The sequence below is a fragment of the Methanobacterium veterum genome, from assembly GCF_000745485.1.
Classification (GTDB): Archaea; Methanobacteriota; Methanobacteria; order Methanobacteriales; family Methanobacteriaceae; genus Methanobacterium_D; species Methanobacterium_D veterum.
On the sequence record NZ_KN050694.1, the window covers coordinates 97,887 to 198,152 of the forward strand.

The 100,266-nt window shown below is 31.9% G+C and carries 100 protein-coding genes and 1 tRNA gene (1 of these 101 cut by a window edge); 58 read left to right on the forward strand and 43 right to left on the reverse strand.

Annotation, left to right across the window (positions count from 1 at the left end; genetic code table 11):
• The 8 genes from EJ01_RS14345 to EJ01_RS14380 all read left to right on the forward strand — a co-directional run.
• Nucleotides 1–142, forward strand: partial view of a UPF0254 family protein gene (locus EJ01_RS14345; RefSeq protein WP_048082412.1) — the end only. The gene continues 407 nt to the left of window position 1, outside the view; 142 of the gene's 549 nt are visible here — the last part of the coding sequence; its start codon lies beyond the left edge, outside the window; the stop codon is at nucleotides 140–142.
• 469 nt (nucleotides 143–611) lie between these two features.
• On the forward strand, nucleotides 612–4,883 hold the full coding sequence (locus EJ01_RS14350; RefSeq protein ID WP_052376245.1) for a cobaltochelatase subunit CobN: 4,272 nt from the start codon (nucleotides 612–614) through the stop codon (nucleotides 4,881–4,883).
• A 48-nt stretch (nucleotides 4,884–4,931) separates the two neighbouring features.
• Nucleotides 4,932–5,378, forward strand: coding sequence for a hypothetical protein (locus EJ01_RS14355; RefSeq protein WP_048082413.1), 447 nt, complete (start codon nucleotides 4,932–4,934; stop codon nucleotides 5,376–5,378).
• 501 nt (nucleotides 5,379–5,879) lie between these two features.
• Nucleotides 5,880–8,738, forward strand: a complete 2,859-nt coding sequence (locus tag EJ01_RS14360; protein WP_245611227.1) for an FmdE family protein — start codon at nucleotides 5,880–5,882, stop codon at nucleotides 8,736–8,738.
• A 527-nt stretch (nucleotides 8,739–9,265) separates the two neighbouring features.
• On the forward strand, nucleotides 9,266–12,301 hold the full coding sequence (locus EJ01_RS14365; protein WP_048082414.1) for an FmdE family protein: 3,036 nt from the start codon (nucleotides 9,266–9,268) through the stop codon (nucleotides 12,299–12,301).
• Nucleotides 12,302–12,837: 536 nt separating this feature from the next.
• Nucleotides 12,838–13,335 (forward strand): hypothetical protein, encoded by a 498-nt coding sequence (locus EJ01_RS14370; protein ID WP_048082415.1) that lies wholly within the window; start codon nucleotides 12,838–12,840, stop codon nucleotides 13,333–13,335.
• Between the two features lie 45 nt (nucleotides 13,336–13,380).
• On the forward strand, nucleotides 13,381–14,019 hold the full coding sequence (locus EJ01_RS14375; protein ID WP_048082416.1) for an energy-coupling factor ABC transporter permease: 639 nt from the start codon (nucleotides 13,381–13,383) through the stop codon (nucleotides 14,017–14,019).
• Entirely contained in the window at nucleotides 14,016–14,489 is a 474-nt protein-coding gene (locus tag EJ01_RS14380; protein WP_048082417.1) for a hypothetical protein, read from the forward strand. Before EJ01_RS14375 ends, EJ01_RS14380 begins: the two co-directional genes overlap by 4 nt.
• 125 nt (nucleotides 14,490–14,614) lie before the next feature.
• Here EJ01_RS14380 and EJ01_RS14385 read toward each other — a convergent pair whose 3' ends face one another.
• Nucleotides 14,615–15,202, reverse strand: coding sequence for a GNAT family N-acetyltransferase (locus EJ01_RS14385; protein ID WP_245611228.1), 588 nt, complete (start codon nucleotides 15,200–15,202; stop codon nucleotides 14,615–14,617).
• A 477-nt stretch (nucleotides 15,203–15,679) separates the two neighbouring features.
• Here EJ01_RS14385 and EJ01_RS18010 point away from each other — a divergent pair, with 477 nt between their 5' ends.
• Both EJ01_RS18010 and EJ01_RS14395 read left to right on the forward strand, forming a co-directional pair.
• On the forward strand, nucleotides 15,680–15,802 hold the full coding sequence (locus EJ01_RS18010; protein ID WP_269221208.1) for a hypothetical protein: 123 nt from the start codon (nucleotides 15,680–15,682) through the stop codon (nucleotides 15,800–15,802).
• 399 nt (nucleotides 15,803–16,201) lie between these two features.
• Nucleotides 16,202–17,005, forward strand: a complete 804-nt coding sequence (locus EJ01_RS14395; protein WP_048082418.1) for a nicotianamine synthase family protein — start codon at nucleotides 16,202–16,204, stop codon at nucleotides 17,003–17,005.
• Between the two features lie 301 nt (nucleotides 17,006–17,306).
• Here EJ01_RS14395 and EJ01_RS14400 read toward each other — a convergent pair whose 3' ends face one another.
• Nucleotides 17,307–18,143 (reverse strand): FmdE family protein, encoded by an 837-nt coding sequence (locus EJ01_RS14400; RefSeq protein WP_245611229.1) that lies wholly within the window; start codon nucleotides 18,141–18,143, stop codon nucleotides 17,307–17,309.
• A 917-nt stretch (nucleotides 18,144–19,060) separates the two neighbouring features.
• Between EJ01_RS14400 and EJ01_RS14405 the strand changes: the two genes are divergently transcribed.
• The 5 genes from EJ01_RS14405 (at nucleotide 19,061) to EJ01_RS14425 (ending at nucleotide 22,114) form a co-directional block, all read left to right on the forward strand.
• Nucleotides 19,061–19,288 (forward strand): hypothetical protein, encoded by a 228-nt coding sequence (locus tag EJ01_RS14405; protein WP_048082419.1) that lies wholly within the window; start codon nucleotides 19,061–19,063, stop codon nucleotides 19,286–19,288.
• Nucleotides 19,289–19,606: 318 nt separating this feature from the next.
• Nucleotides 19,607–19,861 carry a hypothetical protein gene (locus EJ01_RS14410; RefSeq protein WP_048082420.1) on the forward strand — a complete coding sequence of 85 codons (255 nt, stop codon included), beginning with the start codon at nucleotides 19,607–19,609 and terminating at the stop codon, nucleotides 19,859–19,861.
• Between the two features lie 295 nt (nucleotides 19,862–20,156).
• Entirely contained in the window at nucleotides 20,157–20,636 is a 480-nt protein-coding gene (locus EJ01_RS14415) for a CBS domain-containing protein (RefSeq protein WP_048082421.1), read from the forward strand.
• Entirely contained in the window at nucleotides 20,633–21,424 is a 792-nt protein-coding gene (gene cfbC, locus EJ01_RS14420) for a Ni-sirohydrochlorin a,c-diamide reductive cyclase ATP-dependent reductase subunit (protein ID WP_048082422.1), read from the forward strand. Before EJ01_RS14415 ends, cfbC begins: the two co-directional genes overlap by 4 nt.
• Before the next feature lie 483 nt (nucleotides 21,425–21,907).
• Nucleotides 21,908–22,114 (forward strand): histone family protein, encoded by a 207-nt coding sequence (locus tag EJ01_RS14425; protein ID WP_048082423.1) that lies wholly within the window; start codon nucleotides 21,908–21,910, stop codon nucleotides 22,112–22,114.
• Nucleotides 22,115–22,530: 416 nt separating this feature from the next.
• Here EJ01_RS14425 and EJ01_RS14430 read toward each other — a convergent pair whose 3' ends face one another.
• Entirely contained in the window at nucleotides 22,531–22,740 is a 210-nt protein-coding gene (locus EJ01_RS14430) for a hypothetical protein (protein WP_048082424.1), read from the reverse strand.
• 566 nt (nucleotides 22,741–23,306) lie between these two features.
• Between EJ01_RS14430 and cysK the strand changes: the two genes are divergently transcribed.
• Nucleotides 23,307–24,293 carry a cysteine synthase A gene (gene cysK / locus EJ01_RS14435; protein ID WP_048082425.1) on the forward strand — a complete coding sequence of 329 codons (987 nt, stop codon included), beginning with the start codon at nucleotides 23,307–23,309 and terminating at the stop codon, nucleotides 24,291–24,293.
• A gap of 98 nt (nucleotides 24,294–24,391) precedes the next feature.
• Here cysK and gshAB read toward each other — a convergent pair whose 3' ends face one another.
• Both gshAB and EJ01_RS14445 read right to left on the reverse strand, forming a co-directional pair.
• Nucleotides 24,392–25,378: a bifunctional glutamate--cysteine ligase GshA/glutathione synthetase GshB gene (gene gshAB, locus EJ01_RS14440; protein ID WP_048082426.1), complete on the reverse strand. Its 987-nt coding sequence runs from the start codon at nucleotides 25,376–25,378 to the stop codon at nucleotides 24,392–24,394.
• Nucleotides 25,354–26,871, reverse strand: a complete 1,518-nt coding sequence (locus EJ01_RS14445; protein WP_048082427.1) for a glutamate--cysteine ligase — start codon at nucleotides 26,869–26,871, stop codon at nucleotides 25,354–25,356. Before EJ01_RS14445 ends, gshAB begins: the two co-directional genes overlap by 25 nt.
• Nucleotides 26,872–28,006: 1,135 nt before the next feature.
• Here EJ01_RS14445 and EJ01_RS14450 point away from each other — a divergent pair.
• Nucleotides 28,007–28,213: a histone family protein gene (locus EJ01_RS14450; RefSeq protein WP_048082428.1), complete on the forward strand. Its 207-nt coding sequence runs from the start codon at nucleotides 28,007–28,009 to the stop codon at nucleotides 28,211–28,213.
• 162 nt (nucleotides 28,214–28,375) lie between these two features.
• Here the strand turns inward: EJ01_RS14450 and EJ01_RS14455 are convergent, their stop codons facing one another.
• A complete protein-coding gene (locus EJ01_RS14455; RefSeq protein ID WP_048082429.1) occupies nucleotides 28,376–28,741 on the reverse strand; it encodes a response regulator in 366 nt (121 codons plus the stop codon).
• Between the two features lie 1,005 nt (nucleotides 28,742–29,746).
• On the opposite strand from EJ01_RS14455, the gene EJ01_RS16765 reads away from it, so the two are divergent.
• The gene (locus EJ01_RS16765) at nucleotides 29,747–30,265 is read left to right on the forward strand and encodes a hypothetical protein (protein WP_052376246.1); all 519 of its coding nucleotides are present in this window, start codon (nucleotides 29,747–29,749) and stop codon (nucleotides 30,263–30,265) included.
• A gap of 95 nt (nucleotides 30,266–30,360) precedes the next feature.
• Nucleotides 30,361–31,260, forward strand: a complete 900-nt coding sequence (locus tag EJ01_RS14465) for a COG1361 family protein (protein ID WP_048082430.1) — start codon at nucleotides 30,361–30,363, stop codon at nucleotides 31,258–31,260.
• A gap of 131 nt (nucleotides 31,261–31,391) precedes the next feature.
• Here EJ01_RS14465 and EJ01_RS14470 read toward each other — a convergent pair whose 3' ends face one another.
• The 8 genes from EJ01_RS14470 to EJ01_RS14505 all read right to left on the reverse strand — a co-directional run bounded on the left by EJ01_RS14470 (nucleotide 31,392) and on the right by EJ01_RS14505 (nucleotide 36,845).
• A complete protein-coding gene (locus EJ01_RS14470) occupies nucleotides 31,392–31,931 on the reverse strand; it encodes a DUF2115 domain-containing protein (RefSeq protein ID WP_048082431.1) in 540 nt (179 codons plus the stop codon).
• Nucleotides 31,932–32,120 (reverse strand): hypothetical protein, encoded by a 189-nt coding sequence (locus tag EJ01_RS14475; RefSeq protein ID WP_048082432.1) that lies wholly within the window; start codon nucleotides 32,118–32,120, stop codon nucleotides 31,932–31,934.
• 31 nt (nucleotides 32,121–32,151) lie between these two features.
• The gene (locus EJ01_RS16770) at nucleotides 32,152–33,654 is read right to left on the reverse strand and encodes a 4Fe-4S binding protein (RefSeq protein ID WP_052376248.1); all 1,503 of its coding nucleotides are present in this window, start codon (nucleotides 33,652–33,654) and stop codon (nucleotides 32,152–32,154) included.
• A gap of 32 nt (nucleotides 33,655–33,686) precedes the next feature.
• Nucleotides 33,687–34,763 (reverse strand): ACR3 family arsenite efflux transporter, encoded by a 1,077-nt coding sequence (gene arsB / locus EJ01_RS14485; protein WP_048082433.1) that lies wholly within the window; start codon nucleotides 34,761–34,763, stop codon nucleotides 33,687–33,689.
• Nucleotides 34,763–35,428, reverse strand: coding sequence for a DUF166 domain-containing protein (locus EJ01_RS14490; protein ID WP_048082434.1), 666 nt, complete (start codon nucleotides 35,426–35,428; stop codon nucleotides 34,763–34,765). The genes arsB and EJ01_RS14490 overlap by 1 nt, the downstream gene beginning before the upstream one ends.
• Nucleotides 35,429–35,443: 15 nt before the next feature.
• Nucleotides 35,444–35,944 (reverse strand): arsenate reductase ArsC, encoded by a 501-nt coding sequence (locus EJ01_RS14495; RefSeq protein WP_048082435.1) that lies wholly within the window; start codon nucleotides 35,942–35,944, stop codon nucleotides 35,444–35,446.
• 157 nt (nucleotides 35,945–36,101) lie between these two features.
• Nucleotides 36,102–36,479 carry a putative zinc-binding protein gene (locus tag EJ01_RS14500; protein ID WP_048082436.1) on the reverse strand — a complete coding sequence of 126 codons (378 nt, stop codon included), beginning with the start codon at nucleotides 36,477–36,479 and terminating at the stop codon, nucleotides 36,102–36,104.
• Between the two features lie 9 nt (nucleotides 36,480–36,488).
• On the reverse strand, nucleotides 36,489–36,845 hold the full coding sequence (locus EJ01_RS14505; protein WP_048082437.1) for an ArsR/SmtB family transcription factor: 357 nt from the start codon (nucleotides 36,843–36,845) through the stop codon (nucleotides 36,489–36,491).
• Nucleotides 36,846–37,291: 446 nt separating this feature from the next.
• On the opposite strand from EJ01_RS14505, the gene EJ01_RS14510 reads away from it, so the two are divergent.
• On the forward strand, nucleotides 37,292–38,155 hold the full coding sequence (locus EJ01_RS14510; protein WP_048082438.1) for a cation diffusion facilitator family transporter: 864 nt from the start codon (nucleotides 37,292–37,294) through the stop codon (nucleotides 38,153–38,155).
• Nucleotides 38,156–38,191: 36 nt separating this feature from the next.
• Here EJ01_RS14510 and EJ01_RS14515 read toward each other — a convergent pair whose 3' ends face one another.
• From EJ01_RS14515 to EJ01_RS14525, 3 genes are all read right to left on the reverse strand, one after another.
• On the reverse strand, nucleotides 38,192–39,124 hold the full coding sequence (locus EJ01_RS14515; protein WP_048082439.1) for a sodium:calcium antiporter: 933 nt from the start codon (nucleotides 39,122–39,124) through the stop codon (nucleotides 38,192–38,194).
• 500 nt (nucleotides 39,125–39,624) lie between these two features.
• Entirely contained in the window at nucleotides 39,625–39,927 is a 303-nt protein-coding gene (locus EJ01_RS14520; RefSeq protein ID WP_048082440.1) for a hypothetical protein, read from the reverse strand.
• Between the two features lie 41 nt (nucleotides 39,928–39,968).
• Nucleotides 39,969–40,172: a hypothetical protein gene (locus tag EJ01_RS14525; protein WP_048082441.1), complete on the reverse strand. Its 204-nt coding sequence runs from the start codon at nucleotides 40,170–40,172 to the stop codon at nucleotides 39,969–39,971.
• Between the two features lie 528 nt (nucleotides 40,173–40,700).
• Between EJ01_RS14525 and EJ01_RS14530 the strand changes: the two genes are divergently transcribed.
• Nucleotides 40,701–40,910 carry a hypothetical protein gene (locus EJ01_RS14530; protein ID WP_048082442.1) on the forward strand — a complete coding sequence of 70 codons (210 nt, stop codon included), beginning with the start codon at nucleotides 40,701–40,703 and terminating at the stop codon, nucleotides 40,908–40,910.
• Here the strand turns inward: EJ01_RS14530 and EJ01_RS14535 are convergent.
• The 4 genes from EJ01_RS14535 to EJ01_RS14550 all read right to left on the reverse strand — a co-directional run bounded on the left by EJ01_RS14535 (nucleotide 40,907) and on the right by EJ01_RS14550 (nucleotide 43,287).
• On the reverse strand, nucleotides 40,907–41,329 hold the full coding sequence (locus EJ01_RS14535; RefSeq protein WP_048082443.1) for a GIY-YIG nuclease family protein: 423 nt from the start codon (nucleotides 41,327–41,329) through the stop codon (nucleotides 40,907–40,909). The two genes, EJ01_RS14530 and EJ01_RS14535, sit on opposite strands and share 4 nt — an antisense overlap.
• 34 nt (nucleotides 41,330–41,363) lie before the next feature.
• On the reverse strand, nucleotides 41,364–41,759 hold the full coding sequence (locus EJ01_RS14540) for a hypothetical protein (protein ID WP_048082444.1): 396 nt from the start codon (nucleotides 41,757–41,759) through the stop codon (nucleotides 41,364–41,366).
• A gap of 510 nt (nucleotides 41,760–42,269) precedes the next feature.
• Nucleotides 42,270–42,461 (reverse strand): hypothetical protein, encoded by a 192-nt coding sequence (locus EJ01_RS14545; RefSeq protein WP_048082445.1) that lies wholly within the window; start codon nucleotides 42,459–42,461, stop codon nucleotides 42,270–42,272.
• A gap of 355 nt (nucleotides 42,462–42,816) precedes the next feature.
• Nucleotides 42,817–43,287: a hypothetical protein gene (locus EJ01_RS14550; protein ID WP_048082446.1), complete on the reverse strand. Its 471-nt coding sequence runs from the start codon at nucleotides 43,285–43,287 to the stop codon at nucleotides 42,817–42,819.
• Between the two features lie 152 nt (nucleotides 43,288–43,439).
• Between EJ01_RS14550 and EJ01_RS14555 the strand changes: the two genes are divergently transcribed.
• The 3 genes from EJ01_RS14555 to EJ01_RS14565 all read left to right on the forward strand — a co-directional run bounded on the left by EJ01_RS14555 (nucleotide 43,440) and on the right by EJ01_RS14565 (nucleotide 44,807).
• Nucleotides 43,440–43,853 carry a DUF371 domain-containing protein gene (locus EJ01_RS14555; RefSeq protein ID WP_048082447.1) on the forward strand — a complete coding sequence of 138 codons (414 nt, stop codon included), beginning with the start codon at nucleotides 43,440–43,442 and terminating at the stop codon, nucleotides 43,851–43,853.
• Nucleotides 43,854–44,007: 154 nt separating this feature from the next.
• Complete coding sequence (locus tag EJ01_RS14560) at nucleotides 44,008–44,319, forward strand: helix-turn-helix domain-containing protein (RefSeq protein ID WP_048082448.1); 312 nt, start codon at nucleotides 44,008–44,010, stop codon at nucleotides 44,317–44,319.
• Nucleotides 44,320–44,507: 188 nt separating this feature from the next.
• Entirely contained in the window at nucleotides 44,508–44,807 is a 300-nt protein-coding gene (locus EJ01_RS14565; RefSeq protein ID WP_048082449.1) for a zinc ribbon domain-containing protein, read from the forward strand.
• Between the two features lie 332 nt (nucleotides 44,808–45,139).
• Here the strand turns inward: EJ01_RS14565 and EJ01_RS14570 are convergent.
• Both EJ01_RS14570 and EJ01_RS14575 read right to left on the reverse strand, forming a co-directional pair.
• Nucleotides 45,140–45,223, reverse strand: a tRNA-Leu gene (locus EJ01_RS14570).
• 82 nt (nucleotides 45,224–45,305) lie between these two features.
• Nucleotides 45,306–46,889, reverse strand: coding sequence for a hypothetical protein (locus tag EJ01_RS14575; RefSeq protein ID WP_048082450.1), 1,584 nt, complete (start codon nucleotides 46,887–46,889; stop codon nucleotides 45,306–45,308).
• Between the two features lie 297 nt (nucleotides 46,890–47,186).
• Between EJ01_RS14575 and EJ01_RS14580 the strand changes: the two genes are divergently transcribed.
• The 10 genes from EJ01_RS14580 to EJ01_RS14625 all read left to right on the forward strand — a co-directional run bounded on the left by EJ01_RS14580 (nucleotide 47,187) and on the right by EJ01_RS14625 (nucleotide 59,286).
• A complete protein-coding gene (locus EJ01_RS14580) occupies nucleotides 47,187–47,483 on the forward strand; it encodes a DUF167 family protein (RefSeq protein WP_048082451.1) in 297 nt (98 codons plus the stop codon).
• A 297-nt stretch (nucleotides 47,484–47,780) separates the two neighbouring features.
• A complete protein-coding gene (locus EJ01_RS14585) occupies nucleotides 47,781–48,011 on the forward strand; it encodes a hypothetical protein (protein WP_048082452.1) in 231 nt (76 codons plus the stop codon).
• A gap of 130 nt (nucleotides 48,012–48,141) precedes the next feature.
• On the forward strand, nucleotides 48,142–49,719 hold the full coding sequence (locus tag EJ01_RS14590) for a hypothetical protein (RefSeq protein ID WP_048082453.1): 1,578 nt from the start codon (nucleotides 48,142–48,144) through the stop codon (nucleotides 49,717–49,719).
• A 104-nt stretch (nucleotides 49,720–49,823) separates the two neighbouring features.
• On the forward strand, nucleotides 49,824–50,669 hold the full coding sequence (gene galU / locus EJ01_RS14595) for a UTP--glucose-1-phosphate uridylyltransferase GalU (protein WP_048082454.1): 846 nt from the start codon (nucleotides 49,824–49,826) through the stop codon (nucleotides 50,667–50,669).
• A gap of 149 nt (nucleotides 50,670–50,818) precedes the next feature.
• Nucleotides 50,819–51,943, forward strand: a complete 1,125-nt coding sequence (locus EJ01_RS14600) for a glycosyltransferase family 2 protein (RefSeq protein ID WP_048082455.1) — start codon at nucleotides 50,819–50,821, stop codon at nucleotides 51,941–51,943.
• A 123-nt stretch (nucleotides 51,944–52,066) separates the two neighbouring features.
• Nucleotides 52,067–53,194 (forward strand): glycosyltransferase family 4 protein, encoded by a 1,128-nt coding sequence (locus tag EJ01_RS14605; protein ID WP_048082456.1) that lies wholly within the window; start codon nucleotides 52,067–52,069, stop codon nucleotides 53,192–53,194.
• A 52-nt stretch (nucleotides 53,195–53,246) separates the two neighbouring features.
• The gene (locus EJ01_RS14610) at nucleotides 53,247–54,365 is read left to right on the forward strand and encodes a glycosyltransferase family 4 protein (RefSeq protein ID WP_048082457.1); all 1,119 of its coding nucleotides are present in this window, start codon (nucleotides 53,247–53,249) and stop codon (nucleotides 54,363–54,365) included.
• 130 nt (nucleotides 54,366–54,495) lie between these two features.
• Nucleotides 54,496–56,586, forward strand: a complete 2,091-nt coding sequence (locus tag EJ01_RS14615) for a DUF2206 domain-containing protein (protein WP_048082458.1) — start codon at nucleotides 54,496–54,498, stop codon at nucleotides 56,584–56,586.
• The gene (locus tag EJ01_RS14620; protein WP_048082459.1) at nucleotides 56,577–57,746 is read left to right on the forward strand and encodes a glycosyltransferase family 4 protein; all 1,170 of its coding nucleotides are present in this window, start codon (nucleotides 56,577–56,579) and stop codon (nucleotides 57,744–57,746) included. Before EJ01_RS14615 ends, EJ01_RS14620 begins: the two co-directional genes overlap by 10 nt.
• Nucleotides 57,747–57,840: 94 nt before the next feature.
• Nucleotides 57,841–59,286 carry a flippase gene (locus EJ01_RS14625; RefSeq protein WP_048082460.1) on the forward strand — a complete coding sequence of 482 codons (1,446 nt, stop codon included), beginning with the start codon at nucleotides 57,841–57,843 and terminating at the stop codon, nucleotides 59,284–59,286.
• Nucleotides 59,287–59,320: 34 nt separating this feature from the next.
• Here the strand turns inward: EJ01_RS14625 and EJ01_RS14630 are convergent, their stop codons facing one another.
• The 6 genes from EJ01_RS14630 to EJ01_RS14655 are packed head-to-tail and all read right to left on the reverse strand — an operon-like array spanning nucleotide 59,321 to nucleotide 64,913.
• Complete coding sequence (locus EJ01_RS14630) at nucleotides 59,321–60,415, reverse strand: UDP-N-acetylglucosamine 4,6-dehydratase family protein (RefSeq protein ID WP_048082461.1); 1,095 nt, start codon at nucleotides 60,413–60,415, stop codon at nucleotides 59,321–59,323.
• Nucleotides 60,416–60,421: 6 nt separating this feature from the next.
• The gene (locus EJ01_RS14635) at nucleotides 60,422–61,540 is read right to left on the reverse strand and encodes a DegT/DnrJ/EryC1/StrS family aminotransferase (protein WP_048082462.1); all 1,119 of its coding nucleotides are present in this window, start codon (nucleotides 61,538–61,540) and stop codon (nucleotides 60,422–60,424) included.
• Entirely contained in the window at nucleotides 61,537–61,971 is a 435-nt protein-coding gene (locus EJ01_RS14640; RefSeq protein ID WP_048082463.1) for an acyltransferase, read from the reverse strand. The genes EJ01_RS14635 and EJ01_RS14640 overlap by 4 nt, the downstream gene beginning before the upstream one ends.
• Nucleotides 61,972–61,986: 15 nt before the next feature.
• Entirely contained in the window at nucleotides 61,987–63,147 is a 1,161-nt protein-coding gene (neuC, locus tag EJ01_RS14645; RefSeq protein WP_245611230.1) for a UDP-N-acetylglucosamine 2-epimerase, read from the reverse strand.
• Complete coding sequence (neuB, locus tag EJ01_RS14650; RefSeq protein ID WP_048082464.1) at nucleotides 63,129–64,172, reverse strand: N-acetylneuraminate synthase; 1,044 nt, start codon at nucleotides 64,170–64,172, stop codon at nucleotides 63,129–63,131. The genes neuC and neuB overlap by 19 nt, the downstream gene beginning before the upstream one ends.
• A gap of 57 nt (nucleotides 64,173–64,229) precedes the next feature.
• Entirely contained in the window at nucleotides 64,230–64,913 is a 684-nt protein-coding gene (locus EJ01_RS14655; protein ID WP_048082465.1) for an acylneuraminate cytidylyltransferase family protein, read from the reverse strand.
• Between the two features lie 120 nt (nucleotides 64,914–65,033).
• On the opposite strand from EJ01_RS14655, the gene EJ01_RS14660 reads away from it, so the two are divergent.
• On the forward strand, nucleotides 65,034–66,134 hold the full coding sequence (locus EJ01_RS14660; protein ID WP_048082466.1) for an acyltransferase family protein: 1,101 nt from the start codon (nucleotides 65,034–65,036) through the stop codon (nucleotides 66,132–66,134).
• Nucleotides 66,135–66,245: 111 nt separating this feature from the next.
• On the opposite strand, the gene EJ01_RS14665 is transcribed toward EJ01_RS14660, so the two are convergent.
• The 12 genes from EJ01_RS14665 to EJ01_RS14720 all read right to left on the reverse strand — a co-directional run bounded on the left by EJ01_RS14665 (nucleotide 66,246) and on the right by EJ01_RS14720 (nucleotide 81,960).
• Nucleotides 66,246–68,054, reverse strand: coding sequence for a UDP-N-acetylglucosamine 2-epimerase (locus tag EJ01_RS14665; protein ID WP_048082467.1), 1,809 nt, complete (start codon nucleotides 68,052–68,054; stop codon nucleotides 66,246–66,248).
• 251 nt (nucleotides 68,055–68,305) lie between these two features.
• Nucleotides 68,306–70,000, reverse strand: a complete 1,695-nt coding sequence (locus EJ01_RS14670; protein WP_048082468.1) for a glycosyltransferase family 39 protein — start codon at nucleotides 69,998–70,000, stop codon at nucleotides 68,306–68,308.
• A gap of 330 nt (nucleotides 70,001–70,330) precedes the next feature.
• Nucleotides 70,331–71,566 (reverse strand): GDP-mannose 4,6-dehydratase, encoded by a 1,236-nt coding sequence (locus EJ01_RS14675; protein WP_048082469.1) that lies wholly within the window; start codon nucleotides 71,564–71,566, stop codon nucleotides 70,331–70,333.
• A gap of 261 nt (nucleotides 71,567–71,827) precedes the next feature.
• Nucleotides 71,828–72,898, reverse strand: a complete 1,071-nt coding sequence (locus EJ01_RS14680) for a glycosyltransferase (protein WP_048082470.1) — start codon at nucleotides 72,896–72,898, stop codon at nucleotides 71,828–71,830.
• Between the two features lie 15 nt (nucleotides 72,899–72,913).
• Nucleotides 72,914–73,927, reverse strand: coding sequence for a glycosyltransferase family 2 protein (locus EJ01_RS14685; protein WP_048082471.1), 1,014 nt, complete (start codon nucleotides 73,925–73,927; stop codon nucleotides 72,914–72,916).
• Between the two features lie 320 nt (nucleotides 73,928–74,247).
• Nucleotides 74,248–75,465 (reverse strand): glycosyltransferase family 4 protein, encoded by a 1,218-nt coding sequence (locus tag EJ01_RS14690; RefSeq protein WP_048082472.1) that lies wholly within the window; start codon nucleotides 75,463–75,465, stop codon nucleotides 74,248–74,250.
• Between the two features lie 150 nt (nucleotides 75,466–75,615).
• Nucleotides 75,616–76,728, reverse strand: coding sequence for a glycosyltransferase family 2 protein (locus EJ01_RS14695; RefSeq protein ID WP_052376252.1), 1,113 nt, complete (start codon nucleotides 76,726–76,728; stop codon nucleotides 75,616–75,618).
• Nucleotides 76,729–76,752: 24 nt separating this feature from the next.
• Nucleotides 76,753–77,826, reverse strand: a complete 1,074-nt coding sequence (locus tag EJ01_RS14700; RefSeq protein WP_048082473.1) for a glycosyltransferase family 2 protein — start codon at nucleotides 77,824–77,826, stop codon at nucleotides 76,753–76,755.
• A 94-nt stretch (nucleotides 77,827–77,920) separates the two neighbouring features.
• The gene (locus tag EJ01_RS16775) at nucleotides 77,921–78,586 is read right to left on the reverse strand and encodes a class I SAM-dependent methyltransferase (protein ID WP_052376255.1); all 666 of its coding nucleotides are present in this window, start codon (nucleotides 78,584–78,586) and stop codon (nucleotides 77,921–77,923) included.
• 155 nt (nucleotides 78,587–78,741) lie between these two features.
• Nucleotides 78,742–80,172 carry a flippase gene (locus tag EJ01_RS14710; RefSeq protein WP_048082474.1) on the reverse strand — a complete coding sequence of 477 codons (1,431 nt, stop codon included), beginning with the start codon at nucleotides 80,170–80,172 and terminating at the stop codon, nucleotides 78,742–78,744.
• A 391-nt stretch (nucleotides 80,173–80,563) separates the two neighbouring features.
• The gene (locus tag EJ01_RS14715) at nucleotides 80,564–81,496 is read right to left on the reverse strand and encodes an SDR family oxidoreductase (protein ID WP_048082475.1); all 933 of its coding nucleotides are present in this window, start codon (nucleotides 81,494–81,496) and stop codon (nucleotides 80,564–80,566) included.
• 35 nt (nucleotides 81,497–81,531) lie between these two features.
• Nucleotides 81,532–81,960, reverse strand: coding sequence for a DUF1616 domain-containing protein (locus EJ01_RS14720; protein WP_048082476.1), 429 nt, complete (start codon nucleotides 81,958–81,960; stop codon nucleotides 81,532–81,534).
• A 1,017-nt stretch (nucleotides 81,961–82,977) separates the two neighbouring features.
• Between EJ01_RS14720 and EJ01_RS14725 the strand changes: the two genes are divergently transcribed.
• The 23 genes from EJ01_RS14725 (at nucleotide 82,978) to EJ01_RS14835 (ending at nucleotide 97,632) form a co-directional block, all read left to right on the forward strand.
• Nucleotides 82,978–83,328, forward strand: a complete 351-nt coding sequence (locus EJ01_RS14725) for an energy-converting hydrogenase A subunit A EhaA (RefSeq protein WP_331275702.1) — start codon at nucleotides 82,978–82,980, stop codon at nucleotides 83,326–83,328.
• Nucleotides 83,321–83,824 (forward strand): hypothetical protein, encoded by a 504-nt coding sequence (locus tag EJ01_RS14730; RefSeq protein ID WP_084689245.1) that lies wholly within the window; start codon nucleotides 83,321–83,323, stop codon nucleotides 83,822–83,824. The genes EJ01_RS14725 and EJ01_RS14730 overlap by 8 nt, the downstream gene beginning before the upstream one ends.
• Nucleotides 83,825–83,877: 53 nt before the next feature.
• Complete coding sequence (locus EJ01_RS14735) at nucleotides 83,878–84,126, forward strand: DUF2109 family protein (protein ID WP_048082478.1); 249 nt, start codon at nucleotides 83,878–83,880, stop codon at nucleotides 84,124–84,126.
• 18 nt (nucleotides 84,127–84,144) lie between these two features.
• Nucleotides 84,145–84,432 (forward strand): DUF2108 domain-containing protein, encoded by a 288-nt coding sequence (locus tag EJ01_RS14740; protein ID WP_048082479.1) that lies wholly within the window; start codon nucleotides 84,145–84,147, stop codon nucleotides 84,430–84,432.
• Complete coding sequence (locus EJ01_RS14745; protein ID WP_048082480.1) at nucleotides 84,425–84,685, forward strand: EhaE family protein; 261 nt, start codon at nucleotides 84,425–84,427, stop codon at nucleotides 84,683–84,685. The genes EJ01_RS14740 and EJ01_RS14745 overlap by 8 nt, the downstream gene beginning before the upstream one ends.
• On the forward strand, nucleotides 84,682–85,194 hold the full coding sequence (locus EJ01_RS14750; protein WP_048082481.1) for an EhaF family protein: 513 nt from the start codon (nucleotides 84,682–84,684) through the stop codon (nucleotides 85,192–85,194). The genes EJ01_RS14745 and EJ01_RS14750 overlap by 4 nt, the downstream gene beginning before the upstream one ends.
• Nucleotides 85,191–85,877, forward strand: a complete 687-nt coding sequence (locus EJ01_RS14755) for an EhaG family protein (protein ID WP_048082482.1) — start codon at nucleotides 85,191–85,193, stop codon at nucleotides 85,875–85,877. The genes EJ01_RS14750 and EJ01_RS14755 overlap by 4 nt, the downstream gene beginning before the upstream one ends.
• Nucleotides 85,878–85,915: 38 nt before the next feature.
• Nucleotides 85,916–86,596: a membrane protein gene (locus EJ01_RS14760; protein ID WP_048082483.1), complete on the forward strand. Its 681-nt coding sequence runs from the start codon at nucleotides 85,916–85,918 to the stop codon at nucleotides 86,594–86,596.
• Nucleotides 86,597–86,616: 20 nt separating this feature from the next.
• Nucleotides 86,617–86,832 (forward strand): hypothetical protein, encoded by a 216-nt coding sequence (locus tag EJ01_RS14765; protein WP_048082484.1) that lies wholly within the window; start codon nucleotides 86,617–86,619, stop codon nucleotides 86,830–86,832.
• Between the two features lie 24 nt (nucleotides 86,833–86,856).
• Entirely contained in the window at nucleotides 86,857–87,720 is an 864-nt protein-coding gene (locus EJ01_RS14770) for a respiratory chain complex I subunit 1 family protein (protein ID WP_048082485.1), read from the forward strand.
• 26 nt (nucleotides 87,721–87,746) lie between these two features.
• Nucleotides 87,747–88,004, forward strand: coding sequence for a hydrogenase (locus EJ01_RS14775; protein ID WP_245611231.1), 258 nt, complete (start codon nucleotides 87,747–87,749; stop codon nucleotides 88,002–88,004).
• A gap of 11 nt (nucleotides 88,005–88,015) precedes the next feature.
• Nucleotides 88,016–88,339: an energy-converting hydrogenase subunit EhaL family protein gene (locus EJ01_RS14780; RefSeq protein WP_048082486.1), complete on the forward strand. Its 324-nt coding sequence runs from the start codon at nucleotides 88,016–88,018 to the stop codon at nucleotides 88,337–88,339.
• Nucleotides 88,336–88,731, forward strand: coding sequence for a DUF1959 family protein (locus tag EJ01_RS14785; RefSeq protein ID WP_048082487.1), 396 nt, complete (start codon nucleotides 88,336–88,338; stop codon nucleotides 88,729–88,731). The genes EJ01_RS14780 and EJ01_RS14785 overlap by 4 nt, the downstream gene beginning before the upstream one ends.
• 4 nt (nucleotides 88,732–88,735) lie before the next feature.
• Entirely contained in the window at nucleotides 88,736–89,185 is a 450-nt protein-coding gene (locus EJ01_RS14790) for an NADH-quinone oxidoreductase subunit B family protein (protein WP_048082488.1), read from the forward strand.
• Nucleotides 89,182–90,327 carry a hydrogenase large subunit gene (locus tag EJ01_RS14795; protein ID WP_048082489.1) on the forward strand — a complete coding sequence of 382 codons (1,146 nt, stop codon included), beginning with the start codon at nucleotides 89,182–89,184 and terminating at the stop codon, nucleotides 90,325–90,327. The genes EJ01_RS14790 and EJ01_RS14795 overlap by 4 nt, the downstream gene beginning before the upstream one ends.
• A 2-nt stretch (nucleotides 90,328–90,329) precedes the next feature.
• The gene (locus EJ01_RS18015) at nucleotides 90,330–90,458 is read left to right on the forward strand and encodes a hypothetical protein (RefSeq protein ID WP_269221206.1); all 129 of its coding nucleotides are present in this window, start codon (nucleotides 90,330–90,332) and stop codon (nucleotides 90,456–90,458) included.
• 205 nt (nucleotides 90,459–90,663) lie between these two features.
• A complete protein-coding gene (locus EJ01_RS14805; RefSeq protein WP_048082491.1) occupies nucleotides 90,664–91,701 on the forward strand; it encodes a 4Fe-4S binding protein in 1,038 nt (345 codons plus the stop codon).
• A gap of 58 nt (nucleotides 91,702–91,759) precedes the next feature.
• Nucleotides 91,760–93,055, forward strand: a complete 1,296-nt coding sequence (locus tag EJ01_RS14810; protein WP_245611232.1) for a 4Fe-4S binding protein — start codon at nucleotides 91,760–91,762, stop codon at nucleotides 93,053–93,055.
• 283 nt (nucleotides 93,056–93,338) lie between these two features.
• Nucleotides 93,339–94,364, forward strand: coding sequence for a hypothetical protein (locus EJ01_RS14815; RefSeq protein ID WP_048082493.1), 1,026 nt, complete (start codon nucleotides 93,339–93,341; stop codon nucleotides 94,362–94,364).
• Nucleotides 94,365–94,392: 28 nt separating this feature from the next.
• Nucleotides 94,393–95,271 (forward strand): formylmethanofuran--tetrahydromethanopterin N-formyltransferase, encoded by an 879-nt coding sequence (locus EJ01_RS14820; RefSeq protein WP_048082494.1) that lies wholly within the window; start codon nucleotides 94,393–94,395, stop codon nucleotides 95,269–95,271.
• Nucleotides 95,272–95,293: 22 nt separating this feature from the next.
• Entirely contained in the window at nucleotides 95,294–96,223 is a 930-nt protein-coding gene (locus tag EJ01_RS14825) for a carbohydrate kinase family protein (protein WP_048082495.1), read from the forward strand.
• A 28-nt stretch (nucleotides 96,224–96,251) separates the two neighbouring features.
• Complete coding sequence (locus tag EJ01_RS14830; RefSeq protein ID WP_048082496.1) at nucleotides 96,252–97,007, forward strand: 4Fe-4S binding protein; 756 nt, start codon at nucleotides 96,252–96,254, stop codon at nucleotides 97,005–97,007.
• Nucleotides 96,997–97,632, forward strand: coding sequence for a CBS domain-containing protein (locus tag EJ01_RS14835; RefSeq protein WP_048082497.1), 636 nt, complete (start codon nucleotides 96,997–96,999; stop codon nucleotides 97,630–97,632). The genes EJ01_RS14830 and EJ01_RS14835 overlap by 11 nt, the downstream gene beginning before the upstream one ends.
• Before the next feature lie 187 nt (nucleotides 97,633–97,819).
• On the opposite strand, the gene EJ01_RS14840 is transcribed toward EJ01_RS14835, so the two are convergent.
• Entirely contained in the window at nucleotides 97,820–98,134 is a 315-nt protein-coding gene (locus EJ01_RS14840) for a hypothetical protein (RefSeq protein WP_048082498.1), read from the reverse strand.
• Between the two features lie 907 nt (nucleotides 98,135–99,041).
• Nucleotides 99,042–99,284 carry a hypothetical protein gene (locus EJ01_RS14845; protein ID WP_048082499.1) on the reverse strand — a complete coding sequence of 81 codons (243 nt, stop codon included), beginning with the start codon at nucleotides 99,282–99,284 and terminating at the stop codon, nucleotides 99,042–99,044.
• Between the last annotated feature and the right edge of the window lie 982 nt (nucleotides 99,285–100,266).

Sequence of the window (100,266 nt, forward strand, 5' to 3'; positions counted from 1 at the left end):
AACTCCTGATTCATTACAATTATTCAAAAGGCAGGAATGCGGCATTAAAAAGGCATTATCTATTTTTGTGGATGTTTTGGATGGTGATGTGGATAGAATAGAAAGATATGGAGATATTGAGATTATAAATAATGAAAAATGAATTTACTCTCTAATTCATATTTATGAAAGTATTGAACCATTATATTATTACTTTTTACTGTATTTTAGCATTGTTTTATTATTTTGTAATACTCTAAGTGATAATTCTTTTATTATTCTTCTAATGATTAAAACTTATATTTGTTTATAGAAATGCATTTTGATCATTTTTAACTGTTTAAATATTATTTAATGAATATATTGTGAGTTAAATGTTATTTATAGGTATTATGTATGTTTAATAATTAAATAGATAGTTATTAATGTCAATTGTTAAGTTCTGTTACTTTTTAAATAAAATTAATTTTATTACAAACAGGGGCTAATCTAATTAGAAATTATTAATTTTCGCCTTTTTTTATTACGGGGGCTGAGATTTCCAGCTTAAAAGTAATAATAAAAAATTAATAACAAGTATTAAATATAATTGGGTTATAACAGTTTTATATCAGCGAAAGGAGGTGAAAAATATGAAAAATAGAATATTTAAGCGATATATGGTATTAATGATGTTAGCGGCTCTTTTTGTATTGGGTATTTGTGGAACGGTAGCAGCAGATGATACTAAAACTGGAGGTGATTTAAACAATAGTGTTGTAGAACGATCTACTGCACAAACTAATGATAATGAAAGTTTAAAGGATATTGATCCGAGGATATATGGGGTTGTTAAAGTTAATAAGTCCCCGGCTAGTGGTGCCAAGATCGCTATAATTAACCCGAACAATTCGGTTATTGCTTCAGGGACTACAAACTCCACTGGAAATTATGATATCAGTTTTGTATCTAATCTCACGCAATTCAAAGTGAATATAAAATATTCTACCTATAAGAATTACACAGCTACAGTCAAACCTGCTGGTTCTCCAATACCAACAGCAGAACTAAATCACACATTTGTACCATCAAAGATGTTGAAATCAGTGAAAATGGTTATATTTGTCGCTGGTAGTAGGGTAGGAGTCGTTGATCGAATAATGAACGATGTTTACCTGAATAATCTGGTTCCAGAAGGATATGATTTTGAATTAAAGATATTCTCTGAAGATACATTGTCTACAGATTCTGCAACATTCAAAAGGTTTTCTGAGGCATTAAAAACAGCGAATATTTTCCTGATGGTTAACCCAGGTACTAATACGTTCACAGCTACCCTTTCACCGGTTGTACAGAAAATGCCATCAGGCTCTAAGGTGTATTTGCTGGGGGGATCTAATCCTTTAACAGATAGTATTAATGTAAAAACACTTGGTATAGCTTCTTCCATATTAAATGCAAATTTAAGCCCTGAAAACATTAGAAGGGGTATGTTACAAGCATTAAAAGAGTATAAAGCTATTGATAGTTCGACAAATACCACAGTAATTACACTACCTACCGAATTTGTTTACCATCCAGATACTACAAAAATTTTCAATACCCGGCAGGAGTATGTGGACTGGTATATTTCAGCAGGTAAATACAAAGCAAATGGCCCATGGGTAGGATTGTTATTCCACAGTTGGTACTATGGTGCCAATGATCTGGAGGCATACAATGATTTAATCCATGAATTGGAAAAACGCGGAGCTAATGTAATAGTCCCTATATTTTCAAACTTTGCAACTACAGCCAATAAATTCTTCATAGTAAACAGTACTCCAGCTATAGATGTTCTGATTACTCATTTACACAGCGGAATGACTGATAATGCAAGTTTAGATATAATTAATAAGTTAAATATACCTATACTTAGCCCAGTACACGTGTTCCTTCAGGATACTCTTGACGGTTATCTTGCAAGCAGCACAGGGCTCACTGGTAACGAATTAACCACATGGATTATAACTCCTGAAATCAATGGCCGTTCTCAACCCGTTCTTATAGGTGGGTCCATGAGTGTAGGCACTGATCCTACTACTGGTGCGGATATTAAGGTGTTTACTCCTTATCAGCCGGGCATTGATCAGCTGGCGGATAGGGTTGTTGCATGGGGTAATTTGAAGCATAAACTTAATCAGGATAAAAAACTTGCTTTGATCTATTTCGACAACACTCACGATGAGGGAATGCCTGTCGGGGGCAGTCTTAATATTGAAGCTAGTTTAGCAAATATCCTGAAAGCTCTGGCTGATGAAGGGTACAATGTCGGATCTCTGAACACGGCTAATTTAACTGCAAGCAGTATTCTGGCTTTAATTAATGACCATGGCCGTAATATTGTAAATTATACTCAACAGGATCTGGCGAATCTTATCAAGAAAGGTGCGCCTACTATGTCTGTACAGAGATATCTTCAGTTATACAATGCTTTACCATTGAAACTGCGTCAGGAAGTTGAAGCTGTTTGGGGCCCTGCTCCTGGAAACCTGATGATCTATAACGGTCGGATCGTATTCCCCGGAATAATGATAGGCAATATCTTCATGGGACCACAGCCGATCTGGAAGTGGAATGGTAATTCATCCAGTCTGGATAATGACACCCTACCGCCGACTCACCAGTACATTGCTTTCTACCTGTGGCTGCAGGAAGATTTTAACGCTGATGCAGTGGTTCATACTGGGGAGCACGGTACACTGGAGCTTCTTCCAGGACATAGTAGTGGTATGACTGAGGATGATTGGCCAAACACGCTTATTGGTGAAATGCCTAATATCTACATTTTCTCTGGTACCAATGATAATGCTAAGAGGCGTGCATATGCAGTACTTATTTCTCATTTGACCCCGCCTGTTGTTGAAACAGCATTATATGGTAATCTATTGGAAATGCATGATCTGTTAAATTCATTTGATGATGCCTACAATAGAAACGATACTGAAAGAATGGCTCTTTTAAAGACTCAGATTCTAAATAAAATCAACAATGAAACAGGTTTAAAAGAAAGGTTAGGTATAGACTCTAAAACAGGATTTGGAACAGTTTTGAACAGGCTGCATGATTATCTTCATGAACTGCAATCACTATTGACTCCATACGGTCTGCATACTTTTGGCGAATTGCCAGATAATGAAACTCTGGAGAAATTTATTGCAGCTATCATTGCATATGATCCGGGAAACAGAACAGGTCAACATGATTACATCCTTAATCTCCTGAATCAGAGCGTAACTAATGAGATGGCCTCTTTAATTAATGCTTTAAACGGAGGCTTTGTCAAACCAGGGGTGGTCGGTGATCCCGTAAGAGATTTAACATCGCTGCCTACTGGAAAAAATACGTATTCATTTGACCCTAGAAAAGTTCCTGATGCCGCTGCATTGGCTATTGGTACTGCAACAGTGGAAGCTGTGTTAAAACAGTATCTGGCCGATAATAAAGGCAAGTATCCTGAAACTATGGGTACTTCCATACGTGGAGGAGAAGTGATAACTACCAATGGTGAAAGTATTGCCACCATTTTCTATTTACTGGGCGTAAAGCCAGTATATGTAAGTGGAACAGTTGTGGGAACTGAAGTGATTCCTCTAAGTGAAATGGGAGGAAGGCCCAGAATTGATGTACTTATTGGTGCTTCTGTTAGTTTTATTAATGTATGCCCTAATATAATAGCACTTATTGACAACGCCGTCAAACAAGTAGCTCTTTTAGATGAGCCCACTGACAAAAATTATGTGCGCAAACATTATCTGGCCATGATTGGTCAATTAAAAAAAGAGTTGTTATCAAAGGGATTGAGTCAAACTGAAGCACAGAATCAGGCAGAACGTCTGGCTAGAGCAAGGATATTTGGCCTACCGCCAGGTGCTGATCCTCATGCAATGGGAACTGCAAGAATTTTGCGTTCTTCTGAAACATGGACTGATGAAGAGCTTGCAGAAGCCTACTTAGAATATGAATCATACCTATATGGTGATGGCTTGTATGGGGTACCTGGTCGTTCAGTAATGGAAAAATTGCTATTGACGGTCGAAACTAGTATGGTAATTACTCCTCGTGTAACCAACGGTGCAACTGCACCAACTTACAGGGGTATAACTATGATAGAATTCATGGTCAAACGCCTTACTGGTAGAAATATAACAAGCTATGTTGTTAACACAGGCAATGCAAGAATCGATGGAAGCACTATCACTGGTATTAATGTAAAAACATTAAAAGAAGCATTATATGACAGTATAACCATGACTCTGCTTAATCCTGTTTGGAGAGAGGGTATGTTGAAGGAAGGACCTGCAGGACAGAGGCGCATGGCTTTGGCCGTACGTAGTATGTACACATTAAATATTAATGGCGCAGTAGATCCTGATATGTGGCAACAAATAGCTGATATGTACCTATTTGGTAAAAACAGGCTTACGGATCCTGATGCAAGAGCAATGATTGCAAATGTGGTTAATCAGGTAAATAAACGTGGCATGATGCAGCTTTCTTCGGATCAAGTTAAGGCATTGAATAAGATCTTGGGATTACCTGAACATAATAACAATCAGAATAATAGTCAGAATAGTACTAATGTGGTAAAAGCTCCTCAGGGAGTGGAAGGAACTTCTGATATTAATGCTGGTTCTTCAGGCGGTTCTGTAGGTGATTCTGGGCCGGCTGTTCAGGCAGTTGCAGCGGCTGCTGATGCAGGCCAAAGTGCAGGTGATCAAGGGCAGACAGCTTATGAAATCTCTAAAGCAGAATCTCAGGGTTCTACAGATGATGAAATGCCATTAGCAGCAGGAATAATAGGAGTTATTTTAATAATTGGCCTTTTGACAGTAGGTTACTTTAAGGGTGGCTTATTGAACTTTTTAGGCTTCTCTAAAAGATGATTCCTATTTCTTTTATTTTTTTATAAGGGAGGTGAGATTATAAAACATATGAAGATAAGGGGAATACTTATATTTGCAATGGTAATTATGTTAACTTTTTGCGGCACAGTAGCGGCGCACCCTGGTCACAGTACTGAATACCCGGAAGAAATTAATATTACAACCCCAGATCCAACCCCCGGTTCAACACCAGATCAAAGTGGGAATGGGGGGACAATTAAAAGCAGCACAACAAGCAAAAGTAATACAGCAGGCAAAAGCAGTGAAAGTAAAGAGGATGATTCAGTACAAACAGAAAATAGTATTAATAAAGATGATAATGATACAAAGATTCAGCCTGTTGAGGAAATCAATGACACTGAAGATAATAATGAAAGCGTTACAAATTCTGGAGATTTAAAAAGCTTTTATTGGGAAATTGCTTTAGCAGTCGTAGTCATAGTGGCCCTGTTTGTAGCGGGTTTTTTAATTAGGGGTAAATTACATGGCAGATAAAAGATATATGTTTGCCCCATTATTTTGATTTAAGATGTATAATTATAGCAAGTAATTTGCCGCATTTTAATATATTTTAGGGTATTTTCATTAGTAATAATGCTATACATTAACTTTTGACTAGATTTTTAAATGGTAGCTGATGTTATTTTGACTAAAAGCGGCTATTAATTATTTTAATAATAAATAATCTAAAATTCAGTAATTTTTATCTTATTTAAAAATTTTTATCCTTATTTTAAAACTAATTAAAGGTTTTTTGGTATTTTAGAACTGTTGTAGTTATTTAATAGTACTTAAAATTAACTATTGTTAATTTGAAAGAGTATGAATGGTTTTAATAATACTTTAAATTTATTGCAGTGAAAAGTATTAATTTTTCCTGATTTTTATTACTAAAGCTGAGACTTTGAGCTTGAAAGTAATAATAACAAATTAATAACAAGTATTAAATATAACTGTGCTATAAATTGAGTTTGTCAACAAAAAGGAGGTGAAAATATGAAAAATAGGACAATTAAGCGAAATATGGTATTATTGGTGTTAACAGTTCTATTTACGCTGTTTATTTGTGGTGCAGCGTCGGCTGCAGATTCATCAACTATTGGAGGTAATGGTACTGGTTCCGATTTGAACTTATCTATACAGAATAGTACTGATTCTGTATCGCAGTTATCTCCACAAAATAATAGTCATGTAGTAGATCCCATAATCGGCGTGAAAGTGGGTTATGAGTATTCTTCTGATTCTATTAATCCAGAAATAACTGTCAAAGATAGCAAGGGTGTGAAAATTAATGTCACCAAGACATATGATATGGCTTTTAAAGGTTATAGGCTGAGCTTTGATTATGCTGGAGCTGTAAATGGTACTAAGTTCAACGTCAGCGTTTCTGCACCGGGTTATACTACTCAAAGTCAGATGATCGGCGTGTTTTTTAATTCTGCCAATGCTACAGACACTAACCTGTACGGCAGCGCAACTTTCAACATGAAAGCTACTGCTGCTTATAAATTAGGTCGAGAGGTAACTAAAAAGGCAGATCAGCTTTTAAACTTTTCAAAAGCAGATAAAGTGCTGGTTATAACTACTGCTGGTTTAGCTTATTTAAATGGGACCACAACTGAGGACTGTTTAGAGGGTATTTTAAACGGTTCTGGCGGTAAGATCAGTTACGGTCAGGGAAACCTGCTAACATTCCAATCAACTCGAACAGATCCACTGGATTTCTGTTTTGTGGTTATGAATGGGAATGCACTGACTGCAGCGTTTTTCAAGAATGGTTCATTAACACCAGCTTATAAAGGTACTTTCTCTGCTATCAACCAGACTTTATGGGAGAAAACAATTGTTCCAAAATTTGGTGATGCTGCATTTGGATATGTCAGCCTGGCTAATGCCTGGAAAGAAGGATTATCAACAGATATACTGAGACAAGCTGCATACCACGGCCATGTTTGCCTTGGAACCATCAGTGGACAGGCTATGATAAGTCTCCTGCTCAAATATTACCCTCCGGGGGTATATGGAAATACTGGAGAACTGGAAGCAACAAGTTACAGGGCAGTTAGTGTGCCTGGCAATTCAGATGATGATGCGTTCATCTATTCCTTAGATTTAACCTCAGGAAAACGTTCTTGGGTGGGATATGAAACCAGTGGCTCAGGTGCTGCTGACAACATGGTTGGATTCATCCGATGGAATGCAAAAAGCAACAAAGGAACTCTCATAATAATGGCTTTCGATGAAGACAAGGTAGTGCAGAAATACAAAAATGCAACCGGTCTTAAAGCTTACTCAGGTATAGCATCCGAGTTAAAATTCAATGCATGGTTAATAAACAAATTAGAAAAAGACCCAGACTCCCTTGTGGATATACTGTACGTCTTCAATATAACTGCAGAAGTTCACAACAACCTGACTGGAGGAGTAGACTCCAAAAATGTTGTATGCGATGCACGTGGATTAGACATGGACTATATATTAGGACTTGGACTGACTAACCTGGTGAACCAGAAAACTGCTACAAATTACGCTACTGGAAAACTAACAGAGGCTCAGATTAAACAGATCGGAATAGATGCTGCTAACAAAGCCATTGCATTATTTGCAGCAGACGGCATTACTCTGGAGAAAGATGACCCTAACCTCACAGTCTTCACGTCTGCAGGTTATGTACGTGTCAATGAACAGGTAATGGACATGGCCTTTGATGGAATCTATGATGTCTTAGGATCCAGACTTTCCAGAGCAACATTACTGTCTCAGCACAATGCAAGGTTTAATCCGTTATTCTTCCAGTTCACCCTGGTACAAAATGGAACTTATATCAGTAAAACTCTTACCTACGATCCAGAAACAGGTAATTTCACTGTAAAGAACGAATCTACTTGTATAATAGACCAGGTACTCCCGTACGACCCACCATACGATGTCTTAATGGCATGGTTATGGCACAATCACGTCTGTGGAGGTAGTTCAACAGGATATTTAATCACTGACTACGTTTATGATAATTTCCCTATAGGAGAAGATGAACAGTACTCTTACGTATCTACCAATGACATCTGTAGAGATGATATTTTATCATATCTCTTAGGAGTTTCTGCAGGATCTGGAACCTATTATAACCAGCGAATGGAGTCAGCAGGTAGTGAAGTTGGAATTATCAGTATATACGACAGCAAAACTAAAACCCGAAGAGTAGCTATACTAAATTTGACCAGTCCCAAATTTTCAGGTGGTAACTCCTATGAAAACTATATAAATCTTTATAAAGTACTCCAAAAACACGACGACTGGAACTCACCAGAGTGTCTTGCGGAGTTAGCGACTATACCAAACCTGATTTCTGGACCGTCAATAACCAGGACTGTTGATACTTGGGTAACTGAAGAAGAGTGGCAAGCAATCATATCTGGAGGTAGTGGATCTCTCAATGCTCTGGAGTATATTAAGAGCTTACCTGTGCGTACACAAGCAGATCTCATAAGTTTACTGAATCAGAATGGTACTCATAATCAGAATGGTACTCAAAATAATAATGGAACTGCTGTAGTAGAAGCTCCTGATGGAGTTCAAGGCAATTCTCAGGGTACTTCAAGCAGTGGTACTGGTTCTGCTACTGGATCTGTAGGTGATTCTGGGCCTACTGTTAGTGCAGCTACTCAGACTGAAGTTACTACTGATGAAGGAACTCCTAGTGCTGGAAGTAATGCTTATGAAGTTTCCAAAGCTTCTCCTAATTCTGAAGAGTCTGATTTGAACTATGCATTAATAGCTTTAGGAGCTGTTCTCTGTGGAGGACTTCTTGTGGTAGGGTTCTTTAAAGGTAGTATTCTGGGATTCTTGAGAAAATAAAACATTTTTCCTTTTTTTTATTTTTTAATGAAAAATATCTTCTTATTCATTTTGATTTAATATGTACAGTTATAAAAGCTAATTTAACAATTTTAAACATATTTTAGGGTATTTAATTAGTAATAATATCATATATTAACTTTTGATTATACTTTTAAAGGATAAAAGAAGTTATTGTAACTAAAAACGGCCATTAATTATTTTAATAGTGAATAATTTAAAATTTAATCATTTTTATTTTATTTAAAAATTTTTGCTGTTATTTTAAAAGAATCTAGGGGATTATTAGTGTTTTAAAATTGATATATTTATTTAATATTATCTAAAAATAACTAATGCTATTTTCAAAAGATTTTAAACTTTTTAATAAGATTTTAAACTGGGGGTAGTTAAAATTATTAATTTCATCTGTTTTTTATTACTAAAGCTGAGATTTTAAGTTTGAAAGTAATAATAAAAAATTAATAACAAGTATTAAATATAACTGTACAATAAACTGTTTTTGTCAACAAAAAGGAGGTGAAAATATGAAAAATAGGGCAATTAAGCGACATATGGTATTACTAGTGTTAACAGTTCTATTTGCACTGTTTATTTGTGGTGCAGCGTCAGCTGCAGACTCATCAACTACAAATGGTAGTGGAAGTAATTTAACCAATTCAACTTCTGCAGGTAGTCATCATGTAGTAGATCCCATAATTGGTGTGAAAGTGGGTTATGAGTATTCTTCTGATTCTATTAATCCAGAAATAACTGTCAAAGATAGTAAAGGTGCGAAAATTAATGCCACCAAGACTTATGATATGGCTTTTAAAGGTTATAAATTAAGTTTTGATTATGCTGGAGCTGTAAATGGTACTAAGTTCAACGTCAGCGTTTCTGCACCGGGTTATACTACCCAAAGTCAGATGATTGCTGTGTTTTTTAATTCTGCCAATGCTACAGACACTAACCTGTACGGCAGTGCAACTTTTAACATGAAAGCTACTGCTGCTTATAAATTAGGTCGAGAGGCAACTAAAAAGGCAGATAAATTGTTGAATTTTTCTAAAGCAGATAAAGTATTGGCTATAACTACAGCAGGTGTGCCAAAATATAAGGGCGTTACCAGCGAAGACTGTATTGAAGGTATCTTGAATGGATCAGGTGGCAAAATAACCTATGGTAAAGGTAATTTGTTGATGCTTCGACAGACCGCAACAGATCCTGTTGATTTTGCTTTCATAGTGAAAAAAGGAACAAGTTTACAGGCAGTTGTTTTCTTGAATGGTTCACTGACACCCGCATATTTAGGCACCATCTCAGAAAACATGACTAAAAAACAGTGGAATACTTACTTTAAGAATGTATCCGGAGAAGATGCATTTGCATTTGCAAGTTTAGCCAACGCATGGTCAGATGGTGTTTCTAATGACGTGCTTCGAGAAGCAACTTTCCATGGGCATGTTTGTGAGGGAACTTTAGGTGGATACTCTATAGTTCAGGCCTTGCTCAAATATTACCCTCCTATAAAGGCAACTTCTGGAGGAGTTGGATCTCCTGGAGATATAACTTCTTATAAAATTATAGGAGTTCCTGGAGGGTCTGATGACGATGCAGTAATCTATTTCCTGGATGCTACCCCTGGTAAAAGTGGATACGTAGGATTTGACACCACAGCTACTGGAGCTACTACTAACATGATAGGGTTCATTCGCTGGACAGATACTACCTACAAAGTAGTAACCAACGCTGATGGAACTAAATCATACGTAGTTGATGTGCCTGGAACAGGTTCACTTATTATAATGACTTATGATAATGAAGCCAATAAAAAAGCTTTCCAAGCTCAGTATAAGATAACTAGCTGGGGTAGTCTTGAGGAATTGAAATATAACACATGGTTGATTCAAAAGATTAAAAACGATCCTGGAAGCCTTGTAAAATTTAACATGGAACTTACTGGATTGACTGAAGAACAGTACTACTACATAGTAGGAACTGCAACCAATGTTACATTCCCTACAGCTGTCAATGCAACTAACAAGGGTCAAACTCGATTTGCAGCTCAAAATGCACATGGATTAGACTTAAAATATATTAAAAGTTTAAATTTAGCCAAAGCTACTAGAGCTACTACTAGTACCAGTAACGGATCATTAACATATGATCAAATTAAGAATATTGGTACTAATGCTTCTAATATAGCTAAAAGTATATTCAAAAAAGAGTTAGGCATTGATCTGGAAAAAGATGATAGAGATCTAGTTGTTTTAACCTCTGCAGGTTACGTTTACCTTAACGGTCAAAGTACCGAAGCAGCCTGGGACGGAATATACGATGTTCTAGGTTCAAGGTTAAGCAGATCAACCCTGTTACCTATTCATATGGCAGTATGGAAACCACTGTGGTTTACATTCGTTTTAAGAGGAGCAGATGGCAAAACCATGAGTACGGTGTACCTGAGGTACGATCCATCCACAGGTAAGTTCTTTATTGGGAACAATAGCGAGGGTAAACAGGTAAATGATATAGGGCCTGTTGCATTGAACAACGCAACCACGGTAAGTGATCTAAGTACAAATTTCATTCCAGACGGAAACTGGTTCAATATACAGAGCATAGCCAATGCTTGGAGAAATGATCCTGCATTTGACCAGCTGCTGACATTCCTGTTCCACGACCATGCATGTCCTGGAGTACAACCTGGATTCTTCATAACAGAATATATACAAAAGAACTATCCTTTAAGTGGTAATCAAAGCTACTTCTGGATGGCATCAAGTATATACTGTAAAGATGATAGTTTGGTCTACCTTTTAGGAGTTTCTCCAGGAATGGGAACTTATATGGATCAGAGGCTTTCTGGGGAAGAAACTACATCAGAGTATCTCCCTGGTGGAACTGAAGAAGGAATGATTGTTGTTTGGGATCCAGATACCAAAACTGGAAAAGTAGCTATTGTAAGTTTCAAATGGCCTACCTATAACCTGGACGGTTTAACTACCAGTGAAGCCCAAAGAGAAGCAATGATTTCTGCTTTCATCAGTATGTATAAAGGAGAATCTAGTCCTTATATTAAAGAGCCGTTAAGTCTCGTTACTTCTCATGAGACATATATCACAGCACAAGAATTTGCACGGCTTCAAGCCGGCGGAACTAGTAATGAAAGTGCTCTTGCATATGTAAAAGGCCTTCCAGTACGTAGTTTGTCTGATATATTAAATCAGGGTAATTCCAATAATGGAAGCCAGAATGGACAAAATGGACAAAATGGCAACCATAATGGAAATTCCACAAGTAATTCTCAGCAAACTTCTAGCAACAGTAACGGACAGGTAACTGGATCTGTAGGTGATTCGGGACCTACTGTTAGTGCAGCTACTCAGACTGAAGTTACCAATCAAGCAGGAGAAACTCCTGGTGCCCAACAGGGTAATACCTATGAAGTTTCCAAAGCTGCTCCTCAGTCTGAAGAATCTGAGATGAACTACTTGTTAATAGCTATAGGTGCTATTCTCTGCGGAGGACTTCTTGTTGTAGGGTTCTTTAAAGGTAGTATTCTAGGATTCCTGAGGAAATAAAATATTTTTCCCATTTTTTTTTATTTTTTTAGTTTATAATGAAAAATAGCATTTCTTCATTTTTATTTAAGATTTATAGTTATAACAACTAATTTACTACTTTTTAACATATTTTAAGGTATTGCATTAGTAATAATGCAGGATATTAACTTTTTATTAGATTTTTAAAGGTTATCCTATGTTATTATAACTAAAAAAGGATATCGATTATTTTAATAATAAATAATCTAAATTTTATTCATTTTTGTTTTATTTAAAATTTTTTTGTCATTTTAAAATAAATTAGAGAATGATTAGTACTATAAAAGTTGTTATAGTCATTTAATACTATGAGAAAGTAACAATAGTTAATTTTAAAAAATTTAAAATTTGTTAATAAGATTTTAAACTTATGGTAGTTAAAAGTATTAACTTCACCTGATTTTTATTACTAAAGCATATATTTTAAGCTTTAAAGTAATAATAAAAAATTAATAACAAGTATTAAATATAACTGTGCTATAAATTGAGTTTGTCAACAAAAAGAAGGTGAAAATATGAAAAATAGGGCAATTAAGCGACATATGGTATTACTGGTGTTGGCAGTTCTATTTGTTCTGTTTATTTGTGGCAGTGCCGCGGCACATCCAGGACACGGTACAGTATATCCTGAAGAAGTTACTTCTGATCAAACATCAGATCAGAGCACGGATAGCGGAACAACAGGTACCAGTGGTACAGGTGCAAACACTAAAAAGAGTACGGGAAGTACAAGCAGTTCAGGAAGCACATCAAGCGCGAGCAGTACAAATAATGGAAAGTCTGTACAATCTGGAACTGTTTCAGGTAGTGCTGACAATTCTGGAGATCAGTCTGCTGATACATCTGAATCTGGTAAAGTTGCTAATACAACTTCTGATTCAAACACGTCTGATACAAATGCAACTTCCAAAAATTTAAACAACTCGCCGTGGAACACTGCTGCTATTGCAGTATTTCTTTTAATAGGATTGGGAGCTGTTGGACTCTTTTTAAAGGGCAGTTTATTCAAATAATCTTTGTTTTATAATAACATTTAAATTTAAAAAGGAGGTTTTATTCTGCATTTACCTGATGGAATTATACCGTTATGGCAGGCTGCGATTTACTGGATTTTAACCATTATTATAATGGCAGTATATATATTCAAACTTTCCAGAACTGAAGAAAAGGAGAAAAAAATTGTGGCAACGGCCATATTTGCAGCCGCTACATTTGTAGCATCTTCATTATCGATACCCTCACCATTTGGAGTACCTATGCATTTTTTCCTGATACCTCTGGTGGTTATTTTGCTTGGTCCTCTAAGCGGTGTTGCAGTGGAATTTTTATGCCTTATTGTACAGTTTTTCTTCTTAGGAATGGGAGGCATAACTTCTTTGGGTGCTAATACTATGACTATGGGAATAGTACTGAGCTTTTCAACATATCTCTTCTATAAACTAACTTTAGATCTTGATAAGAGGTTAAGTGTTTTTGCAGGCACATTAATGGGAATAGCCATGGCTACAATAGCCCAGGCCTTGATGCTGGTTTCAGCAGGAGTTGCAACATTAGACATGTTAATGGCTACTTTGATTCCATTCTATTTGTTTGTAGCGGTTATTGAAGGGATTGCGAACGTATTAATTGTATCAGCACTATCAGGCGTTAAGCCTGAACTTTTAACACTGAATAAGGGTGAGGAGATATTAAAATGAAAATAAAAGTTATATGCCTATTGATTTTGATAATGGGGACCATAGCATCTGTCAGTGCTCATGGGGTGGATGTTACACCTCAATCAACCATTGTAATTGCTGATAATTCAAGCGGGGTACTGGCCAAGAAAGTGGTGGATGAAATGGGCGTGAATGCCAGTGTATACAAATTTACATCTGATGATGAAGTTGCCCATCAACTTGAACATGCATTATCTAATCCAAATAAAAGAATTCTGGCAGTGGCCTATCAGGGCACGGTCAGTGAATTTATAGCTAATAACTCCAATGTGTCAAATAGAGTATTTGTGTGCTCCGCCGACGAGATGGATATTAAAAATGGTTTAACTCTGTTAACTTCAAATAACAGCAGTGGAGGATTTGCAACGCCGTTTGCAGCAGGTATCTTAATTGGTGTTATTGGAGGCCTTGCAGGGGGCGCTTTCTTGATGAAAAGGAAGATTTCATGAAAATTTAATTTATTTTTTTTATTTTTTTAACAATTGATAATCTTTTTAGTGGTTTATATTTCTGATTTTTAGCAATGATAGAGATTTTACTTCATATCCTTAAATTTTCAGTAATTTAAATTTAATTATATAATTTTTTCCATGTGCACAGTTCCTAATTCATTTTTCATGTCTCTGGTAATTATGTATCCCTTTGAAAGCCAGAAATCCAGCGAACCATCCACTATCTTTTGCGTATGGAGGTACAGGTTTTTATAACCTTTATCTTTGCAGAACTTTTCTGCAGTGCTTACTAATTTGGAGCCAACACCGTTTCTTCTCCATCTTTTATCTATAAAAACTCTCCAAATGCTTGCAGTACTTTTTGAATTATAAACCCCATTAAATATATCATAATTTTTGTCATAAGCCCTTATTCCAAGAGTTCCTATTAAATTTCCGGTATTGTTATGGGTTGCAAGTAAAAATACGCTTTTATCAGGTTTAATATAATAGTCTTCCATGTTTATGATGTCATGGTGGTATTCTGGAACGTAACCATAGCCAAATTCTTCATTTATTATTTTAAAAATGAAATTTTTAACGCTGTAATGTTTTACATCTTCTTCTGTCATTTGTTTTATATTGAAATAAGTAATATGAACCTCTCCTTTGCTGTATATGGCATTGTTTAATACTTTTTGAATGAAAAAGTCCAATTTAGTAATACACATCACTATATCTATATTAACTGACAATATAATATACAACAAAGATATTTAAACCTATTGTCAATTGGAGAATATCTAATGGAAACGCCGGTGATTGAAACAAAAAATCTAAACTATGATTACCCTGATGGAACATGCACTTAGGGATGTCTGCATTAAAATTTAAAGGGGGAAAAGTTGCTTTTATGGGGGTAGACTGCTTTCTCTTACTTTGATAATGTTAAATAGATTTTAGGGGGGTGCATGGCATAAGTATAGGGATTATTCCAGAAATTACTGCACTTTCAAAGAAAATAATAAATAAAATGGGTTTAAACCATAATATAGATGGGTAGTGGGAGACGAAACACACCTCAACCATTTGGAGTATAATGTTATGATGGTGGCTGCGCTGGCCGAACCAAAAGAAAGGATATTTAAAAACACATAAGGAAACAAATAGATCAATTTATTCCTGCCATCTACCGAACTTATATGAGTATGAGGGCAATTTTATATACTCCAGTTACAGAAGATGTACTTAAATGGTTTAAAATGGAAAATATGGTTTTACCTACAGATAAAGTGAACAATACATCATTAATCATTAAAAAAGAAGTTTAAAACGTCAAATCCATAATACAACTTTCTTACAGACCTTAGATCTTATTTTATGAAACTCTAATTTTTTATTATTGAATTTTAATCTGCAAAAATTTCTATTAAATAAATTATGTTGCGTTAAACCACAATTCTCCCATAAAGTAATACTGGGACGATTATTGTAATACTTTTACCCTGTTTTAAGCCGTTTTAGTAATATTCTTTATATTATAGTTTGAATATATACTAAAATGTGTATTAAAACATGTATGACTTTGAGTTTCTATGAAATAAAAAAAAGACAATAACATGAAATTTTAAAAACAAGATTCGGAATTATATGGATTTTTAGAGGTATATCTTTAAAAAAACAGTGATATTAAAGGAGTTCTATGAAAAAATAATCATGAAGGTGTTTAAATGAGCTGTTACAAATATTGGGGAAACATTGTAAATATATGCAAATCACTTGAAAAGTACGATGGCTGTAAAATAGGGGAATATCCTTTAGAGGAAGTTATACCTATCTTAGATGCTGTTGAAATTATTGCACATGATGAAAGCATTGACTTTGACTCAGCAAAACACATACTGGAAAATGAAAGAATGAACCAAGCCCTCAAGACTATCAGGAAGTTCTATGTTGATGTAGGAACCAACCTGGAAATAGATAAGGCAAAAGAGATACTGGAAGCTGAAGATCCATGGGCTAAGCTTTCATCATTCCATTTCTATCACCGGTATGAAAAGCTTGTAAACAATGAAGAAAACCTTGCAAAGTTCTCGAAAGGGGATAAACTTGTTTTTATAGGCGGTGGGCCTCTTCCTTTAACAATTATAATGTTCAATAAATTTTTCGGCGTTAAAGGCACCAGTATTGAAGTAGTTCCGGAAATAGCGGATCTTTCAAGGAAAGTTCTTGAAAAGCTTGGACTCAGCTCCCAGATAAATGTTGTTGATGGGGATGAAACTGTACTCTCCCACATGGACTATGATGGTGTTATGGTTGCGGCGTTTGCAGAACCTAAAATGAGAGTTTTTGAACATGTTCACGAATCAGTTGAACCTGAAACCAAGATTCTTTACAGAACTTACAGCGGTATGAGGGCAATTCTTTACACGCCCATAAAACATGATGATTTAGATGGTTTCATGGAGCTTGGAAGGGTTTTTCCAACGGGCAAAGTAAATAATACATCGGTACTTATTAGGAAGATAACATAAACTTATTAAAATCATTTGACATTTTATTTCGTCCTGCAAAATTCATGGCTAATTAACAAATAACAACGTTTTTCAAAAAGGGTTTATCTTTGTTTTGAAGGTTTCTTATTGTAGTTACAGAAAATATATGATAGGACTGAAAATGAAGTTAATCACCTGAGAATGTCTTCTATGTCTTAGCATAGTTTTATCTAATTCCAAAATTCGTGCCTGAGTTAATTTAAGAATTTAGATTATTTGGATATTATAATTTAACCGCCAACTTTTAATTGGATTAATTCTAAACTTATTTTAGCATTTGTTATGTTTTTAAATATTCATCAAAACATGGAATACACATAACATTGCCCCTTTTTATCCGTGCCCTGTGTACTGCAACGAGTTCTCCACATATATCACATTTAACAGACTGAAACATCTGGATCTTATCAGGGATTCTAATTTCTGCGGATTTAATATTGAACAATTCATCGTTGGGCATGTCCAGAATTTTTTGAGTTATTTCATTTTTCTGATTTTTAAATTCCATTTTATCTTCGTTGCTGGCTGATCCAGAAAATATTTTGTCTCGGAGCATGTCAAATTCAGGATACATTTCGTCTATATTTTTGTTTAAAGATAAACGCAGTGTATTCCTATTATCTTTATTTATGAAGGTGTATACATGTTTTCCGTAGTCTTTAAATATTAAATTACCTTTTCCAAAGGTACAGCCGGTTATAACCTGCACTGCGTCTATGCTGCAGCTGTCATTTTCTACGATTGTCAGAAGCTTTTCATCAGTTATGTTGAGTTTTTTAATGGCTATTTTCCCTGCCCTGTATCCTATAGCTATTCCAGGACAAATATGTCCATGAAAATTGACAACATCTAAAAATTTTCTATTTTTAGTGTTCAGAAAATACTGCTTATTTTCTTCAACATCTAAAAATTTTCTATTTTTAGTGTTCAGAAAATACTGCTTATTTTCTTCAACATCTAAAAATTTTCTATTTTTAGGGCCTTCGAAAACTGTCAAACACATCGTGTTTGACGCACCGAAAACCGTAGGTTTTTCGAGTGCTTTGTTTTTGGGGATATAAAATGTTTTACTTAGATTATCTTCCGAAATATGGCCTATTTTCTTTGATTTTTCCATTTTATTACCTGCCTCAGTTTCGTGTGATTATTATTTCCAAATAGTTTTAAGAACATGTGGGCTGCAATAAGTAATAATTAAACTATTTTTAATTATTCATAGGTTTTAAAGACTTTCTACTTATTATCACATTTATTTTTCGATGTTTTTCTATTTTTTTGGATTAATAATAGTCCCAGAGAATGTACGCTGCATGTATGGATCCCTTTAAGCCATTTATTCTTTTTTTATTTTTTTCCAATGCTTTAGTCCCATTTAAACTTTATGGGGAATAATTATTGTTCAAATCATTTTATCCCTATTTCATGATCTAGGAATAAAATGAATACAATGACAAACTTCATTATATTTTATTTTTACCTTATGTGGTATGATACAATATTATGTAAAAATAAGTGGTAAAATCCATAATTATGCTCCGGTGATATGTAATTATGGATAATATTGGGAATAGTATAGTCGCCTCTATCCTAAACTTTCTCAACATTACATTACCACTTAATAATCATTAAATTTTAACATATATAAATATTAGCTTTTTATTAAATAGTATTACTATTTCAATTAAATTTAAATGAAAATTATTACGATATCTCTATGGATTTCTGGGCTAATTGTAAAAATATTTTATTTTATATTTGTAATCTTTATAAATTAATATAAAATAAAGTTTTTCATGGTTTAGAGTAATAAATTTACTTATTTATTACTAAAAAGCAAGTATGGAGGTTAATAGTAATAATAAAAATTAAATAGAAAGTGTTAAATATATTGAAAACCAATTTTCTGTCTGTGATGGCAAAACTACAATAAAGTATTATTTAAACATGAATTCGTTGGCATAATTATTAACAAATCCCTCTTTGCCATCACTTTCTCTTCTTAAATGTAACTTAACCTTCAATTGTGGTGTTAAAATGGAATCTAGTAATAAAATTGAGTCGATTAACATTAAAAAACAACTTAAAAAACTTGAAAGAGAATCTGGAGATAAAAATACATGTATTGCATGGGTGAAATTTCCTTACAGCAAAAGCAATCTTAAACTAATAAAAGAATCATTAAAGGAGCTAAACTGGAATAGAAAAGATTACAGACTAACCTATGATGAAAACATTATTTTTATAGATAAAGAACTGCTTTAAAAAGATTTTTCTAGTTGGGTATTACAATTTGGACTAAATTAACCTTGAAAGTAATAATACTAAACAAATGGAAAGTATTATATATAAAAAGCGCTAATTTATTCTTTGTAGTGGTAAAGGTATTGATTGAGTAATTATAATTAGTTAAATATAACCTCTTTAATTATTACTTTGCTATTTTGCCATGAATCCTCCATCAAAAATGCTCTCTTGGGCATTAAAAGATTGAATATATCAAAAACTTCTAACCAAAGAGGTATAAGGCATTTAAAGCTTATTTTTAAAATTTAATGTCTTATACTCTTTTGAGGGATTATAATGAATTACAAGGATGATGTTGAATTATTAAAAATGAAAAGAATAACAACATTGGATTTAGTAATTAAAAGATTAATAGAATTGGATTCTGAAAAAAAAGCCACTTGTGTTGCGTGGGTAACTTTTCCATACAGTGAAGAGAATTTTAAAACGGTAGAAACTGCTTTAAGAAAGCTTAATTGGACCGCTGAAGAATACATCTTAAACCATGATGAAGATTTTATTTTTGTTGAAAAAGATATAGATAATCATTAAACTATTTTTTTAGTAGCTGCCTGGTATTTAGCTTTAATAGTGATGATTTTGTAATTTTATTAATTTATGGATAATGATAATATTGTGAATCTAAATAGTCTCTTAATTCCTTACGCCCAGGACTCCGGATTAGAGGAAGTTCAGCAGGTAATTTAATCCTTTTGTGTAAATTTTTTTATATAATTATGGATGTCTCTTGATTCTAAGAAATCTATAAGAATGTGGTCTTCCTTAATATTCATATAGATTGTATAAATTTTATAATAGATGAGTACATCACGGAGGAATTATCACTATGATAACTGTAGAAGATGCTATGGCTAAAGATGTAGTTAAATTTAAAGATGTTGATACAATAGCTTATGTTACAGAAGTTTTAAGGGGAAAAAATATAAGTGGGGCCCCAATAGTTGATGAAGATGATAAAATAATTGGTATTGTAAGCGAAGGGGATATAATGAAACTTATTGAAGTTCATTCTCCTAACCTTAACCTGCTGTTACCTGCCCCATTTGATTTAATTGAACTTCCTGTAAGAATGGAAGTTGGATATGAAGAGATAGCAAACGATGTAAGAAAGGCAGCATCTGTCTTAGTCGGCGAAATAATGACCAAAAAAGTCAGAACCACAAAAAAAGACGCTTCAATTTCTGATGCAGCAGCATTAATGGATAAACATAACGTCAACAGGCTCCCTGTGGTTGATGAAAATAACAAATTGGTAGGTATTATAACAAGGGGAGATATCATAGGTGCTTTGGTGAGGAAGGAATGAGTAAGCGAATTGCTATTTATGGTAAAGGTGGAATTGGAAAATCCACTATTGTTTCCAATATAGCTGCAGCCTATTCTAAAGATTATAACGTGCTTGTAATTGGATGTGACCCTAAAGCTGATACAACAAGGACTCTTATAGGTAAAAGATTGCCTACTATCCTTGATATTGTAAAAAAAAAGAAGAACGCATCCATTGAAGAGGTTTTATTTGAAGGATATGGAAATGTTAAATGTGTGGAAAGTGGAGGTCCTGAACCTGGAGTTGGATGCGCTGGAAGAGGTGTTATAGTTGCAATGGGGCTTCTAGACAAACTGGGGACATTTTCTGATGATATAGATATTATTATCTATGACGTGCTTGGAGACGTGGTCTGCGGCGGATTTGCAGTACCTCTTAGGGAAGATTTTGCTGACGAAGTTTATATAGTGACTTCTGGAGAGTATATGGCATTATATGCCGCTAATAATATCTGCAGGGGTATTAAAAAGCTTAAAAGTAACCTTGGGGGCATCATCTGCAACTGTCGAGGAATTGAAAATGAGGTTCAGATTGTAAGTGAATTCGCGGGTAAAGTTGGAAGCAAGGTTATAGGTATTATTCCTCGCAGTGAAATGGTTCAAAAGAGCGAAATCGATGCAAAGACCGTTATTGAGAAATTTGGAGAATCTGAACAGGCAGATCTTTATAGGGAGCTTGCAAAATCTATATACTCCAATGAAGATTTTGTTATTCCAGAACCTATGGGTGTAGATGAGTTTGATGAATTCTTCAGAGGATTTCAATAATTCGATCAAAATCCTCAAAAACATTGTTTTTTTTTGCGGTTCGGAAATTACAAATCTTCAAATATTTGTAGATTCGTAAACTTGCGAAAAAGTGGTAAGAATTACAAATTTCCTCAAAATTTTTTATTTTTGCAGGGTTTTCACAATCTTTGATTGTGATACCCAGAAATCATAGATTTCACTGATTTATTTTTTTAAATTGAAATATGGCATTTGTAATTGTAAGTGTCTAAGATCAGGTATTTGAGCAAAATATTAATATTAATCTGTGATATTTTAATTTCATTTTTGTGGATATGTGCAAAAGCATTTATGTGCATTATTTCTCTAAATTTTTAATATTGTACCAAAAAGATGGTATGAATCGACTCTATGTGAGTAAAAATGATATAATTTTTAAAATAATCACAGGATTAAACGATAAATATATATAGGATAGTTTAAATAGGATATATTGACAAAACAAAAATGAGGTGAATGTTTATGGCAGAATTACCATTAGCTCCAGTCGGAAGAATCATAAAAAATGCTGGTGCTCAAAGAGTAAGCGAAGATGCAACAGAAGCTTTAGCAAAAGCTTTAGAAGCTAAAGGCGAAGAAATAGCAGCAGAAGCTGTTAAACTCGCAAAACACGCTGGAAGAAAAACAGTTAAAGCATCAGACATAGAATTAGCTGTTAAAAATTTATAAGTTTTTTAAAAACCAAAATCAATAATTTTGGGAGTATGCCTCAAACACTTTTGTGTTTGAAGCCTGCGAATTCAGGTTCAGCGGCTGCAGAAGTTTTATAAACTTCTGTAAGGCTTATACTTTTTATTTTTCACTTAAAACTTTTTCAAACTAACATGTTTTATAAAATACTCATACTTTTTAAACTGTTTTAATTTTAAGCTCATTAAACCTAAAATTAACTTTTTTAAAAATTAGGACTGGCAGTGTAAAAAGAGTTATTGATTGTCATGTAGACGTATTGGGATTGAATCAGAACTGATAACAGTTCAATATTTTTATCTTCAAATGAGAAAAATGAATTTTAAATTATAAGATTGATTTAATCTTAAAATTGAATGTTTTAAATAAATTTATTTTTAATAAGTATTTATAAGTCATTGGCTGCTTTTTTCCTGGTTTAAAATCATCCTCGTTGTAGTTACACTCTTTGCACGGGAAAGAATTTCACTGTGACCATCAGACTTAATTTTTGCCTTAATTTCTTCAAGTAAATCTTTTAATTCATTGGGCTTGCATGAATATGCTTTGTTTAATAAATCTTCTGAGTTTTCTTTTGTTTTATTATTTGATTTCTTAAATTTCATTTGTCTAACCTTTTAAAATTCTAAGATTTTAGGGTATACATGTTTATATTAGTTAGTAATCTCTAATCTGATTTTAAATGTCAATTAAGTTATCTATAGTAATTTTTGTTCTTTCTGGACTTAATTATCGTTTTATATGAACTTATCAATAGTTATGATATTTGTAGATTTTTAAATACCTGTATTTTGAATATTTTTGTTAAATCTAATGATTTAATAAAACTCAATAAGCCTTAAAAAGTGTTTAATTATTTATAGTCATTAATTTTTACATTATACTAATATACATTACAGTTTTAGCTATTTAACCCAAATATATTAATATATTTCGGAGATAGTGATTATTATATCATATAAAATACTATCTAAATAATATTTTTAGGAAAAACATTTTAAGATCTTTTTGGATATTTAGAGAAAATTAAGTTGTATAAATGAAATAGCCATTTATTCTGGGGAATATACTTAATTACATTCTTTTAAAAACTTAATCACCTATAAAATCCCTGTTTTAGTAATGCAAAAAAACAATAATAAAAATATACATATTATTATGTGGTGGAAGTATGGTGAAGATACCTGAGTTAAAAAGAGGAATAGCAGATAATGCAACAGAACTTATAGGTAACACCCCTTTGGTAAGGTTAAACAAAATTAATGAAGGGGCAGATGCAGAAATTATAGCAAAATTAGAATCTTTCAACCCTTTAAGCAGCGTAAAAGATAGGATAGGGGTTGCAATGATAGAATATGGGGAGGAACAGGGTTTAATTAATAAAGATACTGTACTGGTAGAACCTACAAGTGGGAATACTGGTATAGCTCTTGCATTTGTTGCAGCGGCAAAGGGTTACAAATTGATTCTTACAATGCCGGATACGATGTCGATAGAGCGGCGGAAGCTGCTTGCACTTTTTGGGGCTGAAATTGTACTCACCCCCGGTGCAGGTGGAATGAAAGGTGCAGTAGCAAAAGCTGAAGAACTTGCAGAAAACACACCCAATGCCGTGATGCTTCAGCAGTTTAAAAACCCTGCAAACCCTAAAATTCACAGGGAAACAACTGCACATGAAATATTGAGAGATACTGACGGTAAAGTTGATATCGTAGTGGCAGGGGTAGGGACTGGGGGAACAATAACTGGTATTGCAGAAGTTTTAAAGGGAAAAAATCCAGATTTTAAAGCAGTTGCAGTTGAACCTGCTAATTCCCCAGTTCTATCTGGTGGGCAACCAGGACCTCACAAAATACAGGGAATTGGTGCGGGTTTTGTTCCTGATGTGCTCAGAAAAGATTTGATTGATGAAATTATAAAAGTTAAAGATGAGGATGCTGCAAAAACCATGTTAATGCTGGCAAGAAAAGAAGGAATCTTTGCAGGTATATCATCGGGAGCTGCAACATGGGCTGCCCTTAAACTGGCTAAAAGAGAGGAAAATAAAGGTAAAAGAATTGTTGTAATACTTCCAGATACTGGAGAAAGATATTTGAGCATGGAATGGGTATTTGAAGAAGTATTCAATGAATATGAAACTGAAGAATTTACAAATTAAGGTTAAATTCTCATATGAGTTTATCTGAATTTGATCAGGGCTTGATTACAGCACTGTCAAATTTAACTTCTTCAGCTATTTAGCATAACTTTTTTTTATCAAAACCTTAATAAATCAAGTATTTTATTTTCAACATGTCTATTTTGGCCTTTATATGGAAAATTATGGGGATAAAGTACTGGATTGAAATTTAATTCAATAATGCTGTGATTGTTTTTATCTGGTCCTGCTTTTATATCCTTGATGATCATGTCCACTCCACAGATCTTTGCACCTACTGCCTTTGCTGATTTTACGGCGATGATCTTGTAATGTTCCAGCACATCATCTGTAAAATCGATGCTGTCACCACCTGTACTGATATTGGAATTTTCCCTGAGATATACAATTTCTCCATTATTTGGAACGTAAGATATGTTTTTCATTTGAGAAGCCAGGTAATTCTCTTCAACTGGACCTATGCTGATTTTCTCAAGTGGAGTTAAATACCCCTTACCCCTCATGGGATTCATATTTTTTTCAAAAACCAGTTCTTTAATGTTTTGTACTCCATCACCTACAACATTTGCCGGAACTCTGTGCATCACTGCTGCAACTTCATCGTCAATTACTAAAAATCTATATTCTTTCCCTGGTACGAATTCTTCAATCATAACAGAGTTATCATATCTTAATGCATGTGCAACTGCTTTTATATATTCTTCTTTAGATTTTAAACATTTTAATATTAAAACACCGTCTCCAAAATTAGTGGATTTAGGTTTTATCACAATATCTTTATGTATAAAGTTGGAATATTTGTCTAAAGCTTCATTTATATTGCCCACAGTTACACTGGAAGGCACATTAATATTATGCTCCTTAAGAACTAACTTTGTTATTTCCTTGTTTTCCATGATCAAGGGGGCTATATATGTATCTACAGAGGTTTTTGTAGCCTGCTTAACATATTCAACGTTGTTTCCTTTTTTTAAGCGAATGAAGTTATCATCAGGGTCAAGTACTTCTACCTCAACTCCCCTTTTTAAAGCTTCTTTTATAACAATTTGAGTTGAAAGTTCTAATCTTTCATAGTTTGTTTGCATAACTCGCCTCTATTGTCTTTATTTAAATTAGTTATGATGGTGCTGTTTTGTAAATTATTTTTAGCCCATCTTGTTCCAAAGTCTAAAAAATTTTCATTATTTTCTTTCATTTCCATGTTTATCATTTCAGAGGGTAATAATGATATATCAAGAAGCTTTCGATGTTCTTTTTCTACACTTAGACCATATTTACTGTCTCCAGTGCCCAGGTACATTAAATATGCTATAGTTCTAAGCCTTTTAAATATCTCTTCTCCCCATGATTTCAGACTAATCTCTTTGTTATCATATTTTTGGAGTATTAAATCTTTTTTTCTTCCAAAAAGTGATACTAGCTGGTGGTTTAAGTTCATTTTGCTATGTTCATCTTCGGTGATGGGGGAACTTTCTTCAAACAGACAGAATAGCATGAAAACTTGAAGGAAGTTCATCTGTTCAATGCTTAAACCCAGCTTCTCAAATGGGTTTAAATCTAAAATCCTTACTTCCACATATTTCACACCTCTTTTTTCCAGCGCATCTAGAGGTGTTTCTCCTTCCCTAACAGTTTGTTTCAATCTAATTGAAGAATAAAATTCGTTTTCTTTTTGCAAGACATTTTCATTGAGTTGTACCTGAGAACCGTTCCTGTAAATACCCATCTTTGAATATTTTTCATCCTTAGTTGACATCATCTTACGGAGCTTTGTAGAATACTCCTCCAAACTGTTGAAGTACATTTTCTCATTTTTAAGACTGTTTGAATAGCCAAATCTGCTTACACGTAGAGATGTTGCATATTTATTGAAATTTTCTATAATTTCTGCACAGCTGGGGCAGCATTTTTGAATTATCTCAAGTTCCCTGTTTATAACTGAATGGTAAGTAGGATGGCAGAATGGTGAAGCGCCAAAAAGGTAAATTAGTACCCATCTGTATCGTAAAAAGTTCCTTGCAAGTCCAAAATGTATTTCATCAATAAATAAACGTTTATTTTTTTTGTTCCCGAATTTTTTATATAAATAATCAATTATTTCAGTGCCAAAAGAAAAATTGTAGTGAATTCCAGATATCATCTGCATTTTTTTACCGTATCTCACTGCCAGTCCTTTTCTATATATTTCCATATTTTTTCCATTTTCAGAACCTGGAAAACGTGCAATGGGTATTTGCTCTTCATCTGGAAGTTTTGGAGGCATACTGAGCGGCCATAGGAGTTCGCTACCTATGCTACTTTCAACCTCCTTGCTTATGGTGTTTAATTCTTCATATACTTCTTCAACTGAATTGAAGGTTGCTGTTATCATCTCGATCTGACTTTCAGAAAAGTCAGTGGTAATACATGGATTTTTAGTTTTGTCCCCAAATACTGGGGGATGAGGTGTCAATGCAAGATCACCTGAGGAAATAATCCTTTGACACTCTTTTTCCAGGCCAAAATTACCTTCTACCAATAATTTTCCTTTATTATCCTTTAAAAAAGACTCTGATATTTCTGAAAAATCCCAGTTCATAAAATCCTCTTTTTAATCGGTAATTAGTTATTCATGGTTTAAAATTAGCGCAACGCCATTATTTACTGTCACTATTCATATTTCAGTAAATATTCATAGATTTCTTAGGTACGGGTTGCTACATCAAAAATTAATAAAATTGTTTGAATATGTAAATTAAGACTTTTTTACATTTATATTTTTTTGATGGTTTTATGTTATCAAAATTTTTTGGCACATAAATCCGGGTTCCAAATACTTCGTTAAATCTAGCTATAACGAAGTTGATAAACACTGTGTGTTTTTCACGTCAAAAATCACAATGATTTTTGACAGTCTACAGAAAACTTGGTTTTTTGTGGCATGCAAAAACCTACGATTCTTTACATGGATCATAAATTCAAAGAATTTTTGATAGCTGATGAAAATCTTGATCTTTGACAGTTAAAAATTCAAATATCTTCGATATTTTTATGCAATTCTGTTTTTATTAAGTTGTAATTACGGGTCAAATATTAAGATCAATAAAATATAGCAAATATAATGCTGTACATATATCCCTAAAGGTGTAAATATGTTAAACTTTTTATTTTATAGTACTCCAGATTCACTACTTTAATTAAATACATTAAAAATATAAATTAACTGGATTATGTATGTGAATAATTAAATCATTATATAATAATTACATTCATTCAGTTTCAGAAATAAGATGTGTGCCTGGACACTAAATTGGTATATTTAGAGCCCCGGAACTTAAGTGTATTACTTAATTTAGTGGAGTTTATGAACCGGGAACAACTGAGGGAGATTATTGGCCTATGCTAATGGTATAAATGTTGCAGTTTAAAAACTATAATATGCATAAGTAATCCTTATGAATTCTTTTTAAAATACTAGAAAATTACATTTAATTAAACTAAATTTGAGATTATTCCTAACCTTTTTAAATGAATTTAACTTTTTTTTATTCTAAATTTTTTCTGCTGATATCATAATTATATAATTTAAGATATAGTGCTCAAAAATTGTATTGATTGACTTTATGTGAGTAAAAATGATATGATTTTTAAAATAATCCTAAAATTAAACGATAAATTTATATAAAATTACTAAGAGATAATATAATAATAAAATAAAAAATGAGGTGATAGGTATGACTGAATTACCAGTTGCTCCAGTTGGAAGAATAATAAAAAACGCAGGTGCGCAAAGAGTAAGTGATGATGCAAGGGACGAGTTAACAAAAGTACTGGAAGAAATGGGTGAAGAAATAGCTGCAGAAGCTGTTAAACTTGCAAAACACGCTGGAAGAAAAACAGTTAAAGCATCAGACATTGAACTAGTCGTTAAAAAATTATAGGCATTTTTTCTTTTTTAAATCCAATAATTCTTTCTTTTTTACAAATATTATCTTAAATAATTTTAAAAATGTTATTAAAAAGGAATTATGCTAAAATTAGGCATAATATTTATAAAATACTGAAATATATGATTATAATTCCACAAATTACTTTATACTTAGCTAATAATTAAGTGCATTATTTATAGCTTTTTTCAGTCTGGTATCATCAAATGGCTTTACTAAATATTCATAAGGTTCAGTTTTTTTGATTTCTTTAAGAGTTTTAAAATCAGAATTAGCAGAATTATAAATAATAGGAATATTATAATCTTTTTTAATTAATATTGCAGTTTCAATACCATTTAAGTTTCCTTTTAAAATTATATCCATAAGAATTAAATCCACTTTATTATTTTTTACTAAGTTTAGGGCATCTGCACCTGAAGCTGCTATACCTACCACTTCATGTCCCAATAATTTTAATCTTTGTTCGAGATCCCAAGCTACTATGCTTTCGTCTTCAACAATAATAATTTTAATTGTCATATATGATGTTCCTCCAACTACGTATTTTTTATTAACTTTAATCGCCGAACAAATCTTTTATTTCTCGCTATTTTCCTTTTAATGCCCTTATTTTTAATATAAAGATCAACGGTGTTATTAATTTAATTAAATCCTTATATCCATTAGCTATTTAATGCCTCTGTTTCTTAAATAAAGATCAAAAATGATCTTAATAAACATAATATTTCCTATTCATCCTATTTTAATGTTACCTCGCTTTATTTGGCAGAATAACGAGAAAATATTAATTTAAATGTAAAAATGAATAAAAAGGTAAATAAAAAAGTAAGTTAAATCAATATTATTTTCTAAATGTATAAATTACAGCTTAATAAATAAAATGTGCCTTTTTATCATTGTTTATTAACATATGGGATATATACATTAGAAACTGAAAAATATTTTTTTATTCATGTATATTCTGTTAGAATATATAAATGGAGTACTTTCTATTTTAATTGCTGTAATTGTTCTTTTATTCTATATTGGCTTAAACTGAGATGGTTTTATGTATATTTTGATTGAATTATAAATTTAGAAATAAAGTTTTATCTAATCGTCACATAAGTTTTACACAAAACTTTATTATGTTGGTAACTTAATATTCTGTTTAAATCAATTTTTATGTCTTAATAACGTATATTGTGTTTTATTTTTAATATATATAAATCATTTAATCTTTAACTGTTTTTATTCATTAATTTTATAATTTTAAATTCTTATAAACGTTTAAAAATAGATTTTATAGGTTAACTAGTATGTAATGAACTTAAATTTTTGAGAGTATGCTGGCTGTTTGAATCTAAATCTGGATAAAAAGGCTTTTTATGATTAAAAGTATGAATATAATTTTTAAATTATATTTTTATCTCATATTTTTTGGCTTTTTGTGAATATAGTCACTAATAGATCCTTAAATGTTTTTATATTGTGAATAGATAAGATAATTTGATTTTTAAAAAAAAAATAGGAGGTAAATTTAATATGAACATGTATAAACTATTTGTTACAGTAGCACTGGTTTGTATTATGGCTGTTGGAGCATCGCCTTCATTTGCTGCAGATCCAACTTCAAGTGCAACTCAAACAGCTTCTGGAAACGTGACAAGTTTAGTAGCTATTACTACTCTTTGGAATGGTAATGAAGGAAGTGATATTGATTTTGGAAATCTTGTAGCTAATAATGTTGCAACTACATTTTCAGGTAATGAAACTGTAAAAGATTACTCAAATGTTCCAATAGCTCTTTCAACATATGCTAGTGGAGCACTTTCAGGTAGTTCAGAAACAATTCCATTAGCAAACATGTTGTACTCAGATTATGGTAATAGTGTACCAGACACTGCGTTCACCACTACACCTTCAGCAGTGAAAACATGGGATACACCGGATCAAGCTTCAACACCTACAACACCGGTGACATATAAAATAACAGTACCATGGAACACAAAGCCTGGAACCTACACAACTACCATATATCATGTTGCACAGGCTGCTACATAAATTTTTTCCTTTCTTTTTTTATTTTTTTAGTTAAAAACTTATTTTAAAAAAAGAGCTCCCATACTTTAAATTTAATCTTTTGGAAGTGAATTTTCATGAAAAAAAAATTTTTAAGTATATTATTAGTAGCAGTATATGTTCTAGTCCTTGTATTGCCTGTATCAGGTGCAGGGCTCTTAGCATCACCTGCTAAATTTAATATAAACCTTAACTCGTCTCAAACATTTACTGGAAGTGTCAATGTCCAGAACACTGGAAAAGGAACTTTACAAGTATCTATTGATAAAAAAAGAGAGCAGAACAATGGTAAAATTACTCTCTTTGCAGATGATGGAATTGCACAGTGGATATCAGTGGATACTACTAATATAACCTTAAATCCTGGTGAAACTAAAACTATCAATTTCAAAGTTACAGCACCAAGCACTATAAATTACAGTGATGCATTTGGCGTACTTGTAATAAAGGCTACTCCTGTAAGTAAACAAAGCAGTTCTAATAATGGAATAGCTGTAGTGGTGAAACAAGGAGTTGAACTGCTTATACCTCTAATTGTAGGACTTCCAGGTCCAATAACCGAATCTATAGGACTTTCAGGACAGGACATCCCATGGTTACTTTTAACATACATGCCTGGAAACTTTAATTACCACATAAAGAATAATGGAACAGTTATGGAGAATGTCACAGCTGACAGTCAAATTAATGGATGGTTCAACAACTACAATATTAAAACATCAGGAAAGGTTTACCCTGGAAATGATTACTATATCCAGAATACTTGGACGCCCGATATCTATGATTTTGGAGTATATACTGTGGAAACGAACTTAACATATGGTCAATACAACGGAACCAAGACAATAACTCAAAAAGATAACATGATTGTTATACCTATATGGTTAATTATATTGATCTTGGTGATACTTGCAACATGGATCATGAGAAAAAAAGGTGTAAAATCGCCAATAGTTATTCAAAGAAGAAAAGAGTAATTATCTAATTCTTCTTTTTTAATTTATGTACTGAATTAATTAGTTCAAAACAAAAATTTAACTGCTGCTAATGGCTTGTAATATATTTCAAACTTAATAGAGTTGAGCATAAAAATTTAATCTATAAAATATTATACTATAGATTCATCCTGCAATGCAATGCAGAATCCACAGACCGCGCCAGGATTATCCTTCTGATTTTCTTTTACAGGGCACAGATAAACTCCATTTTCATATTTAACCTTAAATTTCCCGGGAAATGGAGTTCCAGGGGGATGAACTGATTCTTCTAAAATAAAAGTTGTATAGATTGACATTATTTTATATATTTTGAAAAAATCAGGGTCAAATCCTTCACCAGCTTCTACCTGGGTTTCTTGCTCTTTTAAAACTTTTAAGGCTTTTTGAAGATCATTATTGTCTATGTGATCTTTATATTCTTTTTTATCTTCTTTGAGGTCTTTAAGTCTTGTAATGAATGCTTCATTATAAGACTTAAGGTACTCTTCCCTGTAATTCCCCTGCACATATTTAGCATCTTCACTTAAAAAGATACATGCTTTCATTATATCCATTATATCTATATTTGATGCTTCTTTTTTCAAGATTTGCATCAATTTATTCTTATTTAAATTTTTAAATGTATCTATATCTTTTAACATATAAACCATTTATTTATCAGTTTTTTTAAGGCATTCTGGACAGATATAATTATCTTTATTAGTTTTAAATACTTTATCGCAAACTTCACATATAGCTTCTCTAAAGCCATCTTTGTGTGCTTTAATACTTGCACAACAGGAAAATGGTCCAATGTTGCGATTACCTTCCATTACTGGCTTATTTTCTTTATCAGTCATTTAAATTACCTGTAAAATTTATAAAGGGGATTTAACCGCAGCAGCTTCCCCCACCTATACTAAGGCCTAAATTATTTAAAAATGCTACATATCCGTTATCCATGAGTTGAGCCTGATCTACAAGTCCATAAACTTCTATTTTTCCGGATGAAAGTAAATTTATGAATTTTGAGGAAGTATCGTCTTTTAATATTTGTGCAATATCTTTTTCATTGAGTATAAACAGTAAATCTGCAACAGGACTTTCTAATTTCTGCAGGCTCTTTAAATCTTTTATACTTGTCTTTAAACTATTGTTTTCTTTTTCTATAATTACTAATTTCTCTTTATTTTCAGTCATAGATACTGCAATACTGGAACCATCGGTTAAATCATCAAATAAAGCAGCGTTTTGTTTAGTCCAATTATCCCATATTTCAGCTTTAAATTTTTTACACTCAAAAAATCGAAGATTTTTTGTGTCCCAAACACAAGGTGTTTGAGGGTTTTGTTTCTCCTTCAATTTAGCATTCATTTTGTCAAATTTATTTTTAACGTGTTCATATCCTTTCGAGTAAAATGGGCATCCTTCTATACAGTAAGTACAGCCCTGGCTGCATCCTATACAGTTTTTCTTTATAAGTTCAACTTCTTTACCACCGCAACAGGTTTCTTTTTTTATCAAAGCTTCGTAAGGACATGCTTTAACACATTTATTACATTTATCACAGTATTTGGGTATCCATTCATGTTCATTGTCTTCTTCTACTGGTAAATTGGCGATACTTACAAATATTGCAGATACTTTAACCCTTGGGCCAAGCTCTGGGGTTATTAATAAGCCGCTTTTTCCCATATAACCTAAACCTGCTTTTTGTCCAAGTGCCGAGAAATTAACAATTCCACCTTCTGGATGAGCAACTTCAGTTGCATAACCATTCTTTCTAAGATAATCCGAGAGTTTAGTAGTTAAAATAGCTGTTTTAACATATGCAGTATTATTAAGGTCCTGTGCATCTGTTCCTGGAGCAGTTTCAATAATATCCATACTCATTTCTACAGTTAAAACAATAGTAAATGGATATTGGATGAATTTATCTTTAATCATTAGGTCTGGAGTCATTTGGGTATATCCTACGCTACTAATACCTAATGAATACGCATAATCTTCAAGTTCTTTGATAAAATTATTATCAGCTATGAATTTAGGCTTATCTGGATTTTCTACGCGCGATAAATCCGGTAATTCTATGGCCCCACAGCATCCCCCATCATTTTCTTGTGATTCTGTATTTCCTGCACCGCAGCTGCATCCACTATCTTCTTCATACTCATGCGCATTTTCTTCACTGCATCCGCAGTTTTTAACCTCTTTTGATGCATGGAGGTTGTTTAAAGTAGATTCCCATTCACATCCACAATCTTCAGGTCCATCTTGGGTTCCTGCAGGTGGTTCATCGTCACAGCCGCAACCACATTCATTATCTTCTTTTATCCTCTCTTTAATTTCTTTATCTAATTTATCGTCTTCACATCCACATTTATTGTCATCCATGGTTTTCCCTCAATTTATAAGTTTAAAATCATTTATTCTTTAAAATATTTTCTCTGGAACATCAATGCCACGTTTACAAGGCTTATAAGTACTGGAACTTCTATTAAAGGTCCGATTACTGTAGCAAATGCAACTCCAGATCCTATACCAAAAACTGCTACTGCAACAGCTATTGCAAGTTCAAAATTATTGCTTGCTGCTGTAAATGATATTGTAGTTGTTTTTGAGTAATCTGCCCCAATCCTGCGGCCTAAGTAAAATGTTACAAAAAACATTATTACAAAATACAATAGCAGTGGAATAGCGATACGAATAACATCTAAAGGTATTTGAACGATAAAGTTACCTTTTAAGCTGAACATCACCACTATGGTAAAGAGTAGTGCTATTAATGTGATGGGACTGATTTTAGGGATAAATTGATCCTGATACCAATTTCTGCCTTTTTTCCCAATTAAAATGAATCTTGTGGTTATTCCTGCTAAAAATGGAATTCCAAGATAAATAAACACACTTTGAGCTATCTGGCCTATACTAACATTTACAATACTTCCATGTATTCCAAAGATTGGAAGAAGTACTGTAAGGAATACATAAGCATAAACACTGTAAAATAATACTTGAAATACGCTGTTGAATGCTACAAGGCCTGCTGCATATTCTGTATTTCCTCTTGCAAGCTCATTCCAAACTATAACCATCGCGATACAAGGTGCTATTCCAATTAAGATTAAACCAGTTATATATTCTGGATATGCACTTAAAAAGCCTATTGCTAATATGAACATTAGAATAGGTGCTATAATCCAGTTCTGGAAAATAGCCAAACCTAATATTTTTTTATTTTTAAATACATCTCCCAGTTCTTCGTATTTTACTTTTGCAAGTGGGGGGTACATCATTAAAATTAATCCAATGGCTATAGGTATGCTTGTTGTTCCAACCGAAAACTTGCCTATAAATGATTCTACCCCTGGAATGAAATACCCTAATGATACTCCTAAAACCATTGCCAGGAAAATCCAAAGAGTTAAATATCTATCCAGAAAATTGAGTCTGGTAACTCCACAAAGTTGGCTTGTAACTTGATCGGCAGTGTTTTTACCCATTATTTACCTCTTTTTATCCCTTCTTCAAACGCGTCTTTATGGAAACCTGATGCCATTTCTTTTTTACACTCTTCGTCTGAAAATAACCTCATTTTTGCAGCTCTACAAGGATAATGTTGTAATTTAAGCCCTGCTTCAGTGGGGATATTTTCTAAATCATCACTACTAAAATATTTATCAGAAATGTAATCTGCTACAAATGTTGTTGAACCACATGGAGAAGACCTAATAACGTCTATAATTGCAATTTTACCATCTTCAAGTGTTATATTCACCTTTGGCTTCCCAATTTTAGATGTAAATTCATCAAACATTTCATTGCCATTTTCTTCTAATTCGCACATGATATAGGGGCAAGTTACATTTTCATATCCTTCTAACTGGTTTTTGAATCCTTCACCTTTCCATGCAGCGACAATTATATAATCTACATCTTTATTAACCATATCAACAAGGTCTAATGTAAGATCAGGATGTTGTGTATAGGTTATTAAGATATTTGCTTGTTTTATTTTAGCTAATGCATCTGCAGGAATATCTATTTCATCCATGAACATGGATGTAGGTTGTTCTAATTCTATGAATTCTGTATCAAAGTCTTTTTTAATGTTTTCAAATGCTCTTTCACCGTATGGTCCATCTGTAGCTATTACAACTTTTAACATTTTTTCAACTCCAAATTATTTACATGAGAATTCTTTATCATTTGACCCGCAGCATCCTTCCATCTCTTCAGATAAATCACAGCATCCCTCTTCAGGTAGCATGTATGAATAATACAAATCTTCAAGCCAATCTTTTAATCCATCCCTTATTTTTATAAATAATTCCAATTTTTCCTCTTCTGTCCCTTCAAATGCTGATGGATCTTCAAACGGCTGTTTAAAGTATTTTTTACCTCCCGCAAAGAAAGGGCATGCATTGTATGGATTTCCACAAACAGTTATAACATAATCAAATTCATGGCCTTCAAATTCCTTTAAGCTTTTAGATCTATAACTTGAGATATCAATTCCAATTTCTTCCATGCATCTTACTGCCAATGGATCTACTTCCTGCGGATCGCTCCCAGCACTAAAAACATCGAAATCATCACCATGTAGGTGCCTGAAGAGCCCCTCTGCCATTTGAGAACGGGCTGCATTATGTATACACATAAATAAAACTCTTTCTTTTGCCATTTAAACCACCTTGGATGTTTTTCCCATTTGATTGGTTGATCAAACCTATACAATTTTAAGCGCTGTTTTAGGAATGGAGAAGTAAGCTAGCGCTGACTTTTGTACATTCCCACCCATAAACATCCGGATAATCATTAAACTTACTAAATCTTATTTTTTAGTCTATAAGTTCTTTAATTTTCTTTTTCATTGCTAAAACACACTTTTCCCCATTTTCATCAAGTCTAACGGGATCAGTAGGTTTCATATTCTCTGAATTTAATTCTTCCTGGGCATTGATAATTTTTGCAACCTTAACTCCTTTCTGTTCCAGTATTTTATCAACACAAGAACCTTCACACCCATTAACAGCAATAATAGGATATTTTCTTATTAATTGTTTGAAACCTTCTCTATCTGCAGATGTTGCACCCATACAAATAGATATGAGGTCATCTCGTTCTTTAACTGTATCAACGCTTGCTACTCTTGTAATTAGTCCATAAGGGCTCATTCCACTGCATGGAGCTAATGCATATTTTTTTTCATTTGCCATGTTTATCACCTAAATTAGTTCTATTAATTCTTTAACCATATCTGCAATTTTTGGACTTGTAAGGCTGTAGTGGATCCACACGCCTTCTTTTCGTCCTTTAATGAAACCTAAATTTTTTAGAATATTCAAATGGTGAGATATACTTGACTGCGGTTTATCCAGTGCACATATTATCTCACAAACGCACAATTCACCATCTGATAATAAGTACAATATTTTAAGCCTGGTGGGGTCTGATAAAGCTTTGAGTTTACCCGAATATTCCTCAAAATGATCTTCAGATGGCAATGATTCTGTAAGTTCATTCATCCTTTTTATTTGATCTTTATTAGGTCTACTGTCGCCTGAAATTTGACAAGTTTTCATAAAACCTCCTCTTTTAATGTTTCAACCAGTAATCTGGAACAATTTAAATTTTTTATTAAATCAATATATCTATATATGTTGATATATTGATAGATGTTGAAAATAGTATATAAAATTAATGGAATAATTTGAATGGAAGTAGGTAGAGGGAAAAAATTTCGAAGCTGAACTTAGATTTTCATTTGTAGTTTAAAAATTAAACTTCTGATTTTTGGGTTAATCTAATATTTAGTAAAAAATTTAATAAAACGGTTATTTTTAAAATAAACTTTTGAAAATTAAAGTTAGTATAATAAAGATTAACATCATTTTATAGGATCCATTAGCTAGATCTAGGGTTTGGCTCGAGGAGAATAACTTAAATGAAGTTTTCCTATAAAAATAGAAAAATTCTAAATTCAGTAAGTTTATAATAATAACTCAACTGTTTATTGGTGGAGATTCAATTGAAAGAATATTATCGTACTGTAAGGAGAGTTTTAATCTTTATTTTGGTACTCAATATAATTGTTGCGTTAGCTAAAGTTCTTTATGGTTGGTATTCTAATTCTTTGAGTATGCTTTCTGATGGTTTTCATTCTTTTTTTGATGGTGCATCTAATGTAGTTGGGATTATTGGGATTACATTGGCATCGAGACCCGCAGATAAAGAGCATAAATATGGGCATTGGAAAATAGAAACGTTTGCTTCTATTATAATAGCATTATTTCTATTTTTAGTATGTTTTGAGGTTGTTCAATCAGCTGTAACTCGTTTCTTTAACCCTTCCGCGCCGGAGATAACATCAATCAGTTTTTTTGTAATGGGAATAACTATTCTAATTAACGCAGGTGTTTCATTTTATGAATACAAAAAGGGACGTGAAATAGATAGTAATATTCTTATTGCAGATTCAATGCATACTAGAAGTGATATATATGCGTCGATAGCTGTTATATTTGGATTTTTTGCAATTATTGCGGGATATATATGGGTAGATCCCCTTATAGCATTATTAATAGGAATATTAATAGCTAAAACAGGGATCGGAATAATAAAAGAGAGTTCTGAAGTTCTGTTGGATAAGTCGGTTATAGATGATGAGGTTGTTGAAAAAATTGTAAAATCTGTGCCTGATGTTATTGAATGTCATGCAATAAGAACTCGGGGAAAGAAGTCTCAAACATATATAGATCTGCATATCACAGTTGATCCTCGTTATTCTATTGAAGAAGCACATCATATAGGTGATAAGGTAGAATTAAAAATTAAAAAATCTATACCTGGAGTAAAAGAAGTTTTAATACACTTAGAACCTGAGACAGATTAAATTTAGTCGTGATTATTATTTTTATTGTTCATAAATTTAATTTATGTTAAATCCTGTTAAAAATAAAAAAATAATATAAATAATTATCATTAATAATGCTCTTAAACGAGTTAATCCGCTTTTACTCCTTAAATACAGGCTAAAAATAGAAATTAGAATTATAAAAAATATGGAAACTATTTGAAACTCACTATAATCTGGGACTAAAATTGGGTTTATAATCGATACTGTTCCCAAAATCAAAGTAGAATTGGATACAGTACTTCCCATTAAATCTCCTACTGCCAGAATTTTATGGCCGTGTAACAAAGAAATTGTCTCAAATGTGAGTTCAGGAAGAGATGTTCCAAAGGAAATTAATATGATTCCTATTAAAAAAACAGGGATTCCAATATCAGATGCTATTAATGAGGTATAATCAACTAAATATTTTGCACTGATTAAAAGTGACATTAAACCTATTGAAAAGAAAATTAAGTTTTTTATGAACTGTTTTTTGCTTACTACATCTTCTTCTTCAAAATCTGTCTGCTTAAAAACCAGAGTAAAATAAGCTATAAAAATGATAATTAAAATTATACCATCGATATGGGATAAAATTCCGTCTGAGGCTAATATTATGGGTAAGAGGGCTATGAAAAAGGGATAAGTGAGTTCTTTTTTAATTTTATTATCCTTAAAATTAATTTCTCCAGCTATTAATACGGCTGTACCTATAACTAAAGACAAATTGACCACATTAGATCCTAAAACTGTTCCTAAAGAAAGTTCAGGTATTTTTTCTATAGCAGATGTTATACTAATTATTAATTCAGGTACACTGGTTGCAATGGCCATTATTATAAATCCTGCTGCAAAATGGCCTAATTTAAGATATAATGAAATTTTAGATATTGATCTTGTCGTTACAGCACCGCTTAAAATTAGGATAATTAAAAGAAATGCAAAAATCATGTAATCAATATTCATAACATTATATCTGTTTAATATGATATTTAGTAGGGCATATCTTAAAAAGTGATTTTTTTTCTAAATTAAAATAAATATTTTTAAAGTAAGTCAGACACTCTTCAATGCATTAAATTGAAGCATTACCTGAAAATGACATTATATAGTCTTCCAGTGTTGAGGAATCAATTTCAGGTGCAAAAAGTGCCTAGAATTAAATCAACTAATATTAAGACTAATTAGCAGAACAAATATTTAAAATTGACTCAGTATGATGAAAATTGAGCAGAATGCAATAAAGGGATATCGCTATTTAAAAAGTTAAATTTGTTTTGAAGTACTTTGAATTGAATCAATGTAACTAAGATTTAAATAGTTTATAAAAATTGACAATACAACTTCTACAGAGTAAGAGTACGGGTGATAATTTATAGTGGGAAATTTATAGATTTGGAGGAGTTAGAACCTAACAAATATCGCATGGGTCCCCTTACGCCTGTGTTTTAGGATATATCTAAAAATTATTTAATATATAAATCGTAAAATTCTGAACTTGCTATATCTTCTAATATACGTTTATAATAATTTTCAAATAGTTTTCTTTCTTCTTTAATATATTCTGGATTGTTTAAATCACCATCTTGAGGATTTAATTCAAGAATCACTACAATGTTATCTATTTTAATTATAGAATCAACGTAGGCAGATTCTTTATATTCTAACAATTTATGGTTGATAATTGGCTCCCATTCCTTTGGGGAGTTTTCATCAACAAAGCCTAATTTATAGGGATCCTCTTTGATAGTTTTTACATATTCTAACATAAATATCACCAGAGATATCCAGTCTAACAGGTCTCTGATATTCAATAAGAAGGTACATAAGAACTATATCCAATATAATGTTTTAGATTTGCTATGGAGCTGGAATAACCACATGCAGGGCATTTATGCTTCTTTTTAAATTTAATCTTTTCTAGACTTAATATTGTTATCTGACCTTTTTTAGGAATATTATAAGTTGTTCCACATTTTTTGCATGTTACAGTCCAGTTATCTATATCTACCATGATTACACCTTTAAATATTTTTATTGTATTTCCACACCATTTGAAAATAAATGGGGATGGGAGTATATAAATATCCCCAAAAATTATGTAGGAGGCGGATTTTCTATTTTTTTATACTCCCTTGATTTTTTTTAATTATTTGATTGGCTTTAATTTCTTAACTGCCGTATCTCACGTATTCTATTTAGTAAATAGTATTTAAGTAATTATTCCCGAGTTTTTCCCAAATTATTACTGATTATGCCCAAATCTAATGTTATCCTGAAAGTGAAATGTGAAAGGATAACTTAAATAATAATCTAAATGGTTTAATTGATACTATATTTATGGTGCAGTATATTATATATGAATTTAGAAGAAGATCCTCATGAAACTAAATAAGTTTCAAGTAAGATAGCAAAAATGAGGATATGATGTTTATTATTAATAATACAGATTAATATCATACATAACTAATTTAATTGAATTTAAAAGGCACGTATGCAGGGGCGGGGTTTTTTTACAAAAAAGGAGATAGTTTAAATTAGAATGTTGCTACTATTTGCAGTGCATTTAATATTTGGAATGATTTTTTTAGTGACAGGTATCTTAGAATTTTTAAAAATAAATACTTTGGATGTTTCATGGATTTATATGGGGTCTAACTTAGCTATAGGAACTTCAATTATTATTTTAGGTATTTTATTTGCAAAAAGTATATTTAAACCATCCCAAAATTCTTTCTTCAACGTGAATTAATTTTCTATTATTTCAAAAACTAATTTTAATTTCTTAAATGAATCCAAACATGCATTTTCTGCATCTTTTTTCTTTTTGAAATAGAATAGATGTGATCTGCACTTGCAGTCAGAACAACCAAATTTGTCGGTGGATGTTCCTTCCTTTGAAATTTCCATGGCAACATCACATTCCCATTTTTCTGGGCTTCTTTCCAGTATTACTTCTTTTACATTTGAATTTGGGGAGTTTAAAAGGTAATCAATATGCCAGAATAATTTTTTCTCCTTTGATAAGTGTCTCAATATTCTACTGTCTATAGAGTTAAGTGCAGATCCTACATACACATAGTAACCCTTTTTAAATTCTATTTCTCCAATCTTTCCGATTTTAATTGTTGAATCTTGGCTTAAGTGGATTATGAGACAGTATGTTGCCATTTTAACACCTTAGTTATGTGTGAATTATATAGGGTTATGCTTTAATTTTGCTTATATAATCTTTTACATCTTTTATCTGTTCAAGATAGTCATCGATTATATATAATACCTTTTCGTAGGGCCCAAGTTCACGGTCACATTTTTTATCAATTGATTTTCGTTTAGATGAAACTTTGGTTCTTTTGATTGACCCTAAAAGAGAAGATTTGCTGTAATCATAATTTAAATATTTCAATTTAACTGCTCTCATATCTGCAGAAACTTGCCGCCTTATTTCCAGCAAATTTTCTTCTATTCGCTCTATACCAATTAAAGTCATTCTGGCTTCAAGAATAGAAGATGTTTTTAATTCAAAGCTTTCTATATCCAAGTTTGAAATCATTCTTTCATATTCTTTGGCTTTCAATATTTTTTTTTCAATCTTGGGCATGTTAAATTATTTGAAATAACTAATATAAATATGCTAACAGTTTGATACTTATTTATTATTTTAAAAAAATGATTTTTAACAGGAGTATCCTTTCATAGTATCGGATATTATAAAAATGATCTATCCTGGTATTAAAAATTATTGAAATTGATATTAATTCTTTTTTAATTGAATTTATGACTGACAATTGTAAACTATATGTTTAAATAGTTTTAATTAAGTATCAGTTAAGTAATGAATTTGTGTTTTTGCGGCCATAGCTAACTGGTAAATTGATATTTAACCTGTAATAGTAAATTTATATAAGAGATAATTTGGTTAATTTTAATTCAATCATTTAAAAACCCATAACTTAATAAGGCATATTTTAACTGAGTCTAACTTAATATTAAATAAAATAAGTTAAAGTTTATAAATTATATTGAAATTTAAAGCAATATTGGTGATGGAATAAGTTTAAGAATAGGGCCAAGTGAATATTAAGATAAATCTTAAATTCTATTAAAAGTATTATTTACTATTTATCAATGCAATTTTGCTGGTCACTACTGTTTTGGCCCTTAGAAGAATGCTGTCTGCATGATCTCTATTCTGGATTTCATATTCTATTTTTTGAAGTAAAAACCCTAAATTAGCGGGTTTGCATTTATATGCATCATCTAAAAATTTACTGGATACTTCCCTATCAATAATTTCATCCATTTAGTTTCACCTCTACGACTATGTTAGACAACTTTGTTGGTTGTACTAATATTTGTCATAAGGATTATTTAGATTTTTCCTATTATAGGATGAATTATTGCTATGTGAATATTTTGGCAGGTAAATTTTAGATCATTTAACATGATTTAAGCTTTAATTTATACATTGTTAAGTTTTATGACTTTTTTTTGGAAATATATTAGGTTTAAAAGCTAAAATAAGTAATATCTCTTTAATTTATAAATTAACTTATTTTTTCTAAATTTGCTTAATAGTTAGTGGCCTGTTAATAATCTGATTTTTCATCTCAGGAAATATTCATGTTCTGGTAAAATTTAAAAGCGTAACTGGTTGTTTAAATGATAACAATAAAAATCATTATAAAACTGGCAATTACATACAGGATTCCCGGTATAAAATGCGCCTGAAATTCGCCACGGTCTTTAGCCATCATTTCGTCAGCTTCTTTATCTGTATAAAACGTTTTTGGAGATAAATAAAGAATCGATTCAAAAATTCTATAATATCCAAAATCGAAAAAAGAGGATAAACCAACTAAAACAATATTTAAAGTGCCGCGTGGAGTTGGATCAAATGATATGTCATATGCCCCTAAAATAATGAGAAATGCAGCGAAATTAAGAAGGGGCAGTATGTACATAACTGCCCATGATAAAAATAATCTTCTGATGGCGTGTAACTGGCCTTTCCATGCATTATATGTGTCATAAGGGTTGTAATTTCTGTGAACTCTGTCTATTATTAATGTAAAATGAATGGCAAATATGAGGGTAAATAATTCTTGTGTCTCGGTAAAAAACTGCATATTATCTCCCTAGAAGTTAAATTTTATACTTTTAATAATTTTTTAATTAAAATTAATATATTTAATTATTTATAGTCTATAATCAATATTAACTAACTGATTTGTTTTAGTAGAATAATTGAATTTAAAAGAATGATAAATGGAGAAAGGATATGGAATACACTTTTTATGCTAAAGGACATAAAAATGTCACTTCGGCCCATAGATCAACATTTGAAGTTACTATGGATAAAGAAATAGGAATAAGGGCTGATTGTATTGTAGGAGTTTCATCTAAAGTCAAGCTTGTAGATCTTCCTCTAGAACTTAGAGAAGCCATAAAAGATGAAAATACACAGATTAAAGTCCAACTTGAAACAGAAAATGCAAAGGATGAAATTAAAGGGTATGGACATCCAGAACTCACCCTGGATCATCCAACAGACATGGTCTGTAGAAAAAGTGAATTTAAATGCAGCCGTACTTTGATGATAAAATCAGACAAAGCTGCAGTTGACCTTAAAAGGGAACTTGTAGATGATTTAAAGGAAGGAAAAGATTTAAAGGTAACAATATTGGTAGAATAATAAACATAAAGTTAAACTATCTCAAATAATTAAACAGATAATTTAAAGTGATTTTTATGAATATAATGGGTGCAGTACTAGGTGGAATAATAGGTGCAATAATAGGCGTAATTTTGGCAATAGCTATAATCAAAGCTAAAAACAGGTGATCGATTTGGATCATATATATGAAAAGGTTAAATCATTTATAGAAGACAACGGAGATGAATATTATCTCTGTGAGATAGAAGATATTCTGGGGGTTGATGAAGAAACCCTTTTAGAAATACTCAAGCAGCTTAAAAATGATAATATAGTGACTGAAGAGCACTTTTTTGAAACTGGCTGTGTAAATAATAGAATATGCACAGACTGCTTTGAACCTATGGAACATGAAGATACAGAGCTTAAAGAAACTCCTGAAGGAGATATTCAGCATATTCATGTTTATAGGTGCCATAAATGCTTTAAAAAAGAATATTACTGAGCATTTTTTTGAAAAATAAAATTTTAATTTAGTATCCTAAACTGGATATTATTATTATTTTGAGTTTATTTTTAAAATGGAAACATTAAGGATAATAATACAAAATTTTTACTTAATTTGCATGCCTATTTGATGTTTTTAGTAAAGGATATATCTGCGTTTTAAATAATACATTTATGGAGGATATTATGGCAACATGTCAAAAATGCGGAACTGAAGCTTCGGATAATGAAAAATATTGTTTAAAGTGCGGAGAACAAATGGATAATGGAAGCAGTTATCTTATTGTTAATATCATTACGATAGCGGCAATAATCATTGGGTTTATAATGCCATTTGTTTTTATAATTGCACTTATACCTGCAGTATATTTATATACTCGTCCAGTAAATTCTGTTAAACAACGTGGGAAGTTGTATATAATAGTTTCACTGCTTTTATTGGTTATTATGCTCATTGTTTGGAGTTTTATTGACCATTTGATTTAAAATTATGTTAAAAAGTTCATATTTCTTTTATTTTTATAAAATAAATATGATTTTTTATCTAAATAGATTGATTATAAACTTGATTGAAAAAAAGTTATTTTAAAATTAGAAAGCCAGATGCATTCGATAATCTTAGATTTTCAAAACAAAAATTAGGAAAATTTTGATTTACTGAAGCGCCTTTGAAAAATTTGTTTTCGAGGCATGCGAAAATTGAAAATTTTAGCAGTTGCAAAATTTCATTTTGCAAACATAAAAAATTTTTGAATTTTTAGAAAAATATGTAATATTTTTCTAACTCCCAAAAATCTTCGATTTTTGAGGATTTTTAATGCAGGGGACGGGATTCGAACCCGCGAAGGGACTCACCCACTAGGCCCTCAACCTAGCGCCTTTGACCGCTCGACCACCCCTGCTTGTTCATGTTGAACTAACACGAGAACATATCATCTTATTTATCTTTCACTATATAAATGTTTCGATTCTACGTTGTTGATTTCATCTTATTTTGTATATTTTCAAACCGTTTATGGTGCCGTTGGTTATTTCTTTGTATTTTTTTAATAAATCCTCGTTGGTATTTGAGTTCCCCCAGAAAAAATAGTAATCAATTTTATATTCTTTAAAACTTTTTTCTAATTCCATGTCAGTCATAGGTTTTTTTGTGGTGCTGTTGGTCGCCCGTCCATAGTAATGGGCATTTAAATAATAAGCTATATTTAATGAATCTCTGTATTTGTCATTAGAGGCTATATTGCCGTGTACATTATATTTGTTGATAGAATTACTCATTGAGTAATAGTCCTGTCCTATGTACTGGTTATTCACCAGTGAACTTAGGGGAACTACGATTAATGATATTATAAACAGTAATAGAAGTAAAAATGTACCCAATTTATTTAAAAATCTTGTTTTAGATAGCATATTTAGAAGATAACCTCCCATTAATATTATTAATATGTATACGATGAAAAAATACCGGAATTCTACAAAAATGATGAGATAACCTGCACAAAATAGAATTATGGTTAAAATAGGATATATTTGTTCTCCATTAATTGAAATCAATTTACGCAGAGGTTTAAAGAGAAAAGATAGATAGATGACAAGGATTATCATGGAAAAATAGGTGAACTGCTGGAGGTATCCAATTAATTTTAAAAAGTTGTTTGCAATCAAGTTAAGTAAATAAATAAAAGATTTTCCTGAACTTAAAGGATTCCACGATTTCATTTTAAAATAGGATGGATCTTCCCATGCGCTTACTGATTTATCATTAGGAGGTTTCATTAATCCATTCCAGATTGGACTCCCATGCTGGAGGGGGCCGGATTCTTCAAAATTATATTTTCCAGATGTTCCAAAGGTCATATAGCCATATTTTTCACTGATCACTGCACTCCATGCCCCACTTATAACAAAAAATACTGCTAAACCTAAAAATAAATTTTTCAGCACTTTTTTCCTATTTGCTGTACTTTTTAGGTAATAAAATGAGTTCATTATTATAAAATGGGCAATGAAAAATGGAAAAGCATAACTTTTTGTTAAATAGGCCAGAGCTGCAAAAGTTCCGCATAATGCACTGTTATATAAATTCTGGGAATATGATGGATTGAAAATAAAATACAAGTAATATATTAAAAAACAAGTAAGTAACAGGTCTACTGGGTTATAACGTAATGCAAAGTAAAGTATGACAAAAATAACTGGAAAAATGATGCTGATTCTAATTTTTTCGTTCATTTTGAACCTGTAGGATAAAAATATTGTTCCTGTGATTGTAAAAAAGCCGGTAATTAATGATAATATTTTAGTAGCATACATCACAGATTGTGGCGCTGGATTCTGTAAAATAAATGGGGCAAGTATCCATGGAAAAAATGGTCCCCAGTAGCCGTTAACTGCATTTGAAATATCTACTGCTGCGTATAACTTTGCAACAGAAATAATGACAATTAGGTCTCTACTTATTGTATCATACTGGTAATATCTGATGAAGTATGCTCCTAATATTGAGTATATTACTAAAAATAATGCAAAAATTATCTTGCTTTTAGCAAGTGTGTTAATTTTCAGCATATTATTACTAGTATGCTGATAGTTAATAACACTATAGTGGCATATTTTTTAATTTACAGGATCAATTGAGTATAGATAATCATAATTGATTATCTGGGATACTTTGATTAATTTGATTTATACAGTTATATTTGGAGTTAGTTAAGAAATAATAGTTTATTCGGAGTTAAGCATGTTGACAAACTATTTTGCATAAATTTAAAACATTATTTTATCTATGAAAAGTCTAAAATAAAATATTATACTTTTAAAGTCATTTAAAAAAAGTAAAATAGCTATATTTGGATAGGTAATCATATGAAAGCTGTAACTGAAACCAATGATGGAATATTAGTAGATATAGAAGTTTCTCCTAAATCAAAGAAATTTGAAATAATTGGTTACAATGAGTGGAGAGAAAAAATAGAAATTAGAATAAAATCAGTTCCACAAAAGGGTAAAGCTAATAAAGAAATAATAAATGAATTTTCACGTCTTACCGGGTCGCAAGTTGAGATTATTTCAGGACTGAAAAGCCATCATAAGACTCTCCGAGTTTATAATCTCTCTAAATCTGAATTTTTACATATTCTAAATGATAAATATAATTTATAGTACTGTATATTATCAAACTTATAGTTTCCTAACGTCAAAATCATTTTAATAGTAATCTAGAACATCTGATTATTCACTATAAATAGGGATCAGGTAGAACAAATATTATATATCTAAAAGTTGAGTTATTTTTATATCATCAACAATTTAATCTCAAATTAAAAAACAAAAATTATCCAATTTATTTCATTTGACTTTAATGTTATACCCTTTAAATCAGTTAAAACAATATATTAGGGGCAATATTCAAGTGAAAATATAAAATACTGGTAATTATTTAAAAACAGGTTATAAAATATGACAGGTAAAAATACAAATTATTTAATCGTAGCTGTAGTTTTTATTATGGCTGTATATGCGTTCTATACAAAATACTATTTTAACGCATCAGGGTGGTTTTTATTAGGGTTAACTTTGATTTTAATCACATATTTCTCTAAAATTAGTGCAGATAAGAAATATTATATAATGGCACTTCCACTGCCGATTTTAGCCTTAATTTGTTTTGCACTTGAGTTTTTCTACTAAGTGTTTTTAGAGTAAAAAATATAAAATTTTAAGTTAGCTTATGGAATAATAATTTAGATGAAACATAAATTAATAAATGACTATCAATATAACTTAAATGGCGTTAGGGGACATTATTAATACGATTACTATGAATTGGACTAAACATATAAGCAATAATGTCGCTTTAAGAAGTAACAAAAGCCTGATTACGGCTTTAATGACTTTTTTATTATTAGGGATTATATTAATTAGGTATTATCAGTACCAGCTTAATCCTGATGGCCTAGTTTATATAAAAATTGCTAAAATTTATTTAATGGGTGATTATGGTAATGCAATCAGCGCTTACTGGAGCCCCCTTATATCATGGCTTTTGATTCCATTTCTTGTTTATGGTATAAATCCAGTATATGTACTATTTTCAACGAAAGTACTGGCTTTAATTATAGGTTTTTTCACTCTACTTGGTATTGGAAAATTGTCTTATAAGTTTGAAATGAATAATACCATTCGAACTGTAATTCTTTTTTCAGCAGTTCCAGTGGTTTTATATTTTGCATACAGTGTGATAACGCCGGATTTACTGCTGGTCTGTATACTTGTATATTATTTTAATATTATATTTGATTCAGAATATCCTAATAAACTATCTAATGGGTTACTTTGTGGTTTACTTGGAGCATTGGCGTATTTAAGTAAAAGTTATGCTTTTCCATTTTTTATCGCACATTTTACATTGTTTAATATCATTCATTACTTTAAGAATATCCAAAATAGGAAGAAAGTGCTGAAAAATTTATTTATTGGATTTGCAGTATTCTTTGTTATTAGTGGAATCTGGATTGGTTTAATAAGTCAAAAAGAGGGTGAAATAACCTATAGTACTTCAGGAGAATTTAACCATAATCTTGTAGGTCCTGAATCTAAAGGATGGGGAATGACACATTATCTTGGTGAAGTTACATCAGATGGATCTCTGACTCCAAGTGCAGATGTCAAATCATGGAGTCCATTTGAATCCTGGAGTAATTTTAAGCACCAGCTGAAGCTTATATACACCAATACTATAGATACAATTAGTATATACAAATCATTCTCGTATTTCTCGCTTATAATACTGTTTGTATATTTGATGTTTTTTTTAAAACCATTTAAAAAAATATTAAAAGATAATAGAATATATCCTATTTTAACTGTAATTATATTTTCTGTAGGTTATCTTCCCATTTTAGTTGAAGAGAGATATTTATGGGCTGTATATATCTTATTATTTTTAATGGGAGGGTATTTAGTTAATGAATTGTTTAAACATAGTTTTTTCACCACCCGTAGGAAAAGTATAATTTTGCTGGTTTTTGCACTTTCATTTATATGGATGCCTGTGTCATTTTTAAGTGAAAATATTAATTTAGATAAGGAAATTTATAACATGGCAAATTTTATTGAAGATCAATACAGTATCCATGGAAATATAGCAGTTAATCAGGACAATAAGAAAATAGCTGTAACTTATTTGTCGTATTATCTGGGAACTACTTATTTAGGGCAAACGAATAATACCAGTAGTTCTCAGCTACAAGAACAATTGAAAAAATATAATGTTGATTTTTATATAGTATGGGGAGATAATAACTCTGTTCTTAATGGATATGCTGAAGTTACAAATGGTAAAATAAATGCTTTAAAGATATATTCTATAAATGATAAAGTACAAGTGGAAAATTAAATCCATATAAAAACCAAAAAAGTTTATAAGTCATTTGAATGTAAGTATAGTATGTATAATTAGAGAATTTAAACTTTTAACATGAAATTAATAGGTGAACAGTTATGAAAGCGGTGATACCGGCTGCTGGACTTGGTACAAGGTTTTTACCTGCAACAAAGGCGCAACCAAAAGAAATGCTTCCCGTGTTTAATAAACCAACAATACAATACGTAGTTGAAGAAGCTGTGGCTTCTGGAATAGATGATATACTGATAATCACAGGAAAAGGTAAACGATCCATTGAAGATCATTTTGACAGAGCTTTTGAATTAGAATACTTCCTTAAAAATGGTGGAAAAACTGATTATCTCAAGGAAGTAGAATACATATCTGAACTCGCGGATATTTATTATGTAAGGCAGAAAAAGCAGAAAGGACTTGGAGATGCAATATCTTGTGCAAAAAAACACATCGACGGCGATCCATTTGCGGTTTTGCTCGGAGATACTATAGCTCAATCTGATGTTCCATGTACAAAGCAGCTTATGGATGTTTATGATAAATATGAGTCTTCAGTAATTGCTATAGAAGAAGTTCCTGATGAAAAAGTAGAAAGGTATGGTATAATCAAGGGATCTAAAATTAATGATTCTCTTTATAAAATTGAAGACCTGGTTGAAAAACCTAAATTGGCAGATGCACCTTCCAATTTAGGAATTATAGGAAGATATTTACTCACTCCTGATATTTTTGATCATATCGATGCAGTTGAACCGGGTGTCGGTGGCGAAATCCAACTCACAGATGCTTTAAGGCATTTAGATGAAAGTTACGGTTGTATATTCAACGGTAAACTTCACGATATTGGGAATACCGTTGACTGGCTTAAAAGCTCAATTGAAATTGCAATGGAAAATGAAGATGTTAAGAAAGAATTACTAGAGCATTTAAGCAATCTTCTAAAATAATCGATGTTTTTAATTATTTTTATTAATTTAACATCTCTTTTTTTATTGATTATAAACAAATTATATAAGCAATACCATCAAAAATTGAACAGTATACTGAATTATTTATGATTTAAAAATTATGGAAAGATATTAAACTAAGTGATTTTATGAAGATTTCGATTGTTATCCCTGCATTAAATGAAGAGGGAATTGTTGGTAAAACAGTTAAATCTGTTCCTGTTGAAAAATTAAAGAATAATGGGCTTGATGTTGAGATAGTAGTGGTAGATAATGCATCAACTGATAACACTGCTTCAGAAGCACGTGAAGCTGGAGCAAGAGTGGTATATGGAGAAAAAAGAGGATATGGTAATGCTTATTTAAAAGGGTTTTCTGAAGCAGAAGGAGACATAGTTGTAATGGGAGATGCAGACGGTACATATCCTTTTGAAATGACATATGAATTTATTCAACCTATTTTAAAGGGAGAAGCTGATTTTGTAATGGGTTCCAGGCTTAATGGAGATATAAAAGAGGGAGCCATGCCTGCACTTCACAGATATATAGGTAACCCTTTTCTTACATGGGTTTTAAATGTTTTATTTAAAGCCGGAATTTCTGATGCCCATTGTGGAATGAGGGCCATAAAAAAAGATGTTCTTGATGATTTAAACCTTAAAAGCAGTGGAATGGAATTTGCTTCAGAGATGGTAATTGAAGCCGCTAGAAAAAATGTTAGAATGACTGAAATTCCAATTACCTATTATCCTAGAGAAGGTGAATCAAAGCTAAGTTCTTTTTCAGATGGTTGGAGACACCTGAGGTTTATGATGCTTTACAGGCCAACACCGTTCCTTTTAGGGCCGGGCCTGATAGTACTGGTTGTAGGTATAGCTTTAACTCTTGGAGTTCTTTTTGGATTCCAGTCCCGGCGGCATACTTTAATTTTAGGCAGTTTACTGCTTATTATAGGTTATCAAATGCTTCTGGCATGGATACAATTTGGAGCATTTGGAATGGTACATGGAATCACTGGAACCTCTGGAACAATAAAGAAATTTGTGAATTACCATTCACTTGGAAGAGAACTATTTTTAGGGATTCTTCTTTTAGTCTGCGGGATAATTGTAGGGTTTAAAGTACTCTTCAGCTGGCAGGCAGTAGGATTTGGAGCTCTCTCTGAGATTCAGTTTGCTACACTGGCTCTGATATTATCAATCTTAGGAATTCAGACTATATTTTCAGGAATGTTCTTGAGCTTGCTGCTGTTAAACAGTGACTATGACGATTAATTGAGGTTTAGATGAATTTACAATTCATCTACCAAAATTATGCATTACTTGAAAATCTAAAAATCAAGGATTTTCACACTTTTAGATTAAAAGATCTCATCAAAGTTTTGAAGTTGAAGAAAAATGAAAATTGCTTTTATTTATGATGCTGTTTATCCTTTTATAACTGGAGGGGCGGAAAAAAGAGTCTATGAACTGGCAAGACGGCTTGTTCAAAGGGGTCATGATGTCCACTGGTATGGTGTCGGCTGGTGGTGGCCTGAAAAAGGGCAAAAAGATATTGAAATGGAAGGAATTCATTTACATGGTGTCTGCAAACCTATGGATCTATATAATTGTGAAAGAAGATCTATAAATGAAGCTGTTTATTTTGCGGTATGCCTCCTCCCAAAACTTGGAAGAGAAAATTTTGATGTTATTGACTGCCAGGGATTTCCTTTCTTTTCATGTTTTACTGCTAAAATAAATTCTTTATTCATTGGTTCTCCACTTATAATTACATTACATGAAGTATGGAATGATTACTGGTATGAATATCTTGGAAAAGCAGGATTTTTTGGCAAATTAGTTGAAAAATTAATGGTTAATCTTACCGGCAGGATTATAACAGTTTCTAAGAAAACAAAATCTGATTTAAAGGCGATTAAATCCTCTGAAAATTCGATAGTTATTCCTAATGGTATTGATTTTAATTATATCTCTAAAATAAGTCCTGCAGATGAAAAATCAGATGTTATATTTGCAGGCAGGTTAATCAAAGAAAAAAATGTTGGGATATTAATTAAAGCCATCTCTGATGTAAAAGAGAAAATTCCAGATGTAAAATGCTGTATAATAGGCGACGGTCCAGAAAGGACAAAACTCGAGAAACTGGTACAAGAACTTAATATACAGAATAATGTTGAATTTAAAGGGTTTATAAAAGATTATGATGACCTAATTTCCTACATGAAGTCTTCTGAAGTTTTTGTTTTGCCTTCAACAAGGGAAGGGTTTGGAATAGTTGTAATTGAAGCAAATGCATGCGGACTTCCAGTTGTAGTGGTAGACCACAAAATGAATGCTGCATCTGACCTTATAATTAATAATAAGAATGGAATTGTATCTAGTTTTTCTAAAGAGAATATTGCAGAGAATATAATTAATATGATTAACAAAAAGAAAGAAATGCAGAATGATTGTATTCAAACTTCAAAGGAATATGATTGGGATAAAATAGTAGATAAACTGGAAGAATTTTATAAAAGTTAATCCTAAGACTAAATAATGCTTTTTTGACGGATTTAATGTTGAAGTGAATAAAATGAAGATAGTTCAAACGCCTGTTAGGTTTTACCCGTTTATAGGCGGTGTGGAAAATTATGTATATTATTTATCAAAGGAACTGGTTAAATTAGGCCAGGATATTACTATTATTTGTGCAAATGAACCTGTTTCAAAAAAACAAGAAGTTATTGATGGTATCACAGTAAAAAGACTTTCTTATTTTGGTAAAATTGCAAATACTAATATAACTCCGCAGTTGCCATTTGCACTGTCAAGAGAAGAATTTGATGTTATTCATACCCATGTACCTACTCCTTGGAGTGCTGATTGGAGTAATATAACCTCTAAATTTAAAAAAAAGCCTTTAGTTGTTACTTATCATAATGATATAATTGGGAATGGTATTGCAAATTATATTGCGGGATTTTATAATTCCACTGCTTTAAAATCGTTGCTGGGCCAAGCAGATAAAATAATAATTACTCAACCTAATTATCTGTATTCATCTCCTTATCTGGGAAATTATGAGGATAAGATTGAAGTTATACCAAATGGAGTTGATGTAGATAAATTTAAACCGCTTGATGTGGAAAAACAGGAAAACAGCATATTTTTCCTGAGCCTCTTAGATGAATTTCACAAATATAAGGGTCTGGACTATTTATTAAATGCATTAAAAATAGTAAAACTTGAAATAGAAGACGTAAAATTAATAGTTGGTGGAAAAGGTAAGTTACTGGACTATTACCGCAGCATGGTAAATGAAATGGGCTTGGGGGACAATGTTGAATTCCATGGTTTTATTCCAGATGAGAAAATTGTGGAATATTACAGTAAATGCAGTGTTTTTATACTGCCATCAATCTCATCAAAACAGGAAGGTTTTGGTATTGTTGCCCTTGAGGCGCTTGCATGTGAAACTCCGGTGATAAGCACAGAGATTGTTGGTGTAGCAGCTGATGTCAAAGAAAGTAATTCTGGGATTATTGTACCGCCTAAAGATATAGATAAACTTGCAGATGCAATACTTAAAATATTATCTAACAAAGATTCATCCTTCAAAATGGGATTTAATGGAAGAAGACTTGTAGAAGAAAAGTATACCTGGGCAGGTATTGCTAAAATGGCTGAAAAGGTTTATAAAGAGTTACTATAATTAAATATTTATTCAAACAATTTAGGAATATTATAATACTACCATCAAATAAATAATAGCTGTTAAAATTGAAAATATGCTATTTGGTGAAAATTAATTCAGAAAATTTCGGTATTAAGGAGAACAGTGAATGCTTGACAATATAAATAATTTTGGAATTAAAAAATGGCTTATAACTCTTATTTCTATACTTTTTATAACAGATATCCTAATAATTTTAGATATTCCATTTTTAAGAGAGTTTATGGCATTTGTCACTTTTATTACTGTTCCGGGAATACTGATTCTTCATGTACTGAAATTAAATAAAATAGAATTTATTAAAAAAATAGTGCTTGTGATAGGTTTAAGTGTAGCATTCCTTATATTCATGGGCTTGCTGTTAAATAGTCTTTACCCGGTTATATTAAAACCATTATCTTTAACGCCGGTACTTATTTTATCCAATGTAATTTTGATAATTCTGGCATTTACCTCATACTTGAGGAATAGAAATGACTTTAATTTAAATGATTTTTTAAATTTAAATATTAATTTAAATGGTAAATTAGCTTCGCCCTTAATTTTTCCAGCGTTATTCCCATTTATGGCAGTTTTTGGCACTTCTTTGATGAATTTAACCCAGAATAATTTTATTTTGATTGCAATGTTACTTTTAATTCCAGCTTATATCATTGCAATAACTATTTTAAAGGATAAAATTCCCGGTGCTACTTACCCATTTGCTATCTGGACAATTTCCCTGAGTTTGCTGATAATGAACGGGCTCACTTCCTTTCATTTAATAGGTAGAGATGTTCATTATGAATATTATTCTTTCCAGCTGGCTCTTCAAAGCTTCCATTGGGATATAAATACTTACTTAAACCCTTATAATGCATGTTTAAGCATTACAATACTACCTACTGTTCTACAGTCCCTTTCTAATCTTAGCGCGGAGTATATTTTTAAGATATTCAGTTTAATAGGGTCATTTATCCCTCTGGTAGTGTATGTGGTATCTAAAAAATACCTTAGGAATAAATATGCGTTTTTTGCGGGCTTACTTTTCTCTTTCCAGCTGTTCTTTGTATATCTTTTAGGGGCAGTAAGACAAGAGGTAGCAATTTTATTCTTCTTTTTGGCAATAATGGTTTTATTTGCAGCAGACATGAGTAAAAATACAAAAAAGATATTATTTGTTATTTTCATGTCTTCAGTAATTGTTTCTCATTATACTACTGCATATATCTCATTTGTCCTTGTTTTACCTATACTGTTAATGCCTTTCTTTAAAGGACTAGTTGTTGATAAGAAACTTAAATTTACAAATTTTGATGTAATCGTTCTATTATTCTTATTTATTCTGGTATGGTACATTTTATTTGCAAAAGTGCAAGCAAGTGCAGGTAGTCAAGTAATTCAATCGACTATAGCAGGTACGTCACTTGATAGGGGAGATTATGTCCTTGGAGTTCTGGGTATCGTGCTTAAGTCTGTTCCAAATGCCATAAGCGTGATCGTACATGATTTAATCTTTGTTACCATAGGAGTGGGCCTTTTAACTATACTGCGGAACTATAAAAAGTTTACAGAAAAAATTGATCCAGAGTATATAGTTGCAATATTTGTATCTATAATACTGCTGGTGCTGTTCCTTGTCCTGCCGTATATATCAGTGGCTTATGATGCTGTAAGGTTATTCTTCCAGCTATTAATCTTTTTAGCCCCTGTTTTTATTATAGGGGCAATGAAAATTGCAAAAATTATTAAAAGACCAAAATGGGATATTTTAATAATATTGGTGCTACTGCTTTCTCTATTTTCATGTGCAACATATCTTCAATATCATTTTTGTGGGGAACCATATTCACCAGACTATGATGCAAATGGGCTTGTTAGAAATGAAGGGTATATCTATAATCAAGAAGTAGTAGGGGCAACATGGCTTAAAGATCATTATATGGATAATTATACTACTTACTCTGAAGGTAGGGGATTAATAGTATTTTTAACTGCATATGGTAATGACAGCACCAGCATGAATTTAAATAATTCAATATTCAGCTGGAATAAAACTGTAAATAGTGGATATATTTATTTAGGGTATTTGAATGTCAATAAAAACGAAGTACTACCAGTATACACTAATTTAAATGTTCAAAATATGAGCAATTACTCAAATCTATTTTTAAGAAAGAGTAAAATTTATGACAATGGAGGAAGCCAGATATGGCTGTAGATAAAGATCTAAAGAGTTCAAAAATCCTTTTCATTCATCATACTGCTATGTGGTACCGGAAACCTTTTTTTCGGATGTTAAGCAAGATTTATGATGTTAAATATTTGTTTACCAACGTTGAAGGCTATAATAAAACATATGACACTGATTTGTCTCAAAGGATCGAGGGACTGGAAGGAGTAAACTATGAAGTAGTTAAAAATTATTTTGGAATAGCCTTTGGTGCAATTAAGGAAACTATGGGAGAATATGATGTATTTGTTGGAGGAAGCTGGGATACTCCCACAGATCTTATAGAAACATTATTTTATTTCATTGTTGTTAAACTACGAAGGAAACCTTTTATTCTATGGAGGGAAGACTGGGACTGGAATGTCAAATCTCTTAAAAGATCCTTTGTTAAATTTATGGCAGGTTTTATAGGTAGGAACGTAGATGCTATACTTGTACCGGGTTCTAAGCACAGGGAATTTTTCACATCACTTGGCGTCTCATCTGATAATATTTTTATAATGCCCAACGTGAGCAATATAAAGTCAAATGATAAAGACTTCCAAAATAGGGAAAATATAAGGAAAGAACTTAATCTGGAAAATAAAAAGGTTATTTTGTATGTGGGACGTTTAATAGATCTTAAAGGTGTAGACTATTTAATAAAAGCTTTTTATAAGCTTGGTAAAGATTGTAAAGATATTGTTTTACTTGTTGTTGGTGAAGGGCCGGAAAAGTCAAAATTGGAATCGCTTGCAGAAGAACTTGGTGTAAATAATAGTGTTATTTTCACTGGAAATATTGACAACAGTCTCCTTGGCGGATATTATTTATTGTCCAATGTCTTTGTACTGCCTTCAATAACTACCTATTTTGCAGATGCATGTCCACTTGTGGTTAACGAAGCCATGTATTTTGCAAAACCAGTAATTACAAGTGATGCAGTTGGGACCACGTTTATGATTCAAAATGGCAAAAATGGGTATGTAGTCCCTGAAAGGGATGCAGATTCACTGTGTAATGCCATATGTAAAATAATATCTGACCCTGATTTAGAGAAAAAAATGGGTAATGAGTCGAAGAATGTAATTGAGGAAGGGTTTAAATATAAAAATATGGTTGATGGTTTTACAAGTGCACTGGAACACGTGATGAAAAGAAAAAAGTGAGAAATATCGATAATTTTAAATATTAAAATCAATTGAATATCTAAAATACCTAAAATTAGATAAGTAATAGCGTAATAATCAGCAGGGTGAACATTTGAAAGAATATAAACTATTTGTGCAGAGAATTGGTCTGGTTGGGATAACAAATATATTAATAAGCTTAAGTTCGCTTATTTTGTTACCTGTTTTAAGTAAAAACCTTTCAATTCAAGATTATGGGATTTGGGGGATGTTTAATACAACAATTACCTTTGTACCTCTGCTGGTTAATTTAGGACTTCCCTATTCAATGGTTAGATTTTTAGCGGTCAAGCATGATAAAAGTGAAATAAGAGAAGAATTTTATTCAATATCGATTTTAATGTTATTTATGGGTATAATCGCTGCATTGGTACTTTTACTGTTTTCAAAACCAATAGCAGTAAAAATTTTCGCAGGTAATGTCACAGTAGCTATGCTGCTGGCTGCAAGTGTTCTGGTATTTATTGTTTATAACTCATTTGCTACCTACTTCAGGACATTTCAACAAATGAAAGTTTTTTCATTGCTTTCCCTGCTGCAGGTCTACTCTATGGTAGCTGTGATAATATTGATGATAGGATTTGGTTATAAAATAGATGGTGTAGTATTTGGGTATTTTGTTTCTCAGATTATTGTAGCTTTAATTGCAATAGCATTCGCTGTACGCCAGGTTGGAATCAAATTTCCTAGATTTAAAAATATCAAAGAATATCTATCATTTGGTATACCAACTGTCCCTGGAAATTTATCCAGTTATATGGTTGAGTTCAGCGATCGCTATGTAATTGCGATTTTACTTGGGACTGCATTTGTAGGTTATTATAATCCGGGATATACGTTAGGTAGTGTATTAACGATGTTTGCAGCACCATTTACTTTTCTTTTACCTTCTTTATTAGCTGCTTATTATGATAAAAATAGTATTGATGAAGTAAAAATTCACCTGCAGTATTCCCTTAAATATTTTTTACTGATAACCATACCTGCAGTTTTTGGCATATCATTCCTATCAAAACCGCTGCTCGTCATACTGTCAACACAGGAAATAGCTTTACAAGGATATTTAGTTACACCCTTCGTTGCTTTAGGTGCATTATTATTTGGTATCTACGGTATTATAAGTCAGATATTAGTTTTAGAAAAGAAAACAAAAATAATAGGTTATTTATGGATGGTTACAGCTGTTATTAATTTAGGTTTAACTATAATACTTGTACCTCATTTTGGTATCATAGCGGCAGCAATTAGCACATTGATTGCTTACATATTTGCCTGTGTAATTACCATCTATTACTCTTTAAAGTACATTAAATTCGAATTTGATCTAAAATTTACATTTAAAAGTATCATTGCATCTATTTTGATGTCACTTCTAATTATATTGATTAACCCTAATAATGTCCTGGGGATAATAATAACTATTGCTGTATGTTCTGCAGCCTATTTGGTTATTATTCTTTTATTAAAGGGTATTTCACCTGATGAACTGACATTCTTCAAAAAATTAGCTGGAAAATGAGAAAAAATATGTTAAAAATTTAGAAAAATAAAGATTAGTTTTTAAGACAGAAGTCCCTTATAATCTCTTTTATTTCTTCTTTTGATAGTTTTTCAACTAAATCAGAGTTATAAACAGAACAGGCTTCATTATCTTTAACATCTAATATGTTTAATTGATTCACTGCACTAATCATTCCATTTTCTGTTTGTATTTCTTCATTTTTAACTAAATCAGTAGTATAAACAGCGCTTTCATCGCTATTTTTTTGGGAATTTATAATGTATAATTTTCCTTGATCTACTGCATTAACTGTTTCATCTTCTGTCATTAATTCTTCGTAGGTTTTTTCTCCTATGCGTTTACCAATTATCTGTATTTCTATATCTTCAGGTTTATAACCATACAATGGAGCAAATTCCTCAATCATAACCTCTGCAAGGTCTACAATATTTAATGCAGGCATTTTTAAGATGAAAATTTCTTTACCTTCTGAAATTTCACCAGCCTTAAGAATCAGTTGAACTGCCTGCGGAATACCCATGATAAAACGGGTCATATCTGGGGAAGTTATTGTAACTGGTCCTCCTTTTTTAATCTGGCTTTTAAAGAGAGGAACAACTGATCCTCTAGAATCAAGCACATTTCCAAATCTTACACATGAAAAAACAGTCTCCTTATCACCAGTATAATTGTTGGCAGATATGGTTAAGCGTTCTGCTAAGAGTTTAGTTGCTCCCATAACATTTATAGGATTAACTGCTTTATCTGTGCTAATAACTATTACTTTACTGACTCCCTGATCTAAGGCAGCATTTAAGACATTTTGAGTGCCTATAACATTTGTTTTAACCGCATCAAATGGGTTAAATTCACATAATGGGACATGTTTAAGTGCTCCTGCATGAAATACTATATCCACACCTTCAAAAGCGCGCATTAACCTTTCTTTATCTCTTATATCTCCCATTAATGTCCTGATTTTATCTGAATTTAAATCATGTTCCAATTCAAATAAACTGGTTTCATTATTATCTAAAACACGAACTACTTTGGGGCCATGTTCTAAAAGTTTTTTAACAATTTCACTACCAATGGAGCCAGTTCCACCAGTAACAAGTACTACTTTATCTTTATAAAATGATTCCATAAGTATTCAACCATAAAATTCTTTAATCTCTTGAACTATGATGTCCATATCCTTTTCTTCAAGAGCAGGATACATTGGTAAAGTTACCACTTTTTTTGAAAGTTCTTCTGTAACCGGAAGTTCACATTCATATTTCATTGAATTTCTATAGAAATGAGTTAGGTGAACAGGATCAAAATATATTTTGGACATGATACCTTTATCTGCCAGATGTTTCATAAGTTCATCTCTATTATTGGCGATGATTGTATATAACTGGTATACATGGTAATAACTTTCAGGAGGTATAATTGGTTTTATTCCATCTATGTTGTTTAAATGTTTATTTAAATATAGAGAGTTATTACGTCTCATGTTGATCATTTTATCTACTTTAGTGATCTGTGCTATTCCAAGTGAAGCAGTTAGATTAGACATTCTAAAATTGAATCCAAGGTCTACATAATCAAAAGGTTCTAAAGATGTGAAATAATTAGCGTGTTCAAGTCTACCATGTGATCTTATTAAATTCAATCTCTCAAACACTTCTTCGCAGTCAGTTACTACTGCTCCTCCCTCTCCCGTTGTCATAATTTTATTCTGGCAAAAACTCAAGACGGCAGAATCTCCAAAAGTTCCTATATTTTTATCTCCAATTTTAGCCCCCTGTGCCTCAGCAGCATCTTCTATTAAAATAAGATCATGATCTTCAGCTATTTCTTTTAGTTCTCTAATTTTACAGGGGCATCCGCCGTAATGTATGGGTAAAATTGCCTTTGTTTTATCTGTGATCATTTCATTTACACTTTCAGGGTCTAAACCTAATGTTTCTCTTTCAATATCTGCAAAAACCGGTTTTGCTCCCACAAAGAGTGGTGAATTAGCTGTAGCAATAAATGTAAATGATGGAACTATTACTTCGTCTCCTTTAGTGATATTGTGGGCAAGAAGAAGAGAATGCAATGCTGAGGTTCCTGAATTAAAAGTTACCGCATATTTAGTTCCTATTTTTTCTTTGATTAATTCTTCAAACTCTGCTACCTGCGGACCAACTGCCCAGTTCATACCAGATTGAATTTCATGTGTTACATGGTTTACGTCTTCATTGTCCCAGTATATTTTAAATAGGGGAATTTTCCAGCTCATAATAGATCCTCGAGTTCTTTTATTTCTTCTTCAGTTAATTTTCTGATTACTTTAGCAGGTGTACCAAATGCAATTGAATTTTTAGGTATATCTCTATTTACAAAACTAAAAGCACCTATAATTGAATTTTCTCCAACAGTGACATTTGGCATTACCACCGAATGTGTTCCAATTCTACAATTCTTTTTAAGTATAATGGGGCCTTCTTTATTGTCTATTGTAGATACTGAATAAATAGAACAGTGAGATCCTATTTGGACGTGATCTTCAATAGTGACATTATTTTTAGCGTTGATATAGGTAAAAGCCCCGATATCAGTTTTATAGCCTAATTTTAAATTATCTTTATTCTGTACAATCCAGTTGTATTCGTTTAGTTTCCTTTCCTCAATTTCAGGAGGTTTCCAGTTTTTAAATCGATCATCTGACATAATTTTGACCTTAATTTATAAATTGAGTTTTTTATTCATTAATTTATTATTTAGTGTAATGTTACTTAAAATATCTGCCACTTGTTTTCCTGTTTTCCCATCGCCGTAGGGGTTCTCAGAATTTTGCAGGACTATTCTAAATTCTTCATCGTAAATAGCTTTTCTAATGGCATTTTTTATTTCTTCTTTATCATGATTTACGTCAATTACATTTGAAGCTCTTTCTCTTCCTTCTTGCCTTGAGCCTATATTGACAGCAGGTAATTTAAATGAAGGTGCCTCAATAATTCCGCTGCTTGAATTACCAACCATGACACTTGCAACATTCATTAAACTCAAATATTCTATGCTCGGAATGCTTTTATATGTTTGAATAAAAGGGTAATCTTCATAATTTTTTATAACTTCTATGATTTTTCTACCGCCTGCATCAGCATTTGGATAAATTATTATGGCCTGATTTTCAAGTTCCACCAAAGCATCAAGGGTTTCACGAGCTTGCTGCGATGCACTTTTAGATTCTAAAGTTGTAGGGTGCTGAACGAGTAGAATAATAGGTTTAGATAAATCTAAATTATATTTTTCACTGATTATTTGGGGATCTATCAACTTTTCATTTAAAATATGGTCTAATCCAGGTGCACCCACTACAAAAACATTATCTGGATTCTCTCCCATTTTTATTATTCTTTCTGCACTTTTTTCAGTTGCTGGGAGGTGTATATTGACCATTTTTGTAATGGCGTGTCTTGCATATTCATCTACAGTGGAGGTGATTTCACCCCCATGAAGGTGAGCTGTGGGAATGCTTAAGTATGCCCCTACAATTGCACCGCCTAACATTTCACCTCTATCTCCAAGTAGAAGTATTATATCTGGATTAACCTTTAAGACTAATTGTGAAAGTATTTTTATAAATTCACCTATAAAATTAACCATAGAACTCTTATTATCTTCATGGAATGTTGCATCAACTATATGGAATCTGAAACCATCTTTTTCTATATCATTTATGGTCATTCCAAATTCGTTCATAAGGTGCATTCCAGTAACTGCAAGTTCTAAATCTATATCTGGATTTTTTTCCATTTCAAATAAAACAGAACGCATAAGGCCGTAATCTGCTCGGGTACCGGTTATATAAAGTATTTTTCTATTCATTTCAACTGATTCCATTTCAATAGATCATCTTTTTTGACATCCTCAACTAATTCTCTTCCTACGAGTTCATCAAGATATTTTGGCTCAATTCCAGTTCCGGGCCTTTTAATAGTCAACATTTCCTCAGTTAGGATAGATCCTTTAGGGATGTCTTTTTCTGCAACTATGCTTTTTCTTACAAGCTTTTTAATTTTAATTTCATCATTTGTGGGCTTTTTAATGCCGTTTCCCAAACCTTTTTCAACATTTCTTATGGCTTTAACCATTTCAGAAAGTTCTTGAGGCTCTAAAGAAGCTTTATGGTCTGGACCTGGTAAATTTTTATCAATGGTGAAATGCTTTTCAATAACGCAGCTGCCCATGGCCACGGCAGCTACAGACATTTCAATACCTGAGGTATGATCTGAAAACCCAACAGGCCGTTTAAATGCATATTCTAATGTTTTAATAACCTTTAAGTTTGCATCCTCTTTTTTTGCAGGATAATTTGTCAAGCAGTGCATTAAAACAATATCATCATTATATTTTTCTATTAAATTGAGGGCTTCTTCAACTTCGCCAATTGTTGACATGCCTGTAGATAAGATAACTGGTCTATGCTTTTTAGCAATATGTTTAAGCAGTGGAAAATTAGTTATTTCTCCAGAAGCTATTTTAAAAGCAGGTATATTCATTTCATCAAGTAAATCAACGCTTTCTGTGTCAAATGGTGAGGAAAGAAAAATAATCCCTTTATCTCCCGCGTATTTTGCTATTTCCTCAAATTCACTGTCGGAGAGTTCTAATCTTTTTATCATTTCGTATTGGGACTCTTCCCCTGAATTTTTAATCTGGTATTCTGCTTTTTCCGCGTTTTTGGTAACTAAATTTTTTGTTTTGAATGTTTGAAATTTAACTGCATCAGCACCAGCTTCTTTTGCTGCATTTACCAATTTTTTGGCCATTTCAATTGATCCGTTATGGTTAACACCTGCTTCGGCTATAACGAAACTTTTTGAATATTCGCCAATAGTTTTATTGGCTATTTTAATTTCACTCATTTTAAATCGTCTCTTTAAATAATTTCGGGATTTAATTTATAACTTTTTTAAGCAATTTTATTTTAACTCTTTTAAAATGGTTTCAGCAATTTTAAAATCCAGTTCTGTATCTATATCTACACTATTTTCAGGAGACATTAAATAAGGTAATGTTTTTTTGCAATAAAAACTTTCATAATTTGCGAGATTTTGTGGGTTAGATATAAATATGGCCCCATTAGGTAAATAGGAAGTAGGTAAATCTTGTCTTCTCATTTTAAAGTATTTATCTCCAAAAGCGGGTTTTAAATAATTGTTTTCAATTTTTAAGCTCCAGTAGGGGGGATGTTCAAATTCACAAATACTTATAACAGATTCACAGTCTTTTTTACAGAAAAGTTCTACAGATCCATCTATATCTTGTACTGTCCTAAGTGGAGAAGTTGGCTGTAGTAAGACTACAACATCCGGTACGTAATTTTCCATTTTAAGGTGATTTATAGAATGGAATACTGCATCAATTGTAGAAGAATCATCTAAAGCCAGTTTTTCAGGTCTTTCAATAATTTCTGCACCATACTCTTTAGATATATTTGCTATCTCTTGATCTTCGGTTGAAACAATGACTTTATTGATATACTTGGATTTGACTGCAGATTCAATTGTATGGGCAATTAAAGGTTTTCCAGCTATTTTTTTAATATTTTTTCTTGGAACTCCTTTACTACCTCCTCTTGCTGGAATAATAGCTAAAATATTCATGTTACACTCTCAAGTAGTTATTAATAAATTATATTAATTAATGTATTATTTAATGAATTAAATTTAAGCAAGTTTTAAATAATTATTCTTTTAAAGAGATATTTAAGTTTTGGTGATTGTATGAATGAATCCCGGCATTACCTCCAGATAGATATTTTAAAGGCTTTGGCGATAATATCTGTTATTGTCATTCATACCATACCGCCAAACATGGTAAAACATCCAGTATCTATTTTCCTTATTTACCAAGCAGTTCCTGTATTTTTTGTTTTAATGGCTGTAAATGCATTGATGTCATTTAAAAGGCGTAATTACACTATTTTATCATCTATTTATCCGAACTATTTAAAAAGCCGATTTGAAAGGATAGTATATCCCTTAATTGTAGTGTGGATATTGTCTTTGGTTATTGCGGTTCTGCTTAATAAGGAGATATATATTGGTACAATGACATTGATTGGTTATATGCCTTTGTCTGGCCCGGGTAATTATTTTATATCAATATTGCTTCAGTTTGTGTTATTATTTCCAATTTTATACTGGTTATATAAATATAATCCAAAATATGTGTTAATTGCAGGTTTTATTCTTAATTTTGCCTTTGAAGTATTAGCAACTCAAACACCGGTGTTAGGTAATAATTCGTACTGGTATAGGGCATGTATTTTAAGATATTTATTTTTAATAGTATTGGGAATGTGGTTAGTGGATAATTTTGAACCCGCACATTTAAAATCACTGATTAAAAGAAAAAATCTATTAATTGGTTTAGTTGTGAGTATTCTATATATAACTGGAGTTTCAATATTTTCGTTGAAGTTTCCATATTTCCAGGGTTCATGGCAGCCCCAGACTGTCTTATCATTTTTTTATCCACTATTTTTGTGTGCATTGGGGATAAAGTATTTGCCTTCTGTTTCAAATCGTGTTTGGAACAGTTTCAGAGTTGTAGGTAAAGCATCATACCATATTTTTCTTGTACAAATGTTGTTTTTTGTTTCAGGGTTGCAGTTAATCATTTTTGATTTAAATTTGCAGAATGTTTTGCTTATCAAAATTTTAGTGGTGTCTATTATTAATGTTCTTATTTTAGTAGGTTTAGGGCTGTTATTTTATTATATGGACTCAAAAATAGCATTTGTATTTAACCACTGTTTTTCGGGGACTTATAATTTATATAAAACAGGGCTATTATTTTATAACAGGAAGTTAAGGGGATAAATCTATTAATGGAAGGATATGGGTTTTACATGATGCACCTAAAGAAGTGGGAGATTTACACATTAATCAGTATGGTCTTGTTAAATGATCATTGCATTTATGGTCTAAAAATTACTTTTCATTCTTTTTATTTACTAAATCAAGAACAACGTTCATTATCCTTTCAGAGGATTTACCATCTAACCCATAAACATATTCATTCACGAATTTTTTTCTATTTTCAGACAGTTCTGCTGCAATTTTCGGGTTAAACACGTTAAGTATACCATCAGCTAATTCTTCTATATTTTTAACTTCCAGCGCTATTCCATCATCTACATACATAGATTTTTCATTTAAAAAATTAATGCACAGCAATGGTTTATCTAAAATAGCTGATTCTAACCCCACTGTAGATGAAATTGTAATTATAACATCTGAAATGGCCAATAAATGCGATAAATTCTCATTTTTTGGCCTCACATATACTTTATCTGGGAATTTATCTTCCAAAAATTTGTAGGATACGGGATCTTCATCAGGATGTGGTTTTACATAGATTAAAAATTTATCAAGCTTTTTATTTTTACCCATCTCTTCAATGGTTTCTAAATTAATGCTTTTATAGGGTGCCTGTGTGGCAAAAAGAATAATTTTATTTTCTTTATCTTCAAAACTTAGCGCAGATTTTTTATGTTCATCAAATTCAGGTGATCCTGTAATTTCTATTTTTTCATCTTCAAATCCAAGTTCAAGCAGATATTCTCTACTGGAGTTTCCCCAGACGCATATTTTGTCGGATACTGGTTCTGGCATTAAATTAACAAAGATCTCAGGTAAGCTGAAGAGGCCGTGCTGTATTTCAACAACAGGGATTTCCTGTTCTTTTGCAGGTAGAATACATGTTCTTGTAACTGTAGAACGGTCATCTCCCACAATTAAAATGTCTGGAGAAATTTCATGGATTAAATTGCGGGATAATCTTAATTTAAACAGTAAGTAAGGTAATCTATTTTCAAATAAGCTGTAAAATTCTCCTTTAAAGAGATCAATATCGTTTTTTTCATTTTTGAATGCTATATTAAGGTTTTCATCTGAAAATAATGTATCAAGCATTATTTTAATATCTTCATTTTCTATCCATTTGGAATTAGTTTTAGAGATAGCTTCAACTTCAATGTCAAATGATTTAAGATCTTCCTCCTTGGAAATGAAATAGAATTGAAATCCTTTATTTTCTGACATTTTTCTAATTACTGGAATTATATTTCTCAAATAGTTAATATAAACTGCATCTATCAGAATTATCTTTCCAGAAGGGGCATGTGGTTTTTTGGAGTATATATTGAGATCTTTTAGATAGTTTAAATCCCGATAATTCATCATGTCAACGATTTTATCCCGCGGTTTTCTGAAAATATTGGAATTTAAAAACTTTAATTGGACATCATGTTTTCTGGTTATATACTCTATTATTTTTCCAGTAGGTGAAGTTGAACTTTCAAAATAGATCGTTTCTGTTGTATCATCTGCAATATTTTCATAACTGGAGATTTTACTGTAGGTTTCATATAATTTAATGGCTATCTCATATTCAAAAATAGTTTTAATGTCAATTCCATCGAAATATAATGATTTGCTAATTGTTTCATCCTGAAAAAGCCTGTTAACTATTTTTTTTACTTTTTTTGAGATAGATATCCCTTTAGTTCCGTCAGGTTTTAACTGGAAAGTGTTTTCAATTCCCTGACTTTTAAGAAAAGATAATATCTCCTTATCTGTAGAAAATATTTTCAATGAATTTTGCTGTGATAATTTTTTTATTTTAGGAATAACAAATAATTTCAGTTCCTGAAACCGCACAAACTTTTCAATTGAGTATAAAGACCCTTTTCTAGTGTAAATTGGTTCTAAAATAATATTAATTGTGTTACTGGCCATCTAAACACCTGATGATACTTTGAAAGTTGATTATTTTTTAGTTTAGAGATATTTATTTTTTAGTTTAAAGATGTAAATTTATGTTATTGTATCTTCTTGTAAATAAGATATTTTTAGTTTGAAGATGCTGCATTGCTGCGTTATTTTTTGTATCTCATTGTAGGGGTATGTTTATTAATTTAAGATTGTTATTCGTGTCTAACATTGTAAATTAGGTATTTTCATTAATTTGAAGATGTAAATTCATGTTTTTATACCCTCTTGTAAACTGCTACATTTCCGAAATTTTTAATTAGTTGGTACCCCTTAAGGTTCAGTTTAGGTTCGCTTAAAGAATCTATATAATAATCTGCACTCTTGTTTTGAAGGGCATTAGCGAAATCATCAGGGTTCTTGTAAAATCTTGGAAATCCTCCATTTATTCCTTTTTTAAGATACCAGCTAACTGCAGGAGGATAATCTGAAAAGATTATTTTATCAGTGTAATCTGGATCGTATCCTTTAATCCAGTTGCTTGTATCTCCTATATCCTTGGTAAATGTTTTTTTAGGGGTATGTCCAATGTAAGTGAGCATGGCAGAGGATAAAAATATTAATGCAATAATTGAATAAATTCCCCATGATTTTAAATCTTTATTTTTTATTTTAGGCTTTATTTTATTGATAAATTCACTTAAACCTAAAATAAGGAAGTATGCAAGTGCAGGGGCCATTGTAATGAAGTACCTGTCTACTTTTACCCCTAAAGTGCTCTGGAATATGAGATAAGCTCCAAACCACAGGAGCATCATTATGTCTAAATCAATATTTTTTGCTTCTGGACTCTTTAATAAATTGTACAGCAAGAAACATGCTCCAAAAAGAAATACTTCGCTTAATAAATATTGTGTGTTGTTAAATGTTAATATGGATCCAGCAATCAGAATAATCAGCGATACTGCCTTTGCGGTTGCATATTTATTCTGGAAATTAACTTTATTTTTAAATTTAAAGCACAGAATTTTGTATATATAAATGATAAGTCCCACAGCTGCTATTAAAATAAGTATATATGCAAGTATCGATGCAAAACCTGTAGATGGGTTTAAAAGCTGTTGATATGTACCGCTGAAGGGAGCTAAAGAAATATAGTTAGGTATATTTTGAAGGTAATACCAGTAATTAGGGTTGTAAGCAACATCACCTAACCCTTTAGATGTAGATGTAAGTACATTAGCTAACAAGCTGTAAAATGATGAAATTGTCCCTAAATGCATGTAAACATATAAAAATCCAGATATTAATATTATAAGTTCTAATAAAATGCCGGCAGCTACTTTTTTAATTTTTTGTATTTGCCTTATATTAATAATGGCATAAAAGAGCACTGGTAAAATTATAAGGCCTGCTGTATATCTTGTAAGGAATGCCAGCATCATTAATGGAATGATGAAATACAGGTATTTTGGATTTTTTTTCACCCCTAAAACAGTTAAGTAGATAGCCCATATGGAAAAAGAAACACCAGGGATATCTATACCGCCTGCTGTGGCCCATGCAAGCACAACTGGAAATGATATAAATATGAGACTGCCAGTTAAGCTTTGAATTCCATTAAAACGCTGTTTTAATAAGAAGTATAGTCCAATTACGCCAATTATAAACAATATACTGTCTAAGATGAAAATGGCATTAAGAGATATGTATCCTGCTTTAAAAAAAAGCGAAGTTAAAAATGGTACAACTGGTGGAAGATAAAGTATACTGCCTTTTCCCGTGCCTGCAAAATATAATGCATTATTCAAATAAGTAAAAACATCCCAGTAAGGGACACCAATTTTCATTTGAACTTCTAAAAGATAAGCAGTTATCCCTGCAGTAATTATGGTTAATATAAAGAGGGGATTACGGTATATTTTACTTAAATTTGCAAAAGCAGATCTATATTTGTTTCTTGCGCTGTCCAATTCATCACCTTAAAAGTCCTTGAAAATCTTAGAGCATGCTATTATTTACCGTCGGTAAATTAGAATTTTATTTAGTAAGATTTGATACTGTTTCTAAGTTTTAATATTTAATTTTTGTTAGATCAATAAATATTTTTTCGCATTATCTAAAATTCATAGTACATTTTCGGATTTTAATTTATGATGCTGTAAAATGAGCATTACATATTATTTGATATTAATTTACAAAAGAATAAGTAAATAATATATTTTAGTTTTTAAAGTAAGCTAACAGCCCGTGGTTAAGTTAATGTAGTATATTTTAACATTTAACTATGAGCGAGGGTGTCGTTAAAACAAAACCCTGTTTTCTTTTTTTAAATAGTAATTCAGCTGGTCTTTTATAATGTGGTTTAGTTTATACTCAATTTTAGCCCCTAATTTTTGGATATTTTCGGTATTTGCAAATAAAATTGGTACTTCTGCTGGTCTGAATCTTTCAGGGTTGAATTCTACTGATATTTCTCCTTTATCTGTGTGGGCATAAATTCCTTTATCTGCAATTGTATACTCAAGTTCTCCTTCTAACATCATCTGGTCTACTGCTGTTTTTTCAAAGCCAACTCCAAAAATCTTGGAATTGTCCATTGAAAGTGGTTCTTTAACCATTTTTTCTCCATTAAAGGCTTCAATTTTATCAATATCCCATCCTGATTCTTTTAAACTTAATAATATGTAGCTCAATACTGAATTTGTTCGCATTGAACCCTGATTATATACTTCTCCGTTTTTACCTTTCTCAGCAAGAAGCATGTAGCCTCTAACTATTTCTTTGACATGTGACCAGTCTCTAAAAGCGTTCACATTACCTATATTAATTTTACTAATTTCTCCAAACTTTAATTTCATAATCTGGTTAGTTATAACCGATGTAACGAACATAGGTCCTCTTCCAGCACCTTCATGGTTAAAAGCACGAGAAACAACATTTTTCATACCATATGAATGGTAGTAATTCCTCATTAAAAAATCACCATAAACCTTAGAAACAGCATAAGGAGACATTGGGCGTAAAGGATTAGTCTCTTTAATAGGAACTTCAGGAATATTTTCTACTTCAGGAAATATGGAGTGATGTTTTTTTTGCACCTGTTCATGGTTATTACTGGAGGATATGACCAGTCCATATTCTTCGCTGGAACCTGCAAAAACAATTTTTGAATCAATATCTTTCATCCTTACTGCATCTAATAAATTCACAGTTCCTATGCAGTTTATTTGCTGTGTTTCCAGTGAATTCTCAAAGGATCTTGGAACAAATGACTGAGCAGCTAAATGAAAAATAAAATCAGGATCTGCAACGTCAAGTGCATTAGCAAGTGAAGTTATATCAGTTAAGTCACCACCAATCAACTTCACATCATTTTCAATTCCTTTATCTTCTAAACTTTTAGTTTTTAACCCATCAGCCCTCTTTCTAACTAAACCAAAGACAATAGCTTCCTTTTCTAACAAGGCTTCTCCTAAATAAGGCCCTACAAATCCACCTATTCCGGTTATTAAAACATTTTTACCTTTCCAGTTCATTCAAGCCCCTCATAACTAAATTTAAACTTTAAATTAAGTAATTTCTGCGTTATATTGCTTATTTTGGCTTTTATTGTGTGTAATATGTCTTATATTTCATGGAATGCGGGATTTGGTCATTTAAATTTTTTATTTCAGTAGCCATGCAAATGGGAGTATTGGTGTATGTTCATTTTTCACATGCATTCGCTAGGGAATTCTTATTATTAAGTATGTGTTTATTATTAATTAATGTTACTAATTACTTACTAATATGTAAATTTAGTCTGTTAATTCTAGATACAATTCTCTTGTTTTGTTTCCAACAGCTCTCCAGCTTGTTTTTTTGTTAAAATACCTGCATTTTTCCCTAAGATGTTCCTGTTTTTCAGTATTCCTTAGGAGTCCGCATATTTTTTCCAGTAGATCCTGCTTATTTTCGTTTTTAAAGAGTTCTATACAACTATATTCACTTTTTATTTCTTTAAAATAATCCAGGTCAGAAGTTATGGTTGGAATTTGGTAGCTTAGGGCTATATTAAGGGCTGCAGAAGCGATAATCCATCGATAAGGATATATAAAAATATCCGTGGCGCCTGCAACAATTGGCAGCTGTTTTTTATCAACAAAACCAAAAAATTTTACCCTTTCCTGTAACCCTGCATAAAATATTTGCTCTTCTAAAAGGTGCTTGTACTCAATTTGTTCTTTAGTTCTGGGTGCGCCTGCTATAACAAGGATATGGTTTTTATCAAGCTCAGGTAAAATATCAACCAGGAGGTCATGTCCTTTATTTAAACCTATAAATCCAAAAATAGTCAATATTTTCTTGCCTGTCAGGCCTAATTTATTTTTACATAACTTTTTATCCAGTAATTTACTTTGGGAGGTACCCAGCGGAATTAAAAATAACTTATCTTTTTTTACGCCACATTTTTCCATAGAATTGATTAAATTACTGTTATGAGCAATTAATTTGTCAGAAAAGTTTAGAAATTTAATAATAATTTTATCTATCGTTGATTTTGAGTCTATTTCATGTACAGTAGTAATTATTTTATTTTTTCTCCAGAATTTCAGCAGAGATATAACCATTGGAAAATAACTGAGTGAAACATTAGGTATAAAAGGGCCAAATAAATCGCTGTGGTACTGGATATGTGTAATTTGATTCTTTGGGATATTTTTTAATAATTTAAAGAAGTAAAAAGGATTTTTAGGCCCATATTTTTTAACTGGACAGATGTTGATTTGAATATCGTCATGTTTTCTTAATTCATCGACAAATAATCTAGTGGTATCTGCTATTCCACATTCTGCGTTCCAGCTGGTAATGAAATTAATCGTAATCATTTTTCCATCTGGTGATTATTTAATGAAAATACCGTTTTTTATCCCTTTTAAAAAGTAATTGCTCTGTTTCAGGCTTCTTTTATATATGCCGTATAATGTATACTTACATGTTAAATTCCAGAAATAGAATCCAAAAAAAAGGAGCAGAAAAGAAATATATTGTGTTCTATTTGCATATTTTTGCATGAACCAGAACTTATTCCGGGTATAATAATATAACTTTGTGGGGTCATCTGTTGATGCTGAAATTTTATGCCATATTTTAGCTTTTGGAACGTACACTGACCTGTATCCTGCTTTATTTCCCCTTGTACATAAATCTGCTTCTTCCCAGTAAGCAAAATATTTTGTGTCAAATAAACCTATTTTCTCTAAAACTTCTCTTTTTACAAGCAAGCAGGAACCTTCGCCATATTCTACAGTCTTTATTTCATCATACTGGCCATTATCAACTTCATTTACGCCAATGGAGTGGGATTGTCCTTTAAACATATTTAAGGATCCGCCGGCGAAATTTATGACATTTCGCTTGTTATTAAAATCATAGTAGTATGTTTTGGGGCTTGCAAACCCTATTTCATGGCTGCTTTCAGAAACTTTAACCAGTTCTCTTAAAAAATCACTGTCAACTACTGTATCATTGTTTAAGAGGAGAATGTAGTCTGAATCTAAATTGGTTAATCCATATCTTATTCCAATGTTGCTTCCCTCTGCAAATCCATAATTTTTATCATTTTTAATTAGTACTATCTCTGCAAAATTGGATTCTCTTTTTTCAGATTCTTCCTTTGTATATTCGATTGTTTCAGCGGGTTTATTTCTTCTTGAATATTTAAAAAAAGAGGATTTGATTTTGATTTCTCCTTTAAAGTACTTTCTTATTCTTTCTAAGGAGTCATCTGAAGATGCATTATCAACAAGGATTATATTGTAATTGGAATAGTCAATTTGACGTAATGACTCAAGACATTCTAACGTATCTTCAGAGCCGTTCCAGTTTAAAATTACCACTGCAATTTTTGGGTTCATAATATCATATCATGATTTTTTTTTGACTGGAAAACATTCCTTTAAAATGTTTTGGAGGTAAAAATGATACTCCATAGTTAGTATGTACTTTATAACATAAATAATTTTTATATCAATATAATATAAAATCAAGATTGGTTCTAGAGTATTATTTCTTCAAAAGAGCCCTATTTGAACTTTTTAAGGTTTTTATTATATAACTAGCAACTATTATTCTATATGATCCGATGATAAGGATAGATAATCTACAATGAGTTTAAATTATTAGTTTTCTTGATTGCGGCTTTAAAAATGATAAATTTAAACATTAAATTTGCAATTTATGATGTATATCTATCTATTGCTAGGTTTAAATGGTTTAATAATCTGATTCCTGCATGTTCTAATGTCCAGAAATTTTGAACATTAGTTATGGCATTTTTTGACATTTCACGACTTTTATCTGTGTCCCTCAGAAGTTCAAGAATGGCCTGTGCAAATAAGTTTTCATCTCGATCTATGAGCAATCCTGTTTCATTGTGTACCACTGTTTCTCTAACACCTCCCTCTTTAACAGCAACAACAGGAGTTCCACAGCTCATGGATTCAATTGGAATTAACCCAAATGGTTCAAGATAAGGAGTATAAATAACCATTTTTGCTTTATTATATAATTTTATCAGCTCATGATCATTTATTAAATCTAGAATAGTTAATTTTACTCCTAATTTATTTGCAAGTTTTTCTATGTAATTTTTCCATTCCGGCGATGAAAAATTAGAAACTATGGTGAACTCTGGACGTATTTGCTCGTTTATTAAAGATAAAGATCGTATTGTAAAATCATATCCTTTGATGGGCGTACATGAACCCACAGACAGCACGAAATCTTCAGAAGGTAGTTGCAGCGGTTTAAATTTATATGTATCAATTCCGAGGTATGAAACAAAAGAATTCAATCCGTATGTTTTTAGAAGAGATTCTCTTGAAAAATAGGAGTTTGCCAGGATATATTTGGCATATTTAGCATTTATGCTGTCAATTTTAAATGTATTGTTCAAATCACGATATTTCATTTTCTTTCTAATAAAATTAGGATTTTCTATATCATTTGAGACTTCTTCAAGGATTTTATCATTGCGTAAAGGCTGTTGGCAGTAGTAAACAGCAGGTATTTTGATATATTTAAGAATGAAAGGGGACATTGTAAATTTGTCCTGTTCACTTAAAACCACATCATAATTTCCGCCATTAATATCTGCGGCAATATTTTTTTCAGTTAATTCAAGCTCTTTCAGTGATACCAGGTCACTACTCGGAGTTTCTGGGTTGAGCTTGGAATAAATAAATGATCTTAAAAAACCAGTTTTTACAGGAAACACCTTAAAATTATTCACCAATTCTATAAGAGATAAAAAGTTTTCATTTGCAGTTTCAGGAACAAAAACATCAACTTCATGTCCTGAAGAGACCAGATATTTAACATGATCATACAATGCCCTTTTGGCCCCTCCTGAAGGTAAATTATGAAAAACAGCAATTTTTAATGTTTTTTTCATATTACTCTCCTCTGTACAGTAAGTTTTAAGCAGGTATGTAAATTCTTTATTCCTGATAATTTTAAAATAATTTAATTATTACATATGATTTAAGCCTTAAATTTTATTTAAACTGTTATTTATGTTTAAATATTATTTTTATATATTTAATCAAGATTTTTTATTGATTACTGTTATAATCAATGTTATTTCCTGTAAATTGTATTTTTTACCAGTTCTGATAGGTCTACTGTATAATTTAAGCCCGCTGATAAATCCTTTTAAATATGGGTTAAATCCACCTCTTAAATCTCTATTAAGTAAGTAGGAAATGATCTGGGGTAAAAATAGGTATATGAAGAAGTAAGATATGAATTTAAAATTATTATGGTTATTGATGTTTTGTTCCATAAAATAAATCCTATTTCGGGTACAGTAGTAAGTTTTAAGATAGTTTGTACTTGATACACTTACTTTGTGCCAGATTTTTGACTTAAATGTATAAACTGATTTATATCCTGATTTTCTTCCTCTAAAACACCAGTCAACATCCTCCCAGTACATAAAATAATTAGCATTTAACATTCCGATTTTATCAATCACTTCTTTCTTACAGAGTATACATGAACCTGTGATGTAATCTAATTCGATGTTTTGGTCATATTTACCATCATCTATCTGATTTAAAGCTGTTTCAACAGCAATAACTTTTTTGAGGTCTATTTTTCCTCCACCAGCTGCCTGTATAACCTCTTTTTTGTCGTAGAAATAAGTTTTTGCCCCTACAAACCCTATTTTTTCATCATTTTCAGCTGCTTTTACGAGTTCTTCGAGAAAATTTCTGTCAACAACTGTATCATTGTTTAGCAAGAGAATATATTCGGATTTAAAGATACAAACTGCATATTTAATTCCAGTATTGTTTCCGCCTGCAAAACCGTAATTTCCATTATTTTTTACTAAAATAATCTTTTCGGATGGTAATATATTAGAAATCTCTTTTTCATCTTTTTGTGCAGTTTCAAATTCATTTTCATTATATTCAAATATTTTTATAGGTTTATTGGATGTATCATAATGGAAAAAATTAGATTTTACTCCTATTTTTCCTTTACAGTATTCTTTTATTTTTTCTACAGAGTCGTCATTGGAATTGTTGTCCACTACTATGACATTGTAATTAGAATAATTAATATGATAAATTGATTCTAAACATTCTATGGTGTCTTTCCAGCCGTTCCAGTTCAGGATAATTATGGCAACATTATTTTCTGGCTTTTTCATGATATAACCTTTAAATGTGCTGAATCATTGTATAATCCATTCATTTTGTATTTCATATAATAGTGGGTGGTTAAACATACTGATTCTAAGCCATATATTACTTAAAATAATCCTACTAAGCTCTAATGTCTTGTTGACTTTTAATGAATATAATATGGCTTTTTTTAGATAAAATATTGTTTTATTTAAATTTTTACTTCCAAAAAGATGTGATAAGGGATAGTATTTAAGCATTGTACTCAATAAATTTTTATTGTAATGGTATTCCATTAGATCAGATGTTTTATGCTGATTTATACTTTCTGAAATACCTCTTTTATGATAAACTATTGAATTTACGGCTAAAACAGATTTGAATCCTTCTAATCTGATTCTCCAGGAAAGATCTACATCTTCAAAGATTACAAAAAAATTTTCATCAAATAATCCAATCTTTTTTAAAATTTCTTTTGGATAAACCGCCGCTGCAGCACAGGCTCCAAATATTTCTCTATCCTTTTTAAGAGGATTATATGTTGAATTTATTCCTTTGTCCATTGCACTCCAGATATAAATTTCCTGACCTAAAGAATCAATGAGTTTTCCATCAGGTTTTAAAAGTAAAGATTGAATGCTCCCTTTGTTTCTATATTTTTGAGCTGTTTTTATTAATTCTGCAAGGAAATCGGGGTCAACTATAGTATCATTATTTAAAAGGAGTATATATTGTGAGTCAGTATTTAATGCAAATCTTATTCCAACATTATTTCCTCCAGCAAAACCATAATTTTTCTTATTTTTAATTAAGGTTATTTTTTTAGATGAGGGTATTCTATAATATTCATCTGTTCTATTTTTTAATGTTTTAAGTTCTTTTTGTGTGTATTCAAAGATTTTAATAGGTTTGTTTAAATGGTTGTACTTAATATGTTTGGATTGGACCTTAATTTTGCCTTTACAGTACTCTTTTATTTTTTCTATGGAATTGTCCGTAGAACTGTTGTCTACTAATATGACATCATAATTGGAATAATTAATATGGTAAATTGATTCTAGACACTCTATGGTGTCTTTCCAACGGTTCCAGTTTAGAATAATTATTGAAACTTTTGGGTTCATTTAGGACCTCAAATTAATAAATAAAGCTTAATTTATAATTTATGAATTAAGCGACCATTATCGAAATTTTATTTAAATATAATTTAAATAACAATTATACATCAATTACTGCGTATAAACGGTAATATAAGGAAGATTTAATGAATTTTAATTTATTAAACAGGCTAATTGGTAATCTTAACCATAAAGGCAATCCTGTAATTAATGATAATTGATTTAAATTAATAGGATCATCTTCTACAACTCTAAATGTGCTGAATTCTTTTGAAATTAAGTTTTCAAGGTCTTTTTTTGTGAAAAAATTAATATGATCTTTTTCTAAAATATGTTCATATGTTAATCCTGTTGATTTAAGCTCAAAAAATTGTGTGCAGTTTGGCACTGTTATAAGTATATTTTTCTTTGCTACTCGTTTTGATTCCTTTAAAATTTTATGTGGATTATCTACATGTTCTAAAATTTCAAATAGTAAAACTGTATCAAAAGTGTTGTCTGGAAATTCTAAATTGTCTGCTTCCATTGTATATGCTTCTATGTCATTTTCACGTGCTTTTTCAACATATTCTGGATTTATGTCTACACCTATGCATTTAAATCCTAAATTGTTTAAATTACTGCAATAACCTCCTGTAGCACATCCTAAATCTAATATTTTCCTTCCCGCATGGTTGGTAACAAAATTAATGGACTTTAAGGATGCACAAGGTTCTATAGTTAAATACCAGTCTTTAGTATCTCTAAATATTTCATTAATTTCCATTAGATTACCTCCATGATACCATTAAAATATTGGTTATGTCAAAATTTTAGATTATTTAAATTCATGATTGTCATTTTTTAAGGTTTTATTTGAATATTTCAAGACCATTTAAGTTAAAATACTATATATTACTATATTTATTATTAGTAATATATTTATCTCCTTAATTGTTTCAATAGCATTATATCAACTTCATCAATGCACCCAAATATATAAATAATGATTAAATACAGCAAAGTAGCCATAATAACCAATAAAAATAGATTTAAATCTTTAAAATACAAGATAAATATGCTAATGATTAAAGTTGCAAATAAAATCTTTGATAAATCATCCATGATGGTTTTATATTGAATTCCATAACCAAATTTGTAAGTAACCAGAAAAATATACCCTGTTGAAAATATTGCAGCTATAAGTGTAGCAAAACTTGCTCCAATATAACTAAAGAGAGGAATTAAGAATAAATTTAATAATATATTTGTTGCGGCAGATATTATGGAGATTTTAGTTATAATATACTGTTTATTTATTGATTGTAACAGCTGTACAAATGGAGCCCCTGCAAAAGTTAGTATAATTGTCCATATCAATATCTGTAAGGCAATTATTGATTGGCTATATCCTAGACCGAAGATCGTTAATATAATTTTATCTGCTAAAATGGTCACTCCAACTCCCATCGGAACTCCAATTATAATCATATATTTGAAATATTTTTCGTTCATTAGTTTAAGCGAATTTTTGGAAGATGTGTAAAACTGGGACATAACTGGAAAAATAGCCATATTAATTGCATTTGGTATAAACAACAGTATCAGCATTAATCTGTATGCAGCGCTGTACCATCCAACCACTTCTGCTCCCTGTACTACCGACAGCATTATTGAGTCAATATAATTATACAACATTCCACTAAGGGCAGTTATTCCAAATGGCCATGATTCTTTTATTATTGGCTTCCAAAATGAAAGATCTATCCTAGGTTCCGGCAGCGGAAAGTTTTGCACATATTTGAAAAGGATATATGCTGAGATCAATCCTGCAGAAACCACATTAATAAAAGCAAAAAATATAATGCTTAAATTATAATGTATCATAATTACAGTGCCTAAAAGCACTATAACTGAACTTAAAATGGTACTCAATGATATGTATTCCATTTTTTCATTGGCCTGGAAAATAGCACCTAAAACACCTGAAAAAGATCCTATTATCACAGATACTGTGACAATATAAATAACATTTTTAACAATTTCTGAATACCCAATTATATTGGTGATGATTATTATCAATCCAAGCGTTAAAATGGACAGGATAATTTTTATAAGAAAAATATTTGAGATATATTTATCTCTAGCAGATAAATTCCTTGAAATTTCTCTTACCATAAGTGTACTCATACCTAAATCTGCAAAGATACCGATAATTCCAGTAATAGAAAGTGCAATAGACCATATTCCAAATATATTAGCTCCAAAGTATCTTGCAGCGTACATTGTAATGAAAAATGTGAAAATATAGCTTATGATCTGTGATATCATTAAAAAAGTAGTGTTTTTTGCTATTTTACGAACTCTGCCCATTAAAAATTCTTCCTTATTTAATGATAATATATTAAATTAAAGTTGGACATTTTAAATCATAGATCTAGTTTTAATAACTTTAATGACCATTTATTTGGTTAAAATGACATTTATGCATTAAAATAATGAAATCAAGTACCTATTTCATATTTAAATTGGAAATATTTGTTTTTGACTTATCGTTGCACATTACAATATCACTGTAAATTATTACTTACTTACAATAAATATATTTCTATTAAATGATCATTTTCATTTACAAATTAAAAATTAAATAAATAAAGGGATTAATGACAATATCTGCATTGTTTGTAAATTGAAAGCATTAATAATAAATTTAAGTTAAAAAAAATAGTTTTTTATATTTTTATAAAAATTAAACGGCATTATTTTAAGATAGAACTTTTTTAAACCATTCGACAGTCTCTTTCAGTTCCTCTTTAAAATCAGCTTTTGGATCGTAACCCAGTGATTCAGCCTTGGATATATCTGCTAATGAATACTTTATATCCCCCGGGCGTTCTTTCTCATATATAGGCTGTATGTCTATTCCAATAATCTCTTTTATCATTAAAAAAAGCTGGTTTATAGTGGTGCTTTTACCAAGGCCTATATTGAAGGCACCTGTTAATTTTGATTCTGCTGCCATAATATTAGCGGCTACAACATGTTTTACTGAGACAAAATCTCTGCTTTGTTCTCCATCCCCATATATAATTGGACTTTCATTTTTAAGTATTTTATCAATGAAAATAGGGATTACAGCAGCGTATTGTGAGTTAGGGTCCTGCCTTGGTCCAAATACATTAAAATATCTAAGGGAAATTGTTGGTAATCCATAAATTTCAGAAAATACATTGCAGTATAATTCTCCAGTAGTTTTACCCACAGCATAGGGTGATAAAGGGTTAACTGGATCATCTTCACTAAGCGGTAGTGATTCTGTATCTCCATAAACAGCTGAAGATGAGGCAAGTACTACCTTTTTAACATCAGTATTTTTTGCAGCCTCCAAAACTTTTAATGTGCCTGTTATGTTGACTTTATTTGAAATAAATGGATCATCTACACTTTTTTGAACGCTGGTAACGGCTGCCTCATGGAAAACATAATCGGCACCGTCAAAAATTTCTTCTAAATTAATTGAAGTTATATCTCCCAGTGTAGTGTCAATTTTAGAAATATTAAAGTGTTTTATATTTTCTATATTTCCAGTTGATTGATCATCAATAATAACGACCAGATTGTCTTCACTAAGTTTTTCGACAAGATGTGATCCGATAAATCCGAGACCGCCTGTAACTACAACTTTTTTATTTTTCATAGGTATTCCTCTAATATTAATGTTTAAACTGAACTTCAAGTTACACTCACGTTTAGATTAAGCGAACGATACACGTTTTGAGTATCAGGTAATTTATATAATAAAAATTTTACATTCTGGTTTCCAGCAGGAAGATTAAATTTAAACGGAATTTCTTTTTGTTCACTATTTGTAAGGGTAATGCTTTCATTTTTTAAAATATTTTGATTATTTTTTACCACTAACTGGTATGTAGTATTTGTATATTCATGATTTACAATACCAATAATCATATTTCCACTTTCGCCGGCAGTTAGATTAGTTGGGTAATCACCTGCTTTTCCAGTAGGTCCTAAAATATAAAATTCTGTGAATTTTTCGCCAGGCTGTGGAAAAACAACAATATAGATAGTTGCAGCGACTGCAATGATAAGTGCAATAATTAAAATAATTGACAGTGGTTTATCCAGGTTAAATTTACTCATATATAATCTTCCTTCTTTATGTGTGTTAAATTCATTTTATAAAATTGCTTATTTAAAAATTGTTTATCTAAATTAGATCATATTTCTAGAATATTATTATTTTATTTGTTTTGATAATTATTTCTGTTTAATATATCCTGATTCACATAATACTTTTTTCTATTTGTATACATATATAGATTAAATTAAGGATATTATTAAATGAGGTTGTGGGATATTTTATGAAATTTTAAAAGTTATTGAACTTTAAAATCTGGAAAACTAAATATCTGGAAAATCTTTAAGAATTCTTCCCTGGAAAGTACAAGGTATTATTACAACTTAATTTTTTAATTTATAGTAGTGTTAGGGTACCCTTAATTCAAATATTTCTGGTAAGATAATCTGAATCCATTGAATTAATAATTATGATTTAAGTGGAAATTCCCTGTTTTTAATATTGAAAAATGTAAAACCAGTATGATTTAGAATTGGATTTCCCCGTTAATCTTACGAATTCGTGATTTCAAAAACATTTATATGGGATAAAAACATAAGTTGGTTTGTCGGAACTATGTTTCCTTATTCCGGTATGACGAACAACCATCAAAAAATTCACAAAAAGCAAAAAGAAGACAAAAATTATCTTACTTTCGGCTCAAAACTCAATCAACAAATGATACATTAAGAATATATGGATTAGATGTGGATTGGGGTGCCAATATATCTTTAAATGCGTATTTAAATTAAATAGGCATTGTTTAGTTGGATAATTGGAATATATTCAATTAAAATTAGTTTGTTATGGTTAAATAATTAAATTAATGTTTTTATATCTAAATAGAAAATAGGGTAAATTTGTGAATATGTTAATTTAAAATGATTTTACATCATATTACCAATGTAAAATTATTAATAAGTTCTATAGAAGAGGTATAATTTGTAAAAGCATTGATTGGTGAATTTAAGGTATGATTGTATTGAGTTGAAAGAAATCATTGTCATCATAAGCTCTAATAAAAATGGGAAGGACTGAAAGTGAAAACATTTATATATTTAGTTGATCATCTTTTTATCATGATTATTCATGTTGATATTGTAACGGTGTTAAGTTATGTTCTTGCAGTAATATCTGCAATTATTGTAGGATTTATACTTAGACTTCCTTTACTTCCTGAAAGGCCAATGAGGGATTCATGGACAATAAGTATAATTTTTCCAACTATCATAATTGCACTGGGATTATCTGCAATGGTTTTTGAGCTTGGATGGAATGGAATGATAGTAGGAATTGTCACAGGAGTACTATCTGCATTAATTTCCAAATATTTACTTGAAAAAATTCTCCCACCACATACAGACCTGATTGGGGGTGAATCTGGTGAATGAGATAATAGGAATCATAATAGCAGCAGTTCTATGCTGGTTTAACTTTGTACTTATAGATACATGGATGGGCCTTCCTGAAAAACCCGGTGTCAAAGGTGCAGGCGTTATTGGAAGAGATGTAAAAAAAAGAGGCGGAGATCTGTCTGGTGGATTCTTCCAGGGAAACATTGTATGCTCCCCTGATGCATCAGCAGGTACACTGTTAAGCGCTATAGCATGTTACCTCATAGGTATTCCTGCAGGTGGATTTGTCGCAGCTTTACTTGTATTTATTGGTAACAGACTCTGTGCAGATCCAGGATACGCAGGTACAACTGGTGCAATTACTATAATGATTATAATAGCTTTAGCTTCATTTATTGGTATCCCTCCCGAGCAATTTATTGTAGGTATGTTACTTGCAATTGTTACAATACAAGGACTAGATCACCCAAGGGCATCTAAATTACTTGGTAAAATTGCCAAAAAAATGGGAAGATATACAAACTTAACTTAAAACATCAAACTATAAAATAAATAAATTACAATATATTAAAAAGGTAGATAAAGATGCTAATAGAGATTGCAGGGATTATAATTGTACTTATGGCCTTAAGAACTCTAATTGCTAGAGATAGGAGTGAAAGAATGCTCTATCTAAATGCGATGAGTTTTGGTATATCTGCACTTATTGCCCTTTATATACAGACTCCATTTGGAGCTATAATTGCAATAACTTATTTTGTAGCTTCTACTATAAGTTCAAATGCAATTGCATATTCTATTGGAAGAATACAAGAGGAAATTACTGTTAAATAATTTAAAATCGGTGGAATAATGGCTATCGTAGATTTCATAAATATATCAACAGTATCGGCTGCCGTAGCTTTGATTGGGTCAGCTGGTATAATATTACTCCCAAAGCCTGTTGATAAAGTGATAATGTTTACTCTGCTTCAGGGAGGTTTTATAGGGATGATAGTAGCAGCAAAATACTTGGATGTTGCAGTAGCTGTTGCATTATTCGATCCAATTTCAACAGTTATCCTTTTAATTGGTATTATAAAACTCAATGATGTAAGACGAAAAAAACTAGAAGCCCAGGAGGAATCGAACATTGCTTGATATTTATATATGGTTTTATACAGGCTGTGCACTGGTAATACTGGGCAGTATTGCAACAGTTATTGGTCCTGGGGTTAAAGACCCAATAGTAAGGACATTAAATACAGAAATAGCTGCAGTGGGAGTTTCAATGATACTTTTAACTTACAATCATACTATAGCACTTCTCACATTCGTTGCAGCAACTGTTATAATGACTATGATCCTTTTGAGGGCAATTGTAAGGCTGGAAGAAATGGGGGCTAAGGTATGAAAAGCATAGGAAGGCTTTTAAACGATCTTGCAAACCCTGATAATATTCCAAGGTTTTTTTCATTGGTGCTTGGAATTGTGCTTATAGTAGGTTTTGTAATGCCACTTGCATTAAATGACCATCAAATTTATCCAAGACCTGAACCTCAAAGCCAGATTAATTCAGGTGATCCACTGGCACCTTATGACCGTGGCGGTACTGTAATTGCAGATTGGGGCCTTAATGGCAACTTCTTATTGGAACCCGGTATTATTAAATCTCAGTATCCTCAATTTTCAGCACAGGCCGGTAAAGTAACGGGTTATCTGTCTCCAATGGCGATATCAGTTAAAAATACGACATTATACTTTGGTACTTCAATTTATTCATCTCCTGGCGGGTTAATAGATGAAATACTTTACTACTCAAGAGGTTTCGATACAATTCTTGAGTCCAGTATCTTGATGATGGCGTTTGTAGTTGCTTCATTTATAGCACTTCAATTTACAATGAGGAGGGAAGAAGAATGACCGGTGCTGAAGTTTTAGTTCCAAGTGTTGTTTCCCCTTTGGTAGTTTCACTTTACCAACCAGCCATATTGGTTGGTTTATTAACCGGTTTTATAGGCCTTCTGGGAATAGCCTTTAAAAAAGGTGATTTAACTGCCCTTATACTTACAGACATTGTAGGATTTGCAATGTTAATTATAGTTGCAGCAGTTGCAACTGATTTGGCAGAAGCACTTATACTTCCAGGACTGGTAGTTGAACTTGCTGAAATCCTTGCAATTTCAGAAGTCCTTATGAGCAGAGAAATGAGAAAAACAGGAAAAAGTGTTGATTTAATTCCACTCCCACTTTCACTGGATATGGAAATTTTAGAAACTGCACCTGCTTTCCTTGCAATAATACTTATAGCTTATGGAGCATTTCTAAGCGGATTTACAGGGGGGGCTGTTGCGGGAACAGGAATATTGTTTTACGTCCTTTCCAGAACAATTAGAGGAGTTCCTTCATCTATATGGGAAGGAGTTGCAGGAATATCTGGTGTAGCATGGGTACTCTGGTTAATAGGTTTCCTCATGTTCTTTGTAACCCCTCAATACTGGTTACTTGCTCTATTCTTATCAGCATTTGGGGTGCTGATAAAGGTAGCATCTAAAGTTGGACTTATAGGTGTTTTGGGTAGAGAAGAATTTAAGAGAGAAAAATAATTATGATTCATACTTAAAATGATTCGGAGCAAATAAAAATGGATATAGCAACATTAGGTGGGCAATTATTTGGTTACATACCTTTAGGAGATATTGTGCTTTACTTTACCCCATTTAATCTGTTCCTATTTGGTGGAGCACTCCTGTTTACATTTCTTATAGCTGTAAGTAATACAGAGACCCAGGTAGAAGCTAGATTTGGTTCTCTTGAAGATAGGGAAGTAAAAGTAGATAAAGATGAATTTAAAGTAAGGAGATTTCTTGCAATAATATGTGGTCTTGCAACTGCAGGGGCCATGATAACAGGAGATCTTTTTAACTTTACATTATTCGTTGCATTAATCGGTATAGTAAATATTGGATTGGTAGGGGCCGTTAAAATGGTGGATGTTTTAGATTCAGCATTCCAGTACGGTATAATTGCCATGATAGCATCCCTTCCTTTATTTGGAGGGGCAGCAACAATTCTAGCTGCAACAGGTACTTTAAGTTTGATAGAAATTTCTCACTTGAGTTTGGTGACACCAATGGTACAATTTGCATCGGTACTGCTCTTAATGGGTATTGCGGGTGAGACTGGTATAGCTCCATTTTATGCAACAAAAGCTGAAATGTTTAGAACTCCCGGTTCACCGTTTTTAGTTATAATACATTTAAGTTCATTACTTGTAATTGTAAGGGCAATTGAAATATTGCTGCTTATCAACAAACCATTTTAAAAGATTTATCAGGTGAAATAATGAATAAAATGAGTATAATAAGCTCAATAGTATTAATAATTTCTGTAGGAAGTATAATCTATGCATTGATATTTAATCCTGCAGATTGGATAGTCTATGGAATTTCAATTATATTTATCCCATTGGGCGTACTCTCATTTGGACTAATAATCATGGCAAAAGCCAGAGAAGAAGAGAAAGAAGATAGAAGGAAGGAACCCTTCATCGGATATTAATAATCAATTTCAATCGGTGATCAGATGAATTTAATGGCAAATATCCTACTAAACGTCCTTATTGCATTCTTAACAGGAAGCTTGCTTCTAGGATTATACAGGAAAGTGGTGGCTAGAGTACAGACTAGGCCAGGACCACCAATAATCCAGTACCTTTTACATTTACTTAAATTTTATATTAAAGAGTCATCCTTTACTAAAACGGCTGCAATGCCGTTTTATCTTGGAATAGCCAGTATAATGATGGTTATATGGATAACTGCGGTAATAGTGGGACCTGTGGTTCAAGGATCGCTTTTAATCATATTTGCCGTATATGCACTTCATAAAATAGTGGAACACAATGCTGGGTCATCTTCTGGTTCACCTTATGGTAAATTAAGCTGTGTTAGGGCAGTATATTCAGCAGCAGCAGAAGTACCTCTTTTTGCTGTTCTTGTAATAATATACCTTAAAACAGGATCCATGGGAATTGCAGATATAATAAATTATCAAACAATTCACGGACCTTTACTTTACAGCATACCGCTAGCTGCGGCAATGTTCTTTGTACTTATAATATCAAAAGCACAGTATACTCCATTTTCAATAACCAAAGGAAAAGATATAGTTTCAGGATATGAAACGGAGCACTATGGATTACTGCGAGGATATCTTATGATATCAGAGTCCCTTATGTGGTATATGCTGCTGTGGGTATTTTTAATAGTATTCATTGGAACATTAAGTCCTTTGTGGCTTTTAATAGGGATGGTGGTAATGACTGTAGTAGTAGCGTTTATAAGTGCTACCACGCCACTTTTAAACCCTAATCACTCTGTAGTACTGCAGATAATATTTGCAGCAATCGGAATTATCGGTTCAATATTACTCATGAATGTAATTTAATTAAAAAAATATGGGGAGAAATAAAAATGATGAAAGAACAGGATACGCTCTTCTTAATGGCTCTAGTTGGAGTGGGGGCCATAATAATGAGTGCACTTGCTGTATTTAAACAATGGGTAATTGTAGCTCCTTTAACTATTGCTGTTGTCTTTCTGGCATTTTTTCTTCTATACCAGAATAGACATAAATTTGCCCATCTTGCAGAATCCCTTGAAAAAGGGGCTTTTATTATAGCGCTTATAGCATTTATAGTATCATTTATATACCTTTATAGACCTGCCTGAATGGTGATATCATGGATTTAATAATTTATCTCACATATATACTTTCATTTGTAATTGGAATGATTGTAGGGCTTTTACTTAGTTATAAAAAGTACACTGAACCTTTCGTTAGCAAAAATATTGATCTGGTGGCCCTTGTAATTTCAATTATTGGATGGATACTGTTATTAAATAGTCAACTTATCATGCTGATTCCACAGTATATTTCAATTACAGTAGGGCTGTTCTTTGTGGCTGCTGTACTTGGAATGAGACCTGGATATGGAAGATATGAATTAGCAATTGGATTTATAGTATCTGGCCTTATTTGGCTTGTAGGGATGGTTCTTTTATGAATACTGATTTAAAAAAAAGTGAATCATTAATGGAACTTATGAAAAAAAGAATTTTAGACAGTTACAGATGGCAGGAAGATATAATAAAGCCATTTTCAAAGGAAATGGGTATCACTACTCAAGAACTGGAAAAGATTTTAATGAGGCGATTAGACATGTCGAGCCTGGAAGCTTTACATCCGCGGTTTGAATCGTCTAGATATAGTTGTATGCTTGATAAAATACATTCAGACCTGCAAATTTGCTGGCTTTCTGATGTAATGGAGATTATATCAAAGGAAGATGCTGATGCAATAAAAGACAAAATTGCAAAAGAAGTTATTAATGGTAAATCTTATGAAGATGCCATAAGTGATGGTAAAAAAGAATTGATTGAATATCTTATGAGGTAAAGAAATGTTAGATGCGCTTAAAGATATCGTAAGGAAAAGCTCTATTCACGCCTGTCTTATAAATACTGGAGGATGTAATGGGTGTGATATTGAAGTAGTTGCCCTTTTATCTCCTCGTTATGATTTAGAACAGTATGGGATTTATTTCCACAATAATCCAAGAGAAGCTGATGTAATTTTAGTTACAGGACCAGTAGCCGAACAGTGGAAAGAAAATCTACAAAGACTTTATGCTAAAGCTCCGAATCCTAAGATAGTGGTTGCAATTGGAGCATGCCCACTTTCAGGAAACGTTTACAATCAGGAAGGTAGTGCAATATACCCTCCTCTTCATGATTTTATTCCAGTGGATGCATCAGTTCCAGGATGCCCACCAAGACCAACAGAAATATTAAAGGCCCTTCTGGCAGTTGGTCCCGATGCAATAGCAGCCAAAGGGAGGCAAAGTAAATGATAGTTCCTATAGGACCACTTCACCCTGCACTTAAAGAACCTCTGCGTTTAAAACTCCATACAAAGGGAGAAAGAGTTATAGGCGCTGAAATAGATTATGGTTATGTTTATCGAGGTATTGAAAAAGTTATGGAAGGAAAAACCTGGCAAAAATGTGTTTATTTATCCGAAAGGGTTTGTGGAATATGTTCATATGTACATACAATGACATTCACTGAAACATTTGAAAAGATTGCAGGTGCAGAACCCCCATTAAGGGCTCAATTTTTAAGGGTAATTGCCAATGAACTGGACAGAATACAAAGCCATTTACTCGCAAATTCAACATATTTCAACACAATTGAACATGAAACCTTATTTATGTACATGCTTTCCATGAGAGAGCTTATTATGGATGCTATTGAACTTTTAACTGGTAACAGGGTTCATATGGCATGGAATGTTGTTGGGGGAGTGAGGTTAGATGCTAAGGAAGTTCATCTAAAAAGTATTCTGGATCTTTTAGATAAATTTGAGTCACAATATGCCAAATATCCTCAAATGTTTGAACACGGCCCGCTCTTAGGCTTAAGATCTAGAGATGTGGGAGTTATATCTAAAGAAGATTCACTTAAAGCAAGGACTGTAGGACCAATAGCCAGAGCTTCATCCATAAAACATGATTGGAGATCGGATAAACCTGTATACAAAGACCATTTAGATTTCAATGTAATCTGGCGTGATGAAGGAGATAATTTCGCAAGAAATATGAACCGATTTGATGAGGTTACAGAATCAGTGAAAATGATCAGGCAGGCTATAGAAAACCTTCCTGAAGGTAAGGTAAGGACTAAAGTAGATATACCTGCAGGATACGCTGATAACAGAAATGAAGCTCCAAGGGGCGAAGTAGCATACATGATAGAAACAAATGGTAATCTAATAAAGAACATTTCCATAAGGACTCCAAGTATAATGAACATCGATGCATGCGCTAGATACATGCTTAAAGATGTAGCCACAGTTGCAGATGCTGTTGCTACTTATGCAAGCGTAGATCCATGTGTTGCATGTACAGAAAGAGTTACAGTAATAAATGAAGAATCAAGTAAAGTTACAGAATTTGATGGAATACAGAATGTAAATTCAATTAATTTGAGGTAATAGTGTTTGATCAACCCCTGCAAAATCTGTCAAATCTTCGATTTGACGTTGAAGGAAAATATACGGTTTTCCTGAACCGCGAAACAATAGTTTCGCAGGCAGCAAAAATCTTTGATTTTTGCATGCTTTGATTTTGCGGGCCCGAAAATCTTCGATTTTCGACGGCTTTCTTAAAGCCTGCAAAAACAATGTTTTTGTGGCGCCAAAAATTCCCTCAAAAAATCTTCGATTTTTTGGGGCTCCAAAAACCAAAGGTTTTTTGGAAGCTTTGAATTTTTGAGTGGTTGATTCGGAATGTAAATTCAATTAATTTAAAATAATTAAAGATGGTGTTTTATGTCTTCAGTAATATGGTACTTATACGAATTTGCAAGAAAAGGGTGGCTTGAGAACTTTGCAGGTGCTGCAACCAATAAGGAGATAGTAGAAGCACCTGATAGGTTCAGAGATTTCCCCGAAGTTGTAAGAGAACTGTGCATTGCTTGTGGTGCATGTACGGCAGCATGTCCATCTCCAGCTGCTATAAAACTTGTAAGAACAAAAGACAAGGATGAAGAGAATGGGGAAGGAATGACTTACCCTGTTATAAATACAGACGCATGTATACGGTGCGGTTTTTGTGCAGAAGTATGTCCCACGGATCCCAAAACACTCAGAACTGGTGAAAGTCATTTAATTCGTGAAGAATTCACAATACTGCCTGCAGAAAAGATGTTTGTTATTGATGATTATCTCTGCATCAGGTGTAAAAAGTGTATGAAAGCCTGTAAAGTTGAAGGCGCCATTATTGAAGAAGACAATAAGATCATGATAGACCAATCCAAATGTGTAGCATGTGGTGATTGTGCCAAAACATGCCCAGTAAAAGGTTCCATTAAAGGAATATACATTTCTGATGTTGAAGGTCAAAAAGATGTAATTAATATGGTGGTACAGACCCTTGAAAATTTAATAGAGTCTAAACAGGATGAACTTAAAGATCTTCCGCCTGAAAAAGCAGTTACCTTTGAAGTTCCATTTGAGGATATTCTGGAAAAAGCTCGCGAAATTATGCCTGATGAAGCGCGTATAAGGGATCTGGTTGAAAAAGTAACAGATAGATTAAAACTTAGAGTCATTACATGGGACGATTCTAAATGTAAGCAATGCAGATTATGTGTTGATGAATGTCCTACTGGCGCCATAACTTATGATGAAGAAAAAGGTACAGTCAGAGATTCTAATAAATGCCTGAGATGCACCACATGTTATCAAACATGTCCATTTGGTGTGGCAGGATTTTATGTTGCAAGATTTTTACTTACACAGAGTGAAGTGAAAGGTGATGAAATCCTTGTAACTGTAAAACCAGCATTATTACCCGTGGGGGAATGATAAAATTCCTGAAACTAAAACTGATAAAAGATCATACAAGCCACTTAGGGAAGTAGAAGTGGCATATGAAATAGATTCATCTAAATGTGAACAGTGTATAGATAAACCCTGTCTTCAAGCCTGTCCTGTGGATGCAGTCCATGAAGTACCTCCAGATAAACACATAGAAATTGATGATAAGTGTTTTGGATGCGTACTTTGTAGAGAAGCATGTCCATTTGATGCTATAAAAATGGAAACCACTTTAGCAGAAGCTGTAAGGGAAAATGTTCCTAACATCAACCCTAAATTGTGCAGAAGATGCGGTGCATGTGTAAATGCATGCAGAACTGGTGCAATTCAGCTTATATCTTCAGGTAGAGAAGAAGCTCACAGTGTAATTGATGAAGAAAAATGTGTTAAATGCGGTTACTGTTCCCGAGTATGCCCTACAGAAGCTATAAAATATGGTGAAATTTTACCAAGGTCTGTAGCAGGTGGAAAAGGAGTAGTTGTAAATGAAAAGCAGTGTATTGGATGTATGACATGTACAAGGGTTTGTCCGTCTAAAGGAGCTATAAATGTAGGTAAAATAAGTAAATTACCTTATATAAATCCTGCATATTGTGCAAGATGTGAAGAGTGTATGGATGTATGCCCGTCAACTGCAATTAGGTATTCTTCAAGAAAAAAGGCTTACGAAAAATTCGGCAAAATCAAAACAATGGAAATAGTTTCTGAACTTCTTGAAAAAGAAACAAAAAAACTTGCAAGAGATGCAGGTAAAGTAGACAATATCTTGAATAAAATTTCAAGGGATGTCAGCTTTGAACACACTGAAGATGAATTTGAAATTGATATAACAGATAAGTTAAAGGATGAAATCAGAGCTGCTATGGATGGTGCCCTCGAAATTGAGGATATAAAAGATGTAATTGAAAGCACAGTTCCAAAAAGAAACATAGCTGTAGTTGAAGAAAGCTGTATAGGATGCGGTGCGTGTATTGGTACCTGTCCAGTTGAAGCAATCGAGCTTGAAATGCCTTCCCCTGTTCATGTTGGTGAAGAGTGCATTTACTGTGGAAAATGCGTTGAAACATGTCCATTTGGGTCTATAGTTCTTAAAGAAGAATATTATGATACCCATGATAATAAAATATTCTTTGTTCGAAAGAATTTAGAAGGTCCAAGAACTGGAGAGATAGCTATTGATAGCGAAACATGCCAGCTGTGCGGAGTATGTGTAAATAAATGCCCTAAAGATGCAATGAGTATCGAAGAGGGTAAAGTAGTAGTAGATACTGAAAAATGTATAGTATGTGACACATGTGAAGTGACATGTCCAGTAGGTGCTGTAAAATTAAAAGCACCTTAATTTAATTATTTGAATTTCCGATTTGCGAAATTCATTTTGTAACCGTGAAAAAGCAAAGCTTTTTGTATATTTACTAAATTTATATTTTAAAATTTATTTTTTTAATTGGAGGTTGAAGGAAAATCTCAATTGAAAATTGAGATTTTTTGAACTTTCGAAAATCATTTATGATTTTCGAATGCCGGTGGAAACTACATTTCCTCGGCCCCTGAATGCAAAGCATTCGAGGGCCTGAACACTAGTGTTCGGCGGCCCCAAATATGGAATATTTGGAGGAATAAACTTGGGTAGGAAAGTTTTTATTTCTGATTGTGAAGGTCCTATATCTATAAATGATAATGCATTTGAACTTGCGGGTATTTTTATCGAAGATGGGGAAAAATTTTTCACCGTACTCAGTAAATATGATGATATTCTGGTTGATGAAGTTAAAAGAGAAGGATACTATGCTGGAGGAACTTTAAAATTGATTGTTCCGTTCTTAAAAGCATATGGTGCTACAAATCATAGTATAATAAATTTTTCCAGGGAAAATGTACTTCTCCTTCCTGGTGCGGCAGATACAATGCAGTTTATAGATAGTATAATGCCTTCTTTCATTGTAAGTACGAGCTATGAGCAATATATTCAGGCTCTTTGCGATATAATCAAATTTCCATTTGAAAATACCTATTCAACTAATCTGGATATGGATGCATATTCAATTAATGAAGAAGATAAAGAAAAACTAATGGAATTTAGAAACACTGTAATGGAAAATCCAGACTTTGAAGTAATTGACAAAATATTTTGGGATGATATTCCTGAGATGGAAATCAGTAAAATCACAGAAAAGATAAAGCCTGTTGGTGGAGAAGGTAAAAAAGAAGCTATTATAGATATTTTAGACAGGTTCAGCTTTGAAAATTCGGATATCATGTATGTTGGGGACAGTATAACTGATGCTGAGCCTTTAAGATTTGCAAAAGAGCATGGAGGGCTTGCAATTTCATTTAATGGGAATGAATATGCTATAAAAGAAGCAGAAATTGCAATAATGGCAGATAATACAGTTATAACGGCAATTATTGCGGATCTATTTAACAGATTTGGAAAAGATGAAGTTATTAATTTCATTAAGTCATATATGGATAATACTGAAGATGCCATTAATAGTTATCCTGTAAATAAAAAACTTAAAGAAGCAATAAAACAGGTAAATCTCCCCAAAATTGCGATTGTAACCAGCGAAAATTTTGAAACACTCGTTGATGAAAGTAAGACCTTTAGAAGATTGGTTAGGGGAGAATTGATAGGTGCATTAGGATAATGTATCAAAATATTATTGAGTTGATAAAATGAATATGGAAAATACTTACTGTGAAGCATTTGATGGAATCTGTTGCAGAGTAATTGTAACAGCAGACAATAATGAAATCCTTCAAAGAGCAGCTTATGATGCAACAGCAACTCCTGGAACTGTTATTGGACGTGTTGAAGGAGGTATCGAGGGCTGGCTAAGCGCTGATGAGACACCTGATGGGAGAAAAGGAGCAGTACTTCAAATATGGTACCCAAAAGAGGATATCAAGAAATTCGAAGTGGAATTATCATATAGAATAAGGCAGGATATACTTGTAAAACCTTTTACTGCACTTTTTGATGCTTCAAAAAATCCTGCTGGAAAAATGGATATGATGAGGGATGTAGGCCATTGCGGTGATGGTTATGAGTGGGAAGAAGAAAATTATGGGCGTAACATGATAGTTGTGCCTATAGCTATTCCTGATTTCCAGATAGAACGTGATGTAGGATACATGCGTGGAATTATGGGTGCAAATTTCTGGTATATGTGCAGTACTAAGGAAGCTGTGATGGAAGCTGGAATGGAAGCATTGAATGCTATAGGTGAAGTTGAAGGTGCTATAACTCCTTTTGATATTTGTTCAGCAGCTTCTAAACCTGAAACAAATTATCCATGGATAGGACCAACAACAAATCATCCTTACTGCCCTTCACTTAAAAAAACTCTTGAAGAAGAATCAATGGTTCCTAATAATGTTAAATATATTCCTGAAATTGTGATTAATGGTTTAAGTATAAATATAACAAAGAAAGCTATGAAAGCAGGGATTGAAGCAGTAATGGATATTGATGGTGTTGTAAGCGTCTCTGCAGGAAATTATGGTGGCCAGTTAGGAGATCATAAGATATATTTAAATGAATTGTTTGAATAAATTTAAGCTAAAGGAGAATTTAATGAAGAAGTTTGATGTAGTGGGATTTGGCGCATTAAATGTTGATAAACTTTATAATGTGGATAAAATAACCTGCGAAGATGAAGAATCTTATATAACTGATTTCAACAGATCATGTGGTGGATCTGCTGCAAATACAGTTATAGGACTTTCAAAATTAGGCATGAAAACGGGATTTATAGGTAAAGTTTCTAAAGATTATGATGGAAAACTTTTACTTGAAAACCTCCAAAAAGAAGGTGTAAATACTGAGGGTATTATTATTTCAGAAGGTAGGAGCGGTAATGTTCTTGGATTTGTGGATAAGGATGGGCAAAGAGCACTGTATGTAGATCCTGGTGTCAACGATTTAATTAAGCCTGATGAAGTTAAATTAGATTATTTAGAAAATTGCAGGATATTACATCTTGCATCCTTTGTAGGTGAATCTTTTAATGCTCAAAAGAGTATTATAAATGAAATCTCCGAAGATATTATTGTAAGTTTAGATCCCGGAAGAATATATGCTGAAAGGGGCATTAACTATCTTAAAACTATTTTAAATAGAACAGATATTATTCTTACTAACGAAGAAGAATTAAAGTATTTAACTGGTAATAAATATAAAACATTTAAAGAGGGAGCTGAAGTTTTACTGGAGTCCAATATAAATATTGTAGTAGTTAAAAGAGGAGATAAAAGTACTTATATTACAAATGGTGATGAAAGCTATTTCATAGAGCCATTTGATGTTAAATGCATTGATACAACAGGTGCAGGGGATGCATTTAACGCAGGATTTTTATATGGGTTTCTTAATAATAATAACATTGAAGAATCAGGTAAATTAGGGAATTTTATTGCTTCATGCTGTATAAAGGAATCGGGGGCAATTAAAGGATTGCCAAAAATATCTGAATTAGATAAATTTGATAAAATAATTAACATATAAATTTCATCTACCTACCAAAGGTGTAATTATGGACATAACATTTAAAAAGGACAAGAATGTGCTAAAAGACGAAGTCATCCATAAGGCTATGGATCTAGAAGAAATTAAACCAGAGATTGAAAAATATAGACTAAAAAGGAAATGTATAACCATTTCTCCAGAGTGTATAAGGTGCAACTTGTGCGCTGAAGAATGCCCTGTAAGTGCTATATCTGAAGCAAAAGCAACTAAACCTGCTAAAGTACTTGAAAACTGCGTAAACTGTGAAATATGCGCCCAAACTTGTCCTGTAAAGAGTATACATGTTATAGAAAGTACATCTGATGTTGAGGATGAAGAAGTAAAATACCGCCTTAAAGAATTAAAGGTACCTCATAGAACCCTTAAAATGAAAAATATTGAAGTAGCTGAAGATAAATGTATTTCCTGTGGAACTTGCGCTAAATTCTGTCCTACAGGTGCAGTAAATGCTGAAGATGGAAAACCAACTGTAATTGATAAATCAGCATGTGTCGGGTGTGGAGCGTGTGTTAACGTATGTCCAGAAAATGCGATAAAGCTTGAAAGGGAATTAGGGCCAGTATTAAGAACAAAAGAACTTTTAATTGATAGAGAAGCATGTGTTTCCTGTCAGGTATGTGAAGAGAATTGCCCTGTAGGTGCTATTAAACTTGAAGATGGCGAACTAGTATTTTCTGAAGATAAATGTATTTTATGCGAAGTTTGTTCTAGTAAATGTCCAGTGAGCGCATTAAAACTTGAGAGGTTGTCCAATGAAAGTTAAAGAAATTATGGATAAGGAATATATATACGTATCTCCGGATCAAGACATTGTTGAAGTATCATTACTAATGGAAAAGACAAAGAAATTTACAACACCAGTTGTAGATAGTGAAAAGAGGTTAATTGGATGGATAACCTCTCTTGAAGTTACAAAAGGGTTTAGGGAAAGTAAAAAGAAAGTATCTGACGTTATGCGTTCTAAAGAGGAAATTGTTAATGTCCATGAAAATGATCCAGCAAGGTTAGCTGTTTTAGAAACTACAAAGCACAAAGTAATAAGTATACCAGTTTTAAATGATGATGATGTTGTAGTCGGCGTTGTAAGGACATTTGACATAGTAGAAACGCTTTCACAGCTCTATGAAATTAAAGTTTATAAAATATTTGAAGCTATGGCGGATGAACTTAAAGGAGTAAGCTGGGATGAACTCATGGAAGCGTCTGCAATAGTTACAAGAAGAAGAACTGGTCAAAGAATTACACCAGAAGAATATGAGAAAAACATTAGAGATGCTACCTTTGGTGAGGCTATCTGGGCAACTGGTGGTCTTGAAAAATTCTTTGTTGGTTTAATTGCTATTGGTGAGCTTGTAATTGCAAGGAAAGTTGCAAGAGCAAGACAATAATTTTTTTTATTTTAATTTCAATATTTCATTTTTTTAGATTTTATCTATATTAGAATTAGTTTTCCGCATATTTTTAAATTTCAATAAAAATTGAAAAAAAAGAGTTTAAATAGTATTAAAAGGGGGATTAAAAATTTCTCCCTTATTTTAAAAGTTAATTTATGCTACATTTGGTAATTTAGTTATATTATCTGCAGCAGTGACAACAGTGTTTATGATGTTTGTGCCATTTGTGGAATTTATGCCACTTATTCCACTTGTGCCATTTATTCCATTTATGCCACTTATTCCACTTGTGCCATTTATTCCATTTATTGAATTTATGAATTTTACCAGGATTACCTCCGGGGTATGTTCCTACATGACCTCCAAGATTACTTCCAGGGTGTGTTCCAATTTGTCCATGGTTTGGCCCAGGATTGTTTGGTGCAGCTGCTACTACTCCGGAAAAACCTATTGCTACTATAAGTGCAAATAGAAGTATTCCTAACTGTTTCTTCATATTTTCACCTCCACATATACATTTGTAATACAAAATTTTATATTTGTACTAATTAACTATATGGTCATTTAGTAATAAATATCTTACTATTAGTATTACTATCTATTAGTTTTACTATCAAAAAATATAATTAAATATAGTTGTAATGTTATACAGTTTCTCGAGAAAATTAAAAATAAATAAGAAGGGAGAAATTTGCCTGAAATCTTATTTGTTATATAACTATAATAATGAATTAATATGGCATAAAATAGTTAATATTTGAATTTAGGCATATATTTTATTTAAATTCTTTTTAATACACAAAATATATATTATTTGAATTAATTTAGGATAAAGGAATAATTAACTGTTTTTTATTAATGAATTAAAATAAAGAGCAAAAAAAATATTTTTTAATATGTACGTTATGAATAAAAGATTTAAGATTTTAATTTTCTTTCAATTAAAATAAGTTAAATATTTATGGTGAATGTCTAAAATTATAAATTTTAGAATTAAAATATGTGCTTAGGAATGTTAACAAATTTTTTATAACAATTTAGTTAAAAATATTTGGTTATTCACTATAAATTAGAGTTATAGACCGAACGGAATCATCGGGCGATGAGAGGTGCAATATAAGCAAATTATCAGAAAATTCCGTTTGATCTATATAATTAATTTATTAATATTCATGCGTTACTATCCAAATATTATCAAATTTGAGAGTAGCCTTCTACATAATTTATTTAAATTTTTGTAGTAAATTATAAAATTTACTATGTTTAAATTGATATTTTATGACTTAAACATGCCAAATAGTAAAAGGAGGATTTAGTCCTCCTCATTTTTTATACTTTCACTTATAGATTTTGCAATATCATTTATAATCTTTGGTTATCTAAAGTGAAAGACTTCCAGATGCTTATCTCCACCATCTGTTATGGTGTCTCCATTTCCACCATCTGTTATGGTGTCTCCATTTCCACCATCTGTTATGGTGTCTCCATTTCCACCACGAAGATCCATGTCCACCCATCCATTTACCATGTCCACCTTGCCATTTCCCGTGTCCTTGCCATTGTCCTTGATCTACTGCTGCTACTGCTCCAATGAAGCTCATAGAGACTACAAAAGCCATTATAAAAATAGCTAGTTCTTTTTTCACATTTTCACCTCCATACGCATGCACTGACACAAAATTTAAATTTTGTGTCTTGAGGTGAATTATGTTTTTTTAGTAATAAAATTATTTCTAAAATTATTAATAACTAAAATTGGGACTATAAATTATTAATTTATTAGCATTGGAGAACAAATATTGCAGAAAAAGCATAAATAATCATTAGGGATTGCCTATTTTAAATTAATTTGAGCCAAAGAAACAATTAGAATAACTTGATTATTATTCTTGATGTTAAATGAATAAATTACCTCGAAGTAACTTTGGCAACTGGTAAAAACTAAGAATTTTTTAATAGTTTAATTATTCTAAAAACTTTTAATCTTAAGAAAAAGTTAAAATTAAAAGTATTTTAAATTGAATAGACCAAACGGGATCAGTGGGTAATTAATAAAGTTGTAATACAAGCTGATTGCACTGAAAAGTCCCGTTTGGTCAATATATAAATGGTTAGTCCGTATTTTGTGTTAATATCCAAAATATTACTAAATTTGGACTGTACATCTGTATTACAATATATATTATGTAATTAATATAATAAAAAAGTTATTATTTGTACAATGATCTAAAATCAAGGAAATAAAATACATGATTTGAAGTTAAGTTTTGATATTGTTTTAGAGAACAATGAAATTTGAGTTGAATAATATTAGCTTTAATTAAACGCTCATCCAGAATGTTGTGTAAATAATATTGTTTTTCATGTGATTGCTGATTAAGTAAATTGCATTTTTTTAAAATCCCCTGTAATCAATTAAAATTACAATTTAACATAAAGTATAACTCATGCACAGGATCATGGACATGTAAAAATGCGATTTTTACGGTCACAAAAACCTTCGAAAACTGTTAAATCTTTGATTTGACGCATCGAAAATTGTAAATTTTCGAATGCTTTGTTTTCGAGGTTTCAAAAATCTTCGATTTTTGAAGACCGACAGTTTTTGTGAACATGAGCGATTTAAAA

Coding starts and splice junctions, on each gene's coding strand:
- EJ01_RS14750 (WP_048082481.1), top strand. CDS start 84,682: ATGAAAAGCATAGGAAGGCTTTTAAACGATCTTGCAAACCCTGATAAT.
- EJ01_RS14600 (WP_048082455.1), top strand. CDS start 50,819: ATGAAGATTTCGATTGTTATCCCTGCATTAAATGAAGAGGGAATTGTT.
- EJ01_RS14530 (WP_048082442.1), top strand. CDS start 40,701: ATGTTGCTACTATTTGCAGTGCATTTAATATTTGGAATGATTTTTTTA.
- cfbC (WP_048082422.1), top strand. CDS start 20,633: ATGAGTAAGCGAATTGCTATTTATGGTAAAGGTGGAATTGGAAAATCC.
- EJ01_RS14360 (WP_245611227.1), top strand. CDS start 5,880: ATGAAAAATAGGACAATTAAGCGAAATATGGTATTATTGGTGTTAACA.
- EJ01_RS14660 (WP_048082466.1), top strand. CDS start 65,034: ATGAATGAATCCCGGCATTACCTCCAGATAGATATTTTAAAGGCTTTG.
- EJ01_RS14825 (WP_048082495.1), top strand. CDS start 95,294: ATGAAGAAGTTTGATGTAGTGGGATTTGGCGCATTAAATGTTGATAAA.
- EJ01_RS14785 (WP_048082487.1), top strand. CDS start 88,336: ATGAATACTGATTTAAAAAAAAGTGAATCATTAATGGAACTTATGAAA.
- EJ01_RS14385 (WP_245611228.1), bottom strand. CDS start 15,202: ATGTGTATTACTAAATTGGACTTTTTCATTCAAAAAGTATTAAACAAT.
- EJ01_RS14790 (WP_048082488.1), top strand. CDS start 88,736: ATGTTAGATGCGCTTAAAGATATCGTAAGGAAAAGCTCTATTCACGCC.
- cysK (WP_048082425.1), top strand. CDS start 23,307: ATGGTGAAGATACCTGAGTTAAAAAGAGGAATAGCAGATAATGCAACA.
- EJ01_RS14500 (WP_048082436.1), bottom strand. CDS start 36,479: ATGGCAAATGAAAAAAAATATGCATTAGCTCCATGCAGTGGAATGAGC.
- EJ01_RS14515 (WP_048082439.1), bottom strand. CDS start 39,124: ATGAATATTGATTACATGATTTTTGCATTTCTTTTAATTATCCTAATT.
- EJ01_RS14540 (WP_048082444.1), bottom strand. CDS start 41,759: ATGCCCAAGATTGAAAAAAAAATATTGAAAGCCAAAGAATATGAAAGA.
- EJ01_RS14615 (WP_048082458.1), top strand. CDS start 54,496: ATGCTTGACAATATAAATAATTTTGGAATTAAAAAATGGCTTATAACT.
- EJ01_RS14820 (WP_048082494.1), top strand. CDS start 94,393: ATGAATATGGAAAATACTTACTGTGAAGCATTTGATGGAATCTGTTGC.
- neuB (WP_048082464.1), bottom strand. CDS start 64,172: ATGAGTGAAATTAAAATAGCCAATAAAACTATTGGCGAATATTCAAAA.
- EJ01_RS14690 (WP_048082472.1), bottom strand. CDS start 75,465: ATGAAAAAAACATTAAAAATTGCTGTTTTTCATAATTTACCTTCAGGA.
- neuC (WP_245611230.1), bottom strand. CDS start 63,147: ATGGAATCAGTTGAAATGAATAGAAAAATACTTTATATAACCGGTACC.
- EJ01_RS14735 (WP_048082478.1), top strand. CDS start 83,878: ATGCTAATAGAGATTGCAGGGATTATAATTGTACTTATGGCCTTAAGA.
- EJ01_RS14580 (WP_048082451.1), top strand. CDS start 47,187: ATGAAAGCTGTAACTGAAACCAATGATGGAATATTAGTAGATATAGAA.
- EJ01_RS14720 (WP_048082476.1), bottom strand. CDS start 81,960: ATGAGTAAATTTAACCTGGATAAACCACTGTCAATTATTTTAATTATT.
- EJ01_RS14450 (WP_048082428.1), top strand. CDS start 28,007: ATGACTGAATTACCAGTTGCTCCAGTTGGAAGAATAATAAAAAACGCA.
- EJ01_RS14755 (WP_048082482.1), top strand. CDS start 85,191: ATGACCGGTGCTGAAGTTTTAGTTCCAAGTGTTGTTTCCCCTTTGGTA.
- EJ01_RS14695 (WP_052376252.1), bottom strand. CDS start 76,728: ATGAAAAAGCCAGAAAATAATGTTGCCATAATTATCCTGAACTGGAAC.
- EJ01_RS14635 (WP_048082462.1), bottom strand. CDS start 61,540: ATGAGCTGGAAAATTCCCCTATTTAAAATATACTGGGACAATGAAGAC.
- EJ01_RS14565 (WP_048082449.1), top strand. CDS start 44,508: ATGGCAACATGTCAAAAATGCGGAACTGAAGCTTCGGATAATGAAAAA.
- EJ01_RS14490 (WP_048082434.1), bottom strand. CDS start 35,428: ATGTTAAAAGTTGTAATAGCTACAGATGGACCATACGGTGAAAGAGCA.
- EJ01_RS14550 (WP_048082446.1), bottom strand. CDS start 43,287: ATGCAGTTTTTTACCGAGACACAAGAATTATTTACCCTCATATTTGCC.
- EJ01_RS14685 (WP_048082471.1), bottom strand. CDS start 73,927: ATGAACCCAAAAATTGCAGTGGTAATTTTAAACTGGAACGGCTCTGAA.
- EJ01_RS14680 (WP_048082470.1), bottom strand. CDS start 72,898: ATGATTACGATTAATTTCATTACCAGCTGGAACGCAGAATGTGGAATA.
- EJ01_RS14770 (WP_048082485.1), top strand. CDS start 86,857: ATGAATTTAATGGCAAATATCCTACTAAACGTCCTTATTGCATTCTTA.
- EJ01_RS14700 (WP_048082473.1), bottom strand. CDS start 77,826: ATGAACCCAAAAGTTTCAATAATTATTCTAAACTGGAACCGTTGGAAA.
- EJ01_RS14470 (WP_048082431.1), bottom strand. CDS start 31,931: ATGGTTTATATGTTAAAAGATATAGATACATTTAAAAATTTAAATAAG.
- EJ01_RS14835 (WP_048082497.1), top strand. CDS start 96,997: ATGAAAGTTAAAGAAATTATGGATAAGGAATATATATACGTATCTCCG.
- galU (WP_048082454.1), top strand. CDS start 49,824: ATGAAAGCGGTGATACCGGCTGCTGGACTTGGTACAAGGTTTTTACCT.
- EJ01_RS14610 (WP_048082457.1), top strand. CDS start 53,247: ATGAAGATAGTTCAAACGCCTGTTAGGTTTTACCCGTTTATAGGCGGT.
- EJ01_RS14590 (WP_048082453.1), top strand. CDS start 48,142: ATGAATTGGACTAAACATATAAGCAATAATGTCGCTTTAAGAAGTAAC.
- EJ01_RS14585 (WP_048082452.1), top strand. CDS start 47,781: ATGACAGGTAAAAATACAAATTATTTAATCGTAGCTGTAGTTTTTATT.
- EJ01_RS14840 (WP_048082498.1), bottom strand. CDS start 98,134: ATGAAGAAACAGTTAGGAATACTTCTATTTGCACTTATAGTAGCAATA.
- EJ01_RS16765 (WP_052376246.1), top strand. CDS start 29,747: ATGAACATGTATAAACTATTTGTTACAGTAGCACTGGTTTGTATTATG.
- EJ01_RS14380 (WP_048082417.1), top strand. CDS start 14,016: ATGAAAATAAAAGTTATATGCCTATTGATTTTGATAATGGGGACCATA.
- EJ01_RS14495 (WP_048082435.1), bottom strand. CDS start 35,944: ATGGCAAAAGAAAGAGTTTTATTTATGTGTATACATAATGCAGCCCGT.
- EJ01_RS14775 (WP_245611231.1), top strand. CDS start 87,747: ATGATGAAAGAACAGGATACGCTCTTCTTAATGGCTCTAGTTGGAGTG.
- EJ01_RS14355 (WP_048082413.1), top strand. CDS start 4,932: ATGAAGATAAGGGGAATACTTATATTTGCAATGGTAATTATGTTAACT.
- EJ01_RS14640 (WP_048082463.1), bottom strand. CDS start 61,971: ATGTCAGATGATCGATTTAAAAACTGGAAACCTCCTGAAATTGAGGAA.
- EJ01_RS14740 (WP_048082479.1), top strand. CDS start 84,145: ATGGCTATCGTAGATTTCATAAATATATCAACAGTATCGGCTGCCGTA.
- EJ01_RS14365 (WP_048082414.1), top strand. CDS start 9,266: ATGAAAAATAGGGCAATTAAGCGACATATGGTATTACTAGTGTTAACA.
- EJ01_RS14545 (WP_048082445.1), bottom strand. CDS start 42,461: ATGGATGAAATTATTGATAGGGAAGTATCCAGTAAATTTTTAGATGAT.
- EJ01_RS14675 (WP_048082469.1), bottom strand. CDS start 71,566: ATGAACTGGAAAGGTAAAAATGTTTTAATAACCGGAATAGGTGGATTT.
- EJ01_RS16770 (WP_052376248.1), bottom strand. CDS start 33,654: ATGGATGACAATAAATGTGGATGTGAAGACGATAAATTAGATAAAGAA.
- EJ01_RS14630 (WP_048082461.1), bottom strand. CDS start 60,415: ATGGAATCATTTTATAAAGATAAAGTAGTACTTGTTACTGGTGGAACT.
- EJ01_RS14415 (WP_048082421.1), top strand. CDS start 20,157: ATGATAACTGTAGAAGATGCTATGGCTAAAGATGTAGTTAAATTTAAA.
- EJ01_RS14350 (WP_052376245.1), top strand. CDS start 612: ATGAAAAATAGAATATTTAAGCGATATATGGTATTAATGATGTTAGCG.
- EJ01_RS14395 (WP_048082418.1), top strand. CDS start 16,202: ATGAGCTGTTACAAATATTGGGGAAACATTGTAAATATATGCAAATCA.
- arsB (WP_048082433.1), bottom strand. CDS start 34,763: ATGGGTAAAAACACTGCCGATCAAGTTACAAGCCAACTTTGTGGAGTT.
- EJ01_RS14575 (WP_048082450.1), bottom strand. CDS start 46,889: ATGCTGAAAATTAACACACTTGCTAAAAGCAAGATAATTTTTGCATTA.
- EJ01_RS14475 (WP_048082432.1), bottom strand. CDS start 32,120: ATGACTGATAAAGAAAATAAGCCAGTAATGGAAGGTAATCGCAACATT.
- EJ01_RS14665 (WP_048082467.1), bottom strand. CDS start 68,054: ATGGCCAGTAACACAATTAATATTATTTTAGAACCAATTTACACTAGA.
- gshAB (WP_048082426.1), bottom strand. CDS start 25,378: ATGCAAACAAACTATGAAAGATTAGAACTTTCAACTCAAATTGTTATA.
- EJ01_RS14555 (WP_048082447.1), top strand. CDS start 43,440: ATGGAATACACTTTTTATGCTAAAGGACATAAAAATGTCACTTCGGCC.
- EJ01_RS14400 (WP_245611229.1), bottom strand. CDS start 18,143: ATGGAAAAATCAAAGAAAATAGGCCATATTTCGGAAGATAATCTAAGT.
- EJ01_RS14370 (WP_048082415.1), top strand. CDS start 12,838: ATGAAAAATAGGGCAATTAAGCGACATATGGTATTACTGGTGTTGGCA.
- EJ01_RS14465 (WP_048082430.1), top strand. CDS start 30,361: ATGAAAAAAAAATTTTTAAGTATATTATTAGTAGCAGTATATGTTCTA.
- EJ01_RS14760 (WP_048082483.1), top strand. CDS start 85,916: ATGGATATAGCAACATTAGGTGGGCAATTATTTGGTTACATACCTTTA.
- EJ01_RS14445 (WP_048082427.1), bottom strand. CDS start 26,871: ATGAACTGGGATTTTTCAGAAATATCAGAGTCTTTTTTAAAGGATAAT.
- EJ01_RS14715 (WP_048082475.1), bottom strand. CDS start 81,496: ATGAAAAATAAAAAAGTTGTAGTTACAGGCGGTCTCGGATTTATCGGA.
- EJ01_RS14520 (WP_048082440.1), bottom strand. CDS start 39,927: ATGTTAGAATATGTAAAAACTATCAAAGAGGATCCCTATAAATTAGGC.
- EJ01_RS14525 (WP_048082441.1), bottom strand. CDS start 40,172: ATGGTAGATATAGATAACTGGACTGTAACATGCAAAAAATGTGGAACA.
- EJ01_RS14710 (WP_048082474.1), bottom strand. CDS start 80,172: ATGGGCAGAGTTCGTAAAATAGCAAAAAACACTACTTTTTTAATGATA.
- EJ01_RS14410 (WP_048082420.1), top strand. CDS start 19,607: ATGAATTACAAGGATGATGTTGAATTATTAAAAATGAAAAGAATAACA.
- EJ01_RS14830 (WP_048082496.1), top strand. CDS start 96,252: ATGGACATAACATTTAAAAAGGACAAGAATGTGCTAAAAGACGAAGTC.
- EJ01_RS14425 (WP_048082423.1), top strand. CDS start 21,908: ATGGCAGAATTACCATTAGCTCCAGTCGGAAGAATCATAAAAAATGCT.
- EJ01_RS14430 (WP_048082424.1), bottom strand. CDS start 22,740: ATGAAATTTAAGAAATCAAATAATAAAACAAAAGAAAACTCAGAAGAT.
- EJ01_RS14535 (WP_048082443.1), bottom strand. CDS start 41,329: ATGGCAACATACTGTCTCATAATCCACTTAAGCCAAGATTCAACAATT.
- EJ01_RS18010 (WP_269221208.1), top strand. CDS start 15,680: ATGAGGGCAATTTTATATACTCCAGTTACAGAAGATGTACTTAAATGG.
- EJ01_RS14795 (WP_048082489.1), top strand. CDS start 89,182: ATGATAGTTCCTATAGGACCACTTCACCCTGCACTTAAAGAACCTCTG.
- EJ01_RS14805 (WP_048082491.1), top strand. CDS start 90,664: ATGTCTTCAGTAATATGGTACTTATACGAATTTGCAAGAAAAGGGTGG.
- EJ01_RS14765 (WP_048082484.1), top strand. CDS start 86,617: ATGAATAAAATGAGTATAATAAGCTCAATAGTATTAATAATTTCTGTA.
- EJ01_RS14505 (WP_048082437.1), bottom strand. CDS start 36,845: ATGAAAACTTGTCAAATTTCAGGCGACAGTAGACCTAATAAAGATCAA.
- EJ01_RS14455 (WP_048082429.1), bottom strand. CDS start 28,741: ATGACAATTAAAATTATTATTGTTGAAGACGAAAGCATAGTAGCTTGG.
- EJ01_RS14780 (WP_048082486.1), top strand. CDS start 88,016: ATGGATTTAATAATTTATCTCACATATATACTTTCATTTGTAATTGGA.
- EJ01_RS14405 (WP_048082419.1), top strand. CDS start 19,061: ATGGAATCTAGTAATAAAATTGAGTCGATTAACATTAAAAAACAACTT.
- EJ01_RS14655 (WP_048082465.1), bottom strand. CDS start 64,913: ATGAATATTTTAGCTATTATTCCAGCAAGAGGAGGTAGTAAAGGAGTT.
- EJ01_RS14620 (WP_048082459.1), top strand. CDS start 56,577: ATGGCTGTAGATAAAGATCTAAAGAGTTCAAAAATCCTTTTCATTCAT.
- EJ01_RS14605 (WP_048082456.1), top strand. CDS start 52,067: ATGAAAATTGCTTTTATTTATGATGCTGTTTATCCTTTTATAACTGGA.
- EJ01_RS16775 (WP_052376255.1), bottom strand. CDS start 78,586: ATGGAAATTAATGAAATATTTAGAGATACTAAAGACTGGTATTTAACT.